This window comes from Burkholderia sp. BCC0405 (genome assembly GCF_902833075.1).
Classification (GTDB): domain Bacteria; phylum Pseudomonadota; class Gammaproteobacteria; order Burkholderiales; family Burkholderiaceae; genus Burkholderia.
In genome coordinates this window covers 1-92,385 of record NZ_CADFEO010000029.1, presented here as the reverse complement: position 1 = coordinate 92,385, position 92,385 = coordinate 1, and the positions used below count along the sequence as shown (strand labels likewise).

General features: G+C 61.4%; 97 protein-coding genes and 4 pseudogenes. 69 read left to right on the top strand and 32 right to left on the bottom strand.

What is annotated here, in order from left to right:
* Positions 1 to 135, top strand: a pseudogene (locus HWX36_RS36855) (AAA family ATPase); the annotation flags it as partial.
* Between the two features lie 26 nt (positions 136 to 161).
* Here HWX36_RS36855 and HWX36_RS33655 read toward each other — a convergent pair.
* The 6 genes and pseudogenes from HWX36_RS33655 to HWX36_RS37465 form a co-directional block, all read right to left on the bottom strand.
* Positions 162 to 1,007, bottom strand: coding sequence for an IS30 family transposase (locus tag HWX36_RS33655; RefSeq protein ID WP_244136597.1), 846 nt, complete (start codon positions 1,005 to 1,007; stop codon positions 162 to 164).
* Positions 1,008 to 1,073: 66 nt separating this feature from the next.
* Positions 1,074 to 1,334 (bottom strand): annotated as a pseudogene (locus HWX36_RS33650) (transposase); the annotation flags it as partial.
* A 67-nt stretch (positions 1,335 to 1,401) separates the two neighbouring features.
* A complete protein-coding gene (locus tag HWX36_RS33645; RefSeq protein ID WP_175958073.1) occupies positions 1,402 to 1,587 on the bottom strand; it encodes a hypothetical protein in 186 nt (61 codons plus the stop codon).
* Positions 1,588 to 1,628: 41 nt separating this feature from the next.
* Complete coding sequence (locus tag HWX36_RS33640) at positions 1,629 to 1,868, bottom strand: hypothetical protein (protein ID WP_175958072.1); 240 nt, start codon at positions 1,866 to 1,868, stop codon at positions 1,629 to 1,631.
* Complete coding sequence (locus tag HWX36_RS37470) at positions 1,865 to 2,092, bottom strand: hypothetical protein (protein ID WP_244136596.1); 228 nt, start codon at positions 2,090 to 2,092, stop codon at positions 1,865 to 1,867. The genes HWX36_RS33640 and HWX36_RS37470 overlap by 4 nt, the downstream gene beginning before the upstream one ends.
* A gap of 700 nt (positions 2,093 to 2,792) precedes the next feature.
* A complete protein-coding gene (locus HWX36_RS37465) occupies positions 2,793 to 3,464 on the bottom strand; it encodes a hypothetical protein (RefSeq protein ID WP_244136595.1) in 672 nt (223 codons plus the stop codon).
* A 50-nt stretch (positions 3,465 to 3,514) separates the two neighbouring features.
* On the opposite strand from HWX36_RS37465, the gene HWX36_RS33630 reads away from it, so the two are divergent.
* Positions 3,515 to 4,852: a site-specific integrase gene (locus HWX36_RS33630; RefSeq protein WP_244136594.1), complete on the top strand. Its 1,338-nt coding sequence runs from the start codon at positions 3,515 to 3,517 to the stop codon at positions 4,850 to 4,852.
* A gap of 592 nt (positions 4,853 to 5,444) precedes the next feature.
* Here HWX36_RS33630 and HWX36_RS33625 read toward each other — a convergent pair.
* Positions 5,445 to 6,419 (bottom strand): ParB/RepB/Spo0J family partition protein, encoded by a 975-nt coding sequence (locus HWX36_RS33625; RefSeq protein WP_175958071.1) that lies wholly within the window; start codon positions 6,417 to 6,419, stop codon positions 5,445 to 5,447.
* Positions 6,416 to 7,624 (bottom strand): AAA family ATPase, encoded by a 1,209-nt coding sequence (locus HWX36_RS33620; protein ID WP_175958070.1) that lies wholly within the window; start codon positions 7,622 to 7,624, stop codon positions 6,416 to 6,418. Before HWX36_RS33620 ends, HWX36_RS33625 begins: the two co-directional genes overlap by 4 nt.
* An 809-nt stretch (positions 7,625 to 8,433) precedes the next feature.
* Here HWX36_RS33620 and HWX36_RS33615 point away from each other — a divergent pair.
* Positions 8,434 to 9,831 carry a replication initiation protein gene (locus HWX36_RS33615; protein ID WP_175958069.1) on the top strand — a complete coding sequence of 466 codons (1,398 nt, stop codon included), beginning with the start codon at positions 8,434 to 8,436 and terminating at the stop codon, positions 9,829 to 9,831.
* A 273-nt stretch (positions 9,832 to 10,104) separates the two neighbouring features.
* Here the strand turns inward: HWX36_RS33615 and HWX36_RS33610 are convergent, their stop codons facing one another.
* Positions 10,105 to 10,593: a hypothetical protein gene (locus tag HWX36_RS33610; RefSeq protein ID WP_244136593.1), complete on the bottom strand. Its 489-nt coding sequence runs from the start codon at positions 10,591 to 10,593 to the stop codon at positions 10,105 to 10,107.
* Between the two features lie 597 nt (positions 10,594 to 11,190).
* Here HWX36_RS33610 and HWX36_RS33605 point away from each other — a divergent pair.
* Genes HWX36_RS33605 through HWX36_RS33540 form a run of 14 tightly spaced genes read left to right on the top strand, consistent with a single transcriptional unit; the run spans position 11,191 to position 25,865 of the window.
* Entirely contained in the window at positions 11,191 to 11,907 is a 717-nt protein-coding gene (locus HWX36_RS33605) for a type IV secretion system protein (RefSeq protein WP_175958067.1), read from the top strand.
* A complete protein-coding gene (locus HWX36_RS33600) occupies positions 11,904 to 12,779 on the top strand; it encodes a TrbG/VirB9 family P-type conjugative transfer protein (RefSeq protein ID WP_175958066.1) in 876 nt (291 codons plus the stop codon). Before HWX36_RS33605 ends, HWX36_RS33600 begins: the two co-directional genes overlap by 4 nt.
* A 7-nt stretch (positions 12,780 to 12,786) precedes the next feature.
* Entirely contained in the window at positions 12,787 to 14,061 is a 1,275-nt protein-coding gene (locus HWX36_RS33595) for a TrbI/VirB10 family protein (protein ID WP_175958065.1), read from the top strand.
* Complete coding sequence (locus HWX36_RS33590; RefSeq protein ID WP_175958064.1) at positions 14,058 to 14,864, top strand: transglycosylase SLT domain-containing protein; 807 nt, start codon at positions 14,058 to 14,060, stop codon at positions 14,862 to 14,864. Before HWX36_RS33595 ends, HWX36_RS33590 begins: the two co-directional genes overlap by 4 nt.
* Positions 14,861 to 16,126, top strand: a complete 1,266-nt coding sequence (locus HWX36_RS33585; protein ID WP_175958063.1) for a TrbG/VirB9 family P-type conjugative transfer protein — start codon at positions 14,861 to 14,863, stop codon at positions 16,124 to 16,126. Before HWX36_RS33590 ends, HWX36_RS33585 begins: the two co-directional genes overlap by 4 nt.
* Entirely contained in the window at positions 16,123 to 16,548 is a 426-nt protein-coding gene (locus HWX36_RS33580; protein ID WP_175958062.1) for a lytic transglycosylase domain-containing protein, read from the top strand. The genes HWX36_RS33585 and HWX36_RS33580 overlap by 4 nt, the downstream gene beginning before the upstream one ends.
* A 2-nt stretch (positions 16,549 to 16,550) precedes the next feature.
* Positions 16,551 to 17,099 (top strand): toxin co-regulated pilus biosynthesis Q family protein, encoded by a 549-nt coding sequence (locus tag HWX36_RS33575; protein ID WP_175958061.1) that lies wholly within the window; start codon positions 16,551 to 16,553, stop codon positions 17,097 to 17,099.
* A gap of 5 nt (positions 17,100 to 17,104) precedes the next feature.
* Complete coding sequence (locus HWX36_RS33570; protein WP_175719063.1) at positions 17,105 to 18,709, top strand: type II secretory pathway protein; 1,605 nt, start codon at positions 17,105 to 17,107, stop codon at positions 18,707 to 18,709.
* Between the two features lie 4 nt (positions 18,710 to 18,713).
* Entirely contained in the window at positions 18,714 to 20,042 is a 1,329-nt protein-coding gene (locus HWX36_RS33565; protein ID WP_175958060.1) for a hypothetical protein, read from the top strand.
* The gene (locus HWX36_RS33560) at positions 20,029 to 20,607 is read left to right on the top strand and encodes a hypothetical protein (protein WP_175958059.1); all 579 of its coding nucleotides are present in this window, start codon (positions 20,029 to 20,031) and stop codon (positions 20,605 to 20,607) included. The genes HWX36_RS33565 and HWX36_RS33560 overlap by 14 nt, the downstream gene beginning before the upstream one ends.
* Positions 20,604 to 22,916, top strand: coding sequence for an ATPase, T2SS/T4P/T4SS family (locus HWX36_RS33555; RefSeq protein WP_175958058.1), 2,313 nt, complete (start codon positions 20,604 to 20,606; stop codon positions 22,914 to 22,916). Before HWX36_RS33560 ends, HWX36_RS33555 begins: the two co-directional genes overlap by 4 nt.
* On the top strand, positions 22,913 to 24,043 hold the full coding sequence (locus HWX36_RS33550) for a type II secretion system protein (protein WP_175958057.1): 1,131 nt from the start codon (positions 22,913 to 22,915) through the stop codon (positions 24,041 to 24,043). Before HWX36_RS33555 ends, HWX36_RS33550 begins: the two co-directional genes overlap by 4 nt.
* 13 nt (positions 24,044 to 24,056) lie before the next feature.
* Positions 24,057 to 24,653: a type 4 pilus major pilin gene (locus tag HWX36_RS33545; protein WP_175958056.1), complete on the top strand. Its 597-nt coding sequence runs from the start codon at positions 24,057 to 24,059 to the stop codon at positions 24,651 to 24,653.
* A gap of 9 nt (positions 24,654 to 24,662) precedes the next feature.
* Positions 24,663 to 25,865, top strand: coding sequence for a hypothetical protein (locus tag HWX36_RS33540; protein WP_175958055.1), 1,203 nt, complete (start codon positions 24,663 to 24,665; stop codon positions 25,863 to 25,865).
* 855 nt (positions 25,866 to 26,720) lie between these two features.
* Here HWX36_RS33540 and HWX36_RS33535 read toward each other — a convergent pair.
* The 7 genes from HWX36_RS33535 to HWX36_RS33505 all read right to left on the bottom strand — a co-directional run bounded on the left by HWX36_RS33535 (position 26,721) and on the right by HWX36_RS33505 (position 32,605).
* Positions 26,721 to 27,743, bottom strand: a complete 1,023-nt coding sequence (locus HWX36_RS33535) for a CAP domain-containing protein (RefSeq protein WP_175958054.1) — start codon at positions 27,741 to 27,743, stop codon at positions 26,721 to 26,723.
* 337 nt (positions 27,744 to 28,080) lie between these two features.
* Positions 28,081 to 28,506 (bottom strand): hypothetical protein, encoded by a 426-nt coding sequence (locus tag HWX36_RS33530; protein ID WP_175719071.1) that lies wholly within the window; start codon positions 28,504 to 28,506, stop codon positions 28,081 to 28,083.
* Between the two features lie 136 nt (positions 28,507 to 28,642).
* Complete coding sequence (locus HWX36_RS33525) at positions 28,643 to 29,008, bottom strand: hypothetical protein (protein WP_175958053.1); 366 nt, start codon at positions 29,006 to 29,008, stop codon at positions 28,643 to 28,645.
* A 7-nt stretch (positions 29,009 to 29,015) separates the two neighbouring features.
* Positions 29,016 to 29,201: a hypothetical protein gene (locus HWX36_RS33520; protein WP_175958052.1), complete on the bottom strand. Its 186-nt coding sequence runs from the start codon at positions 29,199 to 29,201 to the stop codon at positions 29,016 to 29,018.
* On the bottom strand, positions 29,198 to 30,388 hold the full coding sequence (locus HWX36_RS33515; RefSeq protein ID WP_175958051.1) for a FlhC family transcriptional regulator: 1,191 nt from the start codon (positions 30,386 to 30,388) through the stop codon (positions 29,198 to 29,200). The genes HWX36_RS33520 and HWX36_RS33515 overlap by 4 nt, the downstream gene beginning before the upstream one ends.
* A gap of 50 nt (positions 30,389 to 30,438) precedes the next feature.
* Complete coding sequence (locus tag HWX36_RS33510) at positions 30,439 to 31,674, bottom strand: hypothetical protein (protein WP_175958050.1); 1,236 nt, start codon at positions 31,672 to 31,674, stop codon at positions 30,439 to 30,441.
* 295 nt (positions 31,675 to 31,969) lie between these two features.
* Positions 31,970 to 32,605, bottom strand: a complete 636-nt coding sequence (locus HWX36_RS33505; protein WP_244136592.1) for a nuclease-related domain-containing protein — start codon at positions 32,603 to 32,605, stop codon at positions 31,970 to 31,972.
* A gap of 423 nt (positions 32,606 to 33,028) precedes the next feature.
* On the opposite strand from HWX36_RS33505, the gene HWX36_RS33500 reads away from it, so the two are divergent.
* The 7 genes and pseudogenes from HWX36_RS33500 (at position 33,029) to ltrA (ending at position 39,027) form a co-directional block, all read left to right on the top strand.
* The gene (locus HWX36_RS33500) at positions 33,029 to 33,394 is read left to right on the top strand and encodes a hypothetical protein (RefSeq protein WP_175958049.1); all 366 of its coding nucleotides are present in this window, start codon (positions 33,029 to 33,031) and stop codon (positions 33,392 to 33,394) included.
* Between the two features lie 112 nt (positions 33,395 to 33,506).
* Positions 33,507 to 33,956: a hypothetical protein gene (locus tag HWX36_RS33495; RefSeq protein ID WP_175719078.1), complete on the top strand. Its 450-nt coding sequence runs from the start codon at positions 33,507 to 33,509 to the stop codon at positions 33,954 to 33,956.
* Positions 33,957 to 33,958: 2 nt separating this feature from the next.
* On the top strand, positions 33,959 to 34,777 hold the full coding sequence (locus tag HWX36_RS33490; RefSeq protein WP_244136591.1) for a hypothetical protein: 819 nt from the start codon (positions 33,959 to 33,961) through the stop codon (positions 34,775 to 34,777).
* Between the two features lie 11 nt (positions 34,778 to 34,788).
* Complete coding sequence (locus tag HWX36_RS33485) at positions 34,789 to 35,343, top strand: single-stranded DNA-binding protein (RefSeq protein WP_175958047.1); 555 nt, start codon at positions 34,789 to 34,791, stop codon at positions 35,341 to 35,343.
* 430 nt (positions 35,344 to 35,773) lie between these two features.
* Positions 35,774 to 36,916 (top strand): toprim domain-containing protein, encoded by a 1,143-nt coding sequence (locus HWX36_RS33480; protein ID WP_175958046.1) that lies wholly within the window; start codon positions 35,774 to 35,776, stop codon positions 36,914 to 36,916.
* 92 nt (positions 36,917 to 37,008) lie between these two features.
* Positions 37,009 to 37,236 carry a hypothetical protein gene (locus tag HWX36_RS33475; RefSeq protein ID WP_244136590.1) on the top strand — a complete coding sequence of 76 codons (228 nt, stop codon included), beginning with the start codon at positions 37,009 to 37,011 and terminating at the stop codon, positions 37,234 to 37,236.
* A gap of 419 nt (positions 37,237 to 37,655) precedes the next feature.
* Positions 37,656 to 39,027: pseudogene (gene ltrA / locus HWX36_RS33470) on the top strand (group II intron reverse transcriptase/maturase).
* 90 nt (positions 39,028 to 39,117) lie between these two features.
* Here ltrA and HWX36_RS33465 read toward each other — a convergent pair.
* From HWX36_RS33465 to HWX36_RS33450, 4 genes are all read right to left on the bottom strand, one after another.
* The gene (locus tag HWX36_RS33465) at positions 39,118 to 39,372 is read right to left on the bottom strand and encodes a hypothetical protein (protein ID WP_175957996.1); all 255 of its coding nucleotides are present in this window, start codon (positions 39,370 to 39,372) and stop codon (positions 39,118 to 39,120) included.
* A complete protein-coding gene (locus HWX36_RS33460; protein WP_175958045.1) occupies positions 39,369 to 39,524 on the bottom strand; it encodes a hypothetical protein in 156 nt (51 codons plus the stop codon). Before HWX36_RS33460 ends, HWX36_RS33465 begins: the two co-directional genes overlap by 4 nt.
* A gap of 117 nt (positions 39,525 to 39,641) precedes the next feature.
* Positions 39,642 to 39,971 carry a hypothetical protein gene (locus HWX36_RS33455; protein ID WP_175958044.1) on the bottom strand — a complete coding sequence of 110 codons (330 nt, stop codon included), beginning with the start codon at positions 39,969 to 39,971 and terminating at the stop codon, positions 39,642 to 39,644.
* Between the two features lie 9 nt (positions 39,972 to 39,980).
* On the bottom strand, positions 39,981 to 40,985 hold the full coding sequence (locus HWX36_RS33450; RefSeq protein WP_175958077.1) for a PRTRC system protein D: 1,005 nt from the start codon (positions 40,983 to 40,985) through the stop codon (positions 39,981 to 39,983).
* 1,396 nt (positions 40,986 to 42,381) lie between these two features.
* On the opposite strand from HWX36_RS33450, the gene HWX36_RS33445 reads away from it, so the two are divergent.
* Entirely contained in the window at positions 42,382 to 43,527 is a 1,146-nt protein-coding gene (locus HWX36_RS33445; protein ID WP_175958043.1) for an integrase domain-containing protein, read from the top strand.
* Between the two features lie 338 nt (positions 43,528 to 43,865).
* On the opposite strand, the gene HWX36_RS33440 is transcribed toward HWX36_RS33445, so the two are convergent.
* The 6 genes from HWX36_RS33440 to HWX36_RS33415 all read right to left on the bottom strand — a co-directional run bounded on the left by HWX36_RS33440 (position 43,866) and on the right by HWX36_RS33415 (position 47,313).
* The gene (locus tag HWX36_RS33440) at positions 43,866 to 44,537 is read right to left on the bottom strand and encodes a Lar family restriction alleviation protein (RefSeq protein ID WP_175958042.1); all 672 of its coding nucleotides are present in this window, start codon (positions 44,535 to 44,537) and stop codon (positions 43,866 to 43,868) included.
* Positions 44,538 to 44,647: 110 nt separating this feature from the next.
* Positions 44,648 to 45,067, bottom strand: coding sequence for a hypothetical protein (locus HWX36_RS33435; RefSeq protein WP_175958041.1), 420 nt, complete (start codon positions 45,065 to 45,067; stop codon positions 44,648 to 44,650).
* 68 nt (positions 45,068 to 45,135) lie between these two features.
* Entirely contained in the window at positions 45,136 to 46,368 is a 1,233-nt protein-coding gene (locus tag HWX36_RS33430) for a DUF1173 family protein (protein WP_175958040.1), read from the bottom strand.
* Positions 46,365 to 46,505 (bottom strand): hypothetical protein, encoded by a 141-nt coding sequence (locus HWX36_RS33425; protein WP_175958039.1) that lies wholly within the window; start codon positions 46,503 to 46,505, stop codon positions 46,365 to 46,367. Before HWX36_RS33425 ends, HWX36_RS33430 begins: the two co-directional genes overlap by 4 nt.
* Positions 46,506 to 46,512: 7 nt before the next feature.
* On the bottom strand, positions 46,513 to 46,833 hold the full coding sequence (locus tag HWX36_RS33420) for a hypothetical protein (protein WP_175957995.1): 321 nt from the start codon (positions 46,831 to 46,833) through the stop codon (positions 46,513 to 46,515).
* A gap of 24 nt (positions 46,834 to 46,857) precedes the next feature.
* Positions 46,858 to 47,313 carry a hypothetical protein gene (locus tag HWX36_RS33415; RefSeq protein ID WP_175958038.1) on the bottom strand — a complete coding sequence of 152 codons (456 nt, stop codon included), beginning with the start codon at positions 47,311 to 47,313 and terminating at the stop codon, positions 46,858 to 46,860.
* Positions 47,314 to 47,388: 75 nt separating this feature from the next.
* Here HWX36_RS33415 and HWX36_RS33410 point away from each other — a divergent pair, with 75 nt between their 5' ends.
* The 33 genes from HWX36_RS33410 (at position 47,389) to HWX36_RS33250 (ending at position 77,201) form a co-directional block, all read left to right on the top strand.
* Positions 47,389 to 47,577 carry a hypothetical protein gene (locus tag HWX36_RS33410; protein ID WP_175958037.1) on the top strand — a complete coding sequence of 63 codons (189 nt, stop codon included), beginning with the start codon at positions 47,389 to 47,391 and terminating at the stop codon, positions 47,575 to 47,577.
* Positions 47,578 to 47,793: 216 nt separating this feature from the next.
* Positions 47,794 to 48,795: an N-6 DNA methylase gene (locus HWX36_RS33405; protein WP_175958036.1), complete on the top strand. Its 1,002-nt coding sequence runs from the start codon at positions 47,794 to 47,796 to the stop codon at positions 48,793 to 48,795.
* Between the two features lie 250 nt (positions 48,796 to 49,045).
* Complete coding sequence (locus HWX36_RS33400) at positions 49,046 to 50,716, top strand: PRTRC system ParB family protein (RefSeq protein ID WP_175958035.1); 1,671 nt, start codon at positions 49,046 to 49,048, stop codon at positions 50,714 to 50,716.
* A gap of 79 nt (positions 50,717 to 50,795) precedes the next feature.
* Complete coding sequence (locus HWX36_RS33395; protein ID WP_175719097.1) at positions 50,796 to 51,251, top strand: PRTRC system protein E; 456 nt, start codon at positions 50,796 to 50,798, stop codon at positions 51,249 to 51,251.
* 8 nt (positions 51,252 to 51,259) lie between these two features.
* The gene (locus tag HWX36_RS33390) at positions 51,260 to 51,478 is read left to right on the top strand and encodes a PRTRC system protein C (RefSeq protein WP_006757280.1); all 219 of its coding nucleotides are present in this window, start codon (positions 51,260 to 51,262) and stop codon (positions 51,476 to 51,478) included.
* 99 nt (positions 51,479 to 51,577) lie between these two features.
* A complete protein-coding gene (locus HWX36_RS33385; protein ID WP_175958034.1) occupies positions 51,578 to 52,720 on the top strand; it encodes a PRTRC system protein F in 1,143 nt (380 codons plus the stop codon).
* Positions 52,721 to 52,731: 11 nt separating this feature from the next.
* Positions 52,732 to 53,460: a PRTRC system protein B gene (locus HWX36_RS33380; protein WP_175719099.1), complete on the top strand. Its 729-nt coding sequence runs from the start codon at positions 52,732 to 52,734 to the stop codon at positions 53,458 to 53,460.
* The gene (locus tag HWX36_RS33375; RefSeq protein WP_175958033.1) at positions 53,457 to 54,092 is read left to right on the top strand and encodes a PRTRC system protein A; all 636 of its coding nucleotides are present in this window, start codon (positions 53,457 to 53,459) and stop codon (positions 54,090 to 54,092) included. Before HWX36_RS33380 ends, HWX36_RS33375 begins: the two co-directional genes overlap by 4 nt.
* Positions 54,092 to 54,919, top strand: a complete 828-nt coding sequence (locus tag HWX36_RS33370; protein WP_175958032.1) for a PRTRC system ThiF family protein — start codon at positions 54,092 to 54,094, stop codon at positions 54,917 to 54,919. Before HWX36_RS33375 ends, HWX36_RS33370 begins: the two co-directional genes overlap by 1 nt.
* Before the next feature lie 270 nt (positions 54,920 to 55,189).
* Positions 55,190 to 55,651 carry a hypothetical protein gene (locus HWX36_RS33365; protein WP_175958031.1) on the top strand — a complete coding sequence of 154 codons (462 nt, stop codon included), beginning with the start codon at positions 55,190 to 55,192 and terminating at the stop codon, positions 55,649 to 55,651.
* A gap of 87 nt (positions 55,652 to 55,738) precedes the next feature.
* Positions 55,739 to 56,131: a hypothetical protein gene (locus HWX36_RS33360; protein ID WP_175719103.1), complete on the top strand. Its 393-nt coding sequence runs from the start codon at positions 55,739 to 55,741 to the stop codon at positions 56,129 to 56,131.
* An 8-nt stretch (positions 56,132 to 56,139) separates the two neighbouring features.
* Positions 56,140 to 56,613, top strand: a complete 474-nt coding sequence (locus HWX36_RS33355) for a hypothetical protein (RefSeq protein ID WP_175719104.1) — start codon at positions 56,140 to 56,142, stop codon at positions 56,611 to 56,613.
* A 215-nt stretch (positions 56,614 to 56,828) separates the two neighbouring features.
* On the top strand, positions 56,829 to 57,239 hold the full coding sequence (locus HWX36_RS33350; RefSeq protein ID WP_175958030.1) for a hypothetical protein: 411 nt from the start codon (positions 56,829 to 56,831) through the stop codon (positions 57,237 to 57,239).
* A 78-nt stretch (positions 57,240 to 57,317) separates the two neighbouring features.
* Positions 57,318 to 58,838: a hypothetical protein gene (locus HWX36_RS33345; protein WP_175958029.1), complete on the top strand. Its 1,521-nt coding sequence runs from the start codon at positions 57,318 to 57,320 to the stop codon at positions 58,836 to 58,838.
* A 14-nt stretch (positions 58,839 to 58,852) separates the two neighbouring features.
* Positions 58,853 to 59,317, top strand: coding sequence for a hypothetical protein (locus tag HWX36_RS33340; RefSeq protein ID WP_175958028.1), 465 nt, complete (start codon positions 58,853 to 58,855; stop codon positions 59,315 to 59,317).
* Positions 59,318 to 59,573: 256 nt separating this feature from the next.
* Positions 59,574 to 59,825 (top strand): DUF3717 domain-containing protein, encoded by a 252-nt coding sequence (locus HWX36_RS33335; RefSeq protein WP_175958027.1) that lies wholly within the window; start codon positions 59,574 to 59,576, stop codon positions 59,823 to 59,825.
* 116 nt (positions 59,826 to 59,941) lie between these two features.
* A complete protein-coding gene (locus tag HWX36_RS33330) occupies positions 59,942 to 60,967 on the top strand; it encodes an ATP-binding protein (protein ID WP_175958026.1) in 1,026 nt (341 codons plus the stop codon).
* Positions 60,968 to 61,066: 99 nt separating this feature from the next.
* Complete coding sequence (locus HWX36_RS33325) at positions 61,067 to 61,996, top strand: hypothetical protein (RefSeq protein WP_175958025.1); 930 nt, start codon at positions 61,067 to 61,069, stop codon at positions 61,994 to 61,996.
* A gap of 7 nt (positions 61,997 to 62,003) precedes the next feature.
* A complete protein-coding gene (locus HWX36_RS33320; RefSeq protein WP_175958024.1) occupies positions 62,004 to 63,212 on the top strand; it encodes a VWA-like domain-containing protein in 1,209 nt (402 codons plus the stop codon).
* 275 nt (positions 63,213 to 63,487) lie between these two features.
* The gene (locus HWX36_RS33315) at positions 63,488 to 64,534 is read left to right on the top strand and encodes an ATPase, T2SS/T4P/T4SS family (protein ID WP_175958023.1); all 1,047 of its coding nucleotides are present in this window, start codon (positions 63,488 to 63,490) and stop codon (positions 64,532 to 64,534) included.
* Positions 64,535 to 64,551: 17 nt separating this feature from the next.
* Positions 64,552 to 64,932, top strand: coding sequence for a conjugal transfer protein TrbC (locus HWX36_RS33310; RefSeq protein WP_175958022.1), 381 nt, complete (start codon positions 64,552 to 64,554; stop codon positions 64,930 to 64,932).
* Positions 64,925 to 65,236, top strand: coding sequence for a VirB3 family type IV secretion system protein (locus HWX36_RS33305; protein ID WP_175958021.1), 312 nt, complete (start codon positions 64,925 to 64,927; stop codon positions 65,234 to 65,236). Before HWX36_RS33310 ends, HWX36_RS33305 begins: the two co-directional genes overlap by 8 nt.
* The gene (locus tag HWX36_RS33300) at positions 65,233 to 67,710 is read left to right on the top strand and encodes a type IV secretion system protein VirB4 (protein ID WP_175958020.1); all 2,478 of its coding nucleotides are present in this window, start codon (positions 65,233 to 65,235) and stop codon (positions 67,708 to 67,710) included. Before HWX36_RS33305 ends, HWX36_RS33300 begins: the two co-directional genes overlap by 4 nt.
* An 11-nt stretch (positions 67,711 to 67,721) precedes the next feature.
* Complete coding sequence (locus HWX36_RS33295) at positions 67,722 to 67,934, top strand: hypothetical protein (protein WP_175958019.1); 213 nt, start codon at positions 67,722 to 67,724, stop codon at positions 67,932 to 67,934.
* An 11-nt stretch (positions 67,935 to 67,945) separates the two neighbouring features.
* Positions 67,946 to 68,686: a type VI secretion protein gene (locus HWX36_RS33290; RefSeq protein WP_175958018.1), complete on the top strand. Its 741-nt coding sequence runs from the start codon at positions 67,946 to 67,948 to the stop codon at positions 68,684 to 68,686.
* Positions 68,683 to 69,693: a type IV secretion system protein gene (locus HWX36_RS33285; RefSeq protein ID WP_175958017.1), complete on the top strand. Its 1,011-nt coding sequence runs from the start codon at positions 68,683 to 68,685 to the stop codon at positions 69,691 to 69,693. Before HWX36_RS33290 ends, HWX36_RS33285 begins: the two co-directional genes overlap by 4 nt.
* On the top strand, positions 69,693 to 71,021 hold the full coding sequence (locus tag HWX36_RS33280; RefSeq protein WP_175958076.1) for a TraI domain-containing protein: 1,329 nt from the start codon (positions 69,693 to 69,695) through the stop codon (positions 71,019 to 71,021). The genes HWX36_RS33285 and HWX36_RS33280 overlap by 1 nt, the downstream gene beginning before the upstream one ends.
* Positions 71,018 to 72,886 (top strand): conjugative transfer system coupling protein TraD, encoded by a 1,869-nt coding sequence (traD, locus tag HWX36_RS33275; RefSeq protein WP_175958016.1) that lies wholly within the window; start codon positions 71,018 to 71,020, stop codon positions 72,884 to 72,886. The genes HWX36_RS33280 and traD overlap by 4 nt, the downstream gene beginning before the upstream one ends.
* 10 nt (positions 72,887 to 72,896) lie before the next feature.
* On the top strand, positions 72,897 to 73,412 hold the full coding sequence (locus tag HWX36_RS33270; RefSeq protein ID WP_175958015.1) for a hypothetical protein: 516 nt from the start codon (positions 72,897 to 72,899) through the stop codon (positions 73,410 to 73,412).
* The gene (locus HWX36_RS33265; protein ID WP_175958014.1) at positions 73,369 to 73,632 is read left to right on the top strand and encodes a hypothetical protein; all 264 of its coding nucleotides are present in this window, start codon (positions 73,369 to 73,371) and stop codon (positions 73,630 to 73,632) included. The genes HWX36_RS33270 and HWX36_RS33265 overlap by 44 nt, the downstream gene beginning before the upstream one ends.
* The gene (locus tag HWX36_RS33260; protein ID WP_175958013.1) at positions 73,622 to 74,227 is read left to right on the top strand and encodes a DUF4400 domain-containing protein; all 606 of its coding nucleotides are present in this window, start codon (positions 73,622 to 73,624) and stop codon (positions 74,225 to 74,227) included. The genes HWX36_RS33265 and HWX36_RS33260 overlap by 11 nt, the downstream gene beginning before the upstream one ends.
* Positions 74,228 to 74,583: 356 nt before the next feature.
* Positions 74,584 to 75,477: an ATPase gene (locus HWX36_RS33255; RefSeq protein ID WP_175958012.1), complete on the top strand. Its 894-nt coding sequence runs from the start codon at positions 74,584 to 74,586 to the stop codon at positions 75,475 to 75,477.
* 17 nt (positions 75,478 to 75,494) lie between these two features.
* On the top strand, positions 75,495 to 77,201 hold the full coding sequence (locus tag HWX36_RS33250) for an ATP-dependent helicase (RefSeq protein ID WP_175958011.1): 1,707 nt from the start codon (positions 75,495 to 75,497) through the stop codon (positions 77,199 to 77,201).
* A gap of 89 nt (positions 77,202 to 77,290) precedes the next feature.
* On the opposite strand, the gene HWX36_RS33245 is transcribed toward HWX36_RS33250, so the two are convergent.
* The 4 genes from HWX36_RS33245 to HWX36_RS33230 all read right to left on the bottom strand — a co-directional run bounded on the left by HWX36_RS33245 (position 77,291) and on the right by HWX36_RS33230 (position 80,531).
* Positions 77,291 to 77,686 (bottom strand): hypothetical protein, encoded by a 396-nt coding sequence (locus HWX36_RS33245; protein ID WP_175958010.1) that lies wholly within the window; start codon positions 77,684 to 77,686, stop codon positions 77,291 to 77,293.
* A complete protein-coding gene (locus HWX36_RS33240) occupies positions 77,683 to 78,090 on the bottom strand; it encodes a polymer-forming cytoskeletal protein (RefSeq protein WP_175958009.1) in 408 nt (135 codons plus the stop codon). Before HWX36_RS33240 ends, HWX36_RS33245 begins: the two co-directional genes overlap by 4 nt.
* Before the next feature lie 848 nt (positions 78,091 to 78,938).
* The gene (locus HWX36_RS33235; protein ID WP_175958008.1) at positions 78,939 to 79,745 is read right to left on the bottom strand and encodes a hypothetical protein; all 807 of its coding nucleotides are present in this window, start codon (positions 79,743 to 79,745) and stop codon (positions 78,939 to 78,941) included.
* Positions 79,746 to 79,922: 177 nt separating this feature from the next.
* A complete protein-coding gene (locus HWX36_RS33230) occupies positions 79,923 to 80,531 on the bottom strand; it encodes an AcaB family transcriptional regulator (RefSeq protein WP_175958007.1) in 609 nt (202 codons plus the stop codon).
* 617 nt (positions 80,532 to 81,148) lie between these two features.
* On the opposite strand from HWX36_RS33230, the gene HWX36_RS33225 reads away from it, so the two are divergent.
* From HWX36_RS33225 to HWX36_RS33175, 11 genes are all read left to right on the top strand, one after another.
* Positions 81,149 to 81,415 carry a hypothetical protein gene (locus tag HWX36_RS33225; RefSeq protein ID WP_175958006.1) on the top strand — a complete coding sequence of 89 codons (267 nt, stop codon included), beginning with the start codon at positions 81,149 to 81,151 and terminating at the stop codon, positions 81,413 to 81,415.
* Positions 81,412 to 82,686: a hypothetical protein gene (locus HWX36_RS33220; protein ID WP_175958005.1), complete on the top strand. Its 1,275-nt coding sequence runs from the start codon at positions 81,412 to 81,414 to the stop codon at positions 82,684 to 82,686. Before HWX36_RS33225 ends, HWX36_RS33220 begins: the two co-directional genes overlap by 4 nt.
* A gap of 169 nt (positions 82,687 to 82,855) precedes the next feature.
* Positions 82,856 to 83,341, top strand: a complete 486-nt coding sequence (locus HWX36_RS33215; protein ID WP_175958075.1) for an NADAR family protein — start codon at positions 82,856 to 82,858, stop codon at positions 83,339 to 83,341.
* 78 nt (positions 83,342 to 83,419) lie between these two features.
* Positions 83,420 to 84,787 carry a metallophosphatase family protein gene (locus tag HWX36_RS33210; protein ID WP_175958004.1) on the top strand — a complete coding sequence of 456 codons (1,368 nt, stop codon included), beginning with the start codon at positions 83,420 to 83,422 and terminating at the stop codon, positions 84,785 to 84,787.
* A 198-nt stretch (positions 84,788 to 84,985) separates the two neighbouring features.
* Positions 84,986 to 85,510, top strand: coding sequence for a hypothetical protein (locus HWX36_RS33205; protein ID WP_175958003.1), 525 nt, complete (start codon positions 84,986 to 84,988; stop codon positions 85,508 to 85,510).
* Positions 85,498 to 87,819, top strand: coding sequence for an SMC family ATPase (locus tag HWX36_RS33200; RefSeq protein ID WP_175958002.1), 2,322 nt, complete (start codon positions 85,498 to 85,500; stop codon positions 87,817 to 87,819). Before HWX36_RS33205 ends, HWX36_RS33200 begins: the two co-directional genes overlap by 13 nt.
* An 80-nt stretch (positions 87,820 to 87,899) precedes the next feature.
* Positions 87,900 to 88,076, top strand: coding sequence for a hypothetical protein (locus HWX36_RS33195; RefSeq protein WP_175958001.1), 177 nt, complete (start codon positions 87,900 to 87,902; stop codon positions 88,074 to 88,076).
* 22 nt (positions 88,077 to 88,098) lie between these two features.
* Positions 88,099 to 88,296 (top strand): hypothetical protein, encoded by a 198-nt coding sequence (locus HWX36_RS33190; RefSeq protein WP_175958000.1) that lies wholly within the window; start codon positions 88,099 to 88,101, stop codon positions 88,294 to 88,296.
* Between the two features lie 105 nt (positions 88,297 to 88,401).
* On the top strand, positions 88,402 to 88,773 hold the full coding sequence (locus HWX36_RS33185; protein ID WP_175957999.1) for a hypothetical protein: 372 nt from the start codon (positions 88,402 to 88,404) through the stop codon (positions 88,771 to 88,773).
* A gap of 140 nt (positions 88,774 to 88,913) precedes the next feature.
* Positions 88,914 to 89,477 (top strand): phospholipase D family protein, encoded by a 564-nt coding sequence (locus HWX36_RS33180; protein ID WP_175958074.1) that lies wholly within the window; start codon positions 88,914 to 88,916, stop codon positions 89,475 to 89,477.
* Positions 89,478 to 89,549: 72 nt separating this feature from the next.
* A complete protein-coding gene (locus tag HWX36_RS33175; protein WP_175957998.1) occupies positions 89,550 to 91,238 on the top strand; it encodes a phosphoadenosine phosphosulfate reductase family protein in 1,689 nt (562 codons plus the stop codon).
* Positions 91,239 to 91,264: 26 nt separating this feature from the next.
* Here the strand turns inward: HWX36_RS33175 and istB are convergent, their stop codons facing one another.
* Positions 91,265 to 92,131, bottom strand: coding sequence for an IS21-like element ISBcen28 family helper ATPase IstB (gene istB, locus HWX36_RS33170; RefSeq protein WP_175957997.1), 867 nt, complete (start codon positions 92,129 to 92,131; stop codon positions 91,265 to 91,267).
* Positions 92,128 to 92,385 (bottom strand): annotated as a pseudogene (locus tag HWX36_RS33165) (IS21 family transposase); the annotation flags it as partial. The pseudogene HWX36_RS33165 and the gene istB, both read right to left, overlap by 4 nt.

The following is a 92,385-nucleotide window of genomic DNA, read 5'->3' as shown; positions in this document are numbered from 1 at the left end:
CTGCGAGAACACGCCGATCTGTTGCCCGACCATCTACGCAACCGGCCTTCTTCCCTGAATCCCGCGCCCGCTGAGCCGGTTCGTCGGCGTCCGGGCTGTCCTCGAAGGAGCCCATCCGATCACGTCGCCGGCTGATCACCGTCCCAACAGGGTGGGGAATTTTACTTCGACACTTCTGGGGAAATTACGTCCGACGTTGACACTTTTCCCTTTACCTTGACGATGATGGTGAACCTCGAGCGTCGCTCGACCAAAGTGGCGACATGAGTATTGTTGGCGCCACTGACGAGATCTCCTTCCCAGTGACCCGGCACCGCACGGTCGGTTGCTTCAGGTGGTCGCTCGTGAATCGAAACCGCGTCAGCAATCTTATTGCGAGCGCCCTTCGTGCTGGACGAGCGTGAGTGACGCATCTTCCGCTGGGTCCGCAAGTGATACTGCAGTTCCTTCTTCAGAACGCCGCACGCTTGCACAAACAGGCTGCGATATATCGTCTCGTGAGACACGCGCATTGCCTCGTCATCGGCATATCGGTTCTTAAGCCAACCGCTCACTTGCGCTGGAGACCATTCGCGGCAAAGCTTACGCTCGACCGCATAGCGCAAGCGCCGGTTCTGCTCCAGAAGGCAGCGTTTGGGTCGCAGAGCAGCCTGCAGGGCTCGCTCATCCGCTTCCAGAGCTCGATAGTGGCCCGTTCCGCCGTTACGCGCAATTTCACGGGAAATCGTGGAAGGCGCGCGGTTCAACTGGCGGGCAATCGCTCGAATTGAACGTCCAGCCGAGACGCCACGCGAGATCTCTTCACGTTCACTCAAGGTTAATGCCCGCAACGACCGCTTACGAGCAGCAGGGGTGTACCCTCCGCATAGTCGGATCACGCCGTAGATCGAGCCTGCAGGCTTGCCTAGCGCCTTCCCGATGCCAAGAAACGATTCACCTGCCCGCCACCACCGCCAAACCTCTGACTTGCCTTCTGGCGACAACCCCGGCCGTCCCATTTGTGCCATTCGTCAACCCTCCCTCATTCGATATTAATAGGAAGGTGTTGCAACGATCGATTGAGCCTACCGCGGCTTTTTTGCGATCTCAAGCTCCATCTGCAGGCGCTTGTTCTCCGCTCGCAGACGCGACAGTTCCATCTGCTCCGGCGTGACCGGTTTCGCTCCGGCGCCGTTGAGCTTGCCCGACGCTTCGCCCTTCACCCAGTTGCGAAGCGTCTGCTCAGAAATGCCCAGCTCGCGGGCCACCACGACCACTCCCTGGCCATCCTTGACACGCTGTACGGCGGCCAACTTGAACTCCGCCGTGTATACCTGTTTCGGTACCTTGAACATGCTTGATTTCCTTCCTTTCCGTCGAGTTTATACACGACCTATTGGAAGGCGAAATTTCAGGGGAAGCTCATTGCGCGAGAGACCCGCTATGCAGGCGCCACAGTTGCCGATGCACCTCGGTCAACGTCGCCTGCTTGCGGCTTCGCTCGGCGACTCTGCGCTCGATCCAGTTCGCGATGTCGGGGTAGCGCCGCAGAAGTTGCTGGAACGCGCCGCTCGCGGCGCCCGTCTGGCCTGAGAGGCGGGAGGTCACGGGCGCGCGTCGCTCGTAAGCCCGCGTGTGCATGTACGGAATCAGCGCTCGAACATGCGGTACAGATCGTTGAAGCCGACGCCGGTCAGGCGCGTGATTTCGCGCAGTGGTGTACAGCCGTCAACGAACAGCGTCATCGCCTGCATGCGCCGCGCGAGTTGCAACCGCGCCGGCTCCGACAATGCGCTATCGTCCGTGTGGGGCCACTGCTGAATATCGGATAGCTCCGCCGGGATGGAACGGCAATCGAAGCGCAAAACCCCGAATGCGACGGCTCTCATTGTGTCACCAGCACAGTGTGCAGTTCCAGCGATCGCGTGGCCAACGTAGGGCAATGCAACGCGCCGCTGAGGATCAGCTTGAACGCAGCCGCACGCGAGACCATCGGATCAAGCGGCGCAAGGCGTTGCTCGAGCTCGCCCAGCGTCAGCGCGTTGCGACAAGTTCCTAAGATGTCAGGCGCGAACGCATCGCAGCACTCGCTCGCGGCCAGGTAGCGCAGCATCGTAGCCGATTTCGACGCAGCAGCTCCGGCTCGTCGAGCTCGCCGGGGCGCAGTGTCCGCAACTCTATCGAATGCGATCGCGGCCACACGTCGAAAGCGGGAAACGGCGTCACTCCCTGTGCAGCCGCGGCCGCCTCGCCGGGACGCAGGACGATGAGCATCTGCTCTTGCCCTTCCTCGCGCACCCAGAAGTCCACTGTCCGCGCCGGCCTCGCATCGGGAACGCGCAGTGGCCGCTCGCAGTAGGTGATCACGTGCGGGTCCGACTCCAGCGCAGCCAGAGGTGAAGGGCGTTCCAGCCATACAGCGTCAGCGGACGGCCGACCTTTGGCCCGAAGACGTCTAACCGATGCGCTCCAAACGGACGCGCATCGTTGACTGCCCTTCGGAAACGTGGTGGGATCATAGCCGCTCCGGTCGATTCTCCAGTTGTAGTACAAAAAAGGGGCCCTGCCGCAGATCTTCCGCGCCTCTGGGCGAAGCCCGATGCGGCTTTATGAAAATTACTACAATTTACGTATTATAAGATACATTTTCTCGTTCAGCCTGTTGATGCAGTCCGCGAGTTCGGTCTTGGCCGGTTTCTCGCCGGCCAAAACACATCTTGCCGTGAAACATCGCTGGAAATTGCCCCTTGAAAGTCCGCGAATCCGTTGCCGGGTATGGACTCTGACAATTCTCTCAAGCACTTTCGATTGTTTCACACGCTCGGGCCGTCGCACCGCCGAGCGCTGCGAGTTTTCAGTGTTTCATTTCGATTCCGCGACATCTTCGACTTTCGCTTCCAACCGTGTCGAAGGAAAAGTCGCTGCGCAGCTCCTAAAATGCCGCGCCGAGAGGTCGTGGCCGCCGACGGGCGGTGCTTCCACTTTCGATTCCTCCCACGCCGCCGGTCGGCGCGCGGGACTGTATCGAACAACACGGTTTTCGTATCCCTCTCCCCATCGCCCATGCCGATCGCCCACGACCCTGACGTGCTCGATGTCGAGTTTCGCGAATTGCCGGCCGCGCCGCGTCGCGCGCCCACGCCGGCGGCCCGCCGCCAGTCGCGCTCGCGGCCGCCCAACGCCGGATCGGCCTGCAGCACCTCGCCTTCTTCCGCGGCTATCTGGAAGGGCTGGATCTCGCCGAGCTGGCCGACCAGTACCTCGAATTCGGCCGCGACGCGCTCCTGGCTGGTGACGGCGTTCGTCGCCGCGGCGCGCAAGCGCCAGGACTTCGCAACCGCCCGGCTGCTGGCGATCCGGCCGGCCGCGCTTGCCGCGACGCCGGGGCACCCACCGCGCCGTCGCTGGAGGATTTCGCGGCCGAGCACGACCCGGACGGCTTCTATACGGAAAAGGAGCTGCTCGACCTGTTCGCCGCCCGGCACGTGGGCGCGAATCGCGACGCCGGCGCAACACCCGCCGGCGCGCGCGGCAGATGGCAGCGCTCGAGGCGCTCGCGCGTCTGGTGGTCGAGGATCCGCGCCCCGAGCACCACGTGCTCGGCTGGTTCAACACCGCGGTCGCGCTGCGCCTGGCCGACGTCGGGCTCATCACGATCGGCAAGCTGGTCGAGACCATCAACGCGGTCGGCTACCGCTGGTATCGGCGCGTGCCGCGCCTCGGCGAGATCGGCGCCCGGCGCATCACCGCGTGGCTCACCCACTACGGGGACGTCGCGGGCCTGCAGCTGGCCGCCGGCGTGCAAGTCCACCCGTCCGAGCGCACTCTGCCCGGCCCGCCGCTCGCCGCAGCCGGCCCGGTCACCGCGATCGTGCCGCTCGAGCGTTTCTTGCTTCCGCCCGAACTGGACGGATCGCGCGGCGCGCATCGCAATCTGGTCAAGAACAACAGCCGCGCGAACAACGACCGCGAGGCGATTGACTTCTGGCTCGCCGACTACGAGAACCCGCACACGCGCCAGCGCTACCGCACCGAGGCCGAACGCCTGCTGTTGTGGGCGATCTTCGTGAAGCGCAAGGCGTTGTCGAGCCTCGACACCGACGATGCGCGCGACTACATCAATGGTTTCCTGATCGATCCACAGCCGGCCGGCCAATGGGTCATGACGGACACCGCGCATCGCAGCGATCTGGGGTGGCGGCCGTTCCGCGGACCGCTATCGGTCAAGAGTCGGCAGGATGCGCTGTCCGCGCTCAAGAAATTCTTCGATGAGCTGGTCGACGCGCAGTACCTGGATCACAACGCGTTCGCCAAGGTGCGCGTGTTCACCGGCACGACGCATGACGCCGCAGGCAACGAGCGCCGTGTGGCCGCGAAGTCGCGCCTTCAGATCGAGCGCGGCTTGACCTCCGACGCGTGGCGCTTCGCAATGCTCGTGCTCGACGGGATGCCGGACACGGCCGACGTGCAGGAGCGCTACGCCGGCCCCGAGTTGGGGACGATCCGGTTGCTGCGCGTGGTCGGCAAGCGCGCGAAGGAACGCTTCGTCCCGCTGGTCCCAGCGGTGCTGGCCCTGATGAGCGATTACTTGGAATCGCGCGGCCTGCCGCGCGATCCCCTCGCCTGCCCGGCCGCCACCCCGTTGATCCCGGCGCTGCTGTCGAATGCCGAGATCGGCAAGATCCAGCGCGCGGCGAAGGCGAGCAAAACCGATCTGGTGCCCGAGCTCGCCGCGCGGGCGCGACAAACCGGGCCGATTCACCCGGTGCAGCTCTACAAGGCAATCAAGCAGTTTTTTGCAACGGTAACTGCTGCTGCGCTGCGCGAGGACTCGCCGCATGCGCGGGCTTTCAGCGAAGCCAGCCCGCACTGACTGCGACACACGTTTGTATCGCATGCACTTGCAAACGGCATGAGTCTCGAGAGTGCGCGGAATTTTGCCGGTCACGATTCGCTCGATACGACGTCGATCTACGCCACGGCGGAACTCGGTCGGCAGTACCGGGAGGCAGAGACCTTCCTGAGGCAGGCGACAAACCAAAGGGACGTGATCTAGCTGGGCGGTGGCAATCGCCCGCTGCAAGGCGCGGACAAGTTACTCCCAGATTAAGTCCGGGATACTTCTCTCGATGCCATCAAACTCCCAGATAATCTACGACTTCAACCTTCGTGGCTGGAAATCTCCCAGATAATCTCGGACTTTGGAACGGCCGGCTGCGCGCCCCGTTCTGCGAGGGGCCGCGAGAACTCAGTATATAAGGCTCCGAGCGTCGGGGTTTCGCAAAACAGTTGGTGCAGCGCCACCATTCGAGGGATGCAAACGTGTCCCAAGTTGGGACAGATAATGCAGGGGGGTGGGGCCGCAGCCACACTGTCCCAACTTGGGACAGCAGGACACCATGCCATCGACCTACCCACCAGAACGAAAAAAAAGCCCGCATCTCGCGGGCTCATGACACCGGGGCTTACCCCGTAGTACCGAATAGCTCGGCAAGTAGGCTTCTGATCCGCTCCTCCTGCTGAGCGTCCAACATCCCTGGCCTGATCTTTACCGTGAAGCCGCTCGAATCCTTGGTAATCGATCCAGCCTGATTCTTGCCCGCAAAAATCTTCTCGATACTCCGATCGCGAACCGATGCCGGCTTGCCGCTGGTCTCTACCGCCAGTTTGATGTTCCGACCGAATCTCGTCTGGTCCAATTCACCGGAAACAACATCAGGCCAATAAGTCTTCGCCGCATCAACAGCGATTTCACCGTGCTTCTTCAGGACCGATACAACAGTTTCAGCAGCCGTCGCGCCCAGAAGGCTAGGCTGCAGGTCAAGGTCCTTGATGATGAACTCTGGAAGATCCGCAAACGACAAGAGGCGGTACAGATCCGATCGTGCCATACCTAGCGCGGACGCCATCTGGCTCCGATTCGGAAACTCTTTCTCCGTCTGCCGAATTGACAACGAGATCTCGTAGTCGCTCAGGCCATCTCGAACGATATTCTCGGCCAATGCGAGCATGGCCATGTCTTGATCCGAAATCTCGACCTGGACGACCCTAATCGACTCCTTCCCAATGAGTCGGTGAGCACGCCATCGCCGTTCACCTGCGACGATCTGGTATCCATCAGAAACAGGACGGACAACGATCGGTTGAATAAGTCCACTCGCACGAATGCTAGAGGCGAGCTCATTCAATTTTCCGTCATTGAAAACGCGACGAGGTTGCCATGGGTTCGGGCGAATTTCCGCAACTGGTACCTCCGCTGTCGCTGATGCGGCCGCGGCCTTCTCCAACTCAGCAATTCGTTCCTGCGCACTGGCCAGCGCGCTGGCCATTCCAGGTCCAGTCCGTGGAGCTGTTGGCTTGCGGTCCGGATCCAGATCTATGTCTTTTGCGGAACGCAGCTCCGCAGTTTTCGCCATCATTTTTTCGCGGATGCTGCTCATTTCCTCTTCCTCCATTCCTCCACGTACGAATCATCAATCCAACGGCAGTAGTCCATCAACGGCTGCCGAACTCTCGCAACCGTCTTCGCCACGCTGTCCGAGCGACTAAGGTCGAACACTGTAGAGAATGCGAGCGCACCATTAGACATTACCGAACTGGCCGGAATCTCCGTCGTGTGCAACCAGTCACCGTACGCACGCTGTGCCCAAGACCGCACAACTGGGGCGGATGAAGTTACGCCGTAGTCGACCTTCGAGAGCACAACAGAAATGAAGTCGTATGTCTTCTCAACCTCGTGCGCGGCAAAGCCTTGTGCGACGTCCGCGAACAGCGACCAGAAGGACACTGACGAAATAAAATCAAGGCTCTCCGGAACCAGAGGCATCACCATCGAGTCCGCCGCCATTAACCCATTCAAGGTCATGTACGACAGCGACGGAGCCGTATCGAGCACGATGTAGTCATAGTGCTTCCGAAGAGGCTCGAGGCCCTGCCGAAGAACCGACCAGAATTGGTAGTTGGGCTTCGTCTTTTGCATCGCCGGAAGGAAGTACTCCGCGTGATGCAGAAAGTTGTGCGCCGGAATGAGGTCAATGCCATCCCAGTAGGTCGACTGGATAACGGCCCCGAGGCCGCCCTCGACGTTCTGGTCGAAGATGTACGGAAGAACGGTGTCGTCTTCCGAGACATCTTTTTCAGCATAGAGACCGCAAAGCTCCGAAAGGGAGGCCTGTGGATCCAGGTCGATCACAAGCACCTTGCGACCTCGAAGACTCAAACCTTGTGCAACGCACATAGTCATCGTCGTTTTGGTCGATCCGCCCTTAAAGTTCGCGATGGTTAAGACTTTCCCTTTATGATCTCGAGTCCCGGTTACGAGGGGTGTCTGATAAATGTCGGATACCTGCTGGACCCAAGTTCGAACCTCCGCGAGAGAGAAGAGCCTCGTACGCCCCGTCCCATTTGCAATGCCCGGCGGCAAAGTTCCACCTTCTTTCGACGCTTCATAGTGGACCTTTGCGCGATCAATGCCGCATAGTTCCGCTAGTTCCGAAGTTGTGAAGACCGGCGCGGTTTTCCGCGGCCGCGGTGCAAGAATTTGATCCCGCAGCTCATTGGTCATAACGGCCAATCGATCGGCAAACTCGCCGAGCCTTGGAAGATTCACACGGCGGTCAATTTCAGGCAGCTCACTCAATTTCATTGTCTCTAGAACCTCCGCGATAATCGGCAAGAGAATGTTTCTACGGTTTTGACGATGATTCTCACAAAACCGTAGAATACGCGGTACCTCTAACAATGGCCAGAGAATTCGGGCCTGAGAACGACAAAGAGCTTCCAGCTACGCCCGCAGCGCAACACGCGGAATCCGCGCTAGCGCCCATCCAGCGGACTTCCCGAGACTTCGACAGAACTAGCGTGCGGGATCCTATCGAACGTTTGACCATCCTTTGGTTGCACAAAACACCTCACCATAGGGAAGAGGCCCTACGTCGAGATCGAGCCATTCTGAAAGAGCTACACAAAAAACCTCACCTTTCGAACCGTAGATCCGACGTCGTTTTGCCACCAAGTCGACGAAATTTGCGCGCGGCACGAGCTTGGATCCTCAACTTTTTCATCCACAGTCAATGCACGTTGGGAGTTTCGTCCCTGATTTTTTGCGCGTACCCGGAGCCCTGTGGTCTGTATTTATCTAAAACATAAACCGACAAACAACCCACAGGACAGGCTGAATCGTTTAAAAACAAAGCCTTAACCATCGAATGGTGAGGCGAAATGTGCTGGTGGTGCTGTGGATTGATCCATAAGGTGTGATCTTTTCCCCGTCAAGGTGAGGTAAAACGGCGTCTAAGGTGAGGTCTTTGGGCTGAAAGGTGAGGTGATTTGGCGCCTTAGGTGAGAAGGTTTGTGGCCGAGTGATCGTTAAGGTGAGGTAGCCTGTGTTGACAGGTCACTATAGCGCGCATAATCTACCGCCCGTATGCACAAACGACATGGAGCGGTGACCGAATGGCCGAGGTTGGGCAACTTGCGACGTCGAGGCAACTCGCGTTGGCGCTATTCGAAGATGCCGCTGCCGAAGGGTTGGCGGTTGACGCCGCTCGTTCCGATGTCGGATTCGCACGAAAGAACATTCTCATTAGGATCGTGGACCTCGGCGTTGCGGCGCGGCGATTGATCGATGCAGCGTACTTCATCGTCGCGCAGGAAGATCGTGTTCACGACTTGTATGACGTCGAACTCGATTACTTCAAATGGCTGATGCGGTATTCAAGTCGGAACAATGCGCATTTGGAGCAGGTCATCACCGAGGCGCAAAAGGCACTGATTCAAGCCACTACCGCGCCGACGCCTGATGGCGATAAGCCGTTTGGATCAGTGCAGCTGATCGGGCGAGTTTCGTTCCAAGGTGGGCGCTTCCAGTTTCGCATTCCCACTGACCTGATTTCAATCATCCGGGGTCCTGGCAAGTCCCATTGGTTGAGTTTGCGGATCACATCGCTCTTCACCCTTAGCTACGCACGGGTCATGTATGACCATCTGCTTCCGTTTGCCGATGACGGGAGCACAGACTGGCTCACTCTCGACGAACTTCGAGGCTGGCAAGGGGAGATGGGCGCTAACGCGCTCGTTTTCAAATACTTCAAGCGGGATTGGCTTGAACCCGCCGTCAAACAAATTAACGAGCTATCTGACATTACATTGGAGTACGAAACAAGAAACGAGCCGGGGTCGCGCAAGATAGGGAGACTGCGATTTCGGATCGCTCGGAAGGACGTCGCTGAGCGGGTTCTGCACACATATGAGGAAGCCCAAGAGATCTATCGCATTCTGAAGCAGGAGTTCGGGCTTTCGAGTGACCAGATGAACCAGATCGGTGCCAATCGCGGCACATATACGGACGATCGACTCCATCAAGCGATCGAACGAACGCGGTTTAGCTTGAAACTGGGAAAGGTCTCGAAGAGCCCCGCGGGGTTCTTCATGAAAGCATTGAAGGAAGGGTGGGTGGTCTCAGACGCAGAGCGGGAAATGGTCACTGTTCAGCAGACTCTAGCGCTGACTGAACAGCGGGAGCAAGACGATAGGGCCAGAGCGCAATCCCTCGCCGCGTTACAGACCGCTGCACAGGAATCGAGCGCGCAAGACCGTATGCGAGAAGAGGCACGTTTGGGGCGCACCCAGTACGACGCCGCAGAGCGGCGGCAAAAAGATGAATGGCTTCGTACGTACCTCTCGTCGTCTGGAGGAAAGATCATGTTGCGCCGCTTGAAATTGAATCCTGACGACGTTGATGAGGCAACGGTACTCGGAGATGTTGACCTCGTTGGCGACTTCTCTCGATTCGTTTTCAACAAGACCAAGTCAAGAGCAAAAGGAGCGGGCTCGCGAGCTCGAGCCGGATAGGCAAATGGCATCGATATCTATAATTCGGAGCTGCATTGGTTGGTGATCCAACGTGCATTGGAGAGCGGCCCAACAATCGAACCAGTCCAGGCTCACTTGCTCGAGCCGGTGAAGGTTCGCGAGACGATTAGGTTTGCACAAGCGCCCGGCGCGCTCGGGTTGCGACGCAGCACACGTGAGGTCTGGTGTTACAACCAATCGAAATTCAGGGCGCTTCCCATCACATATGCAAGCAGTGACGCAAGCGCCGCTCCGGTGGCAGTAAGCTCGCCGTCACTTCGTTCGTAAGATGGCGTTGAAGAGCTGCGCGATGTTCGGAACGTCGCGAAGAATCGATTGCAGCCTGGCGGACTCAATGATGAGATGAGTCCTATTTTCCGACACCGATATCGTGACCTCGTTCGCAAGCGGAGGAGCACCTGTCAGCAACGCGTGTTCGATCTCCGGAATCGACAATCCGCGGGGCAGTCGACGGGCGCGTTCAGACACCGTATGAATGCCCAACTGCGTGACGAGAAAGTCAAACCGTTCTGCTAATGAAAACGTGATCTGAGTATCGCCACCAGCGGCGTCTACGAGATCGGCGGGAAGGCGAGCTGCAGTCATGCAACGGGAAATGTTCGATGTAGATACCGCAAGACCTGCCGCCATCGCGGCCTGGTTCGGCCAGAGGCCACGTCGGAGCATCGCCGCGTAGAACTCGCCCGTCCGAACGATTGACGCCCCGTTTGCCCGCATCTGTCGATGGAGCGTCATCGCCATGTGTTTGTTGGTAACTTCATACGCGGGGAGATTCTCGGCTATCGGTGTCATTTCTCTGATGTCTGGACGGAAGAAAGCCGCCTCGATGCGGTGTCAATGGATTTCCATGCCCGGATCGGAAGTGGCGTGAGAATTAACCTTCTGTTTCGCAAGAATCGATAAAATTCGCTATGGATCGAGGGAAATTGTTGCTATTTTTGCAAAATGCCCCTCAACCGGTTGTGGGGGGGATGCAGTCATACCGGTGCCGGTGAAACCATCGTGACGCAACGTAAACCGTTGTTTCTGCGAGCTATCCGTGCGACATCGCATCCGAGCTGGACTATTGAAGCGGGGGATTGGCAGCATGCAATCTATGCAAGCTGTCTTCGCGTCTTACCGAGACACGATAGCTGCAAAACATATCCACGTTCAGTCCAAAAGCTCACGAATTTCATAGGGCTTTTTGCCGTACACCCCTCAACCGGTTGAGCGCAATCGCACCGATGGCCAGCGTTTCCTCGCGTCGCGAAAAGGGCCCCGAAATGACGGCTCTTTTCCCACGTGTCGTTGTCACCTCGGCTGTTCCAATTGATCCGTCCCAATTGGAACTCCGTGATGCGATTTTCCAGACTCTTCCCCCGCAACAAGAAGCAGGTCGCCCTGTCGCCGGCGCCCGGCCACTACTCGAACGACGATCCCGAAAAGATCATCTTCGATCAGGGGACGCGTCTGCGCGTCGAAGCCAATCACTGGAAGACCTTCTGCTTCATCCTCGCGATCGTCGCTGGTGGTGCCGTCTACACCCGGCAGCCGCCGCCCTCGGTGGTGAAGGCCTATGGTGTTTCATCGGACGCCGGCGGCAATCCGTTAGTCAAGCAACTGGCCGCCTACAACCCCGATGATCAGGCGAAGCGCACGGCAATCAAAGAGGACGTCGAGCACTGGTTCACGATCGAGCCCGTCCTGACCGATGACATCCGCACGTCCCGGCTCGCCAAGAACATCAACTCGGTCAAGGCCAAGATGGTGGCCAACGCGAAAAACCAATTCGCGGCGTGGATCAGCGACGACAAGCCATTCGACCAGATCACCACCAACCCGAAGCTGGTCCGCGAGCCTAAGGTCACGAATGTGTCACTGCTTGACGACTCGACGGCGGTCGTCGAGTTCACGACCTCGACGCGGCAATCGCCGGGCGACAAGTCAGCAGACATCCGCTTCGCCTTGACGGTTCGCTACCAGATCATTCCCCCGACGGCGGAAGACGTGCTGGGCACGAACCCGTATGGCCTCTATTACCCGTTCTTCACTCTGCAGAAAACCGGCGCATGAAACGACCACGCTTCTTTCTGACCTGGGTCGCGCTCGCGTCGATCGCAGCGTCGGCCAATGCGTTCGCCGCGAAGAACGCCGCGAACCCTATCGCGCCGATCCCGAACTTCGATGTCGGCAGCATCATCGGCGACGCAATGAGTCCGGTGAACCCGTACAACTCCGGCGCCGACCCCATCACGATGCCGGGCGACGCGCGCATGGCCGTGTTCTCGTACAGCCGCGACAAGATCTACCGTGTGATGACCGCGCCCCTGAAGCTCACGACGATCGAGTTGGAACGAGGGGAGACGCTGATCAGTGAGCCGGCGATGGGAGACTCGGTGCAGTGGGTCCTCGATACCGATGGCGCAAATCACGTCTACGTGAAGCCGACCAAACCGGGCCTCGTCAACACGTTGCACCTGAGCACCAACAAGCGCGAGTACGAGCTGACGCTAGTCTCGTCACCGCTGGGCGGCTTGTTCTACCAGAACGTGCGTTTCAACTATCCGAATTCGCTGATGGCGAAGGTACGTGCGCGCGGGGCCGCGACCGGCGACGATCAGGATGCTGACCATGGTTCCCAATCGGATTCCGGGCCGATTGGTGTATCGCCTGACAAGCTCAACTTCGAGTACACCGTCTCTGGTACGAGCTCGCTCAAGCCCGAGACGGTCTTCGACGACGGCACGTTCATCTGGATTCGGATGCCGCCGCGTACACCATTCGCGGTACCGACCATCAAGGACGGCGGCGACGTCGTCAGCCCGAACTTCATCCGCCGCGGCCCATACATCGTCATCCAGCGACTGGCCGACGAGGTGAAGCTCACCCGACCGGGCGAGGAAGTCACGATTACGCGCGGCCGTCGCGGCCTGTTTGGATTCTGAGGTCGGTATGGCGAAGCACACCGATCCGACCAGCCCGGAAGAGAAAGCGTTGTTCAAGGGCAAGGTGCCGCGCAACGTCATGATTGCCGTCGGCTCAATTGCCGCTTTGGCAATCGGCGCGTTGGGGTTCTACACGCAGACCGTTGAAGCCAATAAGGCCGAGGCCGATGCGTTGAAGGCGAAGCGCGAACGAGCGGCCGAAGCGGTCGACAAGAGCAATGGCAACAAGGCCGACGTCGACAAGATCATCGAAGAGCAACAGGCTGAAGCTCGTCGACGCGCAGCTGAAGCCGCTGCCGCCGCCAGCGCTGCAGCAGCGGCAAACGCGAAGAAGCCCACGCTCTCGGCTGATGCGGTGTTGCCGAGCGCCAGCACCGCGGAACTCAAAGCCGCGAACGACCAGGACAGTATCTACGTCTCGCCGATCTTCCGTGCCGGCGTCAAGGTTAAGGAAAGTCAGCCTCAGCAGCCGCAACTGCCGAACGGCATCATCTCGCCGCAACAGATGCTGCTGCAGCAGGCGGCCGCACAAGATGCTGCGATGAAAGACGCGACGGCGCAGGCCGCGCTGGCTTCGCGCGGCGGGCAGGTCGCTGGTCCCATGACCACGCAACAGCGCGATAACGCGTTCTTGCACGACGTCGCGAAGATCAGCGAAGGCGACAAAGATTTCCCGCGATCGGGCTTCGTTGGCCAGTCGACGGGCTGTACGTTGTCGCCGCCGGCGAAGATTCCCGTCCTCTCAAACGAGGAGCTCAACTCGGATCGCCCCGGCACTGCATCGCTGACTGTCGAGACCGATGTGTACGCGAACAACGGCGATGGCCGGTGCCTGGTGATTCCGTGGGGCACCACGATCGTCGCGCCGTACAGCTCGGACATTGAGCCGGGGCAGGAGTCGATTCTTGTCGCTGGCGCAGAAATGCGGCTGCCGAACGGCAAGCACGTGCCGCTGTATGGCGCGCAAGGGGCGGATGGCAACGGTGCGGCCGGATTCAGCGGTCACGTGAACAACCACTTCTGGAAGATCTATTCGACATCTTTCCTGACCGCCATTCTGGTGAAGAAATTCTCCGGCGGCGACCAGAGCACAACGACGGGCCCGCTTGGCGTCACCCAAGTTGGCAGCACGGGCGGCCAGATCGCCGCGCAAACGGCGCAGTCGGTGCTCGACCGTTACAAAAACATCCCCCCGACCATCAATTCGTCGCCGGGCGAGCGTCACTTCATGCTCAAGATCAATCGCGACATGGTGCTCGAACCGTATCGGGGGCCGCGATGATCAAGCAGGTGGTTTTCGCTGCCGCGATGGCATTGGCGAGCACATGTGCCGAGTCGGCCGTGATCGCGCAGGTGATCAGCCCGGTGAGTGTCGTCATTCAAGACGGACAAACGCGTCAGGTCGCGATGTTGCCCGGCAAGCCGGTCTATTACTGCGGTCTCGACGCGTTCGTCCAATGGGCGTCGCCCCTGATCGGGCAGGCCGTGCGCAGCTCCCCTAGCACGGGTGTCACCGTATCGATCGACGGCCGCGATGTCGCGCTAGACGATCTCTTCATTGAGCGTGGCTGGCTGCAGCCGCTTGTCCTCGACGACGGTGCGCAGGCCGCGCTCGCTGAGCGACGGGGCGGTTGGGCATGCTCGCGCGCGGTCGTGCCGTTCGAGCTGCTGCACACGAATGTCGATCCGAAGATTCTCGCCGGGATCGCGCTGAACGAATCGAACTACCGCGGCCGCGCATGGCCTTGGACGCTGAACGTCGCGGGCCAGGGCTACTTCTTCAAGTCGCGCGAGGAAGCCTATAAGGCGATCGAGCTGCTGCTTGCGCGCGAGCGCTGCAATTTTGACGTGGGTCTGATGCAGGTGAACTGGTGCTACCACGGCAGGCGCTTCGCGTCGGCCTGGGATGCGCTCGCGCCGGCGACGAACGTCGCGGTGGCAGAAGCGATCCTCACCGAAAACTTCGCGCGCACTGACTCGGTCGCGAAGGCCGTCGCCTATTACCACAGCGCGAACCCCAATCCCGGTCGCTCGTACCTCGCACGGTTCGTCCGACACCTTTCCATGATCGAGGCAGGACTGTGAAGCACACGACCAAGACTCTCGCGTGCGCCGCGTTGGCGATCGTGTGCGGGGCCGCGTCGGCGGCAAATACCGATCCGTTCGATTTCGACTACGACATCCTCGGCGGCATTTCCGAACGGCCGGCGCTCATCTTCAACGACGGCGAGAAGACCTACATCCAGCCGCGCGCCGGCCAGATCATCGTCGCCGAGGGCGGCCATACCGAAGGCCCGTACGTGGTCGTCGAGGGCACGCCGTCATCGATTACCTACAAGGTCGGCGCCCACTCGGCAACGGCCCGCTGGAAGAAGGCGAATACGTTCATCGGCGGCAGCGGCGCACTGGCTGCAATGAAGGACGACCAACCGGCTGGCTTTGATGGCTTCACCAACCGCCTCGTAATGATCGGCACGCGCTCCGCGCTTGCCCCTGTTCGCGCGCTTCACGCGTCGATGACGGTCGGCGGCTTCGTCAAGGCGCTCGTCCCGCAGGGCTGGACGGGATCGGCTCAGAAGGACGTCGACCTGACGACGCCGGAGCAGTTCGGCACGCGTGACGGCGAGAACTGGATGCAGGCGCTCGATCGTCTGATGACGCAAACCGGGCTGTATGCCGACGTTGATTTCGGTGCGCGCCACGTGCGCCTGCATCGTGATGCGCCCAAGTCCGCGGCCTTGAACTACGCGTCGTCGAGTCGCGACGCCGATGAGGCCGGGTTGAACAGCGTTGTCGCGCGCGTCACGGCAGAACCGCCGCCGGTGTCGCGGTTGGCTGAACGATTCGGCGCACAGGCGATCCGGGACGGCGATGACACGCACATGCAGATTCGCTTCGCGGCGAAGCCGGCGAATGCCGTCACGTTCAAGACGCCGGAAGGGAAGGACCTGCGCACCAGTTGGGACGAGGTAAAGAGCGTGATGACGATCGATCGCGCAGAGCGTTTCATCGTGGCTGACGCGACGAACCGCGTCGAGGTGACGCGCGACGCGAAGACGGTCTACGACTTCGATCAGCCGAATCCGGCCAAGCTCGAGGCCGTTTTCGATCGGGAGGGCCGCACGTACTTCAAGTTCGCGGAATCGGTCGTCCGGGTCGGCGTGACGGATGCACGGAACCTCGGCATCGGCGAGCAGAAGGGCCGCTACTTCATGTTCGAGGGGACGTCGGACCTATTTACCGTGACGGCCGACGGCAACACGATCCACGTCAAGCGCCGCAAGGAAGTCGTCTATCGCGAAACGCCGGACACAACGCTGCAGGCGAGCGGAGGGCCGACGTCGTGAAGCATCTCGTATCGATCGTCGCCGCCGCGATCGCGGTCACCGCGTTGCCGGCCCGCGCTGACTGCCTCGATGACGCGGCCACGTTTCATCGCGTGAATCCGCGGCTGCTGCGTGTGATCGCGCAACACGAGTCGGGCATGCGGCCCACCGCCGTGAATCGGAACTCGAACGGCAGCGAGGACATCGGCCTCATGCAGATCAACACGTCATGGCTGCCGACGCTGGCGCGCTATGGCATCCGGCGCGAGCACCTCTTCAACGGCTGCGTCAGCGCCTACGTCGGAGCGTGGATTCTCGCGTCGAACGTGCGCCGCTTTGGTCCGAACTGGAAGGCGGTGGGCGCCTACAACGCGGTCACCCCATCCAAGCAGCTCGTCTACGCCAGCGCGATCTATCGCCGCTTTATGCAACAGGGTCGGTAACCATGCAGAAGACACATTCGAATCAGGCGCGTGTTCGCGCGATCGTGGCAGCGACGCTGGCCGTCTTGTCCGTTGCAGCGCACGCCGTGACCGATCCGGCCGCGAAATCCATCGACGCCGACGGATGGCAAGTGCTCGCCTCGACGCCGAAGGCGCCTCAGGCGGCGACAGATAGCCCGAAGCAGGCTCAGTTGCTGCCGGCGTCTGCGAGCTCGAGCGCAGGGGCGTCGCAGACCGACGTTGCTGCGGTCGTGTTGCCGGGTGCCAGTGCGCCAGGCACAAGCGGCACGCTGACATTCTCGGTGACGCCGGCGGACGTGAATTTGCGCGACGCGCTCGACCGGTGGCTGCAGCAGCAGGGCTGGCAACTGGCGTGGAAGATCGACGACGACCTGCCGCTCGAATTCAACGCGTCCTTCACGGGCGACTTCACCTCCGTGCTGCAGCAGGTGATGAAGGCGACGAACCATATGCGGACGCCGACGCGCGCGTGCCGCCACTCGAACAACGTCATCCGCGTGATCGCACGCGCGGGCAATTGCCAGGATTGAGAACCATGCGTGTTCACCTTTTGAAATCCACGGTCGCGATTGCGGCCGCGTTGATGGCCGCAGGCTGCGCCGTGACACAGCAGGACGTCAACGACAGCTACGACGCCGCTCACCGCACGATCTCGGACGCGCTTGGTAAAGGGCCTGCTCCGATGGCGCTGGTCGAGGACGTGCCCACCGCGTTCCTGGGTGACCGGCTGGTACCGCTCGCCTACGAGGCGACGCTGCCCGCCGTGTTCCGCGACAAGACGGTCACGTTGCCCGCGAACCTCGGCATCAAGCAGATCGCCACGCTGATTTCGACGGCGACGGGCTATCCGGTGCACCTGAGCCCGGACGTGTTCGTGCCGCGCGACTCGCTGGTACCTGGCCAAACCGAGTCGAAAGGGCAGAACAACGCCGCGCGTACCGAAGAGCCGATCTACCGCCAGGCGTTTTCCGGCAAGACCGGGATGTACATGCGGAACATGACGACCGACCTGGGTCTCGACTGGTCGTTCGACGGCAGCACGATCAACGTGAATCGGTTCGTCACCCGCATGTACCAGATCGCCGCGATCCCGGGCAAGGTGTCGATCAAGTCGACGATGAGTAAGGGGATGGACACGTCGACCGGCAATCAGTCGGGTAGCGGCGGTGGCGGTAGCTCCGGCGGCAACACCGGGTCGTTCTCGGCGCAGACGTCGACCGGTCGCGAAGGCGATTTCGATCAGATTGCGGCGATCACGGCGGAGATCGACAAGCTGAAATCGCCGATGGGCCGTGTGAGCGTGAACCCGCAGAGTCGGCTGGTGATGGTGTACGACACCAAGGAAGCAGCTGACAACATCGGGAAGCTGCTCAAACACGAGAACGCGATCTCCACGCGTCAGGTGGCGATCACGGTTCGCACGCTCCAGATCGCATTGAACAACGGCAGTCAGGCTGGGATGAATGCCGACGTCGTGTTTAACGCGATGCATGCGGGCCTTGCGCGCTACGCAATCAGTTTCACGTCCCCGACTTCGCTTGCGACCGGTGGCGGCTCGGTCGGCGTGTCGGTGTTACGCCCGGACGCGCCGTTTTCAGGCACAAACGCGGTCGTGAACGCGCTGAACCAATACGGTCGCACGGTGCAGGACAACACAATGACCAAGATGACCCTCAATGGGTTGCCGGTCTCGATCGCATCGTTCAAGAGCGATGACTACCTGCGATCGACGACGCCATCGTCCGGCTCCCTGACGGCCACGTCCGGTGGCGTGCCGGGGCTAACGCCGGGAACCATCACGACGGGCGACTTCGTGAATGTGCTGCCGGCGGTGAACGATCACAACCAGATCGTGCTCGCGTACTGGGCGGACAGTTCGAAGCTCAACGGTCCGTTCACGAGCGCGGGTGCTGGCTCCGGCCAGACCCAGCAACAGATCCAGCTGGCGCATACGGTCGGCACGAAGGACGACCAGACGATCGCACTGTCGGACGGCCAGACGGTGGTGTTGTATGGCGCGATCACCGATCAAGCCGACAGCACGACGAATGCGGGCCTCGCCGGCCTCACCGGCCGCTGGAACAAGTCGAAGACGTTCCAGGTGATCATGCTGAAGGCGACGGTCGTTCCGTCGATGTGACGCCATGATGCATATCACGGAACCTCTGCCGACCGACAAGCGTTCACGCTTGGTGTTCGGCATCGACTGGCGGGCTTACCCGGTGAAGGGCGGGAGCGCTGAGCGCCGGCGCTATACCGACGCGTTCAATGCGACGCACTACGTCGAGTTCAAGGTCGGCACCGAGCTGATCGGCGGCTTCGCCGAGCCGGACATGTCGGAGATAAAAGGCGCACGCCTGTATTCGGGCGCAGCGCGCGTTGCGCTCCACGAACGGATCAAGAGCCGACCAGCAGCGCTTGTGCTGCTGCAGGACGGCATGCGTGTCTACCTGGTCTTCGTCGTGCGCGGTGCGGTCCGCAGTGACGAGGTGCTCACGCCCGAATCGACGCAGGCGCGTCGCCTCGCGATCGAACAGGAGTGTCTGAAAGGCAACCTGGAGCTTGTGACGCTCGGCTCGGGCGATCGGATCGGCGATGTCGACGAGCCGTTTCAAGCGAGCGAGCTGCTGGCGAACCGGAAGACCGGGCGTCTGCGCCGGCCACCCATTTCGTTGCCGACCGTTATTCCGGTACTCGTCGTCGTGGTGGGTGCCTTCTTCGGTGGGCCCAAGATCGCGGACATGCTGTCGCCGCCGCCGCCCCCTCCGCGGGCGCCGACCTTCGCCGAACAGTACGCCGGCGCTGTTCGCGACGTGTTCGCCCGTATGCAACCGCGAGCGTCCGAGCTGGCGCCGGCGTTGCTTGCTGCCGTCGGCGGAAAGGAAACGGTGATCAAGGGCTGGCTGTTTCAGGAGGCGAACTGTTCGTCGTCGGGGTTCTGCACGATGACGTTTCGCCGGAACGGCGGCACCTTCGCCGGGTTCGATCAGGCCGCGACGGCAGATATGCGCCCGCTGAGCTTCGCGCGTGACGGCCGCACGTTGACTTCGCGCGGGCCCGCCGTTCCGAAAGCCGCTTCCCTGATGGAGAGCGAATCGAAAAGCTGGCCCCCTGAGCAGACTTTCATCGACATGCTGCAGACGCCTCCACAGCGCATGTCGGTCCAGCCCCTCGAGCTTCGTGCCTACGGCTACACGGTCAGCCTCGGCGAGGCGCGCCCCCTTATCGCCACGCCAGGCGCGGGGGAGGGGGCGCGTGTCGGACGCCTACTCAAGCAGGGCGACTGGACGATCCAAGGGTTCCGTTGGCAGTCGCCGCTGCTCGCCAAGCTGCCGCCCAACATGGCGCTCGAATCCTTGAAGGTCGAGCTGCGCCTCAATGAGGGCGCAGCACCAACCACCGACAAGGAAACGGGCGACTCGCCGTACGGCGTCCACTTCACTGCGAAGGGCAAATACTATGTCTTTGATTAAGCACGCACTCATCGCGGCGGGCGTTGGTATCGCCGTGTCCGCGCATGCCGATCCGGTCGGCGCCAAGCTCTCGATCGACGATATCGATCAACTGGCCCGCGCGAGCGTTGTTCGAAGTTTGGGCGGGGGCGCGAGCGCGCCCGGTATGTTGCCGCCCGGCGCGATGTCGCAGCCGCAACCGGGCATTGCTGCGAGCGGCGTCGCAACCGAGACAGCCTCGAAGCCGGTCGAGAAGCCGATTCGTTTGCCGCGCGTCCATGCAGAGCCGGTGGCCTTCCTCGGGGCATTCAACGACGAAGCCGGCGGACACGTCCTGTATTCCTACCGCGACGCGATCTACCCGGCCCGCGTTGGCGCGACGCTGCTCAACGGTTGGAGCGTCAAGGGCGTCGACGGATATGCAGTGACGGTGGCAGAGGGTAAGCGCACATGGAAGGAGCCGATTCGGGGCGCCGCGCCGATGCAGTCGCCGGCGACGACCGCTATTCGTTCGCTCGTGGATCTGGGCTCGCCATTGCCCGCAGGAGCGCCGCTGCCCGGCATCCCGCTCGGAGGTGCGCAATGAGCTTCTTCGCGGAAGTGGAACCGCAGGAACCCGCGAAGCGCGGGCTGCTCGGCCGGCTCAAGGCGTTCAAGGCAGGCTTTACCGATAGCTCGCCGTCGTCGATGCCGATCGTTGGGCGGGAGCCGGTCGACGGTGGCGATGCCGCGTTCTCGGTCGAAGCGAATGGCGTCCGTGAGCCGCACTTCAAGTCGACGAGCAAGCCGGTGAATCCCCGGCAAGCCAGCCAGGGCCAGCCGATGACGATGGCCATGAAGCTGCGTCAAGCGCAGGAAGAAGCCGAGGACGTCGCGGTGATCGACGAAGGCCTCAATCCGGATCGGAAATTTGCCCCGGCCGGTGGAGCGTCTGACCAGCCCTCGTCGGAGGCGACAAGTGACATCGGTGCGCCGGCCGGGCCGGAAGCGTCGATCCCGATGGCTGATGTGCGCATGAATGCAGCGCCCGCAGCGGAACCCGATGCAGAGGTAGGGGCCGAGCAGGCGACCGACCCGGTGGGAGGTTTCGCACGCGCGCCCGAACCGGTTGAACCTGCGGAGGCGGATACCAGGCCGAACGGCGAGGCGGCTTCGTCGTGGGCATCGGGTTATGACGTCCCGCCTACCGTCCGGCGCATCGGCACGGATGTAATTGAGACGCCGGAGATCGCGATTGAGAGTGGTCGGCCACGTCTCGTCCATGCTGAGTCGCTCAGCTTCAAGCGTGTGTTGTGCCAGCGCGGTGAGCATGCGGCGCTCACGGTGACGGACGCGGCCCGCCGCGAGTTCATTGCGGTCGAGCTGCAGGCCGGGATCTCTATCGTGGTGGCCACCCCGCGGTTCCACGAGAGCCAGCTGTACGCGACCTATCTGAAGGACCTCGCACACGCGGATATTTCCGTCCATGAGGAAATGGTCGGCGACGAGGAGGTGATCGCTGCGCTTTACGGCAAGGAGAAGCAGCGTGCATCCGATTTCGTGCCCGAGGCCTCGCGGGCGATCGGTGCATTTCGCGATGTCGTCGACGCTGCGACGGCTTATGAAGCGGGTGACGTTCACTGGGAATACCGCGAACACACGGAAAACGTCGAGCTGCGGTTGCGTGTCGATGGTGAGCTGTATTCGTACCGGAAGATGCCGAAGGCAATGGTGCGGCGTGCGTTGTCGGCGGCCTATCAGGATCTGGTTCAGCGAAACACGAATTCTGGCGAGACGTTCCAGCCGACGGCGCCGCAGTCGGCGATGATCCCGCTCGTTGTGAATTCCAATATCGTCAATATCCGTTGGCAGAGCACGCCGCTCGTTGGCGGGTTCGATGTCGCGCTCCGGCTGCTCGACGGCAACTTCAAAAAGGTGAAGGTACTGCTGCCGCACGAGATGGGGCTGGAAGCAAGCCAGCTCGAAATCCTCGACAGCCTTGGCAAGGTGACGGGCGGGGCGACCTTCCTGACTGGCGAGACAGGTTCCGCAAAGACGACGCTGCTGCGTGCGATGTCCTATCTCGTGCCGAACCGCGATCGCATCAAGCAGTTCGCCGTGAACGAACCGTCTGAAGTGCCGGCGCCGTGGCTATCGGATATCTCGATCCAACGGCGTCCCGGTGAAACCGACGAGGACGCGAACCGGAAGATCGTCGAGGTGATTCGCACACTGATGCGAATGGACCCTGACGACCTGACGATCGGTGAAGTGCGCGACTCGGTGCTGGCAGGCTTGGTCGCCGAGCTTTCGCTGACCGGGCATCCGGTCCGAGCGACCCTGCACGGCAACGGCATTCTCGGTGCGGTGATGCGTCTGGTCGGCGGCCGGCTGAAGTTGCCGATGGACGAGGTGGCGTCGGGCAGCTTCCTGAATGCGGTCGGTAACCAGAAGCTGATTCCGAAGCTCTGCCCTCATTGCAAGCGGCCGGCGCGCGACGTGCTCTCGCCCGCGCAGATCGCGACGCTCGAGCGCAAGTTCGGGCTCGACACGTCGACCATGGCGTGCCGTGACGAAGATGGCTGCGTACATTGCCGCCGTCCGGGGCTGTTCACCCGCGACGGCAAGGTAGCCGCTGGCATCAAAGGGCAGACCCTCGCGATGGAACTGTACCGGCCGACGCCGGAGTTCCTCGCGCGTGTCGCTGTCCGTGACTGGAGTGGTGCGGAGCAGGTATGGCGGACGAGTCGAAAGACGGATTTCGCGAACGCCGACATGACGGGTAAGACTGTCTACGAGCATGCGTTGTACAAGGCGTCGCAAGGACTGATCGATCCTCGGTTCATTGACGAATCGATGTGCGCATTCGATGCATACCGGGTGGCTCCCGATGCCGATGGGGTGATTGCGTCGTGATCAAGTCATTCTTCTACGCCCTCTTCAGGATGCTTCCGGTGACGGAGCGCCTGCGTGTTTCGACCTGGCGGTTCAAGGCGAGCCGCGCGATGTTCTATCGCGAAACACGGCTCGACGTCGCGAAGAAGGGGCTGCGCAACAGCGAGACGCTGCTCGAGCGGTTGGACACGCTCGCGGAGCGCCATCGAAAGCGGAAAAACTTCTCGTGGCTGGCCTTCCAGAAAATCGCGCAGCGCATGCGCGCTGGGGACGACTTCGCGACCGCGATCAGGTCGTTTATCCCGAACGACGAATTCGTGCTTCTTGAACTGGCAGGTCAATCGCCGCGAGACGACGCGGCGATTCGCGGTCTAGAGCTCGCTGAGATGGCGGCACACGCGAAAGGTGTGCTGTCCGCGACAACGTCGATGCAGATGGCGTATCCGGCCTTCCTTATTGTCTATCTCTACGCATTCTGTGTGTTGTTCGGATCGGAGATTCTGCCTGCAACGTTGGACGTGCTACCGCTCGAAAAGTGGTCCGCGTTCGGGAAGTTCATCTACGCATTCGATACGTTCTGCGCCGAATACTGGTGGCTCACAAGCTCTGTCGTCGCTGGGTTAATTCTCGGCTATTTCCAAACGCTGAAGTATTGGACGGGCGAACTAAGGAATCGAGTCGATGCGATGCCGCTCATGTGGCGCAATCGACGCGACCTTCGGGCCGCCTTGTTGATCGTTTCACTGGCCGGCCTATTCGATTCTGGGCTGACATTGCGCGCTGCGCTGGACAAACTCGCGAAATCGGCGGATCCGTGGATGCGTTGGCACCTCCGCCAGATGAGTGCGCGACTGACGGCGAATCCAGATAAGTCGATGCATGCGCTCGACACTGGGATCTTCTCGGAAACGACGATCGACATCCTGACCGATGCGGCCGCGCGAGACCAGTTCGTCGAGTCAATCAAGGATCTCGGTCAGAACTCTCTCTCGCGTGTCGTCGAGGTCGTGCGCCGCAACGCGAAGATTACCCACTACCTACTCCTCGGCGGGGCGGTGCTGATGTTCATCGTTTTCGGTGTGGGGTCGTACTTTGCAACAGGCGCTGTCGCATTCGACGGGACCTCTATCTCTGTCAATCAAAACTAACAGGAGTCATCGCATGAAACCGATCAAGAAGCCACTGGCGACAAAGCGCCGATACTTCATCGGAAAAAGTCGTCGCAAGCAAAAGGGGGAGCTGTCGCTGGTTGAGGCCGCGGGCGTAATGGCTGCGGGGGCGCTTATCGCGCTTCTCGTTTACATGGGGCGCCCCTACGTTATGGATCGTATCCACGCATCGGAATTCAAGAGCGAAGCTCAGTACTTCCGAAGTGGTATTCAGGATGCGACAGCCGGTGAAATCGACTACGCGGGGGTATCGATGCTCTCGCTCACGCAAGGCTTGGCATTCAGCACGGCGGGCCGCCGTCTGAACAAAACGTCAGGAACGCTGACGGGAATCTTCGGGGGGGCCGTTACTGCTGCCCCAGCCACGGTGATTGCGACGAACGATGCTATCGCGTTGACCTACCCGGTCCCCACATCGGTATGCACGCTTTCGGCCGAGGCGGTTTCGCGAACATACACGCAAGTCAAAGTGAACAACACGACGATTAAGGGACCGTCGACGGACTTCAGTTCGGGAACTGCGGCAACGGCATGCGCGTCGGCCGGCGCCACTGCGAGCATCGTCATGTACGCGACCAAGGATAACTAAGGATCCCCGATGCTCAGCATTGTTGAAGCCGTGATCGTGCTGGTCGCTGCTGCGCTTATGACGGTCCAAGGCATCCAGCGCGACGTCGAAAAGCGTCGGCAGGACGTGCTGAGCGCCGAGGGGAAGAACCAGGCGGTGATCAATGCCGCGCTGTCGATGTGGGTGACGGACAAGTACGGGACGTTGGTGGGGCAGATGGTCGGGGGAAAGTCCACGCCCATCACACCACCGACGTTCGCCGAACTGCGCGCAGGCAAATATCTGAAGGCGGACTATGCTGCCGGACCATTCTGGGGTGGCAGCTACATGATTCAGATGAGCGCCGGTCCGGACGACTGTGCGACCGGCACGACGTCGTGCCAGGTGAGCTACGTCCTTTATTCCTCGAAGCCGGTGACCAGGCTCGGTCAACCGGACGTCGCCGGTGCCGGCATTGTGGCTCAGGCGGCCGGGAATGGATTCGGGTTTTCGACGACGCAGAACTCGGCGATCGTTCGCGGGCTCAACGGTGCGTGGACGGCCAACAATCCGGTGCCCGGCGCGCCTGCGGCCGTCGTGATGGCGACGAACGGCCCGTCATCGGACGGAAACTCGGTGTTCATCCGACGTGACGGCTCACTGAAGTGGACGGGTAGTCAGGACGTCAATGGCGTGGACCTGCACAACGTAGGCAACATCGACGCGACCGGGGCGATCGCGGCGCCAACGCTTGCCGCGTCGAATGTCGCGGTCAGCAACGCGGTGCGCACACCGGGAACTCTGGTCGTGCAGACTGCGGACGGATCCGCGCCTGCTCCGATCTCGACCGGCGACAGCACTGTGAACGGCCAGCTGCAGGTGACGCAGACGATCACGCCGGGCGCGATTGCAACGCCGCGCGCTTGGTGCCCGTTAAATGGCGCGATTGCGCAAAATAGCGACCGGCGTGGACAGGTGTTGTCCTGTCAGGACCACGCATGGTTACCGATCGGTGGGCCGGCTCTACGGCACGGTTACTTCATGGTTCAGAACGGATGGGGCGTTCCTGCGCCGAACTGTGCGACGGGTGGGACGCCGCAGATCGTCTTCAGTCCGGTGAGCTTCTACGTGAATCCGACTGCGACGGTCAATGTCTCGGCATCGGGCAGTGGTCCGTGGACCGTGTTCATTACTGACGGCAACGGAAGCGGGATCAGCGGTACTGCCGTCGTCGAGACCTATTGTTCGTACTGAGGGAGAGGCAAGTGAAAAGCTGGATGAAGTGGGGTATGGCTGTGCTGTTGTTGATCGGGGCGAGCGGCGCACGTGCGGACGGATCGTGCCAGCCGGGGTTCGGTCTACGATCGTATCCGTTTTACGACAAAGCCGGGACGTACATCGGAATGCGACAGGCCTGTGCACCGATCCCATGTACGCCGGGATATCAGGATTCGACGTGCGCGGTTCCGCTTCGCAACGGCGCGATCCCGCAGCCCCAGTGCCAAACCGGCGCAGGGTGGACGACGGTGGCTGCGTCGGTCTGGCAAGGGTCGAGATGGTCGGACCCGCAGTGCAATTTTCAACCCTCTCCATCGTGTCCTTCCGGGTTCGACATGCTCTCGCCGCCAACTTGGAATGGCCAGTCTTGGAGCGCTCCGGCGTGTGCGGCACCGCTGCCACCAGCTCCGGTGATCGATCCAAATCAGGTCTGTACGGCGGTAGTGAGCACCTATAGGATGAGCGATGAGGATAAGAGGATTTTTTATTCAATTGACCAACAAATAACGAAAGACGCACCGTTCAGAGTCAAAGGACCGTGGATAGACTGGAGCACCGCTCCTGGCGTCAACCCAAACTACCCGTACGGTGGCGGATTCACCCGAGATAAGTACGCGGTTTTCAACGCCCCAATGACCGGCCCGTGGTACAACAAGCAGCTCGCGTGCCGTCAGCAGAACGTCTGGGATGGGTTCTGTTATGTGAATCGGTCGACAGGCGGGGTCGATAAATTCTGGGTCAATACCACCGGTGCAGGCAACGGCCAATGCAGCCACTAGGCTCAGCATAAAAAAAGAGGACCGGCTGGTCCTCTTTTTGTCTGTGCGGGGCTTAACCTGCAGCGCTTCCAGTCGTGAACGTGAAGCTTCGGCTAAACGGTTGCCCGTTCACGCTGCCAGTGAGAGTTGCGGTGTACTGGGTACTCGGCGACAACGGCGACGCCGAGTATGCGACCGCCGCGTTTTGAGGAACGAGTTTGTTCGGATCGCTCGAAGCGTTCAGAACTTGAAGTGCGATTTGTCCAGATCCGCTTGTAAGAACAGCCGTCGAAAGCGAAATGGTGTCGGTGATGTTGCCAACGACGGTAATCGGCGTTCCCCACATGCCGCTCACGTTGGGAGGTGTCGGCGTCTCGCCGCGCGATGCATATGGAACACCAGTTACGCCTTGGCACGGAAACGTCAGCGGCGACGAGGCGAGCTGAACGGTCGACGTGTTCCGGAGGGAGATCGTCTGCCACGCGGTCGTGACGTTTGTTCCCTGTACCACGGATTGGGTTTCATACTCGCCGAAACCAGCCAATTCCGTCGGATACATCACGGCGCTCAGGTGATATACGCCCGCCACCAGCGAATTCACGAAGCCCGTGCCCGCAATACTTTGCGAGAATCCATTGGACGTGACCGCAAAGCCGCCCGAGACGCCTGCACCGATCGCGTTGGACGGGAAACCGAAGTGGGTTGCACGGTCAGCATAGGTGGCGCCGGTGAACCCTTGATTGCCGCTCACCTCCGAGTCGGTGACACCGTTGTTCAGCCCCATATACTGAGCGTGTGCCTGAGAGGCTTGGTCAAGCACGGTGTTCTGCTTGAGCGCCGGGAAGCCACATTGCGTCCGGTATTGGTTCAGCAGGGTCAGCGCGGCGAGCTGGGCGCTGCCGGCCGGATACTGGGCGCTGTCGACCGTGCCCGGTACGGTCGTCGACGGGGTGCCAGGGTTGGACGGGTTCGGGTTGTTACCGCCCGTCGAACCGGTGTTCGTGCTGCCGCCGTCGCCACCACCGCCGCAGGCCGCGAGGGTCAGTGCGGCCGCAACCGATAGGGCGGATAGGCTGATGGTCGTGAGCTTCTTCATTGCGTTGTTATCCTCGTCTTGTTGTTGGGTGCGCCGATTGCGAACCCTTGATTCCATGTTATCGACGGGCAGACGAAGTCAAGTTCGCGTAGCCGCCGGCCCATTTTTACGGCTGGGCGTGCCGAAAAACCGCCAATTCTAATTTACGGAATGATTACATCAGACTTAAGGGGGCAGGGCGAAAAAAATCCCGCCAATGGGCGGGAATCAAGGTCAGGTCTCCATCTGGCCGGCAGGGAGTGATCGCAAAGATCCCTTGTGGCTCTATGATTCTTGCCGTCTGTCCTCACGGACCGAACGTATCTGCGCCTGGTCGCCTTTGGGACAATCCAGAGCGCTACATCTTGACGACCTCAAGCGGGCCGCCCATCACGATGATGATCATGTAGCCAGAGGACGTTTTGAAGTTTCCTGCGGTGAAGCCCGGCTTGACTTTCGCAAACATGATTTCTTGATCGACCAGACCGGTGAACGAGTCGTCGACCTTCGATTTCATCAATTGCTCGAAAAGTTCGCGTGGGAATTTTTCTGCCACTTGAGCGTTCTTTTCCCACGCACCTTTGTGCAAGTAGCTGAAGGTGTACCCAGCTTCGGTTTTCTCGACTTTGAAAGCGGGCACGATCACCCCCTTCTGGGAGGTCCCGAACTGCCCCACCAGAGGGTCGCTTGCGGTAGGTGACGAGGGTGCGTCGCCTTTAGTGCACCCGATCAGAAGAGCGGCAAGGAGCAACGCAGAAGCAAGCCCCGAGAAAATTCGATTCATATTTCCGTGGTCTCCAGGTAAAGCTGAAAAAAGCGTGGTCGAACACGCTTCGAGCCAGATTGTATAGCTCTGCCTGATTCGACATACGAAGGGGAAATGTGAATCCCCGCGTTCGGCTACGAGCGAGTTTCGATAGTCATCTTCCTTTGCGTCGCTTCCAGTGGAAAATCCGCAGGCCGATGAACGCTGCGCCCAACAACGCGGTCGACTTGTACGGGATTGCCATAGACGCGACAGGGACAGCCTGCGCGCCGACGTACATGCACGTGAGGGCAACCAGCACCTTGCCGAACCACGGCCTCGCCAGCAGCCCGAGCACGGGCGGCGGCTGACTCCCCACCCAGGAGGGATACGCCTCGTTGATCTGCTCGAGTTCGAACGAATCGGCCTGCGTGACGCGCTGCGACTGGTAGAACCGTTCGTATCGTTCAAATCGGCCGTCGCCACGGCCGTCAAGCCAGGCGGCATTGCTTTCTGCTACGAGGTAGGCGAGGTCGTCCATGGTGCGCTTAGTGAACGTAGAGCGCCGCCCAAGGCAGCGCGGCTAGAACGTCAACGATGACGAGTCCATCGGCCTCCGAGTAGTACTGCTCGGTTTCATCGTCGTACCACGCGAATTGCGGCCGGCGATCGCCGTTAATCACGATCAGGCTGGCTGGTAGATCGGGTAGGGTGCGGTCGTCGCCGTTCTTCATTGCGCCCTCGCTTTGCCGCTGCGGCGTTTCGCGCCGAGCTGCCCCGTGCAGGCCGGGCAGTCGAAGCTATGGTGCATCTCGATCTTCGTGTCGTTATTGCTGACGATGTATTCGGTTCGGCAACTGCGGCACGGCGCGATGGTGAGCCGATTGTCGGCCGCCATCGCCCGCGTCAGGTTGCAGCCGCGGTCGACGGAGATTGCGTGTTGGCCACCGAAGATCTGCTGGTAGACATCGTTGGTTGCGATCAGGGCTTGCGGTGCGTTGGCGCCGGCCGCCAGCGCGGCGCGGTAAAGCCACGTGAAGATCGTGCCATGCAGGCGGTTGGCCGGGGTTTCGACGAACCAGTTCAGAGAGTTTGGCGTGTTGCCGCACGGCGAGCTGGTGCCGTGCATCTCGACATACCGTTGGCGCATCGCATTCTGATTCAGCCGGAACAGGCTGGCGGCCGTCGACGCGCGGCAGCCATATGCCATAAGGGCGTGGGCGTACGTCTCGTTCTTCTCGCGCGGCAGGCGCAGTTCGCTCCAGCCGGCCTTGTCGGGCGCGCTGTTCATTCGGATTGGCGACGTGGCCATGATCTGGTGCGCCACCATTTCGTCGGTCAATTCGCTCGCGGTGAACTGATACCAGAACGTCGGCGAGTTGAAGCGCCAACGGAAGAGAGGCAGTCCTTTCATTCGCCCGAGTGCGATCCGTAATTTGTAGGTCGGTACAGACGCGAGGTAGGCGACCACCTCGGTCGTGACCCCGAGCAACGGTGCTGCGAGCACGCTCAGGTGAATGACGCTCGTGACCAGATCGAGGAAGGCCCGGTTGTGGTGCTCAACCGAGAATTTCGCCAATGCGTCCAGCGGGGGCAGTTTGCGAAAAAGCTGGTCGACCGCGACGGTCGTGGGCGTATCGTCGACAAAGCATCGCCAGTCCTCAACCGTCTCGAGCGTCGGGGCTACCATCAGGAACGGCGTGCGCAGGAGGTTTCGCAGGGAAGCCTCGTTGTTCTTGACGAGGTCGATCTCCTTGCGCTCGACGGCCAGAATATCGTTGAAGGCGCCATCCATCTCCAACAGCCACCTCATTTGGTCAACGAGGTCGAAATTTGTCACCTGGATGCGCTCAAACAACCAGTTGGGTACGTACAGTCGCTCGATCGAACGGTAGGTCTCGCGCGAATTCTTCTTGTCCATTTTTTGTATCTCTCTTCTACAGCACAGCAATAACGCGTGGCCCGTACGTATCAGGCCCGTGCGGCCGCTGTCACCTCGCCATGAAATTTCCCGATCAGGTCACCGAACGCCTGGAACAGCGGCTTGAAGCGGGCCGGGTTACCGTCAGCGGTCGCAAGCAGCTGGGCGCTGTGATATTCCTGAACGAACGCGCTAAACGCGTCGATCAGCCCGCGGATCTTCTTCTCGAGCACCTCGCCCGCTTCGATCGCCGCACGGTGTGCCTGCGCTTGTGCCTCGAGTTCGGCGAGTTGCGCCTGAGCCTCTTCAAGCCGGGCGTTGGCGGCCTTGTATTCGGCGAGCTTATCCGCCACGGCGTCTTCCAGGTTCGCATAGGCATCCGGCAGAGTCGGTACAGGTACCTCGGTCTTGACCGGATTGGCTTTCAGCCTGACGATTTCAGCGGTGAGCTGTTCGACCTCGCGTTCCGTGTTTGCGAGTGTGTGCTGCAGCGTGCTCACCTGCTTGCCAGTCGAGGCAAGCGAAACCTGAGTCTCCTGCGCTTTGGCTTTCTCGCGAGCCTGTTCCTGCCGGACGTTGGACAATTCAGCCGAAAGGCGGTCGATCTCTTTTTGCGCGTCGTCCAGTCGACCGACAGTCGCGGTTAGCTGGGATGTGGCTTCCTCGATGCTGTTGTCCTTTCCTGCAATCTGCTCTTTGAGGGATGCGACGAGCTGGGTAACTTCGCTCTTGGTGAGGGTGGGGTCCTCACGCTTCGCATCGATCACCTTCTCGACGATTTCGTCACTGATATGGTTATGGACGAGCAGTGACATGTCGCTGATCGTGAGCATTTCGACCGCGCCGATGTTGTTCGAGAACTTGTTGTAGCACCGGATGTACAGGCTGACGGACGACTTCGACTTCCGGAAGAGCTTGGTCAAAAAGGCGTAGACGAGCTCGGCGGCCATGTTCCGGACCTTTCGGGTGTCTCCCATCGTACTGACGTAATGCCCGATCACCGATGCATGGATGTGTGCGAAGTTGCCGCCGATCCGCATATGTTCCTGCAGGATCTTCCGGGTCGAATGCGCGACTTCTTCGGTCTCGTGGATGATGATCCGAATCAGGTTTTCGGGCAGGTCGCCGAACATCTCGCGCGCGGTGGCACTGAGTTCGAGCTTGTCCGGCACGTGCGCGAACGTGGCAGGCAGGTCGAGTTCTTCGCTGTCCGACGCGGAATTGTCGGGGACGGTGGGATCGAAGGTTTCGTCGTTATCGGGCGTCTTCGACGGTTTCTTGGACAAAGCGTTCTCCACATTAGAGGGGGTGCCGTCCCTGGCACGGGTACGGCGGCTAGTTGGATCGGGCGGAGCCCTTCCAGAAATGAGACCCGGCGGTTTGCACCAGCTTACGCGGCGCTTTTCAGCGACAAGGGACGAAAGCTGCACGAAACAATGTGTCTTTCGCTGGATGGCGCTCGCCGACAAGATGAAACTGATTATTTCAAATTGTTAACAAATGTAAGCAAGTGGTCAGTTGTTTACGGAATATTTCTGGCTAACTTTATGGCGATGAGCCGAAAGCGCAGCCCCGGTTGGGTCAGGGACGGTCAGCCGATTGACGACGCCCCACGCTGCAGTCACGTTGATGTTGGGTTTTCCGGACTTCGCGTGCCGATCCCGTTGGGTGCGCAACCAGTAGGCGAGGTCGCGAAGGGTGACGAGGGCGAGCGGAAGATCGGGGGAGAGCGTGCAGGATTCGTGAGCAAAGACGCCGAGGCCTTGGACGTTCCAGACTGCGGGAAGCGTGCCCCGCAGAAAGGCCACCTTCGCGCGGTTCTGGCTGACCGGCGAGCGGCGTTCTTCTAGCTTGCCAGCCCGGCTGGTGGCACACGACGGTGTCGGCGGTGCTCCCGGGCACAATGGCGCCGGCCCAGTTTTTCGTCTCGATCACGAAGATGCCAAACGGCGTGACAACGAGATGATCGACTTCGGCGGTCGGATACTCGGTGCCCGGTGCGTGCAGCAGAAGCAGGGCGGTCGGGTGGGCATAGAAGTCATCGCCGCAGAGCTGGGAGAGGATGCAGCGCAACTCGGCGAGCACGCGCGCCTCGCCGACATCGCCCGAGACCTGGGCTCGCGTTACCGGCGACGCGGAAGGGCGACGCGGGTGGGATTTCGTGTACTGCTTGGACAGTGCCCAGACACCGACCAGAAGGATGAGAATCCAGAACATGTGGATGCGCCTCGTTTGTTGAAGTGACGCGTCCAGTTTGTCTCCGATTTTTCGAAGTCAAGTTCCGGAGAAAGCTATACGATTTTCTGGAGCATTCTCGGTTTCGCCCTTCAACCGGTTGCGTCGAGGCGACGTGGCCAAAGCTGTACGCGATTGGCGAGCATTCGGCGCGGCCCTCATCTCAGTGCGGCTTACCCTACCTCTATCACGCGTTCCTGACGCATCGACCTGCTCGAGCCAAGCGGCTCTGCCATTTCGCGGCCCGCCCGCGCTTTCCCTTCAATCTGCCCTGAGCGATTTCGTGCGCTGACCTCGCGGTCGCGGACGAAAGCGCTTCGCGCCGATTTCCTTGCTCGTTCCGAGCATCGAAGCCACCGGGCGTTGTCTGGACATCCCCTTGTTCGATTTTCTCTGGAGAGAAGCATGTTGAAGTCCCTGTTCACTGGCGCGTTCAAATCGCCTGTCAAGTTCCTCGCTCTGTGTTTGGCGGTCTATATCGCGGCGCACTCGATTTTTGTCGCGCTGCTGATGGTTGGCGCTGCATTCAATCACTTCAAGGGCAGTGCAAAGAAGGAGCCACGCTCGTCCGACCGCGATCACGCGGAACGTCAAGATGTTGCGGCCGAGGCTCTGCAGGGGACTGCTCGCGGTCAAGCCAGATCTGCACGTTCCGATATGCAGGCGACTACGGTACCGCAACGTCAGTATGCGAAATCGGCCGTCGTCATTCCCATGAAGGCTCGGCCGAGTTCGGCAACCGCCCAAACCCTGAAAACGGGCACGAAGTAAGTCGCCCCAGTCCGACCGTGCGAAGTAATTCGCACGGCCACCCCATCTCCCACCGGGAACCACGTTCCCGGTATGGGGAATGAGGTGCCCGGTCGCTATCCGGAGCACGCTCATGAAACCGCAAGTAGCTGGTTGGCAGCTCGACTTTTTCGGCGGAGATTCGCCGATTCTCATCACCCCCCCCAAGCCTGATCCCTTGCCGGACCCCGAACTCTGGGAGCCGCATGTGCGAGAGAAGCTTGCCGAGGCGGTGGTCTTTTTCGCCCTCGACAGCCGGCATAGCGACAACGTCCCCGAGGCGCTGATCGATTGCGCTGAGATTCTGCATCAACGGCTGTGCAATCGGCCGGTCGACAAGGTCGACTATTACGCGACGCTCGGCTGGATCATGGAGCTATGGACCGGGGCAATCCCATACCAGGTCGTCTGCGCGCTTGGACGTGTGCGACCTCGCGCCATGCAGGACGCAATCCGAGACGTTCCGCTGCTCAACTATGACTTCAACCGACTCAATCGCTGGTGCAGTGGTCAGCTGTCGCTGGAGGCACAATGGGTGGCGTAGCGATGTTCTTCACGCGCATGCTTGCACAAGCATTCCCGGGCGGTTCTCGGGCGTCGACGGTACATCAGCCGCCGCCGTCCGGCAGTGTTGAACGCACGGTCGGGACTGGCGCATCCAACGAAACGTTCGTGACGATCGATGGGATTACCCACCTGTTCGTTGATGAAGGCGACTGTGTGGCCGAGTTCATACCGGCCTTCGACGATGCGCCCGGCGATACGATGTTCGGCACGAAGATCCTGCCGGCACTCGCGCCGCATTGGGCTCTGTTGCATCAGCACACAGTTCCGCTGAAGGATGCGATCACAATCTCAATTCGTCGCGAAAGCGTGCCGCCGTCTCCCGGTTCGGGCGTCACTTCAAACACGGCAGTCTCGGTTTCTCGGTCGCCGCACGCGTCAGCCGCTCCGCAATTTGCATCTGACAATGAAGGAGAGCTACGCGGCTCAGAACCAGCGCGCGAATCCAGAAGACCTAGAAATCAGCGCGCTGGCGGCGATGACATGGGGCATTCAGCCACCGTCAAAGGCCGCATCACGGGTTGGGGCGAAGAAGAGTTTCCCAATCGGCGCCCTGGAAAGCCTCCCACCTACACGTCGTTCGCGTTGCGTCTCGAGACGCGGGGCGGCGATCGAGTGCTGCAGGGCGAAGGCCTGAAAGAAGCGATCAACGAATGTGGTTGCCGCGTCGGCGACGTCGTCGCGGTGAAGCGTCTTCGCAAGATCAAGGTGCCGGCGTTCCGCCAGGAGGACGGTTCACCAATTCTCAAGAACGGCCAGCAAGTCCTGTGGGACAAGTGGCTGTGGTCAATTACCAAGTGAAGGAGTTCTAGATGGCATCTGTTAACAAAGTGATCCTCGTCGGGAACCTCGGCGCTGATCCGGAAGTGCGGTATCTGCCGAGCGGCGACGCTGTAGCGAATGTGCGTCTTGCGACGACCGATCGCTACAAGGACAAAGCGTCCGGCGACTACAAGGAAATGACCGAGTGGCATCGCGTCTCGTTCTTCGGCCGGCTGGCCGAAATCGTGAGCGAGTACCTGAAGAAGGGCAGCTCGATCTACGTGGAAGGCCGGATCCGCACACGGAAATGGCAGGGCCAGGATGGACAGGACCGTTACTCCACCGAGATCGTTGCAGACCAGATGCAGATGCTCGGCGGCCGCAACAGCGGAGGCCGTGGTGAGGGCGGTGGTCACAGTGGTGATGGTGACTTCGAACAGGGTACGCGTCGGCAGCCGGCCGCTCCTGCATCGCGCTCGGCAGCCGGCCAACCGTCTTCGAACCCCTCGGCGCGTCCTCCGCAGTCGGCGCTTCCGCCGGCTCAGACGCAGTCCTATGGTGGTGGTGGCGGGTTCGATGAAATGGATGACGACATCCCATTTTGATTTGACCCTATTTAAATTTCGCAAGCTGATGGTGCTCCCGTAAGGGCTCACCGTTCGATTGTTCTCTCCCGTTTCATCTCACCTTTCGCGAGCTGTCGTGCCCTCGGGCGCGGCAGCTCGCCGTCCATCGTTCCTCGCGTAGTTCATATCCAGCTGACGTTGCTGAACCAAGTCGACGCGCTCGCGCGCGGCTTCGTTGAGCAAGCGTTTCTGCGCCTGTCTCAGGCATCGAAAAACCCGCAGTCCAACAGGAGAAATCCGTGAACGAGAAGTGCTTTTGCCTTTTGTCCCGTTCGGGGTTCTCCGTGTCGCGTCGATCCGGCGCGACGTTGGGGACCACTGCGGAAGAGAGGCTTTGTGATCCAACTGTGCTGGCCATCCGAGTGATGGCGGCATGCGTTTCCGCCGTCGGGCGAATGGAGGACGAATCATGCGTGAGCTGAACAAACTGGTTCTCTCGAACCTGGACTGGTCGAATATTTTTCCGCATTACATCGACAGCCGATTTTTGAGTGGAAAAGGGCGGTGGTGGACGTGTCCGCTTTGCGATGGGGAAGAAACCTTCCGAATCTATCCGGCTGCGAGAGACCCCAACGGTGGTTGGCATTGCGCCCGCTGCCTGAAGGGCGGTACGGGCGTGCAACTGATCCACGAGGTGACGGGCAAGCCGTATCGCGAGATCTACTACGAGCTCGAGACGGGCAACTATAACGGTGGGATTTCCGCCGCGGTGGTGCGCAAGGCGAAGCCTGCTCCTGCCCGACCTGAGAAAAGCGACGAACAGAAGCGTCGCGAAATGCAGGCCGCGTGGGATGGTGCTGCTCCGGTGACTGTTGATTCGCCCGTCTGGACGTATCTGTCCGCGCGGATCCCCGGGCTGCGGCCCGAGTGGATTGGACGCGACGTGCGCTGCCACCCTGGCATGGAGTACATCGGTGCCTGTGGGAAGAGGCAGGGAAAGTTTCCCGTGATGCTCCAGCGCGCACGATCGCGAGCCGGTAAGCCGCAGCGTGTCCATCGTACCTACCTCACGGTCGAGGGCGGGAAGGTTCCCTTTCTCACGAAGAACGGGAAGCCGCGGGCGAAGCTGGAGATGAGCGCGCCGGCCGGTAGTTTCGGTTCGTCGGTGCTGCTCAACACGACACGTTCTCGAACGCTTGCTCTGGTGGAAGGCGCCGAAACCGGCTTCGCGGTCGTCGCACGGTATGAGAATCGCATCGAGGTCCGCTGCCTGTTGAATTGTGGTGGCCTCGAACATGCCGATATCAACTGGGACGACTACGACCACGTGATCATCTATGCCGATCACGACAAGGTCGACAAGCGCCGCGGTTTCAGGCCGGGTGAGCATCACGCGCAGGTCCTTGCCGATCGCATTCGTGCGCACGGTAAGCGCGTTTCGATCGTGAAGTCGGTCGTCGAAGGCGTGGATTTCTGCGACGTGTGGAAGCTGCAGCACCAACGACGTACGCAGCTGCGTGATCGCGTACAGGCGCGTCAGCTGGCGCGTGAGGAAACGCGGAAGCGGAACCTCGCGCAAATCCGCGGTAACAGGATGTGTGCAGCAATGTGAATTCGACGCCGGCATTCGCCGGCACTCTTTTCTTACCCGGTGGGGATACGTCCCCACCGGGCCGTATTCCGCCGGGCTACATCACGAGGTGAATGATGGGCTCGTTTCGACTTGTGCTGGATGAGTTTGAAGTGGTCGCCGCATCGGCGGCAGCGGCGCCTGAGGGGGCAACGGATCTTTCCGAAGCTCCGCGTTTCGACGTGATCGACCGACTGCTTGAAGGTGACGATCGCTTCATCCTGAGGGATGAAGCCTTCCAGCCGGCGGTTGACTTCTGTATTGCTTGGCTCGAAGAGAAAGAGAAGAGCAGAAAGCACTAAATCTGACGGCAAGCGGCTTCCTTCGGGAAGCCGCATTTTGTGCGCCCAGCATGGGCGCACTCCTGCGGGTGTAAGTCCCGCCGTAAGTTGGTCACAACGAACGAAGTGAAGCGCAAGTGCATGAGTGTGACCGAGTGTGGGAAGGAAGCGTGGAGCGTAAATCGCGAGCCGATGGACAAGAACCGTATAGAAGGCATTGCTGAGCAGGGCGAGCGGGCAAAAGACCGCGAAGCTCTTGTGACCAAGGCGAGGCGATGTAAATACGGCGGTTGTGCGGTGAAGGAGTGCGTTCTTACCTGGGGAGACCTTGTTTTACGTCTGAAAGGGCGACGGTGACGAGCCGGAGCAAGGAGTCAGCAGAGGCCATAGTAGCCGCTAGCTAGGGGCGAAGGGCCGAACGAGTAGGAGAGTGATCGGTCATGTCGTTCGAACGGGCAAGGCATCAGAAGTTCGGGAAACCGGAGCGAATCGCGGAGTGGCGAGGTGAAGCTTCGTCGGATGCGGGGCGCGATGAAGCACGTGCGGCACGGCGAGAATCCGAAAGCTCAGGATGGGAGGACCTGCTAGTGCAGGCCCTTTCGACCACGAACATGGTGTTGGCATGGAAACGTGTCAAAGCCAATCGTGGCAGTGCAGGGGTTGACGGACGGACGATCTCCGAAACGGCGAAATACCTGAAGACGCACTGGCCGCAGATTCGGAAGGAAATACGAGACGGAAGCTACCGGCCTTCAGGCCGTGCGGCGCGTTGAGATTCCGAAGCCCGACGGTGGAGTGCGGGAACTGGGGATTCCGACGGTGACGGATCGACTGATTCAGCAAGCCCTTCTGCAAGTCCTGCAACCGTTGATTGATCCTAGCTTCTCCGAACACAGCTACGGCTTCCGGCCGGGCCGGCGAGCGCGTGACGCGGTGCTGATGGCACAAAGTCATGTGCGGGACGGCTACGACGTAGTCGTCGACGTGGATCTGGAAAAGTTCTTCGATCGAGTCAATCACGACGTTCTGATGGAACGGCTATCAAGGCGAATCGAGGATAAAGCTATTCTTCGGCTGATCCGCCGATACCTCACGGCCGGGGTCATGGACGGCGGGATCACCAAAGAGCGATTTGAGGGAACGCCGCAAGGTGGTCCGCTATCGCCCCTCTTGGCGAATGTGTTGCTGGACGAGGTGGATCGAGAGTTGGAGCGGCGCGGGCATCGGTTCGTGCGCTACGCCGACGACTGCAATGTTTATGTACGCAGTCGACGCGCGGGTGAACGTGTACTTGACGGGTTACGCTGCCTCTACTCAGCTCTACGCTTGAAGGTCAACGAGTCCAAAACGGCGGTTGCACCTGCGACGGGTCGAAAGTTCTTGGGATACGAGTTGTGGCGTCACCCAAGTGGCCAAGTCAAATGTGCGGCTTCGTTTAAGGCGCAGGACGCCTTCAAGCAGCGTATCCGGGAGATTACGCGTCGGTCGGGCGGCAGCAGTATGTCGACCGTGGTGGAACGACTACGGCAATACGTGCCCGGGTGGAAGGCGTACTTCCAACTGGCACAAACACCGAAGGTGTTCCGCCGACTGGACGAGTGGATCAGACACCGGCTGCGTGCACTGCAGCTCAAGCACTGGCGTCGGGGTACGACGGTCTATCGAGAACTACTAGCGCTGGGCGCGTCGGAATCATCTGCGCGGAAGGCCGCTGGGCATAGCCGCCGATGGTGGCACACCAGCGGGCGGGCACTGCATCTCGTGCTCTCCACTGGTTACTTCGACCGGCTCGGCGTACCCCGGCTCTCATAACCTCAACTGCTCGAACCGCCCGGTGCGGACCCGCATGCCGGGTGGTGTGGGAGGGGAACGGTCAGGCTTCTGACCGCCCCTATCCCGATTTTAGTTGCGCCCAAGAAATCGAACGACGAAGAAAATGACCTTGAACATCCGCCACATCCCACTGGCCCAATACGCACCGATCCCGCCAACAAGGAGACACAGATCCGCGATGTCTCCCGCGCCTCGGTTGTGCATGAAGGCACCGGCCATGAAGAGCAGCGAGTACGCCAGGACGAGGATGATCCGCCGCACGACAAAAGGTAGGGCGCGGAAGCCGCGGGCGATCGCGGACAGTCCTCCGGTGACGGCCTTCATTCCGCGTCCTTGGTGTTTGCGACGCGGGCGTGCCACGCGGCGACGAAATACTCGGCGGCGATAGCGGCCGCGACAACGGCGAGCCAAAAGAACGGGGACGCCAGCTTATGGACCAATTCCCCGCTTCGGATCCAGTCGATCAGTTCCAGCATGTTTTCTCCTTATATTCCGGCGCGTGGCGTGGGACACGTCTCGATCACCGACCTCGTACTGCTATTCTCTCAGGTCTAAACAAAAAGCAAGGCGCGAATAGACGGACCGACGGTTGGTCACATCCAAGCGCCGAGCTGCTCGTGAAGTGATTCATCAAAGCGTGCGCCATCAAGACTTCCGTCGCCGACGCTGAGCACTTCAAACCCCTCGCCACCGCCCGTGCTCGACGGACGTACCGGCTCGGACTGGCGTGAAGGCTGCGTAACGACCGGCGCCAGCGATGCGCCGCCGCCGCGCCCGGTCAACTCCTGACGCAGCGCCGATTCTGCCAACGCTTTGAGCAAGGCGGCCCGGCGACGGGCCGACGGACACGCGCTCAGCCGCTCGAACAGCAGCGGCGACACGAGCTCGTTGATCGTGATGGTCATCTCGATCTTGTCGCTCATGTCTGCTCCTTACCGGCGTTCGCGGGCGACGCTCGATTCCCCGACCAGCAGGAATCCGCGAACGTTCGCGAGACACGGCGCGTCGATGACCTCGATGACAACGCGCGGGAACGCGTAACGGATGACGGACGCATAGAGTGCCGCACCGCCACCGGACAGGATGATGGACCGGACGTTTGCCAGGCGGCCCACGTTGTTCTGCATTTCCTTCACGACGCCCGAGATCAACGGCTGAGCTTTTTCGAGATAGGGCGCGAGGTCGATGTTGTTGCCGTAGAAGAAAAACGGCGTCTGCTCGCGCAGCGCTTTGTCGATCCGTTCGATGTCCTCCACCGCGTCACCTTGGTCGCGTGCGATCAGCTGCGCGATGCGCTGGTAGATCTGAGATGCGCCGCCGGGCATGCCGCCGCTGCGCTTGTCGTCCATCGCGAAGCCGGTCGCGTACACCCAGTCGGTCGTGAAGTAGCCGACGTCGACCACGAGATGTTCGACGTCGCGACCAAACCCACCGTTGCGGTTGCTGGACGCGAGGACGAGCGAGCCAAGCGGTTGCGGGATCACCATCACCTTGTCGACCTTCACGCGGCCGGCACCGAAATCCAGCGTGCCGGTGAAACGCTCCATCAACTCGGCGGCGTACTTCTTCAGGTTATGAACCGGCAGGCCGAGAACCAGGCGCTCGATGTGCGTCACGCCGGCAAAGTGGATCGCACCGAAGAGCAGCGCGGCGTAGTTGTTCGTGAGTATGTAGTCGTCGGCAAGTGCACGACCGGTGTTCCCGTATGCCGCCGTCAGCGACACATCCGGACCGACCTCATACTCGACCTGGTCGATCACGATCGTTGCGACCTTCCGCGCGGTGAGGACGCTGTCGCCGTATCCGGCGATCGAGCGGCTTGCCGCCAGCGGTGCGAGGGAGGGGAACATGCCGGTGGCGACGTTGTTGTTCCCGGCGCGGTGCGCGTACTTCGTGTTGCCGTAACCGACGTCGATAGCAAAGACTGCAGTTTTCAAGGGCGACTCCTTCGGTCGAAAGTGTGAGATGGCAGGTGCAACGTCGAACCTGAAGCCTGACTCCGGCACGGCCGCTATTCGAAAGTCCTAGATAAAGTCGGACATTGAGTGCTGGCTGATTTCGAAGTCGGACATAAAGTGGGAGATTGCAGTGGCGAGCCCTCGAATCTCCCGGATAAAGTCCGAGATTGCGTGATCCAGTCTATCGAGCGGTTCGCGAAGTCAAGTTTTGGAAAGCGGCGCACTTCCCGCCACCTTTCGCGCGGCCGAGCGTGACAAAACGGCCTAATCTGGACATCACCTACCGCGTCATCGACGCATCGACTCCGAGCGCCAGGCGCTCACACCTCCCTTCCGGCCCGTTCTGGGCCTCCAACGCAGTGAAATGACCGGGCCGCACATTGACGCGGCCTTTTTCTGAAGCAAATCAAGTACACAGTGGTCCACCTTGAGGACCCCTGGACAGTGCGATATCCATACGATCGGCGGCGGTTTGCCGCAATGGGACGCAATGAGGACATGTGGACACCGGACACCGGACAGTCCACGCGGCCTCAATTGCGTCTGCTCACGCCCTTTCAGCGAACGAGCTGGGTGCGTTCAGGAAGCCCGACACACCGCGGCCGACATGAACGTGCTTGGGGGCGGGGGAAGTCTTGCGATCCGGAGAGACCGGCGTCGCGATTCCCTGATTGGAAGAAAGAACGGTAGGCGCAGCCGTAACCCAAATGCGCAACAGGAATTGCCCGGCACATAGCCCGGCGTCGGCGACCGCGAGGTCCGTCGGCGTCGAGACGCGCAAGCGTCCGGCTGGCAGGGTAGCCACGAAGCTGGACTGTGCGGAGGCAATCCGCGCAGCGCGTCCGACAAGCGGGCGCGAAATGATCGGAGACGGTTTGCGCGAAGCGCGAGCTGCGTCGGTCATGGCAGCAGGTTGGACGGTCGGAATGCATGCTCTTCCCATGCATCGGGCTGATCGGATGGAATCGCTAAAGGACAGGAAGCAGCAAGACCGCGCCGGCGGAATCCGGCAGAGCCGTCTGCGCGAAAGCGATGGCGGAAGCGGGATAGTCCAGTGCGGCGCCAGGTAGGGGTGGCCCGCTGGAAAGGTGAACGTTTATGGTTCAGTGCTCGAGGTCGAAGTTGAGCGCGCTGGGGCGTCCTGAAATCCGGCGTGGAGCTTTCGCGGAGCGCGCATTGCCTCCTTGACGGAGGGGCCGCGCGTCGTACGATGGCTCGCGCATAGGTGGCGATGCTTGCCCTCGTGAATGCGGCGAGGACATCGCGGAGCGAGCTCCACTGAACGTTGCGGCGAGCTCGGCATGTCGATTGATTGAATTGAGCGGTGGGAGATTCCCGCCGGGTGTGAGCGGCGTTGGCCGCAAGGAGTAGATGTATGGCTGCGATCCTCAACGTGCGGGCTGTTGTGGGCCGCTATCGACTGGCGCCCGAGTTTCGCGACGCGCTGCTGGTTCTTTTCGATCAGCACGTCGCGGAGATTCATAGCACGACACGAATCAGCAAACGTGCGTTGTCGATCAAGACGCAGGAATACCGGGCGACTGCGATCTGCAAGGCGTTTGTCGAATTGCGCGAGGGCGGCTTCGCGTTGCAAACGCCCTGGTCGTTGAAGACCAAGCACGTCGAGTACCTCGTCGATCGATGGGTGAACGAAGGGCAGTCGGGCGGCACGATCGAGAACAAGCTCACGTACCTGCGTGCACTCGCGCAGTGGCTAGGCAAGGCCAACCTTGTCGGTACGCTCAGCGACTACGTTGATCGACGTGCGGCAGGCCTCGAGCGCAGCTATGTGGCGACCGAGGACAAATCGTGGGTGGCGAACGGCGTTGATGCGGTGGCGAAGATTGAAGAGATCGCGCAAACGTGTCCGTACACGGCAGTGCAACTCAAACTGCAGGCGGCGTTCGGGCTGCGCGTCGAAGAGAGCTTCATGCTTCGCCCATTGGAAGCGGTGCGCGATCCGCACAACCTCGCGGTGACGCGTGGAACGAAGGGCGGTCGGCCGCGCGAGGTGCCGATCGAGCGAAAGATCGAGATCCTGGAGGAGGCCGCGCGCCTGAGCAACGGCGTGACGGGATCCACGATACCCGCTGGCCGCTCGCTGAAGCAATGGCGCGACTGGTACTACTACGTGCTCGCCAAGCACGGCGTGACCAAAGGCGGTATCGGGGTGACGAGTCACGGGCTGCGCCACGAGTATCTGCAGACGCTCTATGCTGACGTCGCCGAGGTGCCGGCACCGATCAAAGGCGCGTCAGCACGTCCCGATCCGGCGGCACATGAGGATGCCAAGCGACGGGTGGTCGAGGCGGCAGGGCATAGCCGCCCGTCGAAGGCGAATGCCTACTTGTCCACATTTGCGCGGCAGGACGAAATGCGGAAGATGCCGCCAACCGTCGACGAGGCAAAGGCTGCGCTGGAGGCGTCGAACGGAAGCAAGAGCCACGCTGCTGCGGCGCTGGGCATCTCGCGGCAGGCGTTGTACCGAATGCTCGGTGCGCAGGCGAGAGAAGCGACCTGATTCGGGGTGCAGGCGCCGGCGACGTGCGGAGATTAGGGGCGCGAAGATGTAGCCGCGCAGAATGCGCTTGAAATCAGGGGGTGATATTGGAGTTGCGGCGGGCCGCGGCTCGATACACTGAGTGTGTCTCTCTCAGGTTCTGGCACGGCCCTCGGATTCAGCTAGAACCATCGTTCAGCCGGCGAAAGCCGGCTTTTTTTCGCCCGCAGTATCGGCGCGAGCGCGCGATCCTATCTTTCGTGGAAGTGCTTATCGTGCCGTGCGTGATGTCGATCGCGATGAGGATCACCATCGAGTTGTAGCAGCGCAGCTATTCGGACGCAATCTGCCTCCCTCGACTACCACCGATCTCTGTCCGGCATGGCGTCGACGGCAATAGCGATTCGGTCCTCGAACAGAAAATCGCGGTGCTCGCTCGGCGAGTGAATTTTCGGGAATTGGACATAGTCCGCGCCGTCGACGTCGATCCATTTCGCAAGCTGGACGAGCTTCCGGTATCGCCCGGCGTCCTCGAGCACGGGTGCAATCGGCCAGGTGTCGAAGGTGACGACGGTCGCGTCGACGATGCGTTGCGCCAGCATCTTGAATATCGGGCCGACTTCGTTCCAGTCTCCTTCGACGCGGGCTAGCATGTCGAGGACCAGCTGCGTGTCGCAGGCGCCGAGTTCCCTTTCGATCAGGCCGCGTAAGTCTTCTTTTAATACCGCAGGGCGATTCAAGCGACGGTTCCAGGTTTCGGCGCATCGGTCCTTCGCCGCAGTCTCGTCGTCGCCAATCGCTTCCCACTGCGTCGACATGCCGCAACCAGTGCAGTAGATGCAGACGATCGGCTCGGTCTGAGGGGCTTCGGGCGGGCGGGGCATTACATCGCCGATTCGCGGGGGACCGCCGAAACGGCCGAACTGGCTGAAATCGAAGAGGCGATTCTCATCGCCGTCAACGAGTCGTTGGGATCGGCCGACGGTCGGCCGGCCGCCACAATGCTCACATGGATAGAGCTGTTCGATCATTTGTCGGAAGGTTGTAAGTTTCTCGTCGCCGGCATTATTGCTGTTTTTGCAAGGTAGCAATACCGAGAAAAGCGCGGATATTCCTTCCGATTAATTAAGGGTCCGGCAAATTAACGTCGAGATGCGCGTTTCTCGGTAGCGTGAATAAGGGCCAGGAGTGATTCGGTAGACGTTCCCGAATGCCCGATTTCTTCAGAGAATGCCAGGGTGCCACCACTTGGGTCGGTAGGAAATACCCGTCGAGCGGCCTGGTCATTCGCGACGACCCACAAATGCCACGCGCGTGCGTAATGCCACCACGTTCCAGCACGATCGAGTTCGGCCCACGACGCTCGAAACTCAAGGATAGCGCCGAAGCTGGTGAAGACCGCGCAACGCATGCCATGGGCATCGGTGACCGCGACGGCGAGTTGACGGCCGCCGGAGATCGAGTCGGCCCGGTGGCACGCCATGGAGAGGGTGGGGAAACGCGGGCCCCACTGGTCCGTGCGGGAGATCGCGCGTTGAAGGAACAGTGCCTTGCCGTACATTGAAAGCGTCCTAGTTGAGAAGATGCCTCCATGATGCTCGGCGCGGGGCGAAGTCAAGTTCCGATAGATCAACGCGCAGCGGGGGGGAGTCGTACGGCGGCTAGGTCGGTCAGGTCGATGTTCCATTCGACCGCCTGGATCCCGCGCGCGAGTCGAAGGCGCTGCTTTTCTCGCTTGCGAGCTTCATACTCGGCCATGCCGTTCATGCCATAGACCTCGACGTGCGTCGGCGCCGCCGTGTCAGTGAGGACGAAATCCGGCAGCATTTCAGCTCCAGCTTCGAGACGGATGGGCTTGTCGAAGCTGCGGCCTTTGCCGACGAGCCGATTCGCCATCGCGACTTCGTGGATTGAGTCGCAGCTGATGTAGCTGGAGGAGCAAAGCATCGCGGCGAGGTCGACCACGACGTGATGGCCCTTGGAGGTACGTTCGATCACGAGAATGGCGGCGACTCGTGCGGCACGGTCGCCGAGTGCGCGTAGTGCGTGCGCGTATCGCTTCTCGGCGAGTGCGATCAAATCGCTGCTGCAGTAGTAGCGCTTCGCGCTCTGGCGCAAGGTGATTGATCGGCCGTATGGGGTCGTGCCGATCGCCAAGATTTCGCCGATGACCAGGCCGCGATGGTTCGTGCCGTCACGCTGGCTGACGCGATCGAGGAACGCATCGAATTCGGCGTTGATCGCTGCTCGATCTGCCTCCTGGAACCTGCGCATGACATGCAGGACCTTTTCGGCTGGTTCGCCGTTGATAACGGCGTCACCAACCTCCGCGAGGAGACGCGCATTGCAGACACCCCAGTTCCGGGCTCGATCAGCACCAGACCAGCGGTTGAGGCCGGCGACTTGCCAGAGTGCTTGGAGGAAGCCGAGGAGCGGCGCTGACCGGCGCGACGTAGTGGGGCTGCCGATTTGGCGAGCGCTCTTTGACGTGGTGCCGACCGTGCGTTGTGTGAGGGCGACGGCGAGTTTCGCCCTCATCCCGGCCGCGGTGGCAACTATGCCCGGCAAGGTCTTGCCAGAGTCGCTTCCACTTCCGTTCGGGTCTTTGTGGAACGAGCAGGACCGGCGATCGTGCAACGGCCCTTCCTCCGGCCACCCCGCGAGATGGAACAGGCTGCCGTATCGGCGGATCTGAAGGCGCAGCGGGGCGGCCACGCCGCGGCATAGGCACTGCGCGTAGCCTGGATTGACCTTCGCGCGCTCGAGCTGCCGAACGAAGGCGGCGGGATTTTCCTGGACGTCCTCGAGTGGGACGGCGATGCCAGCGAATGAAACCTTGATCGAAGATTTGTTTGCCGTCATTGGGTGCTCCGATCAATCGTCCCGGAGAAGTCGGTGGCCTTACCGTACCGGGCGATCAGCCGGTACGCGCCCAGCGTCGAATTCTCCATCGCGTGTGTCGTGACATCTGTCGGCGGATTGCTGTTCGAGTTCATCATGTGTGGGTTAGATCCATTCGTTTATCGGTGGGTGTCTGAGTGTCGGCGGGACGTACTCCGTACCCGTGTCCTTGTCGATCAAGAGCCACTGACCGTTGGAGAGCCGCGTCACGTGGCAGTGCGGATGACGCATCTGCATGATTCGAGTTGCGCGGCCGCGCTCGTAGTGCCGAACGGTTGCCATCACGAGCCGGACGGTAATCGCGGTCGCGACGAGCAACGAGGTGACTGCCAGGGTCGCGAGGTATAGCCAAGCTGCGTCGCCGCCGAACTGGGTGACCAGTTCGCCAGCAGCCTTGCCGGGTACCGTTAGAGTCCGAAAGTACACGTTCGAGAGCGCCAGCGTGAGGACTCAGCTCGCGCGGCGACGGCGACACCCGTCGCGATCGCGGCGAAAAGGACCGAGCACCATCGCGAGTCCTACCGAAAGAAACACGACGATCGCATACGACCACCAGAGGCGATTACCTAGCTCCGTAGCCAGTGCTTCGATCGGCCGCTGCTCGAAACTTTTCGACTGGCAGATCGGGGAAGCCGGAAGCGCATGGGCAGGAACCTTGTCCTTGCAAACTTCGATCGAAAGCGAACCGGGCCGCGCGGGCGGGTTGGTCGCTGTCTGCGCGGCGAACTGCAAAACCTCACGCGGAATCGTCTCGAAGGAGAAGTTGCTATACAGCGCGAGCACGCCACCCAGGATCATGCTCGGAATCACGAAGAAAACGTAGAACGCCAGTTTGGCGACGAAGAAGGCTTGGCTGATGGGATAGCGGATGCGGTCAAGAGGGACGCGCTTGGAGAGATCGTTCATTTTGTGACTGCCCGGTTGGAGTGACATGGGCGACGGATGTGCCCACCTCAACCATGCAACTCCAGGCGGGCAGAGATGACGGAGAAAGCGCACCTGTTTTCCGCAGCTTTTCGCAAAACCCCGCTCAACCGGTTGCGTGAAGTTGTCGATGCTCAACAATTGAGCATTGACGCGCAAGCGCCGCCAGGCTTGGCAGCGCATGACTTATCCACAAGCTTGTGCAGCGCAATTGTGGGTATCTCGACCGCTCGACAAGCGGCGTGAAAGCGTGCCCGAACCAGACCGCATATTGAGGCGGCGGGTTCGGCATCCCGCTTTACCATCTCGTCCACCTACCGCGTCTACGACGCATCGACCAATGGCCGCGCGCGGCCCACCTTCTTTACCCCTACGGGATCACACCCGTCGGGAGTGCTCTCCCGTCACCAATTTGGAGAGCACCATGTCCGTATCAATCGTCTGCACGCTCGAGGTTGCAGCATGAGCCGTAAGAGCGCAGAAAGAAGGTTCGCACGCGCGGCTGACCCACATCAGGCCGAGCTCGTGAAGCTGATCCAGCAGTTTGGCTACTCGCACCAGACGAACACGGTGTTCGCCGACTTCGTCGAGATGGCCGCAATCGCACTGAGCAACAGCGTCGACAAACCACAATTTGACACGCGCGAGAAGCGCTACCTGGAGATCGTCGGAAAGTACAAGCCTGACGAGGTTCAACTGTTTGCACGGATGTTCGCTGAGCTGACGCTTTCGTTCGAGCATCGACTCGGCGTCGACGACGACCTGCCGCCGGGCGCATTGCCCTGTTCGGGAAACCTGACCGACGTGCTCGGCGAGACGTACATGATGATGGGCATCGGTAACGACCGGGCGGGCCAGTTCTTCACGCCATATAGTGTTTCGCGCCTGATGGCAGGCATAACGATCGGCAGCCGAAGCGAGGTCATCGAGCAGGAGGGGTTCATGCGCATGCAAGAGCCTGCATGTGGTGCAGGTGGCATGGTCATCGCGACGGCAGACGCATTGCTTTCGATTGGCCAAAACTACCAGCAGACCATGCACGCAACCTGCATCGATATTGACGCACGCTGCGTCCATATGACGTACCTGCAGCTGTCGATGATGCATATACCCGCGATCATCGTGCATGGAAATGCGCTCACAATGGAGGTGTGGGGCATGTGGTACACCCCGGCACATATCCTAGGCGGTTGGCGGGCGAAGCTCCGACAGCGCAGACAGGCGGACGCTCTGCGCGAAGTACTAGCGCTAGAGCGAACGAGCGTCCGTCCCGACTCTGGTGCGGAGCCAGTTCGGGATGGCGAATTATTGCTCGTCGAGGAAGTCGTTGCGGTTGCTGCCGTTGAGGAGCCGGCGGCGGAAATGCAAACGAGCGACGACGCTCTTTGTGATCTCTTCGACGCGGCGGTTGCGGAGTCGAAGGCCAGCATCTTCGATGCCGTCGACCAGCTGGCCCTCTTCTAGGCGGCCGCGGTGCGCCTGTCTTCTTAACTCAGGCCCGATCTCTTGATCGGGCCTTTTTCGTTGCGTGATCGATGAAAGCTAGGTGTTTCTTTCGGGCTTTCCGGCGAGCTCTCGAAAATTCAAGCGGTATCTTTTCCTCATCTACCGCGTCTCTGACGCATCGACTCAGCCGGCGTCGCCGGCATTCCTTTTCAACCCCATCGGGAACCACTCCCGATCGGGGGCAGGTTCCCTTTACGGAGAACCTGCAATGCAACAACCGACTCTTCCCCTGCGCCGAATCAAGCGCGCACACAACCCGCGAAAGTACTTCGACCCGGTAAAGATGATGGATCTTCGTGCCAGCGTTCGCGAGCACAAGATTATTGAGCCAGTCGTCGTGCGCGCTATTGACGATCCCGACTTCGATGCTGAACTCATCATCGGTGGCCGCCGTTGCGTCGCAGCTGAAGCTGAGCTGGGTCTCGACTACGACATGCCGATTGTTTACCGAAACGTCGGTGACGTGGAGGCGCGAACCCTTGCGCTGGTCGAGAACATCCAACGCGATGATCTGGCTCCCTCGGAAGAGGCGATCGACGCGGCCGAGCTGGTCGGCATGCACAAGGGAGATCGAGACGAGGCCGCACGCGTCCTCGGATGGTCCCGCCAGAAGCTCGACAGCCGCCTCGCCCTCATGAACTGCAGTATGAGCGTGCTGGAAGCGCTCAATACTCGAACGATCAACCTTGGTCATGCGGAGCTGCTCGCTGCAATCTCGAAAGAGAATCAAGACAAGGTCTTGCCGGTCATCGTCGCTGAAAAGCGATCGGTTGCCGACGTGAGAAAGCTGGTTGAGTCTGTCGCGTGTGCGTTGAGCACTGCGATCTTCGACAAGGAGGCGTGCACTAGTTGTCCGCACAACTCGTCGACGCAGTCGGCTCTATTCGGCGAGTCCATCGCGACCGGCAACTGCACAAACCGCGCGTGCTTCAGCGAGAAGACCGAAAAGCAGCTTGAGGCGACCGCTGAGAGCCTGCGTGAAGAGTATCCGGTCGTCCGCATTGTGCGGGCCGGCGACAACCACACGCGAGTCCAGCTGGCGGTTGACGGGCCGAATGGTGTGGGTGAGGCGCAGGCGAAAGCTTGCCATGGCTGCCAGAACTACGGCGTTGCCGTCAGCGGGCTGCCCGATTCCATCGGCAAGACCTTTCGCGGACAGTGTTTCGACACCGTCTGCAATATGCGAAAGGTTGCGGATCGGATTACGGCTGAGAAGGCAGCGGCGAAAGCTTCGACCTCTGACGCCAAGGGCTCGCCCGCTTCGATCAAAGCAGCGGGCAAGAGCGCGGCGAGCTCCGATGCGTCCGCGCCGGCGGCCGTCACCGTGGTCGCCGAATCGGACCGAGTGAAGCAGTATCGCGAGGCGCTCTGGCGAAAGGCGTTGCGTCGCGAAGTCGTGAAGGATGCTGGGCTGGCCCGGCAATACTTGATCGCGATCGTCCTCGCCGGCTATGCGCGGCAGATCAAGGAGGAGGCTTTCCGGTCGGTATTCGAGAAGGTGACCGACGAGAAGGCGCCGGCGGCCGATTTCGGCAAGGCGCTTTCGCTGAGCGCCTCCGCGAACGATGAGCAGCGGGCCACGCTGATGACCGGCATGCTTGTCGCGGCGATCGAAGGCCTCGATGTGACCTACCTCCGCCAGCTCTGCAAGCACCACAACCTCGACCTGACTCGGCATTGGAAACTCGACAAAGAGTTTCTGGAGCTCGTCACCAAGGCCGAGATGATGGTGATCGCGGACGAGCTTGGGTTGCGCGCGGCGATGGGAGACAACTTCAAGAAGGTGTTCTCCAAGTCGAAGGCTGATGTCATCACCGCGTTGCTTGCTGTCGAAGGGTTCACCTACGAAGGCAAGCTCCTGAAGGTCCTCAAATTCTGAAGAGCGGCAGGCCGTTGGCCGAACCGCATCGACATCTTGCGCCGCCTCGTGCGGCGCTTATTTTTTTCTGGAGTTTTCTATGTTTCAAGAACTGGAGTTGCTGATTCGCTCGGCGGAGAAAGTCGTGTTGTCGTTGGCGATGGAAGGCGATCGCATCGTCGTGGTCGTGATTCCGTCCGGTGGTAAGGATGCCGCGCTCCGGCAACCCCTGATCCTCAAGGCGTCGGCCGCGGAGCTCGATGAGGGCTTCGCAGCCGCCGTCCGGAGCTTTACGGCCGCGCACCAGTCGCTTGGCGAACAGGTGCAGGCGACCAACGCCATTCTCGAAGCGCAGCAGCAGACGCAGGTGAAGAAGGCGCAGAAGGTACTGTCGAAATCGTCGACGCCGGCGGCCGCGCAAGCGTCCACGGCGGACGACGCCGACGACGACGGAGATGGCGAGGGTGCAGCCGCACCGTCGGCCGCGCCGACGCCGTCGCCTGCTGCAGCCGAGCAAAAGCCGGCCGGCACGGATCTGTCCTCGTTGCTCCTGTGAGGTGAACCATGTCCATCAGCATTGCAGCGTTGGTACGCGAGTTCACCTACAACGGTATGGCGCTCATGGATCCCGGCCCGGCATTCTCGGCGGACCAGGTGCGTGATCTATACACCGCCCAGTATCCGGAGCTGACGACCGCTGCGGTCGACGGCCCCGATATCAAGGGCGAGGTGGCGCACTACAAATTCGTCCGCGCAGCGGGTGCCAAGGGCGCCCATGCGTAAACGCGATCTACTCAAAGCCCTGTCCATTCCGGATGGTGGCTTCAACCAACAGGAACCGGCCGAAAGGCCGGTTTTTTTATATGACGAGGAAATGCGGAAATGTTCTTCGATCCTGCACTCCCTGATTCAGGCATCGCAGCTGGCTCGGCCGCGCGCTGGCAACCGCCACGCGCTGCCGCTGCCGGACGTCGACCTGCCGCTGATCTTCTGACGCTTCCGTCCTTCTCGACGGGGGTGCCGGGGGCGGTGCGGTTGAAGTGGCGCGAAAACGTGAACCTGTCAGATTTGGTCCTGAAGCATTTCCAGTACGGGCCGTTGCGCGCAGGTGATGTTCATAATCCGGCCGACGCCGGCGACGCGTTCCAGCAGGCGTTTCATGCGTGGACGCGACGTCAGTATGGGCAGTTTTCCCGGCTCCGATTTACGCCGCATCTGTTCGACGCGCATGCGGTTCGTGATGTTCTCGATGGCCTCGGTAACGGGAACAACGATGAGGATCCGACGCCGCTATTTTTTGGGTTCGGTCTTGAAGACGAGTGGGTCTACTCGCTTGAAGGGGCGATCGAGACACTCCGGTCGGCCCACCCGTTGCTCTTCCGAACGGTGATGGCCGCGGTGTACCGCGCGTCGGCCCGGACGATGTTCGTCCGCCTGCCAGACTGGTTCTTGTACGAATTTTCGTGCTGGTACTGGGACGCCGATCCGAACATTTCTGACAAGGATGCGGACGAAGCGCTGAAGGAACGCTTCGAGGACGACATCGAAACCCGTTCAGCGTATCTGCCGTCGATTGTGCGGCCGGCGCTTTGCCCGGACGACGCTGATCCGTGTGTGTTTAGACGCGGTAAGTGGCGTGATCGGCGCGCCATGACCGACCCGGAGCTGGTGCGGCTTCGCGCTCGCAGCAGGGGCATGCCTCGGCGCGTATGCACCGAGGTTCTCAACCTCCGGGCGCTGATGCGCCGTAGCCGAACGCGAGATCTGTTTCACGTGAGCTACGACGCAAATCCTGTCTATGGAATTTGTTCGGTGATCGTCGAGGACAACGAGTTTGTTGGCGACCTTCTCGACCATCACTTTGACGGTGCCGCTCAATGCGGGGATGCGACGACCTACAGCGGGTTCTCCCGGCTGGAGTCGACCCCGAAGGCTATCCGCCGCCAGTACGCCGACCTGGCCCTGGCGTTTCGAATTCTCACTCATCTCGACCGGCTTCTCGCGCTGGTGAGTCAACCTACTTAAAGGAGTGTGTTATGTCTGGTATCTCGGCCGGTAGAACCGGCTCTGATGTCACGTTGTCGCAAGCGCTGTTGCTCTATACGGGCAAGGATGGCGCGCATTTTGCGACAGCCCACGCTGTCATCGCTGACCGCCAAAGCGGTCGACCCGTCATTGGCGCCGGTCGTCCGCTTGACCGGAAGGTGCTTGTTCAAACCCTTCAGCATCTCGCCGAACACGCTGCCCCGCGGGCGGAGTTTTTGCCAGCGACGGTGCTCGGGGTCTCGCCAGAAGCAGTCACGTGGTGGTGTCCGCCAGCGATGCGCCGGGTGTTCTTCGAATGCGAGAGCCTCGGTAAGCGAAGCGCCGTGGTTCCGAATCCCGGGTTGGTGTTCCAGGCCTCGAATCAGGGCTTTTCCGTGTTTGCGGTGGCATGCAGCGATCGCCCCGTACGCGAGACGCCGCTGTTCGAGCCGCCGTACTTCAACACCTGGGACATGGGTCGGATCTGCATCGGTAGCGCGCGGGTTCCGAAGCGTGTGGATGTGGCGTCGATCGATGGCTGGGAAGCCGGGTTCTTCGACTCGGCCTTTACGCATCCGAATGCCGGCGGCAAACGCATCGATTACAAGGACGGCGAGTACGCGTTCTGGCGGGACATGCTCGACGGCAAGTTCGGCGAGACGTTTCCGCTCAACGCGCTGGTGCCGATGAGGCGGACGCTCGAGCAGCTGGTGAACGGCCAACTCGGGAGGAATGCATGAATCCGCTCGATACCGCTCTTCAGCAGTCGTTCCCCTCGGTGATGGTTCCGTCGCGGGAGGCCGTTGTCCCGATGGCGCGTTCGGGTGAGCGTCTGCTCATCGCATCGGATGGCGTCTATCTCGAAATCTCGCGTCCCTGGGTGCACGTGGTGCGTCGCATCGCGCAGTATGCGATCTCGACAGCTGTCCCGTACGGGAACGTCGATGAGACGACGGCGCTCTTGTGCGGGCAGATTCCGGCCGCGCTCGTCGCGGAGTTTCATGCGATGGCTCGGGCGGCATTGCCAAACGAGGTCGGTGCGTGGATCGTCTGGAACAGCGTGACCTTTACGTTCCGCATCGTTGCGTTGCCTTCGCTGTCGCACGGGCCAGGGCATCTGGTCTATGAGCGGCCGCGACTTGCAGACGGCGAATGGCTGGTGGTGGATTGCCATTCCCATGGCACGGGCCCCGCGTTCTTCTCGCGCACGGACAACAAGGATGACCAGCACGACGTGAAGTTTGCGCTCGTGCTGGGCCATTGCGATCGTACGCCGTCCGTCGCGCTGCGGCTTTGCGCGAAGGGGATCTTCGAGAAGTTCGAACGCGTGCCGGAGTCGTGGGCGGCCGCATTGACGATGGAGGTGATGTGATGAGCGAGGCGATCACTCACAATATTCCGGCCGACATGATCCGCCGGCCGTGGCGCGTCGTGGTGGTCGGCGCCGGCGGGACCGGGAGCGCCTTTCTTCCCAGTCTCGCGCGGCTGCATCACGCCATGATCGAGCTCGGCCACCCGGGCGGGATCGAATGTACGGTGTACGACGACGATACGGTCAGCGAGACGAATGTCGGGCGGCAGGGGTTCTATCCCAATGACGTCGGGCATTACAAGGCGCTGCTGCTTGTGAATCGGCTCAACAATCTGATGGGGACCAACTGGGTTGCGGAACCGCGGCGTGTGGATTCATCGGTGCGTATCGTGGCCGATATCGTGGTGGGCTGCGTCGACTCACGCCGCGCGCGGCACGCCATTATGCAGGCCGCAAAGCGGGGGAGTTGTCACTACTACCTCGACTGCGGCAACGAGACGGATCGCGGCCAGGTCATTCTCGGGGAACTCGGCAAGGCTCGGCACGACAGGCTGCCCCACGTGGGTGATCTGTTCCCGGATCTGCTGAATGCTCGGAATGACAAGGACGACGAGACGCCATCGTGCTCGATGGCCGACGCGCTGCGCAAGCAGTCGTTGGTAATCAACCAGGCGATTTCGGTGCAGGCGTTCAATTTGCTTTGGACGCTTTACCGGACCGGGACGCTGTCGTACTCGTCGGTGTTCGTGAACCTGGCAACGGGAAGAACGAATCCGGTGCCCATCGATCCGATGGCATGGGCCCGCTTTGGGTATGACGCGCCAAAGCCGAAGAAGTCGAGGCCTCGCAAGGGCGTGGTCACGATGGATCCGATTATCCCGTGGTAGACGGCAAACACAACTTCAACCAGCGCCTCCCGAGCAATCGGGCAGGCGCTTTTTTTTCGCCCAGAGGAAAGCGGGGCGGTTTTATCGATGATTCCGGCACGCGGCGTGGCCGCCCAGTTCTACACTGAACCTGTTTCTCGCGCTTCTGCGCATCGACCCAGCTGCATCGGCTTCGCCCGTGCGCATTTCTCTTACCGACAACGTGTCGGCTTCCCAGTCAGGGCAATCTCCCTGACGGGCGATTGCCCTTCTTTTTTTGAGGCAATCGTCATGTTCAAGCTTCTCATCTCTGTCCTGCTTCTCTCGTCCCTGACCGCGTGTGCTTCCTACGACTTCGGGTCTCCCGACGTCTACCAGCGCTATGACGTCCAGCGCGCGGGAGAAATCGAGGCGGCCACCGTCGTCAGCGTGCGCGGCATCACGATCAGCAGCGAGTCGGACCGATCCGGCCTGGCGTCGCTGCTTAGCGCGGGTGTGAGTACGTTTCTCGGCTCCCGCACGATCGGCGGCGGCAACGGCCGGTACATCGCCGGCGCGCTTGCCGGCGCCGGTGCGGCCTACGTTTCCCAGCGTCTGTCGGAATCGCTCGCGCGTCACGCCGGCCTCGAGGTCGTCGTTCGCACGGGGTCTGGTCGGACGTTGGTGGTCGTTCAATCCGACGAGCAGCGCTTCGCCCCCGGCGATCGCGTGATGCTCGTCAGCAGTTCTTCCGGCATGCGCATCACGCGCTAAGCCGTTCATTCGCCGGCAGCCGCCGGCTTCTTCCTGCATAGCGAGGTTCCCGTTCGGGGCCTCGCTTTTTTTTATTCCGAGGGCAAGATGTTCAAGGTACCGAAAGTTCTGTACGCGGACCGGCGCGCGGGTGGCGTCGCGTCCGATGCTGCATTGACTCACCACGCGACGCGAATGCTCCACCGTGTTGCACGCGATCTGCGGTTGCGCGCGGGCGAGCACGAGGTGGTGGCCGAGCCGGCGAAGGCTGGCCGCGGCTGCCGCGTCACGCTGCGTACCAGCCGGATGATGCTCGAAGTGGCGGATTCGTCGTCGCGTCAGCAAGTCGCGGTGTCGTTCCGCACCCGACGGGGCCACCGCGATTTGTCGGGCGGCGGCGACAACGTCGTGCCGCTCGCCCAACTCGACACGGACGAGGGCTACCAAGCCTTGCTTGGCGGCTTGCGGCTCGTGGATGGTCTCGATAGCGACCGGCGATAGGAGGTACGATGGAATTCGTTGATGTCCGTGTCGAATTTCCTTCGGGCCTGACGGTCGTCGATCGCGGATCGTACGACTCGGATGAGCAGATCGTTTTCATTTCCGTGCCGATGCGAGAGCTGCTGATCGCGGTCAAGGAAACGGAGCCGCCTCCGGCCGTGACGGCGACTTGGGACGGGTTTGAGGCAAGGCTGATACAGGCGACGGGGGATAGCTTCGACGTCGTGTCGGTAACCGAGCTTGCGTCGAAGCCGCGGTCGAGACTGGGTGCCCGGCTGGTTCGTGCGACGTGGTCGAAGGACCAGCGGCAGCAATTTGGGCGGTTTTGCCATACGTTGACGGTTTCTTCGATCGTCGGTGTGGTCGGCTACGTGCACGCCATCTCGGAGTTCTCGATCTGGGCCGCGATGAACGTCGCTGCTCTGGTCGTAATCGGTGTGATAACGTACATTGTCGGTATGGATTCCATGAACGGAGAATGAATATGTACTTCGGTCCTGTTGCACTGCTTCTGACGCTGGTGTTCTGCGGCTACGGCATCGTCGCATGCGAACGCGGTCGCAAGGCGGAACGCGACCAACGTCGTTCTCTGCGTCACCACACGCATTAAATCGATCTGACGGCCGCCCATCTGGGCGGCCGCTTTCCTATCAAGGGCTACACCTTTCGGTGTGGCCCTTTTTATTTTGAGGTTTCCATGTTTGAAGTTCTGGAGCAGCCGGAATTGCGGCCGCTGGAGGGGCATAAATTTGCCGGCAAGACGGTGGAGGAGGTCGCTCGTTACTTGGAGCAGGCGTTACGAGTTCCCGGTCTCGAGCCGGAATGGGTGATCGTTGCCAACCAATCGAGGTATGCGAACGAGGCCGTTTTTGGGCGAAAGCCGTGGTCCAAGTGGCCGGTTGACGCCGAGAATCAGCGGCGTAGTTCCGTGTCGATTCTGCGCGGTATGGTGGAAGGGTGGATCGTGCATATCGACACTATTTGGCGCGATGCAGGACTCGGGGTTGGCCACTGGCGAACCCAACCGCTCATTCGCATGAAGACGCTGACGCGTTCCGATGCCTGGGCCGTTGCGGCGGTGGTCTCTAACCTGATCGATATCGACTGACGCATCACCCTCTCTTTCTCCCAATCCGGGGCAACTGCCCGGATGGGGTGGTTGCCCCTTTTGCAAGGACAACCACTGATGTACACGATCCATACCCCCAACGAAGCAATCCACGTCGACACGCTGGCGCACGTTTTCCACGTGTTCTTCCACGACGCGTCGCTGTCTGCGTACGACACGTCGGAGATCTCGTTGACGCGTGGTCGTACTGCACTGCCGATCCTGCGCTACAACGGGGTCTTGACTGTCCGCCAGCCGGGCACCGCCCATGCGATCTTCACGGCGCTCTTTGCCGAGCTTCGTGACACCTGGTTCACCAAGGACGGGACGCACCTGCAGCCATGGCAGATCACCCGCAAGCGCTGGGAGATTTTCCAGTTCGTGTTTGAGCTGGCAGAGAAGCCTGCGTGGATGCTTTCCGGTCCGCAGCTGGAGGCCGAGGCCGGCGCTGCGCGAGCTGCTGGCGGTCACTTTCACCTACCCGATGTTTGCGATCAGGTCGCGGTGGACCTCTTCGGTTACACGTCGCAAGGACCGCGACTCTCGCTGTCGGGCGGGGTCAATGGCCGGCACGAGCTCCACGTAGCCTACGCGCTGTTTCAGGATCAGCCGATTCCTGACGCGGTGTTAGCGGACTATCGCGGGGACGCAAAGCGCTTCCAGTTCGACCTGCAGTGGTTCCCCGTCCTTCTGGAGGTTCCCGCTCTCCGTAACTCCCTTCCGTACAACGTCATGCAGTCCGCGGTGGCAATCTTCCGTCACGAGAAGCGGACGATCGATGCGGAACTCGGTGCGAGGGTCGTCGCGGCGTTGGAGTCCGCTCCGTCTGACAGTTCGTACGTCGACGTCGACGACAGGCTGTTCGCCGCTGGCGTCGTGGGCAAGCTGGCCCTTCCGGAGCATTACCAACGCCCCGTGGATGTTGGTGTCGCGATCTCTCCCGTTGCCGAGCGCTTGCGCGACCTGATAGGCGATGTGGTTCTGAGGAAGACGCTGGATGACCTCGAATCAGATCGGCAGAAAGGGCGGATCTCACAGCGGCGGTACGACCTGCAGACCGATATGGCGAGGCTGGATCGAGGGCGTACGACCTTCGAACGGCCGAACCAGTTTGCGGCCGCGGTCGAGGCCCGCGACGTCAGCTCCTTGCTGAAGGTCCTGGATCACCCGGATGGCTGGAATGACCAGAGCAAGCAAGTACTTCGCGAGCAGTTTGGACTGTCGCTGCGCGGGTTGAATTCGTCTCGTCGGCGGCGTGCGATCTTCGCGTTTTGCGGCTTCGATGAGGCGGAACAAGCCGAATGGGAGGCAAAGCAGGACGCCGCGAAGGCGCAACGGCGCGCCGACGAGGCCGCCAACGACGCGAAGAAGCAGGCCGGCCTCGCGCGATACCGGACACCTGACAACGTCGTCATCTCGGGCGTCGAGCATGTCGACCGTGCGATCGCTGATGGCTATTCCGAGATCCGCCGCTTTCGCCGTGGTGCGGCGACGCGCTATGCATTGGCAAAGCCGGGTTCCGCCGACGGACGTACGCTCCACGCCAAGAACGGCACGCTGGACTATGCCCGGTCGCGGCTGATGCCGCGCGCGGCCTGATCGAGGAGCGGAGCATGCGATTCGATCGAAAGGCGCGTTACGAGGCCTACAGCTGGACGCCTCGAAAGGAGCAAGCGTTTCTCAATCGGCACAAGCGAGTTGCGCGTAAGCTCGAGCGCGACTGCCCGCTGTTCGCAGACCAACTCGCGCCGGCACCGGAAACGGATGTCGAAGCGGAGAAGGCGCTGCGGATCGCCAGAACCCGGACGAGCGAGCAGCGAATGCGCGACCACGACGCAAGCGTGTGGCGCAAGGGGCGCGCGTCGTATTTCGCGTGCGATCCGGCGGTGCGCGCGCGCATCATGGCTGAATGGCGAGTGTGGCCGGGCCCGGCGAAACCGCAGTACTTCGTGTACGTGGTCGAGAAGTACAACGGGGTAGGCGAAGAGCGAACGCGCAGGATGCGCGAGCGAGAAGCCGAGATCCGTGCGGCGGTCCGTCCGATGTTGAATATCCAAGGCGATCTGCTTGAGATATGAGGGCTGGGGCTTCAGCCAATTTCGAACAACCGGCGCTTCGAGCGCCGTTTTTTTTTCGTCCGATCGCTGGCTGGCGGATTTAAAGCCGCTTGGTTTTCCCGACCTTTCCGGTTGGCCCCTGGCACCGGGCGTCCTACACTGGCTTTACTCACCGCGTCGTCGACGCATCGAATCCGCCGCAAAGCGGCCTTTTCCTGCCCCAGGGGATCACGTCCCGCAGGGCGTTGTTCACGGGGCGACACATTCGAGGTCACCCATGAACCAACCTGTCGTATCCACTCGCCTACCGCCGGACGTCGTCTCGATCGCTGAGATCGAGGTGGCGATCAACGTGTGGCGCAATCGCTCGCCGGCGCCGACCGGCCCCGACGAGCTGCTCGTACTTTGCCCCGAGGCGCGCGTGCTCGCCGACGTATACGGCGTGATGATCGTGACGCGCGAGACGTGCGTGCCGCGATCGTCATTGACGGACAAGCAGGTCGCCGCGCTCGTGGGCGCACACGCCTAAGCACCAAACAGCGTCTCCGGACGCATCGACACGCCGCATCGCGGCATCTCCCATCGCCCCGCAGGGTCACGTCCCTGCCGGGCGCGATTCCGTGGGGCTTTCTATTCCTGGACCCCATGAAACTCTCTCCCGCACGTCTCACCCAGCTGCTTCGCGTCTACATCCCCAACCGGCTCCCCGTCCTGATCACCGGTCGGCCGGGTTGTGGCAAGTCCGACATCGTCGAGGCCGCCACTGACGAGGCCGATCATGATCTCCTCATCAGCCACCCGGTTGTCGAAGATCCGACGGACTCGAAAGGGCTGCCGTTCCCCGCTGCCGATGGTTTGCATGCTCGCTTTCTGCCCTTTGGCGACCTCGAGCGTGCGCTCTCAGCAACGCGTCCGCTGGTCTGGTTCTTCGACGATCTCGGTCAGGCGTCGCCGGCAGTGCAGGCCGCCAAGATGCAACTGTTGCTCGCGCACAGGATCGGCGAGCATGTGCTGCCGGATTGCGTCACATTTGTCGCCGCGACCAACCGGCGCAGCGACAACGCCGGTGTCACCGGGATCCTCGATCCCCTGATCTCGCGATTCGCTGCTGTCGTCGAGCTCGAAGCGACGATCGACGACTGGACGGCTTGGGCAGTTCGTCAGAATGTTCCTCCCGAGCTGATCGCCTTCCTTCGCTTCAGACCGAACCTGCTGTGGGAGGAGCGCAGCAGCCGCGACATCGTTGCATCGGCCAGCCCCCGGAAATGGGGGTTTCTCGCCAAGACACTGCCGGCGGTTCCGGCTGATTTGTTGCCTGACGCGATCAACGCGACGGTCGGTGAGGGCGCTGGCGCCGAGTTGACCAGCTTCCTCGCAATCTATCGGGTGCTCCCCTCGGTTGATGCGATTCTCCTGAATCCGGACCTGGGTGCAATCCCCGAAGAGCCGAGCATTTTGTACGCGCTCACCGCGGCGCTCGCGCACAAGGCGAGCGATGGCAATTTCGAACGTGTTCTGCGGTATGCGGAGCGTCTCGTTGACGAAGGGTACCGCGAGTTCACGGCGCTCCTGGTGCGTGATGCAACCGCGCGTAAGCCCGAGCTGCAGAGCCACCATGCGTTTATCCGCGCGCTGGGTGGGGAGATCGGCAAGATCATCACCGGCAACTGACCACCTTCGCTTCCTGTTGTGATTTTCCCTGATGCCACGGCCGATACCGGTCCGTGGCTTTTTTTCGTCTCGCAATTCTCTGTCTATCTGTAGCTTTCCATGAACATCACCGATCTGCAGTCCAAGGTCATGCTGTCGTCTACCGCGATTTCCACGTGGGTCGCCCGTCGCTACGACGGGAAGGTCACCGAAGAGGTCGAAAAGAATCACAAGGCACGCGGCATCGGCCGTTTCAACAAACGGCTGCTGCCCGAACATGCACCGAGCTACGCGGAAGTCGTCTCGATTGGCGGCCGGATTCGCTCGTATTACTACAGCCGCACGCTGAAGTACGACCAGTTGGGCGTGCGTCTGCTGCCGACCATGGTCTACATGGAGGTGGCGGATCGCATGCGTGCCATGAAGGACGAGTTCGATCTCGCGGTGTCGATTTTCCTGACCGACTATCTCAACCTGAAGGACCGCGCGCGCGACGAGATGGGCACGTTGTATAACGAGGCCGACTATCCGTCGCTCGCCGAGTTGAAGGGCAAGTTCGGCATCAAGCTGTCCGTCCTGCCGTTTCCGGATGCCAGTCAGTTCGGGGTCGACTTGCCGAATGATGTGCTGACCGGCCTGCGTACGGAAATCGATCAGCACGCGCTCGCGTCGATCCAGACGGCAAACCGGGATCTGGTGGGTCGTCTGTACGAGGCCGTGTCGACGATGGGGAACCGCCTGTACGCGTCGACCAACGTCCGTCTCGACGTCGCGAACCACGTTCGCGAGTTGTGCGAGCTGTTGCCGAAGCTGAACTTCACGGACGATCCGAAGCTGAACCACATCCTCGAGCAGGCCAAGGTACATCTGGCCGCGCACGATGGAGCCGAGTTGAAGGAATCGATGGTGCTGCGCTCGCAGGTGGCCGCGAAAGCGACCGAGATCGAGGACCTGATGGCCGCCTTCATGGGCGGCGCGCTGGCCGCGCCGATGACCGATCAGATCACCGATCAGTCTGCGCCGCGCCTGGCGTTCCTCGCTGCAGCGTGAGGTCGCGATGGACTCACGCATTTCGAAGCAACGCACGGCACTGGTGCTTGACCACCCCTTCATCGGCGCGCTGGCGCTGCGGCTCAAAGTCCGTGAGGACCCGAGCTGCAAGACGTTCTGGACGGACGGCGAATCGCTGGGCTACAACCCGGAATATGCCCAAACTCTGAACGACCTGGAGGTTCGCGGCGTGTTCGCGCATGTGGTATGGCACGTCGCGGCTGGCCACTGCTGGCGCCAAGGTCATCGTGACCCTGAGGGCTGGAACGAGGCGTGCGACTACGTCGTCAACGCGATGGTGGTGGCTGCAGGGATGCAGCTCCCGCCCGGCGCGTTGATAGATGCCCGCTTCAAGGGGATGTCGGCCGAGGAGGTCTACGGCATTCGCCAGCACGAGAAGCGCCAGGCCGCGAAGAAGCCGGGTGGCAAGCAGGCATCCGATGCTCAGCCGGGAAGCCAGCCTGCCGATCCGTCTGGCTCGCCGGGTTCTCAACCGGCCGGCGCGGCGGATGACCAGGCCACGGAACCTGCGCCGTCTTGCGGGGAAGTTCGGCAGTATGCCGGGCCCGACAAGGCGGCAAAGGAGGCTGAGTGGAAGGTGGCCGTGCTTCAGGCTGCGAAGGCAGCGCAGGCATGCGGCAAGCTTGGCGGCGCGCTACAAGCCTGCGTCGAGGAGGCCGTGGCCGCGGTGGTCGATTGGCGTTCGCTCTTGCATCGCTTCGCTCAAGATGCGGCGCCGACCGACTATACGTGGGCCCAGCCGAACCGGCGATACCTGCACCTCGGGATGTACTTGCCGTCGTTGGGCGAGCCGGCCGTAGGTGACGCCGTGTTCGTCCGCGACGCCAGCGGCTCGGTTTGGGACGAGACGCAGGCGCAGTTTGCGGCCGAGATCCTGTCGGTTGCCGACGCGGTACGCCCGCGGCGGTTGATCGTAATGGACTGCGACGAGCGCGTGACGCAGGTGCAGATGTTCGAGCGTGGGGAGCCGGTCGAGCTGGCGCCGTTGAAGGGTGGCAGTGGCACCTCGTTCGTCGACCCGTTTCGACGGCTCGAGAGCGACGAGATCGAACCCGCGTTCCTCGTGTACCTGACCGACATGGAAGGGTCGTTTCCGTACACAGAGCCGCCGTATCCGGTGCTTTGGGCGTCGACGACACCGATAAGGCGCGCACGACGCGCACCGTTCGGCGAGACGATCGAGGTCGTTTGTTGATCGGCATCTGTTGCACGCAATTTTCTGAAATCCGCCCGGTCTTCGTGACCGGGCTTTTTTTTGCCCGCCACAAACGCATGCCATCGGAATGCCGGTTCGTTTGGGGCGAAAGCTATGCGTTTTTCTGGAGCATTTCGGGTTTTCCCCTTCAACCGGTTGCGCGCAATTCGGTGCAACGGCGGCGTCGCGGCGGACGTCCTCAGGCGCGCGAAAGCTGTTCAATTTAGCCATTCTTTCGGGCGATTGGCGGATGTGCCAGCTTGAACAATAGCTGCATGTCTGAGATTGCCGAAAACCCCTTTTTGAAGGTCGCGAGACTCGAGGAGAACGCTGTACAGCTGTTCTTCGAGTCGTTGAAGCTCATCAAACCATACCTCGAATCCCCGAACGTCGCCGAAGTCATGATCAATTCGGCGAACAACATCTGGGTCGAGGAGCGGGGCGCGATGCGTCGGCTCGACGTGGAGTTCAATCCGGCGACGCTGACAGGTGCGATCCATTCGCTTGCGGCCTCGGTTGAGAAGTCGGCGCAGGCCGGGACGGCCCAGGGGATTATCAACGGCGGCCACAAGAACCTCCGGATCGCGACGGTGATGAAACCGACCGCGATCGACGGCGACGCGCTCGCGATTCGCCGGCATCGCGAGACCAACCTGTCGATCAACGATTACGCGCGGATGGGCGCGTTCTCCCGGGTACATGCGAAGCGAGACATCGATCGTCCGATTTTCCCACCCGGTGTCGCGGACGAAGCGCTCGCCGACGCGTTCACCGCGATGGTCAAACAGCGCGCCAACGTACTCGTCGCCGGCGGAACTTCGACCGGTAAGACAACGTTTCTGAACGCGCTGAATGCCCTCATCCCCAGCGAGGAGCGGGTCATCACGATCGAGGACACGATGGAACTGAAGGTCGATCTTCCGAACCGTGTCCGACTGCTGTCGAACCCTGACAAGGGTGTGACAACGCAGGTTCTGGTGGCGCTTTGCCTGCGGTTCCGCCCCGACCGAATCATCGTCGGCGAAGTGCGCGGCGGGGAGGCGTACGACTTCATCCAGGCGCTCAGCACCGGTCACGACGGGGGAATGGGATCGATCCACTCGAACGATGCGCGTGGTGGCCTAAGCCGCCTCGAGAGCCTTGCGATGCTCGGCATCCCGCTGGGTAGTCGCTGGGAGCTCACGGACATGCGCAAGGCCATTGCCGACTGCTTCCACTATGTCATCCATCTTCGCCGATCGGGCGAGCTGCGCCATGTATCGGAAGTGCTGGCGATCAAGGGTTTCAAAGACGGGGATTACGTCCTCGAACGCGTTTTCTAACCACACGGGGTTCATCGATGAAGAAGCACATTCAAACGCTGTTTTCTCTGGTCCGGAAAAAGATCCTGGATACCAGCCACTACCTGTTCGGGCGTGGCCAACGCGTCTCCACCCTGATCGCGCTGGCCCTCACGTTTGCCGCGCCGGCCGCGAAGGCGGTCGACCTTTCCGACCTCGGAAATGCCGCAAATCTGGTTTGCCTGATTCAGGCCTATGTCAGTGGACCGTGGCTACTCGGGATCGGCATTGTTCTGATTATCGTCGGTGCGGTGGCGATTGCGAACTCGGAAAGCAATATCGGGAAGTTGCTCTCGACGGTGATTGTCGGCCTCGGGTTTGCGTCGTGCGCGACTGCGCTCGTTAAAAACCAGCTGAAGATCAACTACACCTGTGCGTGAGCGAAAAAAAGTCAGCCGGTCGCTTTCGTTGCCGCGCCAGATGGGCGGCGCCGACCGCGGCCTCGCGATCGCCAATGGGACGCTAACGGCGCTGCTGTGCTACAGCAGCATGTCGCCGATCTATCTGGTCATCGGCATCCTGGTGCACGGGTTTCTCCGTTGGCTGTCGTCAAGCGATCCGTGGTGGAAGGAGGTGCTGGTCGTCTACAACCGGTATCCGGACGTACACGAGCCATTGCATACCGTCGATGTCGCTGCCCGATTCAGGCGGCCGTATGGATTTGATCAGGAGCTCCCCCTGTGAGTGCGAACCCGAAGCGACGGGCGATTCAGGAAATCGCCCCGTGGGCGACGATGGTGACCCCCGAAATCATCTTAGACAAGGACGGGTCGCTGCTAACGCTGTACACGTTCGAAGGCGTGGATGCGGATAGCCCGAATGCCGGCGAAATCTCGGCGGCGCGTGACAACCTCGACCACGCCTGCAAGAACTTCGATCACCGGATCACTGCATGGTGGCGCATGTCGCATCGCCGGGTTCGGGGCGCGATCGGTGGCGAATTCGCGTCAGAGATGGATCGACACGTGGACGCAATCAACCAAAAGAGCGTGGGGAGTGGGAAGTACTTCCGCAATATCCACTCCCTCGCCCTCGCGTATACGCCTGAAACAGGTATCAACAAGCTGTTCGAGAAGGTCGCCTATCACATCACGGTGGGCGGAAAGTCGGTGCCGATAGCCTTGCTCGAAACCGTCAAGGATTTGGTGCTCGCGCGCAGCGCATTTGTTTTCGACATGGAGCGAATCACGTCTGATATCAAGCGCTTCGAGGGGATTCTGGACGCTTTCAAGGGCGGTGTCGCGCGGCTGAGGATGCAGCGTCTCCAGTTGCAGAATGCGCTTGCCTTTCTTCACCAGACAGCGAACCCATCCGTCCCGCCGCGGCGCGTGCGCTACCCGGTGACGATGCTTGACACCCACCTGACGGAAAGCTTCGTGACCTACGGCGCCGAGCACATCATGTTCGAGTCGGCTCACGGCACGCGCTACGCGAAGATCATCGCGGTCAAAGAGTGGATGGGTTTTCAGGAAGCTGCACTTGACGTCCTCGCCGACGTCGACGCCGAGTTCGACGTGTGCGTCATATTCCGATTCCTGTCTACCTCCAAGGCGCAGGCGTACATCGAAAAGATGCGCAAGTTCTACAAGGTAGCCGCGTTCAGTCCGGTCAAGATCCTGAAGAGTTTCTTCTCGAAAGACGAGAAGAAGGAAAGCATGGAGAACGAGAAGGGGCGCGAGATCCTCGCCAAAGAGGCGGAAACCGCGCTTGCGCGCCTGATTGCAGAGGGGCAGCAGTACGGCTTCGTGAACATCTCGGTAGTGGTCTATGGGGACACGACCGACGAGTGCGACGATAACGCACGCGAGATTGTCGGCCGCATCGGCAATGCTGGTTTCGGAGTTTTGATCGAGAAGCGCAACCTGCCGGCAGCCTGGGCTTCGACGCTGCCCGGACGGTGGGATCAGCAGAAGCGATTGCAGTTCGTTGAGACGCCCGTGGTATCGGATATTGCGCCGGTGCGCGGCGTTGCGGAAGGCAGCGACGTCAACCCATGGCTCACGCAGCAGTTGGGCAAAAAGGTCGGCCCGCTGACGCTCCTGCCGACTCGGCACCGGACGCTGCAGCGCATCACGTTGCATGACCCGAGCGGGAAGTCGCATACGTTGATCGTTGGCCCGATCGGCGCAGGCAAAACGATCTTTCTCAACTTTCTCGTTTCGCAAACCGGACGCTTCGGGCCGCGGCGGATCAAGTTCGACAAGAATCGATCGACGCGCATCCCGACCGTATTCGCAGATGGCAAATTCGTCGATGCGACCGGCAAATTCGCAGCCGCGACGCAGGTCAACCCGCTATCGCTGTTGGCCGATCCCCGGCACTACACCTACGTGTCGGATTGGGTTCAGATGGCGATCGAGGGTGACGGTGAGGACTTCCGGTGCAGTCCGCAACAGCAGCGGACGATTTACGAGCGCGTCGTGACGCTCGCGCAAGGTTATCCGCGCGAGTACTGGACGCTCTCGTATCTGGCCCCGCTGCTGCCGGCCGAGCTGCGTGACCGCCTTCAGATTTGGACGCAGGGCGAGAAGAATGGTCGCTTCTTCGATCACGTGGAAGATGCGTTCTCCCTTTCGGATGACTTGGCGATCGAGATGGGTGAGCTGTTCGAAAGCTACCCGGTTGCCGCCGCGCTGTTCATGGACTACGCGTTCTATCGGATTTCGCAGTGGCTCGACGGAAAGCGCGTCACGATCATCGAGGTCGAGGAGTGCGGCTTCTTCTTCCGGTACCCGCGCTTCTACGCGCGACTGGAAATGTGGGCGGTCACGATCCGGGGCCTTAACGGCACCCTCGTCATGGCGACCCAGTCGCTCAGCCAGCTTGAGCGAGTCCCGAACTTCGAGATCCTGAAGGAGAACATCCAGAACTTCTTCTTTCTGCCGAACCGCGACGCGGTCAACAACAAACGTCTCTACAGGGACGTGTTCGGGTTGACCGACGACCAGATCGACATGATCAGCAACGGCATTCCCAACCGAGACTACCTATGGGTCACACCGGACCACTCTCGGATGTTGCAGGCGAAGTTTCCGAAGGAAGCACTCGCGATCTTGCGTGCCGACGGTGCGGCGCAGCGGACACTCGACAAGCACCTTGCAACCGGCTCGCCGACCTGGCGTGAAGACTATCTGCAGGAAATGGCCACCCTTGACTGACAGGAATCCAGATGAAGCGAATTTCGACGCCAACCCAACAGCCTCTGTACCGCGAAATGTTCGGGCTCACGGTCGACGAGATTGACCAGATCGCCGTTGGGACACCCGTTCGCGCGCACCTGTCGGCCCTACGGGGCAGCCAGCAAAGCTCGTCCGTGCATCTGCCGCGAGACACACCCATGACGCCGTGCGCCGATCGTGCGGCACGTTTCCCACTCGACTGAAAGGCCCAACGATGAAACTCCTGCCGACCTTCCGCGCCGCGGCCTTCGCGGCCTCCATGTTCGTTGTCCAGCATGCGTCTGCGCTCGAAGTCTTCGATCCGATCAACTATGTGCAGAACGTGATTTCGGCGGCGAAGGCCGTCAAGGGCGAGATCTACCAGAACACCAACATCCTCTACCAGTACCAGATGATGGTGAACGATCTGCTGCAGGCGCAGAACCTGAACCCCGCCGCGTGGAAGGCTGCGTACGACCAGATCACGGGCGATATCAACAAGGTAAAGGGGCTGGTAGGCACGCTCCAGGGGCTCTATGGGGATCTGAAGAAGGGCGGTGAATGGGTCACGCAGGTGCAGGGGTTGATCAGCCGGTCGGGCAAGTCGAACGCGCAGTGGTTCTCCGACATGAACACGTTGTACCAGCAGAACGACAAGATCGCGCGGAACCTGTTCCAGATGGGCTCCGACATCATGCAGCACACGACCGAGATGGCTTCGCGCCGGCAGGAACTGCAGTCGCAACTGTCGTTGTCGCCGACCCAGCAGGCGACGGCCGAGATCACGACACACTATCTCGATATCGTGACGAGCCAGAACGCGGACATCCTCCAGTTGAACGCTGCCAAGGCACAGAAGGACGCTCAGAAAGACGCGCAGCAGGCGGAGGAGGACAAGGAGAAGTCGGCTGACGCAGAGAAGTTCATGTCGAAGCAACAGGCCGAACGGGCCGCCTACGGAGTCACCGAACAATGAAGAGCGGCGTAGTGCGTTCGTGGATTGTTTGCGGCTTGCTAATTCTAGTGCTTGCGCTGCCAAACATCGCGCGAGCGTCGATGATGGACAAACTCAAAGACATGTTGCCGTCTGGCTGGAGCTCGAGCTATGTGAAGGGCGAGGTAGCGAAGGGTGCGACTGCGGCTATCGAAGAGATTACGAAGATCCTCAATGACCTGATCGACCTCGCGGTGGAGCTCAGCAAGACTCTTGACAAGGATTCGGACAAGATGGCAGGTGGTCTTGCCGTGATCACCCTTGTACTGGCGGCGGTCCGGTACGCCGCGACAAGAGACCCCGTAGCCGCCTGGCAGAGTCTGTTTGAAGACTTGGCCGTTTTGGGCATCTTCGCGGCTGTCTATGTGTCGTATGGCAAGTGGGCACCGGGATTCTACAAGTGGTTCAACGACATGGCGATCGCGGTTTCGGGGACGGACGCGCAGTCGCTGCCGATGTCCATGGTGAAGACTGCCGGCGCGCTCTACGACGCGGTCATGGAGGCATTGAAAGCGGAGCATTGGTACAACTACATGGCGTTGTTGATCAATCTCTTGCCGCTGCTTGCTGCCTGGGCGTGCCTGATGGTTGCCTCTCTGGTCTTTCTCTTCTTCATCTCGCTCGGGACGATTCAAATGGCCGTTGCGATCGTGATGGGGAAGATAGCGTTCGCGCTTGGGATGTCGGAATACACGCGGGGATGGTTCAAGAGCTGGCTCGATTTCACGATCGGCGCTGGCATGTACATGGTCGTCGCCGCGATCCTTCAACGATTGATGACCGACACGCTCGCTAAGGCATTCGGAAGCGCGATAGCGAAGGGTTTGACTACTCCCTTTGCGGGCAGCCTGGCGCTGGACTTGTCGATCTTCGTGTTGATTCTGTCTTTCGAGATTCCGAAATTTGCGTCGATGTTCGGTGGTGGCGCTAACGCAAGCGGTGGCGCGATCAAAGGCCTGACGAAACTCGCGACGAAGGGCTTGGCGTGATGATGGAGGTTCGTCTCTATGAACCCGTGCACGTCGGGGAGCTCACGACGCGCAACGAGCGCCGCATCGACCTCATCGCACAATGTGCGAACGAGTCGTCGCGCGATGAATTTGAGCGTAAGTGGATGTTGCTGGTCCGACGCTGCGCGGATTGGTTCTCATCCCTTCCGTTCAGCCCGGAGCTGTACCGTGAGCCGGCCGGCGCGTTCCGCTGGACGGTGGAAACGGCGTTCTATGCAATGCGCCTTGCGGGTGGGCTGAAGTTCGGTACGAATTTGACGTCGGAGCGCCGCCGCCGCATTGAGCCACAGTACAACTACGGTGTGTTTCTCGCGGCGATTTGCTCGGGCTTGGACGAGCCCTATCGGCATTTCGAAGTCGAGCGAGCAACAGACCGGTCGATCTGGAACCCGTCCGTCCACGGTGCGGTTGGGCCGTGGCTTGCGGGCGCGAACTATCGCCTGGCACGGCGGGCGGCACCGCTACCGGTCGAGCGCATGCGCACCGGGATGCTGGCGCAGGCGCTGGTCGGGGCCGAACTGCTCTCGGGACTGGACTCCGAGGTGCTGGCCGAGATATTCGGCGCGATCAACCCCACGCAGAGCCCGATGGGCGTGGAGTCGCTGATCCACAAGGTCGTGCGACAGGCGGTCGCGACGGCGGCCGATTTTGACCGGAAGGCGCAACGAGCGGTTTTCGAGCCCGTAACGTTCGCGGTGCCGTCGGCAATCCATGTGGCCGCCGAGTTGGAGCCGAAGGTTGACCCGGTAGTGGCCGCAGCTGCCGCGGCGCAGCCGACGCCAACGCAACCGGCGACAGCGGACCCTGCTCCGGCGCCCGCTGCAGCGGGAGGCGAGGCGGCGTCCGGCCCGGCGCTGCCGCCGGCTGCGTCCACCAGAGATGCGATTGGGGTGACACCGGCTGTTAAACCGCCGCCGTCACTGGCGACACCGAAGGGACAGGATGAGCGGCAAATGGCGCTCGAGCTTCCGCCGCCAGTCCCGGCCGTCAATCCGGCCGAAATTCGGCGTGAGCTTGCCGCAGCTGTGCCGGCTGGGGATCGATTTGACGAAATCCTGAAGGGCACGCCGCGCATGATTTCCGAATTCTTCGCGGCATTGCAGCAGGACGTCGCCGGCGGCAAGGCCAAGGTGCGCTGGACCGACAAGGGGCTTGCGGTGTCGAAACGCACGATCGGCGGATACGGCGTCGCCAGCGACACCCTGATCGAGCATTTGCGCAGGCGTAACCTGCTGCTCGCCAACGAGCCGACCGAGGTGACGCTGGCGCCGCGTATCGGTGAACTGATCCAGGAGCGCGGTGCGTGAGGGGCTACATCAACCACTTTCGGCCGATCTACGAGGTTCGCGCGGCATTCGGCTGGGTGATTGCGCTCCTTGCGCTGCCGCTCTCGGGTATGCCGTACGGCTGGGCCTTCACGCTGATCGCTCTCGCGTTGTTCGCGTTCCGTTCGGGGCAAGTTTGGCGCGCGCTCAAGTTTCGAATGGGCCTGTCGACGAAATGGCTGACGACGCTGGCAGTGCCCACGTTGCTCGCGATCCAAGCCCGCATGCGGGAGGAAGTGAATGCAATGTACCTCGGCACTGGGTTCGAATGGACGCAGAAGCACTGCCAGATGGCCCACGACATTCTGCGGATGCCGACCACCGAGATCCCTGGGCTGCCGAAGTGGTTGCCCAAGACGAAGACCGGGCGCGCGTTCGAGGAGATGATCGAGAACCTCTTTGCGCCGAAGGACAGCATCCGGGACCGGACGCCGCAGGGTGCCTCATGGATACACGGTCTTGAGCCGGCGAAAGGCCACGTGCCGTTCCACTACAAGGCAATGGGTGGCCATACGGCGGTTGGCGGCACGACTGGCTCCGGCAAGACGCGTACGTACGAGGTCATCTCCACGCAGGTCATCCACTGCGGCGACGTGCTGATCGACATCGATCCGAAGAACGATAAGGAGTGGAAGGCCCGCGCCGAGCGCGAAGCGAAGCGTACCGGCCGGAAGTTCCTCTATTTCAATCAGGCCAAGCCGTCCGAGTCGATCCATCTCGAGCCTCTCGATAGCTGGTCGCAGCCATCCGAAATCCCCAGCCGCATCGCGCAGCTGATGGAAGAGGGGCCGTTCCGGGATTTCGCGTACCTGTTCATCAGCCGTTCGGTGAACGGCGAACTGTATATCGGCGATAAGCCCAACCTGCGCTCGATCCTGAAATACGCACAGCTCGGAATCGACCCGCTCCTGGAGAAGGCGCTCAAACGATTCTTCATCGAACGCGGACTGACCGACTGGGAAGAGCTGGTCACGGCGGACACCGTCAAGATCGCAAACAAGCCGGGCTCCACGCGCGTCGACGCGATGATCTCGTTGTATCAAGCGCGGTTTGGTGCCAACGATCGCGGTCACGAGGCGATCGACGGGCTGATCGCGACGCACGTGCACGATCGCGAGCACTACATGCGGATCATCGCGTCGGCATTGCCGCTGCTGCAGATGCTTGCCACGGGTGAGACCGGGTTGATGCTTGCGCCGAAGGTCGACGATTTCGAGGACGAACGCGAGATCTGGACGATCGAGAAGGTCATTCGCCAGAAAGCGGTTCTACACATCGGCCTTGACTCGCTGTCCAACAGCATCGTCGCGAAGGCGATCGCGTCGATGATCCTGGCCGACGTATCGGCCGTGTGCGGCTCGATCTACAACTTCTACGACGAACCGCCTGAAGTCGTGCTGATCATCGACGAGATCGCCGAGGCGATCAACGAACAGGTGATCCAGATCCTTAACAAGGGCCGAGGTGCTGGCTTCAAGGCGTTCGTGGCGTTTCAGACGCGTGCCGACCTCGAAGCCAAGTTGGGGAATGCCGCGAAAATGCTGCAGGTTTTGGGGAACCTGAACAACCAGATCATCTTACGCTTGGAAGACACCGACACGGCTGAATGGTTCTCGAAGAAGGTGGGGGATACCGCGATCCGCAACCTGATCGTCTCGAGCAGCACGAGTAAGGCCAGCGAAGGCCACGTCGGCGAGTTCACCGGTTCGGTGACGCGGTCGCAGCAGTTAGAGGCAGTGCCGTTGATTCCGACGCGTCTGATACAGACCCTCCCGAACCTGCAGTACTTCATGCGGATCTCGGGCGGCGCGGTGTACCAGGGACGTATTCCAATTCTCACAGGCTAAAAAACCACGCATGTCTGCCGTTTTCAAAAAAATTATTCGCGAGCACAAACTGTCCGCACACCTGACCCCTGTGTTCACCTTCGCCCCTGAGCTGGAGCTCGTGTGTGCGCGCGTGGCGGACTTTGTCGGTGAGCACTTCATCGGGAAGGCAGAACCGCTCGTCAAGGAGATGTTTGTGGACGCGCTCACCGCATTCAAGCGCGTGCGCAAGACGGGCGATCCGCACGTCGCGTTCATGCAGGGCCTGTTTTCCTCGGCGCACATGCTGTATGCGCGGCGCTTCGTTGTGCGCGATGGCGAGCGTTTCCACGTGTGGTTGCCGATGTTCGAGCCGGTGACGACCTTCGAGTCGCGCCATAAGCTGCCGGCTGAGATGATCGACGAACGGTGTCCGGAGAAAATCAGCCAACGCTCCGCAGCATTCCAGCTCGCGTCGCGAGCGCTCACGGGTGAAACCTTCCGTCTCTACTTCGAGGAATACGATGTCGCTCACGCCTTTTCTGATTCGGACGCTGACCAGGGTTGACGAGTACACCGTGCGCCGGGCGATGTCCACCGCCGCAGCGCAGGACGATCCGCTTGCCGCGCCTCCCGAGGAATTTAGAAAGGGTGCCAACGCGATGGCGTATTCGCTCGCGATGTTCATCAGGCGGCGGCCGGTGCAGTTCTACGTTGGGCTGTCCGGGCTGATCGCGTTGCCGATCTATCTGATCGGGAGCTTCATGGGAGAGCTGTATGGCGGGTAGCCGATTCGTTGGGCACATCAAGATGTGGTTCTTCTTTGTGCCGCTGCTGTCCGTTGCATTGATGCCGGCGGTGCCAGACTCGTCCCTATTCGAGATTCCAGATGCTGAGGCCGCGTCGGTGGTGGCGAGCCTTGGGGAAGTGCGAACCGCCGAAGCGATCAACTCGACGAACCGAACCTTCAGACACTACTTCGTCGAAACAGGGTTGGTGCAGGCCTCGATGGAGCAGACGCGAGACTCGCAGATCGGAGACGGAGGCATGACGGACTTTGCGAACCGGTGGGTCCACAATTTTTGGCGACTCGTGTACCGGATGGTCTACCGACTCACGGTGATGAAGTACTGGCTTCTCGGCACGCTGGTGTTCGGGGCGGCGATGTTCATTGACGGGACGGTGCGTCGCAAGGTGCGAGCGGCGGCCGCCGGCTACGTCAGCCCGCTCTCGTTTCATTTGGCCGGCCACGGGATTCTGCTCGTTTTCGGGGTGGCGTTCACGGTGCTGATCGCGCCGGTCCCGCTCCTGGCCCCGTATTGGTTGGCGATAGCTGGAAGCCTCGGCGCGCTCCTCTGGAAAGCAGCATCTTCATACCAGTAGCCCCGGAAAGCTCCAGTTTTCCGTATAGCTTTTTGCCGGATGGCCCACAACCGGTTGCGCGCAGCGTGAGCGCGCCGGCGCAGAAAAGGTGGTCGAAATACCCGACGTTTCGGGCGGATCGGACGATCCGTCCACGCCACAATGAATCATGGTCTACGGACCTCGGAAAGCTCACTCCCCGTAGAGCTTTCGGCCTTGCCCCCTCTCCCCCAGAGGGGGCTTTTTTTTCGTCCGGAGCTGGGTGATCGCTGCGAAAGCCGCGCGAAATCGTTCACGTTTCGGACGTGTATCGCGGCACCGGGCCGCAAGAATAGACGCAAGCCGCACGTGCGGTTAGTCAACCAGATAGGATCCACATGAGCACGATCAATGAAGAAGCGCACGTCGACACCGGTACCACGGACGTGGCACCTGACCACGCAGCCGCACACGTGCCGGCCAGCGATGGTGCGGCCGCAGCGATGGATGAGCCGACTACGGGCGACGCCCGGCAGACAACGGATGGCGCGGACGACGGCGAGGTCGAGCGCGAGCTCGACGAGATGGAGCGGTCGGCCGGCGTCTTGCAGCGCGAAGGCCTGATCAGCGCAGCGGAGGCTGAACAGAAGCTCGAGGAGGTGGCGCGCACGCGTACGCTGTTCCGCGATCTGTCGCCTGCGGAGCGCGCGCGCATCATCCAGCGTCGGCGTGAGATCGGCCGCGAACTGATGAACAAGCAGCTGTCCGGCGCTGCCGTCGTGACCGCGCGTGTCACGATGAAGCATACGCGCCTGAAGCCGTTGTTCGAGCAGTGGTGGCCGTACCTGAACCGGATGACGATCAACATGCAGCGCTTCGGCCGCACGACGTACGGTGCGAACGAACAGGGCATCGTCAGCACGTGGTTCGAGAAACAACTCGACCAGCTGGAGGCTTACGTGAACGAGCAGCTCGACGTCGCGCAGGGTTTCCGGGAAAAGACGGAAAACGAGATGCGCCAGCGCAAAGAGACCGTATTTGAGCCGAGCGTGACGAAGCCTTCGCTCGACATCGAGGTCGAGGCTTACTCGCGGTTCTCGATGCGCCTGCTGTCCGTGATCCTGAAGTTTGACCAGGTGATGGACCATTTCGACTTCCTCGTCTGGAACGGGATTCGTGACCAGTCTGACGTCGACGATGAAACTGCACGCTTCCTCCGCAAGTTCCACCCGGTCGGCCTGCGTGGGTACACGACCCACCTGAAGCTGATGAACACCGTTCGCGGCAACTGATCGGGACGGACGGTGCCATGCTCGACGAGTTGAATCCCCAACAGCGCGAGGTGGCCCTCCTGCGCCGCCACTGCCTCGCCATCGCGTGCCCAGGTGCGGGAAAGACAAAAATGAGCGCCGCAAAGGCTGCGCTCCTGCTGGAGGATCCACGGGCAATGGTGGGTGCCGTGACCTTCAGCAAGGACGCGGCCGTCGAACTGCGCGAACGCATCCTCGCGATGGCGCCGCCCGATGCCAAACGACGATTGATTGCAGGTACCTTCCATTCGCTTGCCTTCAAGCAGCTTCAGCGGCCCGGGCGCGGTCGGCCTGACATTGCATCGGAAGGGGATCGCGTTGGGATGCTCGGGCGGGTGCTTGCCGAGCTCGGGTACGACTGGAAGGTCGAAGAGGCGGTGCCGATCGTCGAGCGGATCAAGACGAATTTCGGTCGGGCGGACGAGGGGTCAGCTGAATCCACGCTCTATGCAGCCTACCAGGACGCGCTCGAGCGCAACGGCAAGATCGATTTCCAGGACATGTTGCGCCTTGCAGTCGAGGGCATGCAGAGCGAGGACATCAGGCCGTATCGCTTCACCGACCTGCTCGTCGACGAGTTCCAGGATACGGACCCGCTGCAGTTCCGTTGGGTCGAACTGCACGCGCGCGCCGGCACGCACGTCACTGTAGTTGGCGACGACGACCAGAGCATCTACGGCTTTCGGGCCGCGCTTGGTTTCCGTGGAATGGAGAATTTTGCGAGCACGTTTGAGGCCCAGTGCGTCGTGCTCGGCAGCAACTACCGCTGTCGTTCGGAGATCCTGGCGGCCGCAGACAAAGTCATCCAGAACAACGTCGATCGTATGCCGAAGGTCCTCCATGCCGCGCGTGGTGCGGGCGGCGTTGTTGCGGCTCGGCGATTCGACGACGAGTATTGCGACGCCGTAGCCGCCGTAGAAGCGCTGCGGCCGCAGCTGGCGGGAGGCGCGACGTGTGCAATTCTCGCGCGAACAAACCGGATACTCGACCCGATCGAGTCCGTGTGCCGATCGCACGGCGTGCCGTACTACCGTGCGTCAGGCGGTTCGGTGCTCAACAAGCCGCAGGCGGCGCTGATGTGCAATCTCCTACAGGTCGTCGAAGGCCACAAGCAGAACGGCATTGACGCCGTCCTAGGCTACATGGGGATGAGCTCCTATGATCTCGGCTCGTTGCACAAGCGCATGGGCGCGGCCTTCGTCCAGATGCAAAAGCAGGAGCTAGTCGGTCTCGGTCTGCGCGACGAAACGGCGACGGCTTACCGTGCGTTCATGAAACGGCTCGGAGAATGGCAGGCGCTTTGTCAGCGCTCCTTCCATTCGCTCGCGCTCGAAGGCGTCTACGAGTGGATGATGACCTACGCCAAGGGTGACGTCGCGATCCGGGCAATCCAGTGTACGTACGACGTGATCAGCCGGCTGAACGGCTCGTTCAACGAGCGCATCGAGTTCCTGAAGCGGGACAACAACAAGCCGGGCGAGGGCGTGCTTGTTCTCACGACGATGCATAGCTCGAAGGGGCTCGAGTACGACCACGTGTGGATCAGTCGATCGGAGGAGGGAGTCGTGCCCGATGAGAAGAGTCCCGAGTCGGAGGAGCGGCGACTGTTCTATGTCGCCATGACCCGGGCTCGCGACAGTCTGACCATCTCGTCGATCAGGAAGAACGCCGTGTCGCGGTTCGTCATCGAATCGGGGATTCAGTAGAAGCTGACGAAATCGAGTTGGCTTTTTCGGGTGAACTGGGGGTGGGTTGCGCTGGCGTGAATGCGGTCGCAGCTACGCGACCGACACCATTACGTTTGGGCCAGGGTGCGATGTACTCGGAAAGCGACGACGAACGCGCAGCGGTTGAGGACGAGGCTGAGCACGTAGCCGAGGTGAAGGACCAGGGATGCAAGGCCGATGTCGAACAACAGACCAGAGAGGTAAAAGACCCCCCACTCGACGAGAGGCAAACCCTCGAATCTGATCGGAAGGAAGTGCCACTCGCTTGTCCAGATGCCTGTAACGGCCCGCATGCAAAAATAGGCTGCGGTTTGGATGAGCCAGACAATTCGCGAGCTGTTGTCGTCCTTGAAAAACGGTACGAGGCTCCACAAGATGTACCCGGCGAACGACAGCACGGGAATCGCCCAGCCGCATGCCACAACGAGGGAGGAAATGCGGAGAAGGCGGCGAGCCCGTTTCACTGCGTTGCTCCACTTTCTTCGAGGCGTTCCGGTGCGATCTCGCGCTCGACGGGAGCGTTCTCGATCACAAGTTCACGTGGCACGCGCCGCAACTGCCCATTGAGCGCGGCGTGGGGGCCGAGGCGGATCGTGCCGCAATAGAGCACGTCGCCGTTCACGCGGCCGTTGATTTCGAGCGCTTCACGCGCGTGAACGTCGCCTTCGACGACCCCGTCGACGCGGACGATCTCGCCTTGCACCTTCCCCTTGACGATGCCGCCGGCGCCGATATGGAGCAGGCCGCCGGTTGAAATGATGTCGCCGTTTGCGATGGCAAAGACGCTCAATCCGTGGTCGAGAATCAGGGTGCCCTCTACGACCAGGCCGGCCATGAGGACCGTCACGTTATGCGGTTTGGTTTTCATGCGGGTCTCTCTCAGAACAGTGAGACGTCGCCGGTCTTGGCGGACGTCGATGGTTTCGGTGCGTTCTCGACTTTTGCCGGCTCGGCGCGCGCGGCGGGTGACGGGGCCTCGGCGCTAGCCGCTTCGTGCCGCTGGCGTGCAGCAGCGCGGTGTGCGCGGTGGGGCGCGGGCTTCGGTTGCGCGGTCGGCGCGACGGCAGGCGCAGCGGTTGCGGAGGGTCGTTCCGCCGTGGCCGAAGGCGTTGGTGTCACGTCGGCCGGTGTAGTCGCCGCGGACTGCTGGCTTACCGCCGGCCCGGAGGTGGCATGAGAGGCACGAATTGGCGATGCGGCGGCCTTTTCCTGATCTGTCATTGGCGCCGGCATTGCGCGATCCGGGGGCACGGTCGTACCTCGCGCTTGTGACGCCAGTAATGCCCGGGTGTCCATGCGCGAGGCATCGGCTGCAGCCCGATCTGCTGGCCCGCCGAAGTCAGCACTGGTGAGCGGAAGCTCGGACTCGTGGGGTGCCGAGGCCGCGACCGGCGCGGCGGCGTGTGCCGTTGCGGGACTTGCACTTTGCGTAGCGACCGGTTCGACGTGTGCTGCGGCTTGTCGTGCATGCGCGGCGTGCCAAAGCTTAGCGGCAGACACGCCCGCAACACCGGCGCCCAACGCCAAGGCGAGGGCGATGGCAGTTGGCCGGCCGAAGCGTCGACAGGTCGATGTGAGCCTTTCGATCGTGCGTTTGCACGTCGATTCGTGCCCGGTCGGAGCTGGAAGTGCTCGTACGTGGCTATCGATGTCAATGACAACCGGTTGCGACGAGTATTGGGCGTGCAGTGCCTGAATCTCTCGAATATCCAAGATTTACTCCTTGGGTGGTGTGTTCCCGCCGGCGCCCGGCGCAACGCCGGTATCGGACATGAGTTTTGCCGTGCCGATCAGGCCGTCCTCTTTCATCCATTGCTCGGCCGCTACGAATCGGGCGTCGAGCGGCTGACGAGTCTTCCAGCCCGCCACGAGGCACGACAGATGGAAAAGCACCTTCGACGCGCGCTCGCTCTTATCCGGGGCGGTGCCTGGACTTGCTGCGTCGGCGCCCAATGTGCGTCGGCGGGCGTGTGCGTCGACCAGCTCGCGCGCCAGTAGATCGCGTTCCTGTCGCAACCCGGTGATCTCCGAATCCATCTGCGCGATCCATTCGGTCGCGTCCATCTCTTCGGGGCAACTCGCATCGGCGAGCGCGTCGAGCATGCGTTCGTTCGTTTGGTTGCAACGCTCGACGTATTCGAGAAGGCGGTCGCCGGCGCGTTCGTGCATCTGTTCATCGAGCCCGATCAATAGCGCGGCGTGCTCACGAGCCCGGTGAGCGTAGGGATGCGAGTCTTTCGTCGTGGACGGCATCCAGTACGCGAGGGCTCGTTGGAGTTGCCGAATCCGTGCGTCGCGGTCATCGACCGGCGGGGATGTAGCGGTACAGGAGCGGTCGGGATCGAGGAACGATGCTCCCTCCTCGGGGTGGTCTTCGATCCACGCGTAGACGCCTGCGCCACCGTGCCCGGCTGAACTCAACGTTAGGACAATGGTTCCTTCGAGGCCGCCGTAACATTCGAGCAGCTGACGGGTCTGGGCCAGGTTCAGCGGAATCGACCTCCCAGGCTTGCCTGCGGACATTGGCTGATCGACGGATTCGGGGTACGGGGCTACAGGTGAGGGATTGCTCACGAGATAGGTCTCCGGAAAGGGTGATGGGTACGTCGCGACGCGGTGCGAGCGACAGGCTCAGGACGAGCTTATTCACCGCACGACGAAGTCAAGGTCGGGCGATGCAATGCTGCAGAAGCGGTTGAGTCAGTCGCGTACGGTGCCGTCGGCGTCGTATCGGTCGTTGTCCGGGATGCACGCCGTTCTCACGTGCAGGATGCGACCTTCGGCGTTCTTGAGGATGTTGGCGCGCTCCTGCGCCGTGATCTTGTCGGCGAGCTGCGCCTCCATCGTCGCAGTGAACAGGCGGTCGTACTGGGTCAGACACCGGACCAGCAGGCCGGCCAGTGGGCGCGTCACCTTCAGCTCGATCTGCTCACTCGGAAAAGCCAGGGAGCGCGCGTTGTGCTTCTCGACCCATGCGGTGGCTTTGCGCATCCAGTCGGCTGCATCGCGTAGAGCTATCTCGAGCGCACGGACCTTGCCGCCGCGGGCGACAGAGATCTTCGCCGCGCAGAAGTTGTAGTCGCTGCGGACGAATGTGCGTGCAAAGAGCGAACTGTAGTTCAGGATCGTGACGGCGTCGGAGTCCGGCACGATCTTGTCGATGCGGCTGTCGCTAGTCAGCCGCTGGATCGGCTTCAAGCCCGTCGACGTGGCGAGGCGAACCGCCGGATCACGGGCGGGAGTAGTGTTTTGCGCGGGCGTGTCAGCTTGCCCGCGCCCTTCGTGCGATGGTTCGAGAACGGCAGACATGATTTTTTCGGGTGGTCTCTCTCATTGACGATTCTGAGCGAGTCAGGCGATGTTCGTGTCGGCAAAAGCGTGGCTGATTTCGTGAGCTTTTCGGGGATTGCGAGCCACGATATTCGCGATACTGACTCTACTTCTCGCGTCCCTGACGCATCGACCTCGACTTCGCTGGCCGAAGTCCATCTTTTGTACAAGCCGTGCCAATGGGCATGCTCCGACTGGTTGGCAACCGGTGTGGAATTCCTTTCTGATGAGCGCCTCGCCCGCGCTCCCCATTTCAGTCATAAAACTCGTTGCTGGCCGCATTCATTTGCGCCGTGACATCGTTCGAACCCGGACAACGGGTGTCTCTCTCCAGGCCTCTGTCTGGGTAGAACGACTGTAGTCGACTGAGCCGTGAACCTGCGTCGGAATGGCACTTCCGAAAATGGGCTGTAGCACAGCGTGACCATGCTGTGCGAGGACGACCTAACGTCCTCTATATGAGCCGTCCGGCTCCCTGAGCACCACGTCCCCGGAAGGGACGTGGTGCTTGGGTCATTTCACCGAATCCACGAAGCGCGTTCCTCTGCCGAGGGACGCGCTTTTTTTTCGTCCATTTTTCTGTCCTGGAGGTACCCATGCTTCCCAATCGTCTCGATTCCCGAATCGCCGACGTGATTAGCCGATCGATCGCCGAGGAACGTTCGACCACCGACACGACGTCATCCGCTTGGCGGGAGCGTTGCGAGGTGGCGCAAGTCGCGATGTTCACCGACTCCGACCGCCGGATTTTTCTGTCCAGTATCGCCCACCGCCGCGGAGAGGCGGCAGCCAATGCGCTCGAGCAGTCAGCGGACGCGTTGCGCACCCAGGCGATCTTCAAACTTGCGAGGAAACCATCATGAATGCAGTGGTCAGTATGGTTGGCGGCCCCGTACGGAGCGTCGTCGAAGAGCGGGCCATGCGCCCTCCGGTGATCGGGAAGATCAGGCCCGGCATCAAGGTGCTGACGTCGAGTGCCAGAGGCAATCCAGATGCGGTTGCGTTGTACGAGGCGATGGTGGCCGCCGGCGACTCGTTCGAGACGATCGGCAAGGCGATTGAGTCGCGCTGCAGAATCAAGCATCCGTTGGCGCCGCGCAATACCGACTTCTTCACCTGTCGCCGCTCGGATTTCAACAACCCAGACGTCGCCGACGAGATTTTGCGGCTCTACGGTGAGGATCGCGGCCAGGGCGTCAGGCTCTACCGTTTCCCAGTGTTGTTCGCCTTCAACGACTGGATGCAGAACATCCCGAACGAGATGGCGGCGTGGGGCGCGAGCGGTCGCAAGTACTTCTCGCAGTACGGGGCCGGTGGCCTGCGCTACTGCAAGACGTATGCGAAGGTCGAGCGAGACTCCCGCGCGAGCCGCGCCGTACGGCATTTCGGCGGCCGCGACGTGATCTTCCGTCAGGATGATGCGATTCCCGATGGCATCTGCAACCCCGAGCAATGTCCGCAGTATCAAAGCCGGCAATGCAACCTCGGCGCCAACTTCGTCTTCGCCATTCCCGACATCAAGGGTCTGGGTCTGATCGAACTTCCGACGAACTCGATCTACGTGCTGCAGAAGGCATACGCGGCGATGAAGACGGTCCAACTGGCCCGTGGCAAGCTGACCGGCACCCGGTTCTGGATCTCGAAGCGGGAATTCGACATCACGCGGATCAACGAGGCAGGTGAAGCGGTGCGTCAACCGCAGATGCTGACGGTGCTCGATGCGGATATTGACATCGGCGCGTTGCTCGACGGTGCAGAAGAGGCGCCGGCTGCGATCGAAGCCGCTAACTCACCCGCACTGGGGGATTCTGGCGGCACCGTGATTCAGCTTCACCCGGCGGAAGACGAAAGCCCAGCGGGACGCGCTGATCAGGTGGAAGCCGGTGATGGCCCGCCCGAATCGATGGAAGAGAAGCGCCACCGCATGCATGATCTGCTGCAGCGTCTTCGCTTCGTCGACGACGAGCAGCGACGGGCGTTTCGGATTTACGGACACTTCCGATTCGGTCGTGGCTGGACGGAACGAACCGCCGACGTTGACAAGATGATCGTGCGGCTGACGACAGCGCTCGAGGATCCGAATTCACTTCAACGTGAAATCGGCTCGGCGGTCGAATCGTTCCGCAATGCGTAACTGATACCCCTTTCGCCGGCCCTTCGGGGCCGGTGTCTCTTTCTTCCACGACGCGAATCAGAGAGTCCTTCAGCAAAGCGTTTTGCTCAAGTGCTTTCGACCGCGTGTCTCACGCATCGAAATCGTCCGCGCAAGCGGCCATCTCTTGACCTATCCCCTGGAGGATCCTATGCGCCGGATCGGCAACATCACGGCGTTCTTCGGCGCCGCCGATGTGTTTAGTAACTGGCACCCGTGCCATTTCACTTTCCACGACGTCACTTTCAACTGTGGCGAGCAGTTCATGATGTACTGCAAGGCGATGCTGTTCGATGACCATGCAACAGCGGAGGCCATCTTGGCCTCGACGTCGCCCCGCGAGCAGAAACGGCTCGGCCGCGGCGTGCGAGGCTTCGATGAGGCACGCTGGCTGCAGGTGCGCGAATCGATCATGTTCGTCGGCTGTCGCGAGAGGTTTCGCCAGAGCGAGGTGTTTGCCGCTGCGCTGCGAGCGACCGGATCGACGGTCATAGTTGAAGCCAGTCCGTATGACCGCATCTGGGGCGTCGGGATCGGCGAATTTGATCCCCGCATCGGCGACCCCTCGACCTGGCAGGGATTGAATCTCCTCGGCAAAGCGCTCATGCGCGTCCGTGACGGGGTTTCTCGGTCGTAGTTTCTTTTCTCGCGCGGCGTGCTGGCGCGAAACTATCTCTGGCTGCCCTCGGGCGGCCGTTTTCTTTGGGAGGCGCCGATGAAGATCGCGCATTTTTCTGACCTGCATTACTCACCGGGCAACCTCGACGAGGCGGACCGTTGCTTCACCTACGCGGTGGGCGACGCAATTGCGCGACAAGCTGGCGCGGCGGTGATCAGCGGCGACTCGACCGATCACCGGCTCGACGCACATTCGCCTGCTCTCCACGCGCTCGCGAAGCAGGTGCACAGGCTTGCGGAAGCGATGCCGGTCCTCATGCTTCAGGGTACGTTCTCGCATGAACCGCCCGGCACGCTGAGCAACTTCGCGCTGATGGGCGCACGGTACCCGGTGGCTATCGCGGTCCGTCCGTGCCAGGTGGCGCTTGTCGATGGGGAGTTCTGGTTTTCCCAAGGACCGGTGTTCAGTGACGAAGAGTTTCGCTCCGCGATCGGCGGTGGCGCCAGTGCGGTATTCACGTGCCTTCCGACGATGAACAAGGCGGATCTGGCGTTGCGCGTCGGCGCGTTGGCCGCGTCGACAGACCTCGCTGACTCGCTCGCGGGATTTCTGTCTGCTGCGGGCCGGATCAACTCGTTGGCCCGTGACGCTGGCGTTCCGACCGTCGGCGTGTCCCACGGCACCGTCAATGGGTGCGAGACCGAACACGGCGTCACGATGGCCGGGTTCGACCACGAGTTCAGCCTCGGCGGGCTGTTTGCCGCGGAATGCTCCGCATTCATGCTTGGGCATATCCACAAGGAGCAGACCTGGGAGTGTGAAGGGCGCCTGGTGGGGTACCCGGGCTCGATCGGGCGGTTCCACTACGGGGAGCTCGGCGACAAGGGCTACCTGTCGTGGGACGTGACGGCATTTGACGCGCATGCCGTACTGGTTCCGACACCGTCTCGCGAAATGGTATCTGTGTCGTTCGACGGGCCGCCGGACGCGAACGAGCTCGAAGCACTCGCCGCTGCCTCCGCAGGGAAGTTCGTACGTATTCGCTGGCAAATCGACGAAGAGCATAAGCAACTGGTCGACCGCAAGGCGATCGAAGCGATGTTCTCGGCGGCCGCCGGCGTGAAGCTCGAGCCGCGCGTGCTTCCTGTCATGCGCAGCCGGGCAGAAGGGATCAGCACCGCGCCGACGGTCGACGCAAAGCTGACTCGCTGGTGTGAGCTGGCCGACGTCGATGCTGTCCCGCTGGTCGATCGGCTGCAGCTGCTCGAGACCGGCGAGCCGGAAGCGATCGCGCAATCCATTCTGGCCCGTCTAGCCGCTACCAGTGGGCACTCAGGTGATCAGTCTGGCCTGCCGGAGGTTGCATCGGTGCTGTCGCTGGCCACATCGGCGACGTGCAGTCCCGCTGCTCCCGCGAGCGCCGGTGAACCGGCCTGGCTCAACGACGATTTGTTCGCGGCGTAGTGCCGCCCACCGACGGTTTGTTCTCCGTCGCTTTCGAACACTAGCCGTGTTCCGATAGCCCGCGTGGCTATCGAAACGAGGTTCACCCCGCGTCTATTGGCGCATCGACGGCAGCATCGCTGCATCCATTTTCTTACTACCCTGACGGGGCGTGTTCCCCGTCACGGGCGCACTCCGTCTCAAGTCCGGAGTGTGCTCATGTTTGGTCTCTATCCTGCTGGTGTCCGTTGGGCCCAGACTTTTACCGCGTCGACCGACGCGAAATCGCTGCAAAAGCTTCTCGTCGAACACGGCGGATGCACGGCGGCACTTTTCCATCAACCATTCGGTGTCCAGCGCGGCGCCGTCATCGCGCAACGCGATGGTCTGTTCGTGATGACCCATTTGGTCGAAGCCGACGAGGCTGAGATCGTCGTTACACCGGGCGTCGAGCTGCAGAACCTGTTGTGGTCGTTCGACTCGGGGTACTCGGGTCAATGGTCCGGCCGCGAGCTGCAGATTCTCACGGGTTGCCCCGATTGGGATTCGGTGCTCAAGCAGACGTCGGACGCGTTCCGTCGCCTTTGTGGAATCGTGGAGGCGGCGGTTGCGGGCACGTTGGGCAAGCAGGCTTCCCGTCCTGAGCCGACGCTCGCCGTCGATGATGACGAAATCCCATTCTTTTTTCCCGATGAATATTCGCAGCCCATCTCGCTTTCGGAGATCCAGTCATGCGACCTCTGAGACTGCTGCTCGAAGGGTTCACAGGCGTCCGGGACGGGATGAAGCGCGACAGCGTGGAACTCGATCTGGAGTCGTTGCCCAATGGGTTGATTGCGTTAACGGGGCCGAACGGCGCCGGCAAGACGACGATCATGGACAACCTGCATCCGTACCGGATCATGCCCTCGCGGGCGTCGAAGCTGACCGTTGATGCGTTCTCGTACTGGGATCACATCTGCGGCGTGCAGGCGCGCAAGGAGTTTGAGTGGGCGCACGACGGCCTGCGCTATCGGTCGACCTTCGCATTCCGCAAGCCGGGCAAGACGGGCAAGGCCGACTACTTCCTGTTCTATCGCTCGATGGACGGGGAGTGGCGGCCGGTATCGCTTCCGGACGGCACGGTGTCGGATGGTAAGAGCGAAACCTACGATCGATGTGTTGACGCGATCTGTGGCTCGCTTGAATCGTTCTTCACGAGCGTGTTCTCGGCGCAGAACCGGCGACCGCTCGCGTCCTACGGTGCGACCGAGATCAAGGGTCTCCTCGCGGAGCTGCTGAAGATCGATCACCTCCGTGCGTTGTCGACGAAGGCTGCTGATGTCGCGAAAGCACTCGCCCGGCATCTCGTTGTGGTGCAGCAGGATCTCACCACGTTCTCTGGCAAGCGTGAGCGTGTCGAAGAGGCACGCAAGGCCATCGCGACAGATGCAGCTGATATCGCCGCCGCACGGGACAAGCGTACGACCGCGCAAGCGGAGATTGCCACGCTGACGCAACAGCACGCCGTGCTGGTTGCCAAGCAGGGCGTGAACGCTGGCACGGCGGCGCGCTTGGGTGAACTCGGCGCGCGGCGCGGTGAACTGCAGGTCTCGCTTCAGACGTTGGAGCGAGACAAGCAAGCGGAAGAGAAGCGCTTCATGCAACGCGCAGCGGCGCTGCGCGAGACCATCGCCGGCCACGCAGCTGTCATTCGGCAAGCCGAGCTGATCCGCGGTGCATCGGCTGCCCGCGACGAAGCCCAGCTTTGTCTCGGAAAGGCCGAGGCACTGGTTCAGCCCTTGCAGAACGCTATCGAGGAGCTCGATGCGAAGCGGTTGCGCGCGGCGACTGTCGAGTCGACGCTCTCCGGGTTGGAATCGGAGGGTACGACAAAGGCAGTCCTGATCCGGAACCTGACCGAGCAATCGTCGGTGATCGGGTCTGTGCCTTGCGCTGGGCTCGATATCCATGCGACGTGCCCGCTACTCGCGCAAGCGAGGAGTGCCGCGCATCAAGTGGACGTTCAGACCGTCTCGCTGAAGGATCTTCGGACGCGCTATCGACAACACAAGACGGAGCTGGACCAACTTGCGCCGTCTGTCGCAACGCTGTCGGTGAAGCGTGCTGAGCTTCAGCGTGTGAACGCGGAAGTCGCGGCCACACGTCAGGCGCTCCAGCGCGCGACCGAGCTTGCTGCCCGGAAGCCCTTGCTGGACGCTGCCGAGGCTGGGCTGGCGAAGGCCCATGCCGATCTGGAATCGCTCGATGTAGAGCGAAACGAGGCGATCGCCCGTCGGGAGATGGAGTCGACGCGTCTTACTGGGCAGTTGCGTGAGGTCGAAGCGGAGGTGTCGCGCCTGGCTGCGGTCGACGTGACGCAAGCGATTGCGGATGTCGATCGCCAGCTGGTCGCATGTCGCGATCTCTGCACGGGACTGGATGCGCGGATCGAAGCATTGATCCGGAGCCAGGCCACGCGCGAAGCAACGATTGCTGTTCTCGAGCGCGAGCTGGAGGGGTTTTCAGCGACGCAGGCGCTCGCCGAGCGCATCTCCGACGAGATCGCGAAGTGGAAGCTGCTCGCGAAAGGGCTGGGCAACGACGGCGTGATCGCTTTGACGATCGACGACGCGGGCCCGGCACTAACGCAGAAAGTGAATGACCTGCTGCTCGTGTGCTACGGCACGCGGTTCACGGTCGAGATCCAGACCCAGCGCACGTTGGCCAACGGTGAAACGCGCGAGGGCTTCGAAATCCTCGTCCACGACGCCGAAAACGACAGCAGCAAGGGTGTCGGCGTGATGTCTGGTGGTCAGAAGGTGTGGATTAACGAAAGCCTGACACGCGGAGTCGCTCTGTATATCGCGGGCAACGCGGGACAGCCGTACGAGACGCTCTTCAGCGACGAGTCGGATGGACCGCTTGATCCCGATCGCAAGGTGCAGTTCATGCGCATGAAGCGCGAGGTTCTGCGTCAGGGAGGGTATTCGCGGGAGTTCTTTATCTCGCAAACGCCAGACCTGATTGCGGAGGCCGACGCCGTCATCGACGTGGCCGCACTCGCGAGGTAGTGCAGCACACATTTTTAACCCTGGTGGGGAACGTTCCCCACAGGGGCGTTCCTCGCCTTTTTTTCTTTCCGAGGAACGCAATGAAACTGAAGTCCAAATCGGGTGCGCCGGTTCGAAGCCTCACGGTCTCGATTCGTCCGAAGCCTATTCGCATGGGCACGGAGCATGTCTACGAGCTGAACGGCTCGCGCCTGCGCGACGTGCTCATCGGCGGGCGCTGGGTAACGGTGGCGGCTACGGCCGTCGTCGCGTCCTGAACCGTCGATGGAGGAAGGTGCGATGAACGATATGACGAATCTGGTGATGCTGTTGATTGCGATGCACGCCGGCGGCGAGCCGCCGGCGTCTGCCTACCGCTACGCAGTGGTTGCGCAGGCCGCCGCCGAAAGGCGGCAGCCCGCGAGAACGGACGCGGTCATCTGCAAGGATGGCCAAGTCCGCACCTTTCCGGCAGGGCACCCGAAGCCCTGCATCTGAACCATTGAACGTCGGCCCCATTCTCGAAAGAGAGCGGGGCCGCTTTTCCCTTTGGGAGGCAGTGTCCTGTAAGGGCTGGCATCTCACCTCCAGAGGAGTAGAAAAGTGTCCTTTCGCACTATGACGTATGTCGTGCTTGCGTCCGGCGTGCAGCTTACGGACGTCGCGCCGAGTTGTTTGACGAGAAGCGTTTCGGTGGCGGATGAACGTGGGATGCTCGTTGTCTACGAGAGCTACCTGGCGCCGACGGGATCGATCGAGTCGGCTGAGACTGACCTTACACCGGACATGCTCGACGAGCTTGCCGTTCAACGATTCCTCGACACGCTTCCCAGTGACATGTTCTATCTGAAGCGCGTTGGCGAGGCGTCCTCTTCAACGAGGGGCGAGTTTGATGCGAAGTTGTTCGGTGACGAACCTGACGTAGAAGAAATCGACGCAGCGTATTTGTCGCCTCCGGTGATGCGTGACGCTTGACCTATAGCCCGTGCTGGAATAGCCCCCGGTGGGGGCGGTCCTGCGCTATTGGTGCGTTACATATTCTCCGAAATTCTGATCTGCGGCCCCGCTCCTGGAAGGGGGTGGGGCCTTTCCCGTATGTACTCCTGGAGGCTTTGATGAAGAAGAAAATATCTTGGGCAGTCCTCGTCGCATCGCTGTGCTGTTGTGTTGCAATCGCGCTCGCCGGTCGCGCGCAAGCGGAAACGGTGCCGACCGTCGAAGTAGCGTTTTCGCCGGATGGCGGAGCGGAAAGTCTTGTGCTTCGCACCATCGGGGAGGCGCGCCAGTCGATTCGCGTGTTGGCCTACTCGTTCACCGCTTCGGCGGTAACGCGTGCGCTCATCACCGCAAAGCGCCGTGGCGTCGACGTCGCGGTCACTGTCGACGCGCGCAGCAACTTCGACGAGGACCGTAGCGGCCGCGCTCGCGCTGCTCTCGGCGCGCTCGCATACGCCGGTATTCCGGTTCGCGTCGTGAGCGTCTTTCCGGCGCTGCACTCGAAGTACGTCGTCGTCGACGGCGCGACGGTCGAGACCGGAAGCTATAACTACTCGCAACAGGCGGCCCGGTACAACGCCGAGAACGTTGTCGTGCTGCGAGGCGACACACGCGTCGCAGATGCGTACCTGAAGAACTGGGAAGCGGTGTCGTCGCGCGGCGAAGTGTATCGCGCGCCCTGACAGTTTCATTTCTCCCAACCCACGCGGGAACTGCTCCCACGTGGGGCGGTTCCGGCGCGTCTGGAGCAGCACATGTTTTCTGAAATTCTGGTGAAGATGGAATCGGCTATCGAAGCGCTCGTCGGGCTGATTCGGCAGGGGTGCACACTTTCGAATGCGTTGAGCGGCGGTAAGGATTCGACCTGTACGGCGATCCTCATGCTGGAGGCGGTGCGACGCGCCGGCGCCGAAGTGTCGCGTGAGCATTTCGTGACGAGTGCGGACACGACGATCGAAAATCCAAGCATGCACTGGCACTTGCAGGCGATGCTCGACGAGATCCGGGATGCTTATGCGTTCGCTGGTGCGCCGATATCGGTGCACGTCGCGAAGCCGTCCCTGTCGTCGCAGTTTGTCGTCGCGACGATCGGCCGTGGCACGCTTCTCCGCACTCCGGAGAATGGGGTGAAAAACGGGAAGCGAATACGTGCGTGCGCCGCTGACTGGAAGGTCGACCCGCAAAACCGAATGCGTGTCTCGCTCGAGCGATCGGCGGCCGCCGGAGGCGGTCGGGAATTGGTCACCGTGCTTGGCAATCGGTTCAGCGAAAGCGGCAGTCGGTCGGTAGCGATGACCAGTCGCTGTGAGAGCGCACTGAAGCCCGTTCGTAACGCGGACGGTTATCTGACGCTCTCGCCGATCGCGGAATGGTCGACCGACTGCGTGTGGTCGATGCTTGCGCTCTTCGCGGAGGATGCCGACAGACCTTTCCCGTCGCCGGTGTCCGGCGAGTCGGTACGGCGCCTGTCGGAGCTGTACCGCGCCGGAAACGAGGGAACGTGCGGCGTGATCCTCGGCGAGGGCGGTGCGCGGTCGCCGTGCGGGAGCCGGTTTGGTTGCGCATTTTGTTGCGTGACTGGCGAACGCGATCGCTCGATGGAGTCAATGGTGAAGGAAGTTGATCACCAGCATCTGGAGGGCCTGAATCGCTTCCGGAACTACCTGGTCGCGGTGCAGTGGGATCTCCGTCGTCGCGAGCTCGTTGGTCGAAAGCTGAGCGATGCCGGGTACCTGGCGGTAAAGCCGGACGTCCTGTCGTATATGGAACGCGTCCGACTGCTGCAGTACCTGCTCACGCTCGACGTGCTTGAAGTCGAACGGTCCGAGCGGCATGAGGGAGCGTTGGCTGCGGGCGAGATCCCTGACACGCCGGAGAACCGGGCGCTTTGTGACGTACAGTTCGAAATGGTCACGCCGGCGCAGCTGGTGGCGATCGACTTCTACCTCTCGATGCACCACTATGCGCCGCACGCCTTTCCAGCGCTTTCGGTCTGGTTCGACGTGCATCGGCTCGGGCGGCGGTACCATGTCCCAGTCCTTGACCCGCTGCCGAAGATCGACATCCCGCACCACGGTTGGTTCTTTGTTGGCGCGTACGATGCCGAGGTACCCACGGATGGGCTTCGCGACTATGCCGCGGAGCAGTGGAATCGCTATACCCATTCGGGGCGGCCGAGCCGGTATGCGCGAACGAAGTCTGGCGAGCAGATCGTCTATTTCGAAGAGAGCGACCAGTTCGAGGTGGACACCGAGGCCGCGTGTGCATTCGTGACCTGCAGCTTCGATGCTGGCTGGTCGGTGAAGGCGCAGCTTCATTCGGGGATGGAGTCGGCCCGTTTCTGGTTGAACGAAGGGATCGTGCGGCTGCCGACCGGTATGGCCGGCCGGTATCAGGAGATGGTGTCAACGTCGGACGTAATTTCCCCAGAAGTGTCGAAGTAAAATTCCCCACCCTGTTGGGACGGTGATCAGCCGGCGATGTGATCGGATGAGCTCCTTCGAGGACGGCCCGGACGCCGACGAACCGGCTCAGCGGGCGCGGGATTCAGGGAAGAAGGCCGGTTGCGTAGATGGTCGGGCAGCAGATCGGCGTGTTCTCGCAGACGGTACGACGTGCCCTCGATCTGCACGACGATCGCGTGGTGCAGCAGCCGGTCGAGCAGCGCCGCGGCGACCACGCTGTCGCCGAACACTTCACCCCATTCGCCGAAGCTTCGATTGGACGTCAGGATGATCGCGCAGCGCTCGTAGCAGGCGTTGACGAGCTGGAAGAACAGATTGCCGCCGTTGGAACCGATGGGCAGGTAACCGATCTCGTCGACGATGAGCAGGCTGTTGCGTGCAAGGAAGCGCACGCGCTGCGCCAGGTTGCCTTCCCGCTCAGCCTTGGCCATCGAGTTCACGATCTCGGCCAGCGAGCCGAAGTAGACGCTCTTGCCGGCGCGCACGGCTTCCACGCCCAGCGCAATGGACAGGTGCGATTTGCCCGTCCCGGGCGGCCCCAGGAAGTGAACGGTCTGCCGTCGTTCGATGAACTCGAGCTGCGCAAGCGCCATGATGCGATCGCGGTCGAGGCTCGGCTGGAAGCTGAAGTCGTAACCGGCCAGCGTCTTGATCGTACCGAGCCGCGCGGTCTGCAGCGCTATCCGGATGCGGCGGGTCTCGCGCGTCGTGAACTCCTCGCCCAGCAGCGTTTCCAACACTTCCAGCATCGAGCTGTCGCCTTGCTCGAAGCGATTCAGGGTGGTGTCCAGCGTTTCGAGTGCGCGCGGCATGCGCAAGCCGACGAGATAGCGTCGGATGCGTTCTAGTGTCGAGGTGGGCATGCTGCTCATGCGGCCCTCCCGGCATCCGCGAGGCGTCTTGCGACCTGGTCATAGAACGACAGAGGCCGGCGAGCCACGGCTACCATCACCGATGGCGCCGGCTGTCTTGACGGCTGCTTGCGCTGATTTGTGCGTCGATGACCGGGCAACAGCGAGGTTCGTCGCCGGCCTTCGAGCACGGGATGAACCGCCAGCAGTTCACCGTCTTCGTAGATGCGGATCTCGTGGGCCAGACTGTGGACGTCGAGCGTGCGCTTGCGTGT

Coding starts and splice junctions, on each gene's coding strand:
- HWX36_RS33655 (WP_244136597.1), bottom strand. CDS start 1,007: ATGGCACAAATGGGACGGCCGGGGTTGTCGCCAGAAGGCAAGTCAGAG.
- HWX36_RS33640 (WP_175958072.1), bottom strand. CDS start 1,868: ATGAGAGCCGTCGCATTCGGGGTTTTGCGCTTCGATTGCCGTTCCATC.
- HWX36_RS37470 (WP_244136596.1), bottom strand. CDS start 2,092: ATGCTGCGCTACCTGGCCGCGAGCGAGTGCTGCGATGCGTTCGCGCCT.
- HWX36_RS33630 (WP_244136594.1), top strand. CDS start 3,515: ATGGCAGCGCTCGAGGCGCTCGCGCGTCTGGTGGTCGAGGATCCGCGC.
- HWX36_RS33625 (WP_175958071.1), bottom strand. CDS start 6,419: ATGAGCAGCATCCGCGAAAAAATGATGGCGAAAACTGCGGAGCTGCGT.
- HWX36_RS33620 (WP_175958070.1), bottom strand. CDS start 7,624: ATGAAATTGAGTGAGCTGCCTGAAATTGACCGCCGTGTGAATCTTCCA.
- HWX36_RS33615 (WP_175958069.1), top strand. CDS start 8,434: ATGGCCGAGGTTGGGCAACTTGCGACGTCGAGGCAACTCGCGTTGGCG.
- HWX36_RS33610 (WP_244136593.1), bottom strand. CDS start 10,593: ATGGCGATGACGCTCCATCGACAGATGCGGGCAAACGGGGCGTCAATC.
- HWX36_RS33605 (WP_175958067.1), top strand. CDS start 11,191: ATGCGATTTTCCAGACTCTTCCCCCGCAACAAGAAGCAGGTCGCCCTG.
- HWX36_RS33600 (WP_175958066.1), top strand. CDS start 11,904: ATGAAACGACCACGCTTCTTTCTGACCTGGGTCGCGCTCGCGTCGATC.
- HWX36_RS33595 (WP_175958065.1), top strand. CDS start 12,787: ATGGCGAAGCACACCGATCCGACCAGCCCGGAAGAGAAAGCGTTGTTC.
- HWX36_RS33590 (WP_175958064.1), top strand. CDS start 14,058: ATGATCAAGCAGGTGGTTTTCGCTGCCGCGATGGCATTGGCGAGCACA.
- HWX36_RS33575 (WP_175958061.1), top strand. CDS start 16,551: ATGCAGAAGACACATTCGAATCAGGCGCGTGTTCGCGCGATCGTGGCA.
- HWX36_RS33570 (WP_175719063.1), top strand. CDS start 17,105: ATGCGTGTTCACCTTTTGAAATCCACGGTCGCGATTGCGGCCGCGTTG.
- HWX36_RS33565 (WP_175958060.1), top strand. CDS start 18,714: ATGATGCATATCACGGAACCTCTGCCGACCGACAAGCGTTCACGCTTG.
- HWX36_RS33560 (WP_175958059.1), top strand. CDS start 20,029: ATGTCTTTGATTAAGCACGCACTCATCGCGGCGGGCGTTGGTATCGCC.
- HWX36_RS33555 (WP_175958058.1), top strand. CDS start 20,604: ATGAGCTTCTTCGCGGAAGTGGAACCGCAGGAACCCGCGAAGCGCGGG.
- HWX36_RS33545 (WP_175958056.1), top strand. CDS start 24,057: ATGAAACCGATCAAGAAGCCACTGGCGACAAAGCGCCGATACTTCATC.
- HWX36_RS33540 (WP_175958055.1), top strand. CDS start 24,663: ATGCTCAGCATTGTTGAAGCCGTGATCGTGCTGGTCGCTGCTGCGCTT.
- HWX36_RS33535 (WP_175958054.1), bottom strand. CDS start 27,743: ATGAAGAAGCTCACGACCATCAGCCTATCCGCCCTATCGGTTGCGGCC.
- HWX36_RS33530 (WP_175719071.1), bottom strand. CDS start 28,506: ATGAATCGAATTTTCTCGGGGCTTGCTTCTGCGTTGCTCCTTGCCGCT.
- HWX36_RS33525 (WP_175958053.1), bottom strand. CDS start 29,008: ATGGACGACCTCGCCTACCTCGTAGCAGAAAGCAATGCCGCCTGGCTT.
- HWX36_RS33520 (WP_175958052.1), bottom strand. CDS start 29,201: ATGAAGAACGGCGACGACCGCACCCTACCCGATCTACCAGCCAGCCTG.
- HWX36_RS33515 (WP_175958051.1), bottom strand. CDS start 30,388: ATGGACAAGAAGAATTCGCGCGAGACCTACCGTTCGATCGAGCGACTG.
- HWX36_RS33505 (WP_244136592.1), bottom strand. CDS start 32,605: ATGTTCTGGATTCTCATCCTTCTGGTCGGTGTCTGGGCACTGTCCAAG.
- HWX36_RS33500 (WP_175958049.1), top strand. CDS start 33,029: ATGTTGAAGTCCCTGTTCACTGGCGCGTTCAAATCGCCTGTCAAGTTC.
- HWX36_RS33495 (WP_175719078.1), top strand. CDS start 33,507: ATGAAACCGCAAGTAGCTGGTTGGCAGCTCGACTTTTTCGGCGGAGAT.
- HWX36_RS33490 (WP_244136591.1), top strand. CDS start 33,959: ATGTTCTTCACGCGCATGCTTGCACAAGCATTCCCGGGCGGTTCTCGG.
- HWX36_RS33485 (WP_175958047.1), top strand. CDS start 34,789: ATGGCATCTGTTAACAAAGTGATCCTCGTCGGGAACCTCGGCGCTGAT.
- HWX36_RS33480 (WP_175958046.1), top strand. CDS start 35,774: ATGCGTGAGCTGAACAAACTGGTTCTCTCGAACCTGGACTGGTCGAAT.
- HWX36_RS33475 (WP_244136590.1), top strand. CDS start 37,009: ATGATGGGCTCGTTTCGACTTGTGCTGGATGAGTTTGAAGTGGTCGCC.
- HWX36_RS33465 (WP_175957996.1), bottom strand. CDS start 39,372: ATGAAGGCCGTCACCGGAGGACTGTCCGCGATCGCCCGCGGCTTCCGC.
- HWX36_RS33460 (WP_175958045.1), bottom strand. CDS start 39,524: ATGCTGGAACTGATCGACTGGATCCGAAGCGGGGAATTGGTCCATAAG.
- HWX36_RS33455 (WP_175958044.1), bottom strand. CDS start 39,971: ATGAGCGACAAGATCGAGATGACCATCACGATCAACGAGCTCGTGTCG.
- HWX36_RS33445 (WP_175958043.1), top strand. CDS start 42,382: ATGGCTGCGATCCTCAACGTGCGGGCTGTTGTGGGCCGCTATCGACTG.
- HWX36_RS33440 (WP_175958042.1), bottom strand. CDS start 44,537: ATGATCGAACAGCTCTATCCATGTGAGCATTGTGGCGGCCGGCCGACC.
- HWX36_RS33435 (WP_175958041.1), bottom strand. CDS start 45,067: ATGTACGGCAAGGCACTGTTCCTTCAACGCGCGATCTCCCGCACGGAC.
- HWX36_RS33430 (WP_175958040.1), bottom strand. CDS start 46,368: ATGACGGCAAACAAATCTTCGATCAAGGTTTCATTCGCTGGCATCGCC.
- HWX36_RS33425 (WP_175958039.1), bottom strand. CDS start 46,505: ATGATGAACTCGAACAGCAATCCGCCGACAGATGTCACGACACACGCG.
- HWX36_RS33415 (WP_175958038.1), bottom strand. CDS start 47,313: ATGAACGATCTCTCCAAGCGCGTCCCTCTTGACCGCATCCGCTATCCC.
- HWX36_RS33410 (WP_175958037.1), top strand. CDS start 47,389: ATGACGGAGAAAGCGCACCTGTTTTCCGCAGCTTTTCGCAAAACCCCG.
- HWX36_RS33405 (WP_175958036.1), top strand. CDS start 47,794: ATGAGCCGTAAGAGCGCAGAAAGAAGGTTCGCACGCGCGGCTGACCCA.
- HWX36_RS33400 (WP_175958035.1), top strand. CDS start 49,046: ATGCAACAACCGACTCTTCCCCTGCGCCGAATCAAGCGCGCACACAAC.
- HWX36_RS33395 (WP_175719097.1), top strand. CDS start 50,796: ATGTTTCAAGAACTGGAGTTGCTGATTCGCTCGGCGGAGAAAGTCGTG.
- HWX36_RS33390 (WP_006757280.1), top strand. CDS start 51,260: ATGTCCATCAGCATTGCAGCGTTGGTACGCGAGTTCACCTACAACGGT.
- HWX36_RS33385 (WP_175958034.1), top strand. CDS start 51,578: ATGTTCTTCGATCCTGCACTCCCTGATTCAGGCATCGCAGCTGGCTCG.
- HWX36_RS33380 (WP_175719099.1), top strand. CDS start 52,732: ATGTCTGGTATCTCGGCCGGTAGAACCGGCTCTGATGTCACGTTGTCG.
- HWX36_RS33375 (WP_175958033.1), top strand. CDS start 53,457: ATGAATCCGCTCGATACCGCTCTTCAGCAGTCGTTCCCCTCGGTGATG.
- HWX36_RS33370 (WP_175958032.1), top strand. CDS start 54,092: ATGAGCGAGGCGATCACTCACAATATTCCGGCCGACATGATCCGCCGG.
- HWX36_RS33365 (WP_175958031.1), top strand. CDS start 55,190: ATGTTCAAGCTTCTCATCTCTGTCCTGCTTCTCTCGTCCCTGACCGCG.
- HWX36_RS33360 (WP_175719103.1), top strand. CDS start 55,739: ATGTTCAAGGTACCGAAAGTTCTGTACGCGGACCGGCGCGCGGGTGGC.
- HWX36_RS33355 (WP_175719104.1), top strand. CDS start 56,140: ATGGAATTCGTTGATGTCCGTGTCGAATTTCCTTCGGGCCTGACGGTC.
- HWX36_RS33350 (WP_175958030.1), top strand. CDS start 56,829: ATGTTTGAAGTTCTGGAGCAGCCGGAATTGCGGCCGCTGGAGGGGCAT.
- HWX36_RS33345 (WP_175958029.1), top strand. CDS start 57,318: ATGTACACGATCCATACCCCCAACGAAGCAATCCACGTCGACACGCTG.
- HWX36_RS33340 (WP_175958028.1), top strand. CDS start 58,853: ATGCGATTCGATCGAAAGGCGCGTTACGAGGCCTACAGCTGGACGCCT.
- HWX36_RS33335 (WP_175958027.1), top strand. CDS start 59,574: ATGAACCAACCTGTCGTATCCACTCGCCTACCGCCGGACGTCGTCTCG.
- HWX36_RS33330 (WP_175958026.1), top strand. CDS start 59,942: ATGAAACTCTCTCCCGCACGTCTCACCCAGCTGCTTCGCGTCTACATC.
- HWX36_RS33325 (WP_175958025.1), top strand. CDS start 61,067: ATGAACATCACCGATCTGCAGTCCAAGGTCATGCTGTCGTCTACCGCG.
- HWX36_RS33320 (WP_175958024.1), top strand. CDS start 62,004: ATGGACTCACGCATTTCGAAGCAACGCACGGCACTGGTGCTTGACCAC.
- HWX36_RS33315 (WP_175958023.1), top strand. CDS start 63,488: ATGTCTGAGATTGCCGAAAACCCCTTTTTGAAGGTCGCGAGACTCGAG.
- HWX36_RS33310 (WP_175958022.1), top strand. CDS start 64,552: ATGAAGAAGCACATTCAAACGCTGTTTTCTCTGGTCCGGAAAAAGATC.
- HWX36_RS33295 (WP_175958019.1), top strand. CDS start 67,722: ATGAAGCGAATTTCGACGCCAACCCAACAGCCTCTGTACCGCGAAATG.
- HWX36_RS33290 (WP_175958018.1), top strand. CDS start 67,946: ATGAAACTCCTGCCGACCTTCCGCGCCGCGGCCTTCGCGGCCTCCATG.
- HWX36_RS33285 (WP_175958017.1), top strand. CDS start 68,683: ATGAAGAGCGGCGTAGTGCGTTCGTGGATTGTTTGCGGCTTGCTAATT.
- HWX36_RS33280 (WP_175958076.1), top strand. CDS start 69,693: ATGATGGAGGTTCGTCTCTATGAACCCGTGCACGTCGGGGAGCTCACG.
- HWX36_RS33270 (WP_175958015.1), top strand. CDS start 72,897: ATGTCTGCCGTTTTCAAAAAAATTATTCGCGAGCACAAACTGTCCGCA.
- HWX36_RS33265 (WP_175958014.1), top strand. CDS start 73,369: ATGTCGCTCACGCCTTTTCTGATTCGGACGCTGACCAGGGTTGACGAG.
- HWX36_RS33260 (WP_175958013.1), top strand. CDS start 73,622: ATGGCGGGTAGCCGATTCGTTGGGCACATCAAGATGTGGTTCTTCTTT.
- HWX36_RS33255 (WP_175958012.1), top strand. CDS start 74,584: ATGAGCACGATCAATGAAGAAGCGCACGTCGACACCGGTACCACGGAC.
- HWX36_RS33250 (WP_175958011.1), top strand. CDS start 75,495: ATGCTCGACGAGTTGAATCCCCAACAGCGCGAGGTGGCCCTCCTGCGC.
- HWX36_RS33240 (WP_175958009.1), bottom strand. CDS start 78,090: ATGAAAACCAAACCGCATAACGTGACGGTCCTCATGGCCGGCCTGGTC.
- HWX36_RS33235 (WP_175958008.1), bottom strand. CDS start 79,745: ATGTCCGCAGGCAAGCCTGGGAGGTCGATTCCGCTGAACCTGGCCCAG.
- HWX36_RS33230 (WP_175958007.1), bottom strand. CDS start 80,531: ATGTCTGCCGTTCTCGAACCATCGCACGAAGGGCGCGGGCAAGCTGAC.
- HWX36_RS33225 (WP_175958006.1), top strand. CDS start 81,149: ATGCTTCCCAATCGTCTCGATTCCCGAATCGCCGACGTGATTAGCCGA.
- HWX36_RS33220 (WP_175958005.1), top strand. CDS start 81,412: ATGAATGCAGTGGTCAGTATGGTTGGCGGCCCCGTACGGAGCGTCGTC.
- HWX36_RS33215 (WP_175958075.1), top strand. CDS start 82,856: ATGCGCCGGATCGGCAACATCACGGCGTTCTTCGGCGCCGCCGATGTG.
- HWX36_RS33210 (WP_175958004.1), top strand. CDS start 83,420: ATGAAGATCGCGCATTTTTCTGACCTGCATTACTCACCGGGCAACCTC.
- HWX36_RS33205 (WP_175958003.1), top strand. CDS start 84,986: ATGTTTGGTCTCTATCCTGCTGGTGTCCGTTGGGCCCAGACTTTTACC.
- HWX36_RS33200 (WP_175958002.1), top strand. CDS start 85,498: ATGCGACCTCTGAGACTGCTGCTCGAAGGGTTCACAGGCGTCCGGGAC.
- HWX36_RS33195 (WP_175958001.1), top strand. CDS start 87,900: ATGAAACTGAAGTCCAAATCGGGTGCGCCGGTTCGAAGCCTCACGGTC.
- HWX36_RS33190 (WP_175958000.1), top strand. CDS start 88,099: ATGAACGATATGACGAATCTGGTGATGCTGTTGATTGCGATGCACGCC.
- HWX36_RS33180 (WP_175958074.1), top strand. CDS start 88,914: ATGAAGAAGAAAATATCTTGGGCAGTCCTCGTCGCATCGCTGTGCTGT.
- HWX36_RS33175 (WP_175957998.1), top strand. CDS start 89,550: ATGTTTTCTGAAATTCTGGTGAAGATGGAATCGGCTATCGAAGCGCTC.
- istB (WP_175957997.1), bottom strand. CDS start 92,131: ATGAGCAGCATGCCCACCTCGACACTAGAACGCATCCGACGCTATCTC.